Source organism: Microbispora hainanensis, assembly GCF_036186745.1.
GTDB lineage: Bacteria > Actinomycetota > Actinomycetes > Streptosporangiales > Streptosporangiaceae > Microbispora.
In genome coordinates this window covers 7,460,709-7,574,523 of record NZ_CP108086.1, presented here as the reverse complement: position 1 = coordinate 7,574,523, position 113,815 = coordinate 7,460,709, and the positions used below count along the sequence as shown (strand labels likewise).

Sequence of the window (113,815 nt, the reverse complement as noted above, 5' to 3'; positions counted from 1 at the left end):
ACGTAGCCGCGGTTCCAGATCGGCTCGTACAGCGTGTTGGCGAAGCGGAGCGCCAGGATGTTCTGGACGGTCTCCTTGCCGAGGTAGTGGTCGATCCGGAAGACCGAGCTCTCGGGGAACACCGCGCTGGTGATCGCGTTGAGCTCCTGGGCGCTCTTCAGGTCGTGCCCGAACGGCTTCTCGATGACGACCCGGCGCCAGGAGCCCTCGGGGCCCCTGGCCAGGTTCGTCCGCTTGAGCTGCTCGATCACGAGCGGGAAGAACTTCGGCGGGACCGAGAGGTAGAAGGCGTAGTTGCCGCCGGTGCCCCGGGTCTCGTCGATCTCCTTCAGCATCATGGCGAGGACGTCGAAGGCGCCCTCGTCGCCGAACTCACCGGGGCAGAAGTGGATGCCCTCGCTGAGCTGCTTCCAGACCTCCTCGCGGAACGGCGTCCGCGCGTGCTCCTTGACCGCCTCGTACGTGACCTGGGCGAAGTCCTCGTGCGCCCAGTCGCGGCGGGCGAAACCGACCAGGGAGAAGCCCGGGGGCAGCAGCCCCCGGTTCCCCAGGTCGTAGATCGCCGGCAGCAGCTTGCGCTTGGCGAGGTCGCCGGTGACCCCGAACAGCACGAGCACGCACGGCCCGGCCACCCTGGGCAGGCGCCGGTCGCGCGGGTCGCGCAGCGGGTTGGCGGCCGCGGTCAGCTCGGTGGTCCCGGTCGTGGCGGCCTGAGCGGCGGCCAGAACCGCACGCTCAGCGCTCGTCAGATCGTCCGCCGCCTGCCGCACTGCCTCTGGTACTGCACCGCTGGGCGCCTCCGGCGCCTGACGGGCGTCGTCGGCGGGGGCCTGCGGCTCCTGTTGCTCCGTCATGTGTCCTCCCTGCGGACGGGCCCTTCGCCTGTAACGCATCGCATGGTCAGAGCTCCTCGGCCACGGAGAGCAGGTGCCTGACCCCGGCGACGCGGTCGGTGAGGTGCAGGCGCACGGCCGGCCTGCCCCGGGACGTCAGGGCGCCCAGGTCGCCCAGCGCCTGGGCGAGCTGCAGCCTGCCCAGCGTGTAGGGCTTGCCGGGGACCTCGATGTCGTCGGTCACCGCACCGGTGATCTGCAGGAACACGCCCGACGCCGGACCGCCCTTGTGGTACTGCCCGGTGGAGTGCAGGAAGCGCGGGCCCCAGCCGAACGTGACCGCGTGGTCGGTGCGGTAGTCGAGCAGCGCCCGCAGCGTCGCGACGTCGGCGCTCGCCCAGGTGTCGGTCATCTCCTCGAAGGACGCCTCGCCGACGACCGCCGCGTCGAACGCGGCCTCGCGGTCGAGGTACGCCATGATCGCCAGGTAGCCGCGCTCGGGGATCGCGCGCAGCAGCCAGGTGAGGACGTCGGCCAGGTTCTTCAGGTCGCCCGGCACGTCGCCGTACACCTCGACCGGGCCGTCGGTGAGCACCGGGGTGCCGGTCGGCAGCGGGCCGTCCCCTGCCTCCTGCAGGATCCGGGTGGTGTTCTCCTTCGACTCGGCGACGTTCGGCTGGTCGAACGGGTTGATCCCGAGCACCCGGCCCGCGATCGCAGTGGCGTACTCCCAGACGAGGAACTGCGCGCCCAGCGGGCCGTCGACGGTCGTGCCGCTGTCGGGCCCGATGGTGACGAGGAACTGGTCGTCCGCCTCGGCGGCCTCGGCGCCGACGACGGGCAGGATGCCCTTGCCCTCCTTGCCGGTCGACTCGGCGATGAGCTGCTCGATCCAGTCGGGCAGGCCGGTGATGTCGGACGGCGCGTCGCGCAGGATCAGCTTGTCGCGGCCCTGCAGCGCGTTCGCGCCGAGCAGCGCGCCGAGGTCCAGGCCCGGGTTGCCCTCGTCCTGGGCCAGCAGCGGCCTCACCGCGGCGGCGTCGTCGAGCAGCTTGGTCACGTCGGCGCCCGCCAGGGCGCTCGGGACCAGGCCGAACGCGGTGAGCGCGCTGTAGCGGCCGCCCACGTTCGGGTCGGCGAGCACGACCGGATATCCGGCCTCGATGGCCGTGCGCTCCAGCGGGGAGCCGGGGTCGGTGACGACCACGATCCGCTCGGCCGGGTCGATCCCCGCGTCGCGGAACGCCTGCTCGTAGATGCGCCGGTGGCTGTCGGTCTCGATCGTGCCGCCGCTCTTGCTCGCCACCACCACGATCGTGCGGTCGAGCCGGTCGGCGAGCGCGCGCCGCACCTGGTGCGGGTCGGTCGTGTCGAGGACGGTCAGCGGCACGTCCTCGGTGGCGCAGATCACCTCGGGGGCGAGGGAGGAGCCGCCCATGCCGGCGAGCACCACGTGGTCAAGGCCCTGGGAGCGGGCCCGCTCCACCAGCTCGGCGATCTCCGGCAGCAGCTCCCGGCTGGTCTCGGGCAGGTCGAGCCAGCCCAGCCGGATGGCGGCCTCGGGCTGCGCCTGCGGGCCCCAGAGGGTGGAGTCGCCGGCGGAGAGGGCCGCGGGCACGCCCTCGGCCACGAGCTTGCCCTTGACCGCTTGGACGGCGTCCGCCTCGTCGCCGAGGGTCACCTCGATTGTCATCTGTAGCTCAGGCCTTCCGCAGCTCGCCGTCGACGGTTTCGAGCAGCTCGTTCCAGGACGTCTCGAACTTCTCGACGCCCTCCTCCTCCAGCACGCGGACGACGTCGTCGTAGTCGATGCCGGCCTGCTTGAGCGAGGCCATGACGTCCCACGCCTGCTGGTAGAAGGGGCGGATCGTGTCGCCCGAGATCCGGCCGTGGTCGGCCGCGGCGTCCAGGGTCTTCTCCGGCATGGTGTTGACGACCCCGGCCGTGACGAGCTGCTCCACGTACAGGGTGTCGGGGTAGTCGGGGTTCTTCACGCCGGTGGAGGCCCACAGCGGGCGCTGCGGGTGCGCGCCGGCCGCGCGCAGCGCCTGCCAGCGCGGCGAGTTCATGATCTCCTCGTACGCGGCGTACGCCAGGCGGGCGTTGGCCACGCCGGCCTTGCCCTTCAGCCCGGCGGCCTCCGGCGTGCCGATCTTGTCGAGGCGCTTGTCGATCTCGGTGTCGACGCGGCTGACGAAGAACGACGCGACCGACTCGATCGTGGCGAGGTTGAGGCCGTTGGCCTTCGCCTTCTCCAGCCCGCTCAGCCAGGCGTCCATCACCTGGCGGTAGCGCTCCAGCGAGAAGATCAGCGTGACGTTGACGCTGATGCCCTCGGAGATGGCCTGGGTGATCGCCGGCAGGCCCTCGACGGTCGCCGGGATCTTGATGTGCACGTTGGGCCGGTCGACCAGCCACCACAGCGCGCGTGCCTCGGCGATCGTCGCCTCGGTCTTGCGGGCCAGGCGCGGGTCCACCTCGATCGACACGCGCCCGTCGACGCCGCGGGTGGCGTCGAAGACCGGCCGCAGCACGTCGGCCGCCCAGCGGATGTCGAACGTGGTGATCGCCCGCACGGCCTCCTCGACCGTCACGCCGCGGGTGGCGAGGTCGCGCAGCTGCGCGTCGTAGGCGTCGCCCTTGCTCAGCGCGGAGGCGAAGATCGTGGGGTTGGAGGTGACCCCCGTCACGTTCTTGTCGCGGATCAGGGCGGCGAGGTTGCCGGAGCGCAGCCGCTCCCGGCTGATGTCGTCGAGCCAGATGGAGACTCCGGCGTCCGTCAGCCGCTTCAGATTCTCATTCATCCTTCGTCCCTCAGTTTCCGGTCGTCTCGCCCTTGTCGGCGCCCGTCTTGGCCAGGCTGGCCTTGGCGGCGGCGACGACCCGGTCGGCGGTGAGGCCGAACTGCTCGTAAATCGTCTTGTACGGCGCGGACGCGCCGAAGTGCTCGAGCCCCAGGACCTCGCCCGCATCTCCCACGAACTCGCGCCAGCCCAAGGAGATTCCCGCCTCGACCGCGACCCGGGCCTTGACGGCGGGCGGCAGCACGGTCTGCTTGTAGGCGGAGTCCTGCTCCCGGAACCACTCCACGCACGGCATCGAGACCACGCGGGTCGGAATGCCCTGGGACTCCAGGATCGTGCGGGCCTCGACGGCGAGCTGGACCTCGCTGCCGGTGCCGATGATCACCACCTCCGGCTGGCCGTTGGAGGCGTCCTGCAGGACGTAGCCGCCCCGCGCGACGGCGTCCGGGTCCGTGCCGTCGAGGGTGGGGACGTTCTGCCGGGTCAGGGCGAGGCCCGCCGGGCGGTCGTTGTGCTCGAGGACGGCCTTCCACGCGGCCGCCGTCTCGTTGGCGTCGGCCGGGCGGACGACGTCGAGGCCGGGGATCGCGCGCAGCGCCCACAGGTGCTCGATCGGCTGGTGGGTCGGGCCGTCCTCGCCGAGACCGATCGAGTCGTGCGTCCAGACGTAGGTCACCGGCAGCTTCATCAGCGCGGCGAGCCGCACCGACGGGCGCATGTAGTCGCTGAACACCAGGAAGGTGCCGCCGTAGGGGCGGGTGCCGTTGTGCAGCGCGATGCCGTTCAGGATCGCGCCCATGCCGTGCTCGCGGATGCCGAAGTGCAGCGTGCGGCCGTACCGGTTCCCGGGGAACTCCTTGGTCTGGTACTCGTCCGGGATGAAGGACGGCTCGCCCTTCATCGTGGTGTTGTTGGACTCGGCGAGGTCGGCCGAGCCGCCCCACAGCTCCGGCAGCACCGGTGCGAGCGCGTTCAGCACCTCGCCGGACGCCTTGCGCGTGGCGACCTGCGAGCCGATCTCGAACGACGGCAGCGCCTTGTCCCAGCCCTCCGGCAGCTCGCGCTTGGAGATCCGGTCGAACAGCTCCGCCCGCTCGGGGTTGGCCTCGCGCCAGCTCTGGTAGCCCTTGTCCCACTCGGCGCGCAGGGCCCGGCCGCGCTGGACGACCTCACGAGCGTGGCCGAGCACCTCGTCGGGAACGTCGAAGCTCTTTTCGGGGTCCATGCCGAGGACGCGCTTGGTCGCGGCGACCTCGTCGGCGCCCAGGGCCGAGCCGTGGATCTTGCCGGTGTTCTGCTTGTTCGGCGCCGGCCAGCCGATGATCGTGCGGAGCTTGATGAACGTCGGCCGGTCGGTCTCGGCACGGGCCGCCTCGAGCGCGGCGTACAGCTCCTGGACGTCCTCGACGTACTCGCCCGTCTTGGTCCAGTCGACCTCCAGGACGTGCCAGCCGTACGCCTCGTAGCGCTTGGCGATGTCCTCGGACAGGGCGATCTGGGTGTCGTCCTCGATGGAGATGTGGTTGGAGTCGAAGACCACGGCCAGGTTGCCGAGCTTCTGGTGACCCGCGAGGGCGCTGACCTCGTGGCTGATGCCCTCCTCGAGGTCGCCCTCGGAGGCGAAGCACCAGATCATGTGGTCGAACGGCGAGGCGCCGGGCGCGGCGTCCGGGTCGAACAGGCCGCGCTCGCGGCGGGCCGCCATGGCCATGCCGACCGCGTTGCCGATGCCCTGGCCGAGCGGACCGGTCGTGGTCTCCACGCCGGCCGTGTGGCCGTACTCGGGGTGGCCCGGGGTGAGGCTGCCCCACTGCCGGAGCGCCTTGAGGTCGTCCAGGGTCAGGCCGTAGCCGGACAGGTAGAGCTGAATGTAGAGCGTCAGGCTCGAATGCCCGCAGGAAAGGACGAACCTGTCTCGTCCGACCCACTTGGGATCCGAGGGGTCATGACGCAGGACCCGCTGGAAAAGAAGATAGGCAGCGGGGGCGAGGCTCATCGCGGTGCCGGGGTGACCCGATCCCGCCTTCTCCACGGCGTCCATCGCCAGGGCTCGCACGACGTCGACCGCCTGCCGGTCAAGATCACTCCACTCAAGGCTTGCGCTGCTCAACTGCTCGATCCCCTCTTTGTATTCGCGCCGGTTCTGGCATTTCCCGCCCACAGGGGACCCTAACGGGTTCCTCGTAATACCGTTTGGTAGCCACCTCGGTGGCGACACCTGCGGCTTCGGCCCCGGTTCGGGGACCACCTGCGGTGGCGACTACAGTGATTGACCAAGTGCCGGCTGCCGCCCGGAGACAGGCTGCCCGGAGATCCGCCCTAATCAGAGGTTACGCGTTGACCCCGCACGTGTTGGAAGCGCCTTGACGGTCCTGACGAACAAGCAGACGGTGACCCCGCTGGGGTCCACCGCGACGGCCACGGCTCCCCGCTCCATCGGGGCGCTCGTGAAGGCCTACGTGGCGCTCACCAAGCCCCGGATCATCGAGCTGCTGCTGATCACGACCCTGCCGGTCATGTTCCTCGCGGCGCATGGCCTGCCCGACCTGTGGACCGCCACCGCCACCATGGTGTTCGGCACCCTGTCGGCGGGCAGCGCGAACGTCCTGAACTGCTACATCGACCGGGACATCGACCGGACGATGCGGCGCACCCGCAGGCGTCCGCTCGCCAAGCACGACGTGTCGCCGGCGGGCGCGCTGGTCTTCGGTGTGATTCTCGGCACTCTTTCCACGCTCGGGCTCGCCCTCACGGTCAACGGGCCGGCCGCGATGCTGTCGCTGGGCGCGATCCTGTTCTACGTCTTCGTCTACTCGCTGGTGCTCAAGCGGCGTACGTCGCAGAACATCGTGTGGGGCGGCATCGCCGGCTGCATGCCGGTGCTGATCGGCTGGGCCGGCATCACCGGCACGCTGTCGTGGGCCCCGGTCGTGCTGTTCGGCGTGGTGTTCTTCTGGACGCCGCCGCACACCTGGACGCTCGCCATGCGCTACCGCGAGGACTACGCCGCGGCCGAGGTGCCCATGCTGCCGGTGGTCGCCACCGAGCGCCGGGTCGTCCGGCAGGTCGTCGCCTACACCTGGGCCACCGTGCTGTGCTCGCTGCTGCTGTGGCCGATCGCCGGCACGTCCCTGCTCTATCCGGCCGCCGCGGCCGTGCTCGGCGCGGTCTGCCTGGTGGAGGTCTACCGCCTGCTCGGCCGCGTGAACGCCGGCAAGACCGGCGTCGACCTGCGCCCGATGCGGTTCTTCCACTGGTCGAACATCTACCTGGCGCTGCTGTTCCTCGCCGTCGCGATCGACTCCCTGATCGCCTGAGCCGTTCCCGCCCGGCCCGCCTACGCCGGGTGTGCGACCGGAATACGTCACAGCGCTGATGCCGCCGGGCGTGTCCTTACGTACGTTCGGAGTCATGGAACGGATGGCGGCGTGGCGCGCCGCACTGGTTTCGGGCGGCGCGCGGCCCGGCGGAGGTCCGTGGCGGGTGGCGCCGCTCGACGTCCTGTTCGCGGCCGTCCTCGGTGTGCTCGCCGCGCTCGGTACGGCGTCCGCGCTGAGCGAGCGCGGCCTGCGGCTCGACGCGGCGGGGTGCGCGCTGGTCGGGGTGGCGGCGGCCGGGCTCGTGGCGCGGCGGGCCTGGCCGCTCGCCGCCCTCGTGGTGACCTTCGCCGCCACGATCGCCTTCCTGGCCCGCGGTCACCCGTACGCCCCGGTGCTCGAACTGACGTCGGTGGCCGTGTACTCCGCCGCCGCCTGGCGGCCGGAACGGGTGTCCGGGGTGGCGCTGGCGGCGGTGACCGCCGCCTACCTGTCGTTCTCGTCCTGGACGGGCGCGCCGGACGCGCCGGAGATGGGCGTGCCCGCGCTGGCCGCGCTGTGGCTCGTCGCGCCGTGGACGGCGGGGGTGGCCGTGCGCGCCTACCGCCGGGTCAGGACGCGCGCCGCCGAGGCGGAGCGCCTCGGCCACGTCCAGGAGGAGCGGCTGCGGATGGCGCGGGAGGTGCACGACATCGTGGGCCACAGTCTCGCCGTGATCAACATGCAGGCGGGGGTGGCCCTGCACGTGCTGCACCGGCGCCCCGAGCGGGCCGAGCAGTCGCTGCAGGCCATGCGGGAGCTGAGCGCCCAGGCTCTGGAGGAGCTGCGGGTCGCGCTGCGGTCACCGCCGGGGACGCTGCCGGGGACGCTGCCGGGGACGGGGCTGGCCCCGGTGCCGGGGCTGGACCGGGTGCCGGAGATCGTCGAGGCGGTGCGGCGGGGCGGCCTGGCGGTGGACCTGGTCGTCGAGGGGACGCGGAGCCGGGTGCCCGCGGCGGTGGACCTGGCCGGATATCGGATCGTGCAGGAGTCGCTGACCAATGTGGTGCGGCACGCCGGCGCCTCCCGGGCGGAGGTGAGGGTGGCGTACGGACCGGAGACGGTGTCGGTGACGGTGACCGACGACGGCACCGGCGGCCTGGGGCATGACGGCGACCGTCAGGGGAGCGGGCACGGCCTGCCCGGCATGCGGGAGCGCGCGGCGTCGGTGGGCGGCACCCTGGAGGCCGGCCCGGGCCCCGGGGGCGGCTTCCGGGTCCTGGCGGTCCTGCCGCGCGATCCCCGGCCCGCAGGGGACCGGATATGACGCCCCCGGAGGCGCCCATACGACTGGCCGTCGCGGACGACCAGGCGCTGGTGCGGATGGGCGTGCGCATGCTGGTGGAGGACGAGCCGGACATCGACCTGGTCGCCGAGGCTGCGGACGGGGCCGCCGCCGTGGCCGCCGTCCGCCGGTGGCGCCCCGACGTGGTCCTGATGGACATCCGGATGCCGGTGCTCGACGGGATCGAGGCGCTCCGGCGGATCGTCGCCGAGGCACCCGCGACCCGGGTGGTCATGCTGACCTCGTTCGACCTGGACGACCACGTGTTCGACGCGCTCCGGGCAGGCGCGTCGGGCTTTCTGCTCAAGAGCGCGGAGCCGGACGAGATGCTGCGGGCGGTGCGGGTGGTGGCCGCGGGAGAGTCGCTGCTGTCGCCCGCGGTCACCCGCCGGGTGATCGCGCGGTTCGCCGGCCGGCCGGGCCCGCCCGGCGAGGCCAGAGTGCGGCTGTCGGCGCTCACCGAGCGCGAACGCGAGGTGGTGGGGTGGGTCGCCGCCGGCCTGTCCAACGACGAGATCGCGGGCCGGCTGGTGGTCAGCGCCGCCACCGTACGCACCCACGTGGGCCGGGCCATGACGAAACTGGGCGCACGGGACCGCGCCCAGCTCGTCGTGTTCGCCTACCAGGGCGGGCTGCCGATCCCCGAGGGCTGACCGAACGGGCGCGGCGCGGGCGCGGGACGGGCGGGCCACCAGGTCGCCGGGCCGATGTCGAGCGCCAGGGCGGGGACCAGGACCGTGCGCACCACGAACGCGTCCACGAGCACGCCGAGCGCGACCAGCAGACCGAGCTGGATGTTGAGGACCACCGGGGTGATGGTGAGCACCAGGAACGTCGCGGCGAGCACGACGCCGGCGCCGGTGATGACGCCCCCCGTCGCGACGAGGGCCGTGACGACGCCGTCCCGGTGCCCGCGCTCGCGGACCTCCTGCCTGGCCCGGGCCATGAGGAAGATCGTGTAGTCCACGCCCAGCGCCACCAGGAAGAGGAACCCGAGCGTGAGCACGGTCTGGTCGGTGCGGGCGAACCCGAGAGCGTGGAACAGCAGCGCGGACAGGCCGAGAGCGGCGCCGGACGAGAGCAGGGCGCAGCCGAGCAGCAGCAGGGGCGCGACGGCCGCGCGGAGCAGGACGCCGAGGACGAGGGTGACGACGCCGGTCACGAGCGGCACGATCACCGCCAGGTCGCGGTCCATCGCGGCGTCCCGGTCGAGCAGCGCCGCCGTCTGTCCCCCCACCAGTGCGTCGGGCACGGCCCGGGCGAGCCGCGCGCGCAGGCCCTCGACCGACCGCCGGGCCGGGTCGCTCGACGGAGGGTCGGCGAGCACGGCGGTGATCCGCGTCCAGCGGCCGGAAGCGGACGTCTCCGCCGGGCCGGACGCGGCGAGGCCGGGCGCCGTACGGGCCAGCCCGGCGGCCGTCGCGGCGGCCCGCGCGGGAACGTAGACGAGGACGGGCGCGGTGGCGCCGCCGGGGTAGTGAGCCCGCACGACCTCCTGCCCGGCCGCCGACTCCGGAACGCGGGTGAAGTTGTCGCCGCCGTCGAGGACGCCCACCCGCAGGAAGGCCGTGCCGCAGGCCAGCGCCGCGAGGGTGAGCCCGGCCACCGCCCAGGCACGGCGCGGCCGCCCGGAGACGAGCCGCCCCGTCCACCGCCAGATGTGCGCCGTACGGGCGCCAGGGGCCGCACGACGGGGGACGGCGGGCCAGAACACGCCCCGGCCCAGGGCCGTGAGGAGCGCGGGCAGCAGGGTGGTCATGGCCAGCAGCGCGGCCACGACGGCGATCGCCGCGAGCGGGCCGAGCCCTTTGGTGGAGTTCATGTCCGCCGCGAACAGGGCCAGCGCGGCGAGGGCCATGGTCGCGGCGGAGGCCGCCACGGACGGCGCCGTGCGTCGCAGCGCCAGAGCCATCGCCTGGTGCCGGTCGGAGTGCTCCGCCAGCTCCTCCCGGTATCGGGAGATCAGCAGGAGCGCGTAGTCGGTGCCGAGCCCGAACACCAGGACGATCATCAGCGCCGCGCCCGAGCCGTTGACCACGACGCCCGCTTCGGCGACCAGGACGGCCCCGGCCTGCGCGGCCACCACGCCCGCCGCGACGCAGGCGAGAGGGACGAGCGGCAGCACCGGGCTGCGGTAGGTGACGAGCAGGAGCAGCGCGACCACCGCCACGGTGACCAGGGTGAGCGTTCCGTCGACCCGGCCGTTGGCGTCCGCCGCGTCCGCGCGGGAGGCGGCGGGCCCGGTGGCGGCGGCGGTGAGCCCGGCGGGCAGCCCGGCCCGCATGATCTCCCGTGCCCGGGCCACGATCCGCGTCGCCTCGCCGCTCTCCATGGCGTCGCCCGGCACCGGAACCGTCAGTGTGAGCGCCGCGCCGTCCGCCGAGGGCGCCGGCCCGGTCACGTCCCCGAGGGCCCGGAGCCGGTTTCTGTCATCGAGCACCGCCGCGCGGTCGGCCGCGCCCAGGCCGCCCTGCCGCGCGTAGACGAGCACCAGGGCGCTGTCGCGGGCCGCGGGGAACTCCCGCCGGGTCAGTTCCACGGCCCGGGTCGACGGGGCCCCCGACGGCATCCAGCTGGTCTCGTCGTTGTCCTGCGCCTGCCCGATCCCCGCGGCCAGCACGCCGAGGGGGACGATCACCGCCAGCCAGACGGCGATCACCGCCCACTTGCCGACCCGCCCCGCGGGCAGACCGGCCAGACGTCGCAACGTCTCCATCTCGCACCTCTCGTCGTCTGCGAAGAGAGGTCCAACGCTGGTGCGCGGAGGGTGTCGCGGGCGTCCCCCGGGGAACGTCACGTGCGGCTACGCCGCGGCGCGTACGCCCCCCGGGCCGTCCGCCGTACGGGCCAGGGGAGTGGGTGTGGCGGCGCCGCGACGTCGCCCGGGACGTCCGCGCCGGGTCAGACGGTGATGACGACCTTGCCGAACGCCTTGCCCGAGGCGTAATAGCGGTAGGCGTCGTGGGCCTGGTCGAAGGGGAACACGCGGTCGATGACCGGGTGCAGGCCGTTGACCTCGACGGCTCGGTTCATGGCGAGGAACTGGGCGCGGCTGCCGACCGCGACGGAGCGCACGGTCGCGCCGGAGGCGAAGAGCGTGCGCGCGTCGAGCGGGGGCGAGGTGGCGGAGACGAAGCCCGGCCATCGCGACCGCCTTGAGGGACTGTTCCAGCAGGCCGGCGACGTCGATGACGCGGTCGGCGCCCCGTCCGCCGGTGAGCTCGCGGACCCTCGCGGGCCAGTCGGGGACGGCCCGGTAGTCGATGACCTCGTCCGCGCCCAGGCCGCGCAGGCGGAGCGCCTTCTCGGGGCTGCTCGTTGTGGCGATCACCCGGGCGCCGAGCGTCTTGGCGAACTGCAGGGCGAACAGCGACACCCCGCCCGATCCCTGCGTCACCATGGTCTGGCCCGGACGCAGGCCGTCCGCGCCGGTCACGGCGTTCCAGGCGGTGACCGCGGCGCAGGGGAGCGTCGCCGCCTCCTCGTAGGACAGATGGCGGGGGACCGGCACCAACGCGTCCGCGCCGATCACGGCGCGTTCGGTGAGCATGCCGTCCAGTGAGCCCCCGCGCTGCGGCAGGTGCTCGACGCCGAAAGGGCCGTCCTGCCAGCTCGGGAAGAGGGTGGCGGCGACCCGTTCGCCGATCCGCCGGGAGTCGACCCCGGGCCCGACCGACACGATGTCGCCGGCCCCGTCGGATATCGGCACCACGTCCGGCTTCACCGGCAGGACGTAGTCGCCGTTGGCGATCATCAGTTCGCGGAAGCTCAGAGACACGGCGCGTACGGCGACGACGACCTGACCGGCGCCGGGGACCGGGTCGGGGTGGTCTCTGACCGTCAGGCCCGCGAGCCCGGCGCCGCTGTCGAGGTGGTAGCTGCGCATCGTCAGGCCCGGGCCTCGGGGGCGTGGTGGACGAATGCGTGGTTGAAACGGCCGATGACCTCGGCCGTGGTCCGTTGCGGCACTTCGGCTCCTTCGCAGTGAATAGAACGTTCGGTCTACGGTTTATATCGACCAATCGATCTACTCGTCAACGGACAGGCCTGTGGCCCGGCGACGCCGTGCGCCGGGCGGGCGGGGAAGAGGTCCGTTCGTGAGGGGGCCGCAGCGTCAGGCGCGGTAGGTCTTGCGTACGTTGTCGTCGGGAGCGGGCAGGTTCTCGGCGGCGGGTCCCTCGGCGAAGCCCTTCAGCAGGTTGGTCGTCGTGGCGGTGACGAAGGCCCGTGTGCGCGCGTCGATCCCGTGCGCCCCCGGCAGGTCGCGGGTGCGCGCCATGAGCGTCTCGGCCCACCGCATGGTGCCCGAGGCGAACACCCCGGCCCCGCTCTCGGCCGTGTAGTAGGCGGCGTCGGAGAAACTGGGCCGCCCCACGCAGGTCACCGGCGAGTGGGCGAGGATCTGCAGCGGCCTCGGCGTCGGCACGTCCGTGTTCACCCGGTCGTACTCCACGCCCACGAGGTGCGGGAACGCGTCGCCGCGGCGCACACCGGTGCCCGCGAAGATCCAGTGGCGGGGCTCGTGCACCACGAACGGCGCGTCCACCGGATAGCCGTCGTAGTAGACCCCGATGAGCGACGACTCGGGATCGGCCTTCGGCGCCGCCCGGAAGTCGGTCGTCGCCAGCGCCGGGCGGGTGCGGACCAGCGGGTCGCGGTCCACCGCGGTCTTGTAGCAGACGACCGTCCTGCCGTGGTCCTCCAGCCGGACGCGGCGGTAGCAGGTGTTGGCGCCCAGGAAGGCCAGGTTGACGCCCGCGTCGCGGGCCTTGGTCACCGTGCGGCGCACCCCGGGCGTCCAGTATTCGTCGTGCCCGAGGAAGATCACCGCGGCCGCGCCGGTGAGCACGTCGTCGCCGGCCTCCAGGTCGCCGCCGGTCGTGTACGCCAGGGGCAGGCCGAGCCGTTCGGCCAGCGCCACCACCGGCCGCTCGTGGATGAGGAACTTCTCCATGCCGGTGGTGTCGTAGGGCCGGTCGAAGCTGACCGCGAGCGAGCGGCTGTCGTAGCGGCCGTCTTCGCCGTAGTAGAGGCTGTAGCCGCCCCACCGGTTGTACGCCTGCCAGGTGGGGGTGGCGTGCACCAGGACCGTACGGCCGGCCCCGGAGGCCGAGCGCACGACCAGCGGCACGTACCGCTGGTGGCCGTGCTCGGTGTCCAGGCGCAGCAGGTAGGCCCCCTCGGGCCAGCCCTCGGTGGACACGGTCAGGGAGCGCCGCCACCCGGCCCGTACGGTGCGGGTGTCGCCGACGAGCCGTCCGCGGCCCTGGTCGCGCCCCTTCAGCCAGCCGGAACGCCACACCCGGCGGGCGAGCGTGCCGCCGTACCAGCCCATCCGGTAGGCCGTCACCCGATAGCGGCCCTCGGTCGTGGAGACGTGCAGGCCGAACGACTCCCCGGGCAGCACGCTCGCGCGGTCGCCGTAGCCCTCGATCGCCTCGTCGGGGCCGCGCCTGCGCACCCGCCAGTCCGGGTCGCCGGGCAGCAGCCGTTCCGCCACCGGTTTCCTGGACGGCGACGGGGACCCTGAGGAGGGCGACGGGGAGGCGGGCGCGGAGCCTTCCCGGGGCCCGGGCGCGCATGCGGCGACCGAGCCGACGGCGGCGGCGCACGCGATGCGGAGGAAACCGCGTCGTCCGAGCCCGTCTGGTGGTGCGACATCCATGATCGCCCATTCTGCCCGGAACCGGCGCGTGCTCGGGACGGCGGCGCGCCTGCCCGATACCCGCCCCGGCACGGATTGCATGGGGATCTTTTGAGGCCCGAGGAGGACCTCGGCGGGTTTGGTCGGTTACAGTCACACAGTGGCAGGCCTCGACCCCCGCGCCGTTCTCAGGGAGCGTCCGTCCATCGGCCTCATCGTGGGTCTGGTCGTCGCCGGAATCTGCGCTCTCGTGTCGTTCTCCTTCGACATCATCAACGGTGAGCCGGTCCAGTTCTTCATCGCGCTCGGGCTCGCCGTGGCCCCCGTGCCGCTGCTGCTCGCGGGCGTGCTCGCGCTCGACCGCATGGAACCGGAACCGCGCAACAACCTGATCTTCGCGTTCGCCTGGGGCGCCGGCATCGCCGTGCTGCTCGCCGGCGTGCTCAACTCGCTCAACCTCGTCTACGTGGCCCACCAGCTCGGGGACACGACCAGCGCCCGCAACCTCGTCGCCACGTTCGGCGCCCCGCCCGTGGAGGAGACGGCCAAGGGGCTGGTCCTGCTCGGGCTGCTGTGGTTCCGGCGGCAGGAGCTGGACGGGCCCACCGACGGGATCATCTACGCCAGCATGGTCGGGCTCGGCTTCGCCATGTCGGAGAACGTCAGCTACTACCTGGCCGCGCTGGAGGAGAACGGCGCGCAGGGGCTGGCCGCCACGCTCGTGCTGCGGGCCGTGCTGTCGCCGTTCGCCCATCCGCTGTTCACCTCCCTGATCGGCATCGCAGTGGCGTACGCCGCGCAGCGCGGGGGCGCGGTGGGGATCGTCGTCATCGTCATCGGGTGGATCGGGGCCATGCTGCTGCACGGCCTCTGGAACGGCTTCGCCTCCTTCGCCGGTCTCGGCGGGCTCGCCATCGCCTATCTGCTGCTGATGATCCTGCTCGTCGTCGAGCTCATCGTGATCTTCCGGGACAGACGGCGGATCGTCGGCCTGATCCAGCACTACCTGCCGCCGTACGAGCGCAACGGGCTGATCAACCAGGCCGACATCTTCATGCTGTCGTCCCTGCGCCGGCGGCGGCAGGCCCGGGCGTGGGCCAAGGCCCACGGCGGCAGGGCCGGGGCACGGGCGATGATCGACTATCAGATCGCCTCCACCGAGCTCGGGCTGCTGCACGCCCGCGCGGCTCGGGGCGGGGTTGACGAGGAGACCTTCCGCGCCCAGCAGCGGTCGCTCGCGGATCTCATGGCGTACGCCCGGCTGTCGTTCCCGCTGCCGGAGCGCCACCAGGCGAACGCCGCGCGGGGCGTGCCCCCGCCGGGGTACGCTCCGGGCGCCCCGACCGCGAACCGGTGGCCCGGTGGCGGCCAGGCCGTGCCGCCCTGGTACGGGCCGGGGCCGCAACCGGGCGGTCCCCAGCCGGGCGGTCCTCAGCCGGGCGGGCAGCAACCGGGCGGGCAGGGGTACGGGCCTCCGCCGGGTGGGCCGCCTCCCGGATACGGGCTCCCGGGCGCTCCCGGGCAGCCGCCGGGCCCGCAAGGCCCGCCGCCGGGTCCGCAACAGGGGCCTCCGTACGGCCCGCCACAGCGTCCGCCACAGCGTCCCCCACAGGGGCCGCCACCACAGGGCCCGCCGCAGTGGCCGCAAGAGGGTGGCCCGGGCCCTGCGCCCGGCGACCCCCGGCGCTGACTCCGCGCCCGGGCGGGGCCGGGCGGGGCCGGGCAAGATCGGGCGCGGCTTGGCCCGGACGGCCCGCGCGTGTTTCAATCGCTGTGCGCGGTGGCCACTTGATGGGTGGGCTCAAGGAGGGCGTGCGGCGATGCCGCATGCGTTCTTCTCGTACGACAGCCCCCTGACGGCGCGACCTTCCCCGGAAGGCGTGCCCGCCCATCATGAGGAGAACCCCCAACCATGAGCACCACAGCGCAATCCCCGCGTCGGAGATCGCTGTCCCTGAGGTCCGGACGCAAAATCGCCGTGCTCGCCGCGGTGGCGGCCGTGCTCGCCGGCCTCGTCGCGGTCCTGACGCAGACCGCGGCCGAGGCGCACGGCGCCCTCCAGGCCCCCGCGAGCCGCACGTACGCGTGTTACACCGACGGCCTCACCGGCGGCCAGATCATCCCCAAGAACCCCGCCTGCGCGGACGCCGTGGCGGCCGGCGGCACCCAGCCCCTCTACGACTGGTATGGCGTGCTCCGCTCCGACGGCGGCGGCCGCACCCGGGGCTTCATCCCCGACGGCCAGCTGTGCAGCGGCGGTTTCAGCAAGTACTCCGCCTACGACGCGCCCAGGACCGACTGGCCGACCACCACGCTGAAGGCGAACAGCATGTACGACTTCGTCTACGGCGCGTGGGTGCCGCACCCCGGCGGCTTCAAGCTCTACGTCACCAAGGACGGCTGGGACCCGACCAAGCCGCTCACCTGGGACGACATGGAGGAGCAGCCGTTCCTCACGGTCGACCCCGAGCCCGAGGTCAGCAACGGCGCCTACCGCTTCTCCGGCAGGCTGCCCGACAAGAGCGGCCGGCACATCATCTACGCGGTCTGGTATCGCTCGGACAGCCAGGAGACCTTCTACGGCTGCTCGGATGTGAACTTCCTCCGCGACGGCGCCTCGCCGAGCCCCTCGCCGAGCGCCTCGCCGAGCGCCTCGCCCACCGGGAACCCGTCGCCGAGCCCGTCGCCCTCGACCTCCCCGACGGCCGGGAACCCGGCCTGCACGGCCACGGTGAAGCTGACCAACACCTGGCCTGGCGGCTTCCAGGGCGAGGCCACGATCACGAACACCGGCACGGCACCGCTCAACGGCTGGTACATGCAGTGGCAGATGTCGAACGGCGCGACGATCACCCAGGCGTGGAACGGCACGTCCATGCAGAGCGGGCCGTTCGCGATGATCCACGCTCCGGAGTGGAACAACTCGCTGGCCCCGGGTGCATCGGCCACGGCCGGGTTCCTCGGCAGCGGGTCGGCCACGCCGGCGATCAGCGACATCAGCTGCGGCTGAGCGGGGCCTGATCGCGCCCGGCTCGACGGCCCGGCGCCGGAGTGAGTCAGCGGGAGGCGCCCGGGAAGCCGTCACGGCGGCTTCCCGGGCGTTGCGCGATGGGTGGGCGGAGGAGGATCCGCTCGTACCCGCGGTGCGATAGCCACTGTGGGTGTGGCCTCACCTCCCTCGGGGGATGGTGGGAGCGCTCCCACGTGGCCGGACCCTAACGCGCCGAGCCGTCACCGGCCAGTGGACACGCCTTCACTCGTCCTGTCCGCCCAGCTCAGCATGGCTCGCCCGATGAAAGTTTCGCCGCGGCGCCCCGCCCGCCGCCCCGCTCGTCATGCCGCCTGCCGCGCCGCCGGTCCCAACCTTTTGCATGCCGCCGCCTCGCTGTTCCTCGTGCCGATCGCCGTACCGCCCGATCTGGCGGCTGTGTGAACCGTCCGCCACTCTGCGCGCGCCGGGCGGGGTGCGCTCAGCTCGTCAGCGCGCGGTCGAGCGCGGTCTCGCGGCGGCCGAGGAACTGCGGTGAGGAGTGCAGGACCAGGCTGTCCAGCAGGGCCTTGGCGGATGCGGGGAACTCCCTGACGGCGTAGGCCACCGTCTCCACCGGCCAGTCGCGGCTGGAGTCGTCGCCGACGCCGAACGCGTCGATTCCCGCCGCGCGGCACAGCGCGACGGCCCGGGGAAGGTGGAACTCCTGGGTCACCACGACGAGGCGGGAGGCGTCGAAAATCTCCTTGGCCCGTACGCAGGAGTCCCACGTGTCGAACCCGGCGTAGTCGAGCACGATCTTCTGGGCCGGGACGCCGTGCGCGATCAGGTAGTCACGCATGACCGAGGGCTCGTCGTAGTCCTTGCGGCTGTTGTCGCCGGACAGCAGCAGGGCCCGCACCTTGCCGGTGCGGTACAGCTCGGCCGCGATGCCGAGCCGGGCGGCCAGCATCGGGCTGGGTTTGCCGTTCACGACGCCCGCGCCCAGCACGAGCGCGGCCGGCATCGCGGGCACCTCGGCGACCCAGCCTGCGCCCGGCTCCGCCGTCACCCGGTGGGCGGAGCTCGCCAGCCAGGCCCAGGTCATCGGCAGCAGCGGCAGCACGCTCAGGGCGGCCAGGGCCTGGAAGCCCCGGCGCTGTGCCGTACGCGACCAGGTCCAGGGGTGCGGGACGCGCATCCCTCAGACTCCCGCGGTGTGGAGCTCCGGCTGCCGGTGGGCGGGTGCGGGGGCGGGACCCCGGGTCCGCATGAGGAAAACGACGCGCAGCGTGCAGACCCACACGAGCGTGGCGCCCAGCACGTGCAGGAGCACCAGGGCCGCGGGGACGGCGAGGAAATACTGCACATACCCGATCACGCCCTGGGACAGCTCCACGCCGAGCAGCACGAGCGCGGCGCGCCGGGCGCGGGCGGGGGAGCCGGAGACGTGCAGGGCGAACAGCAGGGCGAACGTCAGCCCGACGACGACGTAGGCGATGTCGGTGTGCAGCCGCACCACGTCCTGGATGTCGAAGCCGAAGCGGGAGGCCGCCTCGTCTCCGGAGTGCGGCCCGGTGCCGGTCACCACCACTCCGGCCAGCAGCAGCACGAAGGCGGCCGCGCTCAGCGCGTACGAGAGCGTGCGGATGTCCCTGTGGACCACCCGCTTGGCCGGGGCGTCGCCCTCGCCCGCCCGCGCGAACAGCACGACGGCGGCGGCGATCATGCCGATGGACAGCAGGAAGTGGACGCTGACGGTCACCGGGTTGAGCATCGTGTGGACCACGAGCCCGCCCCACAGGGCCTGGACGAGGACGCCGGCCGGCTGCACCAGCGCGAGCCGCAGCAGGACCGGACGGCCGTGTTCCCCCCTCGACAGCTGCCAGGCGGCGATCACACACGCGGCCGCGACCGCGAGCACGAGGAACGACAGCAGGCGGTTGCCGAACTCGATCGCCATGTTGATCGGCGCGTGCGAGTCGATCTTCGCCGGCACGAAGCTGTCCGGCGTGCAGCGCGGCCAGGTCGGGCAGCCGAGGCCGGAGCCGGTGACGCGGACGGCGGCGCCGGTGACGGTGATGCCGACGTTGACCACGATCGCCGCCAGGGCCCACCGCCGCATCGACTCGTTCGTGGGAAACCGCACCGAGCGATAAAGGGCGAGCAGCGAGCCGCGGATCCGGTCAGTCGTGGGATTCACGGAGTTCATCGTAGGCGGCCCTGTCGGTGGTCCCTTCTCCGGCCCGCGCGCCGTCCGGCGGGTCCGCCTGGGGCCGCGCCGTCCCCGGTCCTCCCGGTCGGCCCGTGATCGTTTCCCCCGGCAGGGGCCGGTACGATCGGCCGTACGCGACCGAGGAGGGCGGTGGCCGGTCGATGGGCGGGGTGTGGAACGGACCGGCGAGTCGCGAGCGTGACGACCTCGGCGCGCCGGGCGCCGGAACACGGCAGAACCTGCGCGAGCAGGTGGCGCAGGCGCTGCGGGACGCGCTGGTGGCGGGGGAGATGCGGCCCGGTGTCGTCTACTCGGCCCCCGCGCTGGCGGCCAGGTTCGGTGTCTCGGCCACGCCGGTGCGGGAGGCGATGCTCGACCTCGCCAAGGAGGGTCTGTTCGAGGCCCTGCGCAACAAGGGCTTCCGGGTCGCCGAGGTGTCCGAGCGCGACCTCGACGAGATCATCGAGATCAGGCGGCTGATCGAGGTGCCCACGGTGGCCCGGCTCGCCGGGGAGTCCCTAAGCGAGCGGGCCGAGACGCTGCGCCCGATCGCCGAGGAGATCGTCTCGGCCGCCGGAAGGGGCGACCTGCTCGCCTATGTGGCCGCAGACCAGCGGTTCCACCTGTCGCTGCTGGCCCTGTCGGGCAACGCCCGGCTGGTCGAGACGGTCAGGGACCTGCGTGCCCGGGCCCGGCTCTACGGGCTGCGCGGGCTGCCCGACGCGCGGATGCTGGCGTCCTCGGCGCGCGAGCACCTCGACCTTCTCGACGCCGTCGTACGCGGTGACGCCGAGGCTGCCGAGCGCCTGATGAACCACCACCTGCAGCACGTGCGCGCGATCTGGTCGGCCGACCCGCCCCCGGCCTGAACGGTACGACGGCCTGAACGGTACGACGGCCTGAACGGTGCGGCTCAGCCGTCCCCGGCGCGGGTGGCGCCGATGGAGGCGATGACCACGCAGCCGATGGCCGCCCACTCGCGCACCTGGAGCACCTCGTGCAGGACGAGCAGGCCGACGAGCGCGGCTGCGGCGGGCTCCAGGCTCATCAGGATGCCGAAGACCCGCTTGGGCATCCGGCGCAGGGCCTCCAGCTCCAGCGAGTAGGGGATGAACGAGGAGAGCAGGCCCACCCCCGCGCCGAGCAGCAGAAGCTCGGGCCGCAGCAGCTCGCTCCCGCCTGAGCCGATCCCGATGGGCGCGACGACGATCGTGGACACGATCATGGCGAACGACAGCCCGCTCGCGCCGGGGAAGCGGGCGCCGGTGGCCGCGGAGAGCACGATGTAGGCGGCCCAGCACGTGCCCGCCAGCGCGGCGAAGCCGATCCCCACCCAGCTCGCGGTGCCCGCGTCCCCCCAGGGGGCGAGCAGGATCACGCCCGCGGCGGCCAGTCCCACCCACAGCAGATCGAGCCGGCGGCGGGAGGACACCACGGCCAGGGTGAGCGGGCCGATGAACTCGATGGCCACCGCGATCCCGATCGGCATCCGGGCGAGTGCCTCGTAGAACGACAGGTTCATCAGGCCGAGGCTGAGCCCGAACGCGACGCCGACGGCGAGGTCGCGCCGCGACAGCCCGCGCACCTTGGGCCGGGCGACGGCCAGCAGCATGACGGCGCTGGTGGCGATGCGCAGGAAGACCACGGCCGAAGGGGACAGCTCCGCGAAGAGGTTCTTGGCCAGCCCGGCGCCCACCTGGACCGACAGGATGCCCAGCAGCACCAGTCCCGACGGCGGTATCGCGTCCGAGGCGGCCCGCAGCGCCCTGATCGGCGACGGCCTCATGCGATACGGCTCGGCTCCCGGAAGGGACTCAGCGGTCATGCCGGCAACCCCACATAAAGGCATTGATCACAACAAACGCCCGCAATCATATGCGCAGGCTGTCAGGTCGCAGGTGAGGGCCCCGGCGTCGTCACGCCACGCGACCGGTGTCACTCAAGCAGTCCGGTGTCACTCTCCCAGCGGCCCGTGTCATTGCCGGTGCCCGTGTCATTCCCAGCGGAAGGTGCGGGCGGCGAGGGCGAGCGCGGCCACCGTCCAGCACAGCAGCACGAGGAGCGCGCCGCCGGGGAAGCCGCCGCCGGCGCTCAGGACGGTGCGCAGGCCGGAGGTGAGCGCGCTGATCGGCAGCAGCCCCAGCACGTGCTGCACCCCCGCAGGGAACCGGTCCAGCGGGAACAGCACGCCGCCGAGCCCGAGCAGCACCAGGTAGACGAGGTTGGCCCCGGCCAGGGTGGCCTCCGCCCGCAGCGTGCCGGCCATGAGCAGGCCGAGGCCGCTGAAGGCCGCCGTGCCCAGCAGGAGGAGCGGCACGGCCCACAGCGGGTCGCCGTGCGGGGACCAGCCGAGCGCCAGCGCAACCGCGGCGATCACCACGACCTGCAGCACCTCGACGGCGACGACCGCGACGGTCTTGGCCAGCAGCAGCCCGGCCCTGGACAGCGGGGTCGCGCCGAGGCGCTTGAGCACGCCGTACCTGCGTTCGAAGCCGGTGGCGATGGCCTGCCCGGTGAACGCGGTCGACATGACCGCGAGCGCGAGGATGCCGGGGGCGACGAAGTCGACGCGGGCGCCGTCGCCGACGTCCACCAGCGGGGCCGTGGAGAACCCGACGAGCAGCAGGATCGGGATGATCATCGTGAGCAGGAGCTGCTCGCCGTTGCGCAGCATGGCCCGGATCTCCGCGCCCGCCTGGGCGAGGACCATCCGGTGCAGCGGCGCGGCCCCGGGCCGCGGCGTGAGGTCCAGTGTGGCGATCGTGCTCACCGCAGCTCCCTGCCGGTCAGTTCGAGGAAGACGTCCTCCAGAGTGCGCCGCTCGATGCGCAGGTCCTCTGTGGTGACGCCCTCGGTGGCGCACCAGGCCGTGACGGTGGCGAGCAGCTGCGGGCCGACCTGCCCCTCGATGATGTAGTGCCCCGAGGGCGACTCCTTGGCGGCGCTGCCCGGCGGCAGCGCGGCCAGCAGCTCCTCCAGGTCGAGCCCGGGGCGGGCGCGGAACCTGAGCTGCCGCTCGGCGCCGGTCAGCGACTCGGGGGTGCCCGCGGCCACCACCCGGCCGTGGTCGATGACCACGATGTGGTCGGAGAGTTTCTCGGCCTCGTCCATCTGGTGGGTCGTCAGCACCACCGACACCCCGGAGGCGCGCAGCGCGGCGACCAGGTCCCAGCAGGCGTGCCGGGCCTGCGGGTCGAGACCGGCGGTCGGTTCGTCGAGGAAGACCAGCTCCGGCCGCCCGATCACCGCGGCGGCAAGCGACAGGCGCTGCTGCTGGCCGCCCGACAGCCGCCGGTACGGCGTACGCGCGTGGTCGGCCAGGCCGAGCAGATCGAGCAGGGAGCCGGGGTCGAGCGGGTGGGCGTAGAACCGGGAGACCACGCGCAGCCACTCGCCCGCGCGGGCGGCGGGAGGCACCCCTCCGCTCTGCGGCATGATCCCCAGGCGCGGCTTCAGCGCGGCGTCGGCCGGGTCCAGGCCGAGCACGCGCACGGTCCCGCCGTCCGGCCGCCGGAAGCCCTCGCAGATCTCGATCGTCGAGGTCTTGCCCGCGCCGTTCGGCCCGAGGATCGCCGTGACGGCGCCCCGCGCGCAGGTGAGGGTCAGCCCGTCGACGGCCGTGGTGCTTCCGTAGCGCTTGACCAGCCCGTCGATCTCCACCGCCGGCGCGGCGCCGCCCGTGCGGCCGGCCGTGCTCTCGAACGTGCTGTCAACCCCCGGCACTCCCACCGGCCTCCCCTCGCAGGACCGACCGCCGCGCCGGCCGGATGCGGGCGGCCCTGGTCGGTCGTCGACGGCATCGAGTCTAGGGAGCGGGGAGCGCGCTCTCGTCGGCGAGTGCCGCCATTCCAGCCCGGGCGGGTAAAGGATGCGGAAAACTCACGTCGTCGCAGGTTAGGTAAGGCTTACCTGCGTGAGAAATTGCATCCCCGGCGACCTCTCCTTGGGTTTGTCGCCGGGGAAGGAATTACGGCACACTGATGTTGTGAAAAACGTGCAGGGGAAGCAGAACGCCGAGAAGGCCGTGGTGACGCGGCCTGTTCCGGCGTCCCCCGTGCACATGGACATCACCGCCGAGCGCGGCACCCGTGCCCGGGTGGCGCGGCTCATCCTGGAGCACGGCCCGGTGACGGCGGCGGCGCTCGGCGAGCGGCTCGGGCTTACTCCGGCCGCGGTGCGCCGCCATCTCGACGCGCTGCTGGCCGAGGGCATGATAGAGCCTCGTACGGCACGCCCGCGCGGCCAGCGGGGGCGCGGCAGGCCGGCGAAGATGTTCGCGATCACCGACGCGGGCCGCAGCGCCTTCGTCCACGCCTACGACGACCTCGCCGGCAGCGCGCTGCGCTTCCTGGCCGAGCGGCTCGGCGGCGAGGCGGTGTCGGAGTTCGCGCGGGCGCAGGTGTCCGGGCTGGTCGGCCGGCTTGAGGCGCTGATGCGCGAGGTCCCGGCCGAGCAGCGGGTCCGCGTGCTGGCCGAGGCGCTGTCGGCCGAGGGCTACGCGGCGTCGGCGTCCGCGACGGGCAAGGGCGGCGAGCAACTGTGCCAGCACCACTGCCCGGTGGCGCACGTCGCGGCGCAGTTCCCGCAGCTGTGCGAGGCGGAGACCGAGGCGTTCGCCCGGCTGCTGGGCACGCCGGTGCAGCGCCTGGCCACGATCGCCAACGGCGACGGGGTCTGCACCACCCACGTGAGTTCACACGCGCTGGCCGCACGGCACGCGCGTTCCGATCCGGCGGCCGCCGATTCGCCGACCGCCGGTTTATCGGCCGCCGAGCTGCCGGCCGCACATCTATCGAGCACATCGACGAGCAAGGAGTCCGGAAGGTGACTGTCACCGACCGCCCGGAGCTGGAAGGCCTCGGGAATTACAAGTTCGGCTGGGCCGACACGGACGTGGCGGGGGCCACGGCCCGCCGTGGGCTGTCCGAAGAGGTCGTCCGCAACATCTCCGCGCTCAAGAACGAGCCGGAGTGGATGCTCGACCTGCGCCTCAAGGGCCTTCGGCTGTTCGAGAAGAAGCCGCTGCCGACCTGGGGCTCCGACCTCACGGGCATCGACTTCGACAACATCAAGTACTTCGTCCGCTCGACGGAGAAGCAGGCCGCGTCCTGGGACGAGCTGCCCCCGGACATCAAGAACACCTACGACAAGCTCGGCATCCCGGAGGCGGAGAAGCAGCGCCTCATCGCCGGTGTCGCCGCCCAGTACGAGTCCGAGGTCGTCTATCACAAGATCCGTGAGGACCTCGAGGAGAAGGGCGTCATCTTCGTCGACACCGACACCGGCCTGCGCGAGCACGAGGAGCTCTTCAAGGAGTACTTCGGCACGGTGATCCCGGTGGGCGACAACAAGTTCGCCGCGCTCAACACCGCCGTGTGGTCGGGCGGCTCGTTCATCTACGTGCCGCCGAACGTGAGCGTGGAGATCCCGCTGCAGGCCTACTTCCGGATCAACACCGAGAACATGGGCCAGTTCGAGCGGACCCTGATCGTCGTGGACGAGAACTCCTACGTCCACTACGTCGAGGGTTGCACCGCGCCGATCTACTCGTCCGACTCGCTCCACTCGGCGGTCGTCGAGATCGTCGTGAAGAAGGGCGCCCGCTGTCGCTACACGACCATCCAGAACTGGTCGAACAACGTCTACAACCTGGTCACCAAGCGCGCCGTGGCGTACGAGGGCGCGACCATGGAGTGGATCGACGGCAACATCGGCTCCAAGGTCACGATGAAGTACCCGGCCGTCTACCTGATGGGCGAGCACGCCAAGGGCGAGACGCTGTCGGTCGCCTTCGCCGGCGAGGGCCAGCACCAGGACGCGGGCGCCAAGATGGTGCACCTCGCGCCCAAGACGTCCTCGACGATCATCTCCAAGTCGGTGGCGCGCGGCGGTGGCCGCACCTCCTACCGGGGCCTGGTGCAGATCGAGGAGGGCGCGGCCGGCTCGGCCTCGACCGTCAAGTGCGACGCGCTGCTGGTCGACCAGATCAGCCGGTCCGACACCTACCCGTACGTGGACGTCCGCGAGGACGACGTGTCGATGGGCCACGAGGCCACGGTCTCCAAGGTGTCGGAGGACCAGCTCTTCTACCTGATGAGCCGCGGTCTCGGCGAGGACGAGGCGATGGCGATGATCGTGCGCGGCTTCGTCGAGCCGATCGCCCGTGAGCTGCCCATGGAGTACGCCCTTGAGCTCAACCGCCTGATCGAGCTGCAGATGGAAGGAGCGGTCGGCTGATGGGCCTGGAGACCAAGCCGCTGTCGACGCTGCACGAGAAGTCGTCGTACGACGTGGCCGACTTCCCGGTGCCGACGGGCCGCGAGGAGGAGTGGCGCTTCACGCCGCTGTCGCGGCTGAAGGGGCTGCACAACGGCACGGCCGCCGTCACCGGCGGCGTCGTGGTGGACGTCGAGGCCGCGCCCGAGGTGCGCGTCGAGACCGTGGGCCGCGACGACGCCCGGCTCGGCAAGGCGTACACGCCGTCCGACCGGGTCAGCGCGCAGGCCTACTCGTCGTTCGAGAAGGCCACCGTCGTCACGGTGCCGAAGATGACGGCCGCCTCCGCGCCCACCGTGATCACCCTGCGGGGGTCCGGGGCGGGCGCCGCGGCGTACGGGCACATCCTCGTGTCGGTGGAGCCGCTGGCCGAGGCCGTGCTGGTGCTCGACCACCGCGGCAGCGCCGTCTACGCCGACAACGTCGAGTTCGACGTGGCCGAGGGCGCGACGCTCAAGGTCGTCAGCCTGCAGGACTGGGACGACGACGCCGTGCACGTCTCCCACCACCACGCCAGGCTCGGCAAGGACGCGACGTTCCGCTCGTTCGTGGTCACCCTCGGCGGCGACCTCGTACGGCTGTCGCCCTCGGTGTCGTACACCGCCCCGGGCGGCGACGCCGACCTGACCGGCCTCTACTTCGTGGACGCGGGCCAGCACCTGGAGCACCGCCTGCTGGTGGACCACAGCGTGCCCAACTGCCGCAGCAACGTGACCTACAAGGGCGCGCTGCAGGGTGAGGACGCCCACGCGGTCTGGATCGGCGACGTGATCATCAGGGCCGAGGCCGAGGGCACCGACACCTACGAGCTGAACCGCAACCTCATCCTCACCGACGGCGCCCGCGCCGACTCGGTGCCGAACCTGGAGATCCTCACCGGCGAGGTCGCGGGAGCGGGCCACGCGTCCGCCTCCGGCCGCCTCGACGACGAGCACATCTTCTACCTGCAGGCCCGCGGCATCCCGTTCGACGAGGCCCGCCGCCTGGTCATCCACGGCTTCTTCGCCCAGCTGCTGGAGAAGATCGAGGTGCCGGAGATCCGCGAGCGCGTCCTGTCGGCGGTCGAGGCGGAGCTGGCCCGATGAGCGCCGACACCGCCCACTGGGAGAAGGTCTGCCAGGTCGGAGACATCCCGGACGGCGGCGTCCTCGGCCTGGAGGTCGGGGAGACGCCGGTCGCGCTGGTGCGCACCGGCGGCGAGGTCTTCGCCCTGCACGACGTGTGCTCCCACGCCGAGGTCCGCCTCAGCGAGGGCGAGGTCTACGACCACACGCTGGAGTGCTGGCTGCACGGCTCCTGCTTCGACCTGCGCACCGGCAAGCCCACCGGGCCGCCGGCGACCAGGCCCGTCAACGTCTACCGAGTCAAGATCGAAGGCGACGACGTGTACGTCTCGCTCTCGAAGGAGTAAATACAAGTGTCCACCCTTGAGATTCGTGACCTGCACGTCGCCGTGGGCGACAAGGAGATCCTGCGCGGCGTCGACCTGACGGTCCGCAGCGGCGAGACGCACGCCATCATGGGCCCGAACGGCTCGGGCAAGTCCACGCTGGCGTACGCCATCGCGGGGCACCCCAAGTACACCGTCACCTCCGGTTCCGTGCTGCTCGACGGCGAGGACCTGCTGGCGATGTCGGTGGACGAGCGCGCCCGCGCCGGCCTGTTCCTCGCCATGCAGTACCCCGTCGAGGTGCCCGGCGTCAGCGTGTCGAACTTCCTGCGCTCGGCGATCACCGCGGTCCGCGGCGAGGCGCCCAAGCTGCGCGAGTTCGCCAAGGAGCTGAAGGCGGGCATGGACGCGCTGTCCATCGACCCGGCCTTCGCCCAGCGCAACACCAACGAGGGCTTCTCCGGCGGCGAGAAGAAGCGCCACGAGATCCTCCAGCTCGAGCTGCTCAAGCCGAAGATCGCGGTGCTCGACGAGACCGACTCCGGCCTCGACGTCGACGCCCTGCGCGTCGTGTCCGAGGGCATCAACCGTTTCCGGGGTCTGGGGTCGTCCCCAGGGGAGCACAGCCGTGGCTCCGGCGACACCGGCGTGCTGCTGATCACCCACTACACCCGCATCCTGCGCTACGTGAAGCCGGACTTCGTCCACGTCTTCGCCGGCGGGCGCGTGGTGGAGGAGGGCGGACCCGAGCTCGCCGACAAGCTGGAGAACGAGGGCTACGAGGCATACGTGCGGGACGCGCGAAAGGCTGACACGACCTCGAAGGCGTCCGCCTGATGAGTGCGCCCGGCTTCGACGTGGAGAGGATCAGGAAGGACTTCCCGGTCCTCGGCCGCGAACTTCCCGGAGGCAGGTCGCTGGTCTACCTCGACTCCGGCAACTCCTCGCAGAAGCCGACTCAGGTGGTCGAGACCATGCGCGACCACCTGACCTGGCACTACGGCAACGTCGGCCGGGCGCTGCACGTGCTGGGCAGCGAGTCGACCGAGGCGTACGAGGCCGCGCGTGACAAGATCGCCGCGTTCGTCAAGGCCCCGTCGCGTGACGAGATCGTCTTCACCAAGAACGCCTCCGAGGCCCTCAACCTCGTGGCGTACGCCTTCGGCAACCCCGTCGGCGAGGACGAGCGGTTCCGGATCGGCCCCGGCGACGAGATCGTCATCTCGGAGATGGAGCACCACTCCAACATCGTGCCGTGGCAGCTGCTCGCGCAGCGGACCGGCGCGACGCTGCGCTGGTTCCCGGTGACCGACGAGGGCCGCCTCGACATCGAGGGCCTGGACGAGCTGGTCACCGAGCGCACGAAGATCGTCTCGATCACGCACCAGTCGAACGTGCTCGGCACGGTCAATTCGGTCTCGCCGATCCTGGCCCGCGCGCGCGAGGTCGGCGCGCTGATGATGCTCGACGCGTCGCAGTCGGTGCCCCACCAGCCCGTGGACGTGACCGAGCTGGGCGTCGACTTCGTCGCGTTCACCGGCCACAAGATGGTCGGGCCGTCCGGCATCGGCGTGCTGTGGGGCCGGCGCGAGCTGCTCGACGCCATGCCGCCGTTCCTCGGCGGCGGCGAGATGATCGAGGCGGTCTGGATGGACCACTCGACGTACGCGCCGGTGCCGCACAAGTTCGAGGCCGGGACGCCGCCCATCGTCGAGGCGATCGGCCTCGGCGCCGCGGTCGACTACCTGACCGCGGTCGGCATGGACGAGATCAAGGCGCACGAGAAGGCCCTGGTCGCGTACGCGCTGGAGGCGCTGCCGGAGGTTCCGGGGCTGAGGATCATCGGCCCGCGCACGCCCATCGCGCGCGGCGGCACGATCTCGTTCACCCTGGAGGGCATCCACCCGCACGACGTCGGGCAGATCCTCGACGACGTGTACGGGATCGCGGTGCGGGTAGGCCACCACTGCGCCCGGCCGTTGCATCTCAGGTTCGGAATTCCGGCGACCACGCGGGCGTCTTTCTACCTGTACAACACGACGGCCGAGATCGACGCACTGGTCCGCGGCCTCCACCACGTGCAGAAGGTGTTCGGCTGAGCCATGATCGGTGAATCCATGTACCAGGAGCTGATCCTGGAGCACTACAAGCATCCCCAGGGGCGGGGCCTGCGCGACCCGTACGACGCGGAGGTGCACCACGTCAACCCGACCTGCGGCGACGAGGTGACGCTGCGGGTGAAGGTGGCCGACGGCGGCAAGGTGCTCGACGTGTCCTATGACGGCCAGGGCTGCTCCATCAGCCAGGCCGCGGCCTCGGTGCTGCACGAGCTCGCGACCGGCTCCACGGTGGAGGAGTCGCTGTCGGTGGTCGAGGAGTTCACCCGGCTCATGCAGGGCAGGGGCCAGGTGGAGCCCGACGAGGACGTGCTGGGCGACGCGGTGGCGTTCGCCGGTGTGGCGAAGTTCCCCGCCCGCGTCAAGTGCGCGCTGCTGGCCTGGATGGCCTACAAGGACGCGCTGATGAGGAGCCAGGGATGACCGGCCGCCCCGGCCGCGTTGGGAAGTACGGCGCCGCGCCGCGGGCGCCGCGAGGTGAGGAGACGACGTGAGCAAGCCGACCGAGACCCCGACGGGCACCGTGACCGAGACGCCGACCGGCGACTACGACGGGGAGACCTCCCTCGACGACGTGCTCGAGGCGCTGAAGGACGTGGTGGACCCCGAACTGGGGATCAACGTGGTGGACCTCGGCCTCGTCTACGGCGTCAATCTCGACCCGGCCGGCGAGGGTGAGCGTCCCATCGCCACCATCGACATGACGCTGACCAGCGCCGCCTGCCCGCTGACCGACGTGATCGAGGACCAGGCCAACTCGGCGCTCGCCGACCTGGTCTCCAACGTGGTCATCAACTGGGTCTGGCTGCCGCCGTGGGGCCCCGACAAGATCACCGACGAGGGCCGCGACCAGCTTCGCATGCTCGGTTTCAACGTCTGACCGGCCCGGACCTGATCCGGTCCTGTCACCCGTGTGTCCGGGGCCGCGCGCCCCGGACACAGGCGTTCCGCCGGTCGGCTCCCACGGGGTTCAGACCCGGCGCTCGCGAAGCGGTGCCGGCGATGTGACGCGGCGGTGGGGTGCGGTGCGGTGCCGGCGATGCGACGCTCACGGTGCGGCGCTGTGCGGTGCCGCCCGGCGCGGCGCGGCGCGGTGCCCGCGAAGTGACGCGGCGGTGCGGTGGGATGCGGTGCCTGTGACGCTGTGCCCATAACGCGGCGCTCGCGGTGAGGCGCGGTGCGGCCCATGCCGCGGCGCCTGCGACACGGCGTCCTGACAGGGCGCCTCGACACGGTGCCCGTGACGCTGTTGGCCCTGACACTGCGTCGACACTGCGTCCATGACGCGGCGCGCCCCGGCCTTCGTCCGGCCGCGGAATCGCCGCCGCGGCGCGGGAATGCCGTAGAGTTGTTATTCGCTTTGCTTTGTGCGACGTGAGTGTCGGGCGTCCGTGGGATGCCGCCACCCGGCGGTCTCCACTTCTGCGGGACGCGCTCACGGCATCACCCGGGCGCGGGCCACGACATCTTCCGGCCTCCGGCGCCCCGATTGGTACGGCTCGCTTGCCGTACGTGTACCGGCTCGTCCTTTCGCAGAAGTGACGCGCCCACGTGTTCCGGCACGTTCTTTCTACGAAAGGCACGATTTCGTGACCATGCTTGACCTCGGTGAGGGCACCGAGACCCGCGCCGAGTTCGCACTGCTGGGTCTGCCCAAGCCGCTCGTGGCGGGGCTGGCCCGGCAGGGCATCACCGAGCCGTTCCCGATCCAGCGGGCGGCCATTCCCGACATCCTCGCCGGCTACGACGTCCTCGGCCGGGGCCAGACCGGCTCCGGCAAGACGCTCGCCTTCGGCCTGCCGACCCTGGCCAGGATCGCGGGGGAGAAGGCCCGCCCCGGCCACCCCCGGGCCCTCGTCCTGGTGCCCACCCGCGAACTGGCCCTGCAGGTGGCCGACACCCTCGAACCGCTCGGCCGCGGGCTGTCGCTGCGCACCCGCACGGTCGTCGGCGGCATGTCCATGGGCCGCCAGATCGACGATCTGCGCCGTGGGGTCGACGTCGTCGTCGCCACGCCCGGCCGCCTCACCGACCTCATCGAGCAGGGCGAGTGCACGCTGGACGACGTCCAGGTCACCGTGCTCGACGAGGCCGACCACATGTGCGACCTCGGGTTCCTGCCCGTGGTCAGCGCGCTGCTCGCGCGCACGCCCGCCGACGGGCAGCGCCTGCTGTTCTCCGCGACGCTCGACGGCGACGTGGACACGCTGGTCACGCGCTTCCTGACCGACCCCGTGGTCCACTCCCTCGACCCGGCCACCTCCTCGGTGGAGACGATGGAGCACCACCTGCTCCAGGTGCACCGTGACGACAAGGTGGACGTGACGGCGGAGATCGCCAACCGGGACGGCCGTACGATCCTGTTCGTCCGCACCCAGCACGGCGTGGACCGCGTCGTGAAGCAGCTCGCCCGGTCGGGCGTCCGCGCGGGCGGCCTGCACGGCGGCAAGCGGCAGAACCAGCGCACCCGCATCCTCGACGGGTTCCGCGAGGGCACGATCGGGGTGCTCGTGTGCACCGACGTCGCCGCCCGCGGCATCCACGTGGACGACGTGAGCCTCGTGCTGCACGTCGACCCGCCGGCCGATCACAAGAGCTACCTGCACCGCGGCGGCCGTACGGCCCGCGCGGGCGAGCGCGGCGTGGTGCTGACGCTGGTCCTGCCGAGCGAGCGCCGCGCCGCCGAGTCGATGACCCGCAAGGCGGGGGTGACCCCGTCCCGTCACCGTGTGACGCCGGGTGACCCGATTCTGGCCGAGATCGCCGGGGCCCGGCGGCCGAGCGGCGAGGCCGTTCCGGTGTGGGAGCCCGACGTGCGCAGGCCGCTGCGGCCCGCGCGGGACGACCGGGGGCCCGGCCGGCGGCGGCACGGCGGCGACCGTTTTCGCGGCGCCGACCGCCCGGGTGACGGGGACGGGCGGCGCAGGCGGTCCGACCAGGGCGAGCGGTCTCGCGGTCCCCGCACCGGCGATGGCTGGGCCGACGGCCGCAGCGAGTCGCGCGGCGGCCACCACCGTGGCCGTACGGGTGGACACGGCGGCCAGTCCGGGCACGCCCAGTCCGGGCACGCCCAGTCCGGCTACAGCGGTCAGGGCGCGTACGGCGGTCAGGGCGGCCAAGGGGGTTACGGCGGCCAGGGCGGCCAGAGCGGTCAGGGCGGACGCGGAGGCTACGGCGGTTACGGCGGCGGCCAGGGCGGACGCGGGGGCTATGGCGGCGACGCCGGCCGTGGCGGACGCCGGGGCCGCGGTGGCCGCTTCACCGGCCGCTGAACCCTCATCACGATGCTGACCTCATCACGATGCTGACCTCATCACGATGCTGACCTCATCACGATGCTGACCTCATCACGATGCTGACCTCATCACGATGCTGACCTCATCACGATGCTGACCTCATCACGATGCTGAACTGAACACCGCACCTCCACCGGGCCGTCCCTATGGGCGGCCCGGTGGCGTATGGGGGCGGTGTTGACACAAACTATGTAGACCGGTCTAGTCTTCTCCCATGATCGGAACCGGCGGAGCCGAGACCGGCCCACGGCGGGCCTTCCACGACGACCGCCCATCCCCGGACGACCGCCTATCGCCGGACGACCGCCTATCGCCGGAAGATCGCGCGGCCCCGACAGACCGTGCAGCCTCGGACGGCGAGGCGGCCCGGGCAGGGCGCGCTGAGGTGCCGTCGCCCGGGGACCGGCACGCGCTGGTCCTGGGCGCGACCGGCTTCGTCGGACGCCACCTGGTCCTCGCGCTCGGTCATGCCGGAGTCCGTGTGAGCACGGCGAACCGGCGCCGCGCGTCCTTCGGGCGGCTCGCCCGCTGGCCGGCCGAGCACGGGCATGACGAGGCCCCGGCCGACCTCCGGGTCGATCTCACCCAGCCGTTGCTGCCGGCAGGGAGCTTGACGACGTCACCGAGGTCTACAACTGCGCCGGCGCCTACCGGTTCGGCATGCAGGCGGACGAGGCCCGCCGTGCCAACGTCGACAGCGTCCGCTCGGTCGTCGTCTTCGCGGCTCGGCTGCCGCGGCTGCGCCGCCTCGTCCACGTCTCCGGCTATCGCGTGGGCGGGCAGGACCCCCGTCCCTGGAGCGAGGAGCGGCGGCGGGAGACCTACCGGGCCCTGGGCGCGTACGAGGCGTCCAAGGTGGAGGCGGACGCCGTCTACCGGTTCGAGGCGGAGCGGCTGGGCGTTCCCTGGTCGGTCGTCAATCCGGCCAGCGTGATCGGCGACAGCGTCACGGGCGAGGCCGGCCAGTATCTCGGGCTCGCGTCGACCCTGCGCGACCTCTGGCGGGGAGGTCTCCCCGCGGTGCCGGGGAACGCGCGGACGTTCGAGCTCGGCGAGCCTGGCGCGCCCACGGTGGTGCTGCCGGGCCTGCCGGTCAACGCCGACACCTGGGCGCCGGTCGTCACGGCTCTGGGCGAAGCCCGCGCGGCCGACCTGCCGTGCCTGGGGATGAGCGAGGGAGACCGCGACGACTGGCCGTCCTGGCTCGCCGCTCTCGTCACCAAGACCGGCGCGCGTCACCTCGTCGGTCACTCGATCGGTGCCGCGGCGGCGGTGGAGGCCGCGGCCGCCCATCCGGACGCGGCGGAACGGCTCACGCTGGTGGCCCCGTTCTTCCTCCAGGCGCGCTCGGCGTCCGTACCCCGGCTCCCGGCCCGCTGGTATCTCGGCCGGGTCTCCGCCCGGGCGCTGGCCGAGCGGCTCCCGCGGGCCGAGGTGACGGTGATCCCGGACGCGGGGCATCACCCCCGGCTGACGCACCTGGAGGAGGTCGCCCACGCCGTGGCGGGGGACGCGCCTCCCCGGGTGCGTGAGCCGTTCAGCCCTTCAGGCCGCTCAGCACGATCCCGCGGGTGAAGTAGCGCTGGAAGGCGAGGAAGAAGGCGATCGACGGCAGGGAGGCGAGCAGGCCGCCCGCCATGATCGCCCCCTGGTTCTGCGCGCCGGTGAAATAGGAGTTCAAGCGGGCGAGCGCGACCGGGATGTTGGCCATCTCGTCGCTCTGCACGATGATCAGCGGCCAGAGGAAGTTGTTCCACTCCGCGAGCACGATGAAGATCGACATCGCGGCGAGGGCCGGGCGCAGCAGCGGCAGCACGACCTGCCACCAGATGCGCCACTCCCCGGCGCCGTCGACCCGGGCGGCCTGGATGAGCTCGTCCGGGATCGAGTGGAGGAACTGCACCAGGAAGAACAGCACGAACGCCTTGGCCAGCGCCGGGATGATGTAGCCCTGGTAGGTGTCCAGCCAGCCCAGGTTGCGCATGATGACGTAGTTGGGCACCAGGGTGGTCTGCCAGGGCACCATCATCGAGGCGACGATCAGCAGGAAGATCAGCCGCCGTCCCGGCACCCGGTGCTTGGTGATCACGTACGCCGCCAGCGAGGCGATCAGCAGCGACACGACGGTGATCGTGACAGTGATCACCAGGCTGTTGAACATGAAGCGGCCGAATCCGAAGTCCACCTGGAACCGCTGGAAGATGCCCTGCAGGTGGCCCGGGTTGACCTGGGTGGGGGAGTAGCCGGGGTCGTAGAAGTTGTTCAGCGTGGGGTGCTCGGGCACGAACGACGGCGGCTGTTTGTCGATCTCGGTCACCGGCTTGAACACCGTGATCAGCATCCAGTAGAACGGCGCGATCATGGTGAGCGACAGCAGGTAGAACGGCAGGCGCAGCAGGTGGCCGCGCCAGGTGGTGCGCGACCTCCCGGCGGGCGCCCGCCGGGGTGCGGCGGCCGGGCCGGCGACGATCGGCGTGGTCGTGGGGGCGACGGCCATCACAGCTCCTTGAGGGCGCGGCCGATGCGGAGGTTGACCATGCTGAGGGCGAAGATGATCAGGAAGAGCACCCAGGCGATGGCCGAGGCGTAGCCGAGCTTGAAGTGCGTGAAGCCCTGGTCGTAGAGGTAGGGCACGATCATCAGGCCCGAGTCGAGCACGCCGCCGATGTTGTTGGTGCCCCGGAACACGATGTAGACGGCTTCAAAGACCTGGAAGGCCCCGATGAGCCCGGTCACGACCACATACGTGGTGACCGGGCGCAGCAGCGGCAGCGTCACCCGGCGGAACTGCTGCCAGGCGCCGGCGCCGTCGATGCGGGCCGCCTCGTAGTACTCCTGCGGGATCGTGTTGAGCCCGGCGACGTACAGGACCATGCCGTAGCCCATCCCGCCCCACACCGACATGAGCACGAGGACGGGGATCGTGAGCCCGGGCGTGGCGAGCCATTCGACGGCCCTGCCGCCGAACCAGGTGACGACGGTGTTGGCCAGGCCGAAGTCACCCGGGTTGAAGATCCACTTCCAGAGCAGCATGAGCGCGATCGACGACGTCACCGAGGGCAAGAAGAAGATCGTCCGCATGATGCGGTGCGGCCAGCTCGACCCGCTGAAGGCCAGTGCGAGGCCGAGCGACAGCAGCGTGCCGATCCCGACGGACGCCACGACGTAGATGAAGGTGTTGCCGAGGGCGTGCCGGAACCGGTCGTCGTCGAACAGCAGGCGCCGGAAGTTCTCCAGCCCCTCGAACCGCGGGGCGTTCACCCCGTCGAACGTCGTGAGGCTGAGGTAGAGCGAGTTGGCCAGCGGCCAGACCAGGAAGCCGGCGAACAGGCCGAGGAACGGCAGCAGCATCAGATAGGAGGTGCCGTAGCGGCGCCACCGTTGCGGGGGCGCGGCGGCGTGGGTTGCCATGTCGTTTCTCCATCCGGGGGGAAACCGTGGGCGGACCCGGGCCGGTGCGGGGTCGGGCGGCACCGGCCCGGGCGGGTGCGGAGGACGGAGGCCGCGGCCGGTGAGGGGTCAGGCGTCACCGGCGGACCACGGCCGTCGCGGCTATCCGGCGTTGCGCTCCATGACCTTGGCGGCCTCGGCCAGCGCCGTCTTCACGTCGGCCTTGCCGAGGATCGCGGCCTGGAGCTGCTTGGCGACGTCGGACGCGCTCTCGTCCCAGCCGGGACATCCGGGCGCGGCCGCGCCGGTCTTGATGATCTCCGCGAACACCGCCGCGTGCTCGGGCGTGAACGGCGATTCGGCGATCTTGTCGGGGCGGGGCGGGATGTAGGAGACGTTGCGGGCCTTCGACTCCGCCGTCACCGCGTCGACGGCCTCGTCGGTGTAGAGGAACTTGACGAAGTCCGCCGCCTGCTGGATGTGCGTACTGTACGACGTGACCCCGACCGCCCGGCCGCCGATGAAGGTCGTGGGCGCCGCCGGGCCGGCCGGCAGCGGGGCGATCGCCCATTTGCCCTTCATCGCGGGCTTGCTGGTGTCGATGCCGAGGGCGTTCCAGTTGCCGCCGTAGACCATCGCGATGCCCTGGTCGAGCGCGTCCGAGGTCGTCACCGTGTCGGTCGGCGCGCCGTACTTGCGGTGCAGGTCGATCCAGTACGACAGCGCCTGCTCGGCCTGCGGGGTGTCGAGCGACGGCTTGCAGTCCGGCGTGTAGAAGGCGCCGCCCGCCTGGTAGAGGAAGTTGAAGTAGCCGATCCAGTCGAGGTTGCCCCAGTCGATGCTGAACGGCGTCTTCACCCCGGACTTCTTGAGTTTCTCGATGTCGGCGGTGAGCTCCTCCCAGGTCTTGGGCGGCTCCTTGATCCCGGCCTTCTCGAACAGGTCGGTCCGGTAGTAGAGCGCCACGGTGGACATGTCGAGCGGGATGCCATAGATGGTGCCGTCGGGGGAGACGGCCGACTTCCACTGGGCGGGCTGCGCCTGGGCCTGGAGCTGTTCGATGCCGTACTTGCGCAGGTCGACCATCCCGCCGCGCAGGCCGAACTGGATGGTCCAGGTCATGCCGCCGGAGATGATGTCGGGCCCGCTGCGGCTGGTCGAGGCCGCCAGCAGCTTGGCGTACGCGTCGTCCCAGGCCAGCGTCTGCACCTTGATCGTTACATCGGGGTGCGACTTCGTGTACAGGTCGGCCGCCTTCTGGAAGGCCGCGCTCTCGTCGTCGCCGCCGGTGGACCACCACGTGATGGCGGCGGGGGTGTTCGCGTCGGCCTGCTCGGTCTCCGAGGTGCCGCTGGTCGCGCAGCCCGCGCCGAGGGCGGTGATCAGGGCGGCGCAGGTGGCCGCCGTCGTTCGTCGCATGGACGTCTCCGATCTCTACGGAAAGTGATCGACTGACATGTCGTGCCCCCCCGAGAGGCGGCCCGCCGCGAGGCCGTGCCTGTGCGGCGCACCGCCCACGCTTCGAATTCGTGCAGAGTCCAGCACTAAACCGGATTAGTTTCAAGAGGGTGTTTCATCCCGACGATTCGGACATCGCACCGTACGAATCATGAATCCGCAGCTCAGACGGTTGACAGGGGTTACATGGATTCCGGCGAACGACCCTTAACCGGGTCAGAAGTCTGAAACGGTGCACTTGTGTAACCTTGCGGCGTACACGAGCCAGGCCCACCACCCCACGGGAGCCCCCATGTTCGTCGACATGCCTCTTGACCAGTTGCGCGCCTACCTGCCCGAGCGCCGGGAGCCCGCCGATTTCGACGCCTTCTGGGACCGCACGCTGGCCGAGGCCCGCGCGCACGACCTGAACGCCGTCTTCGAGCCGTACGAGGCCGACCTCGCGCTGCTCGACGTGGCCGACGTGACGTTCGCGGGATTCGGCGGGCACCCGATCAAGGGATGGTTCATCGCTCCCGCGGGCGCGTCGGGCCCGCTGCCGTGCGTGGTGGAGTACATCGGGTACGGCGGCGGCCGCGGCCGGCCGCACGACTGGCTGCTGTGGCCGGCCGCCGGATACGCGACCTTCGTGATGGACACGCGCGGCCAGGGCGGCACCTGGCGCTCGGGCGACACGCCCGACCCGGTGGGCGGCAACGGGGCGCAGATCCCCGGCAAGCTCACCCAGGGCGTGTTCGACCGCGACGACTACTACTACCGGCGGCTCTACACCGACGTCGTACGCGCGGTCGAGGCGGCCAGGTCGCACCCCCTGGTGGACGCCGGGCGGGTCGTGGTGACCGGCGGCAGCCAGGGCGGCGGCATGGCGCTGGCCGCCGCCGCGCTCGTGCCCGGCCTCGCCTACGCGTTCGTCAACGTGCCGTTCATGTGCGACATCCGGCGCGCCGTCGAGATCACCGACGAGGAGCCGTACGCCGAGCTGGGCCGGTTCTGCGGGATCCACCGGACGCGGGTCGAGGACATCTTCGCGACCCTCGACTACTTCGACGGCCTGCACTTCGCCGCGCGGGCCACCACGCCCGCCCGGTTCTCCGTCGCCCTGCGCGACGGCGTCACCCCGGCGTCGACGGTGTTCGCGGCCTACAACCACTACGCCGGGCCCAAGGACATCACGGTCTGGCCGTTCAACGGCCACGAGGGCGGCGAGTCGCAGCAGGCGCTCGACCAGCTCAGGCTGGCCAGGAAGATCCTCGGCTGAGCCCGATGCCGTAGCCGTCCGGGCGACAGGATCGATCTCGCAGGGTGGACGCGGGGCGCGGCGGCCCCGCCCCCGCGACTACCCTGGGGCCGATACCCTGAAGGCGCACGCCCACGACGCGAGAGAGACCATGAAGACCTTCGAAGAGCTGTACGCCGAGCTGGCAGAGAAGGCGCGCACCCGGCCCGCGGGGTCGGGCACCGTGGCCGCCCTGGACGCCGGCGTCCATGCCATCGGCAAGAAGGTCGTCGAAGAGGCCGCGGAGAGCTGGATGGCGGCCGAGCACGAGTCGGCGGACCGGGCGGCCGAGGAGATCTCACAGCTGCTCTACCACGTGCAGGTCCTGATGCTGGCGCGCGGAATCGGGCTCGACGAGGTCTACAAGCATCTGTAGCCGCCACGGCGGCCCCGGATCAGACCATCGACCTCGTTTCCGCTCGAAAGGATCTCCCACTCATGCTGCGCATCGCCGTACCGAACAAGGGCGCGCTCTCCGAGGCCGCCCAGACCATGCTGAAGGAGGCCGGCTACCGCCAGCGCAGGGACAGCAAGGAGCTCGTGGTCGTCGACTCCGAGAACTCCTGCGAGCTGTTCTTCCTCCGTCCGCGCGACATCGCCGTCTACGTCGGCGAGGGCACCCTCGACGCCGGCATCACCGGGCGCGACATGCTGTTCGACTCCGGCGCCCCCGCCGAGGAGGTCATGCCGCTCGGGTTCGGCGGGTCGACGTTCCGCTTCGCCGCCACGCCGGGCGCCTACTCCGGCGTGGCCGACCTGTCCGGTCTGCGCATCGCCACCTCGTACGCCGGACTGCTCGGCAAACACCTCGCCGACCAGGGCGTGGACGCCCGGGTCATCAAGCTCGACGGCGCGGTCGAGACGGCGATCAGGCTCGGCGTCGCCGACGCGGTCGCCGACGTGGTGGAGACCGGCACGACGCTGCGCAACGTCGGCCTCGAGGTGTTCGGCGAGCCGATCGCGCACTCCGAGGCCATCTTGATCAAGCGGGCCGGGGCCCCCGAGTCCAACGGCTTCCAGCAGCTCATCCGGCGCCTGCAGGGCGTGATCGTGGCCCGCGACTTCGTGATGATCGACTACGACATCCGGGCCGAGCGCATCGACGAGGCCATCGCGATCACCCCGGGCATGGAGGGGCCGACCGTCTCCCCGCTCCACCGCGAGGGCTGGGTGGCCGTACGGGCGATGGTCCCGCGCAAGGGCCACCAGCAGGTGATGGACCAGCTCTGGGACATCGGAGCCAAGGCGATCCTGGTCACCGCGATCTTCGCCTGCCGCCTCTGAACCCTGCCGCCTCTGAACCCTGCCGCCTCCGATCCAGGCGGTTCCGAGGCGCTGTCGCCGTGGCGCGCCCTGTGTCAAGATCACGTCATGATGCGATTATCACGTCTGCTGGTGCCGTTGATCTGCGCGCTCACCCTCGCGGCGGGCGCACCCGCCGTCGCGGCGGAGCGCTCGGCGACCAGCGCGGGGACGTCGGACGTCCCCGCGACGCAACTCGACGCGATCCGCAGGCTCGACTTCATGGTCGGGCACTGGGCCGGCTCGGGATGGGTCGACACCGCCTCCGGACGACAGGAGTTCCTCCAGACGGAGAAGGTGGCCTACAAGGCGGGCGGCCAGGTGCTCACGGTGGAGGGCCAGGGGCGGGACAAGGCCGACCCGCGCAGGATCGTGGACACCGCGCTCGCGGTCGTCAGCTACAGCGACGAGACCGGGCAGTATCGGTGGGAGGCGTTCTCCCAGGGACACATCACCGAGTCCGTGCCCGTGGTCGGCGACCGCTTCTTCCAGTGGAGCCTCCAGACCGGTGGGCCCACCATCCGCTACACCCTGCGCTTCACCGGCAGGACCTGGCACGAGGTCGGTGAGTACACCCTCGACGGCGGCGCCACCTGGCGGCAGAACTTCCAGATGGACCTGAGACGAGTGGCCTGACGCCCCCCTGTGTTCTCCTCCCTCCCCTTTCGTGCGGGGGAGGGAGGCGGGTGACAAATGTCATCGCGAAGGCCGGAGACGCGGCACTGATGATCGCACCCGCCTGATCCCTACCGTGAAGGCATGAACGCAATCGCCTTCACCGACGTCACCAAGAGATACGGGGACGTGCTCGCGGTCGACGGCCTCGACCTGGAGATCCCGGCCGGAGCCACGGTCGCCCTCCTCGGGCCGAACGGGGCCGGGAAGTCCACCTCGATCAACATGCTGCTGGGCCTGTTGCGGCCCAGCTCCGGCGAGATCCGGGTCTTCGGCGTGCCGCCGGAGACGGCGGTCGCCGACGGGGAGCTCGGCGCGATGCTCCAGGAGGGCACGCTGATCCCCGAGCTGACCGTGGCCGAGACCGTGGACTTCGTCCGGCGGCTCTACCCCCGTCCGCTGCCGCTGGAGGAGATCCTCCGGCTCGCCGACCTCACCGAGCTCGCCCGGCGGCGGGCCGACCGGCTGTCCGGCGGCCAGACCCAGCGGGTGCGGTTCGCGCTGGCCATCGCGGGCGGCCCGAGGCTGCTGCTGCTGGACGAGCCCACTGCGGCCATGGACGTCGAGTCGCGCCGCACGTTCTGGGACAACATGCGGGCGTACGCCGCCGGGGGCCGGACGATCCTGTTCGCCACCCACTACCTGGAAGAGGCCGACGAGAACGCCGACCGGGTCGTCGTGATCGCCCGCGGCCGGGTCGTCGCCGACGGCAGCGCCGCCGAGATCAAGGCCGGGGTCGCCGGTCAGGCGGTGAGCTTCCTGCTGGGCGACCAGCCGGTGGCCGGGCTCGAAGCCCTGCCCGGGACGACCGGCGTGGAGCTCCAGAGCGGCCGGGTCACGCTGCGGACCACCGATCTCGACGCCACCGTCGACGCCCTCTATCGCAAGACCACCCTCGACATCCGCGACCTCCAGCTCCACGGGGCCGACCTGGAGGACGCCTTCCTCGCCCTCACCAAGGAGGCCTGATCATGCGGCACTACATCAAGGTCGAGATGCTGCGGATGATGCGCAACAAGCGCTACATCATCTTCGTGGTCGCCTTCCCCGTCGGGTTCTACCTCCTCTATTCCAACCTCTGGGGAGCGGAGACCGATCAGTCGACCGGACTGCGCGGCAGCGTCCTGCTGATGATCTCGATGGCCGCGTACGGCGCGCTGGCCTCGGCCATCATGTCGACGGCCGTGCCCTGGTCGCAGGAGCGGCACAGCGGCTGGCTGCGGCAGCTCCAGATCACTCCGCTGCCGGGCCGGGCGATCATCCTGACGAAGCTGATCTCCTCGATGCTGCTCGTGCTGCCGGCGCTGCTGCTGGTCGGCCTGGCCGCGGTGCTCACCCAGGACGTCTCGCTGCCGCCGGGGCAGTGGGTCGGGCTGATCCTGGCGATGTGGATCGGCACGATCCCGTTCGCGGCGCTGGGCCTGACGATCGGATCCCTGCTGCCCCCCGACACCGCGCAGCCCGTCGCGATGATCGGCATGTTCGCCCTCGCCCTGCTCGGCGGGCTCTGGTTCCCCGAGAGCCTGATGCCCGCGGTCATGAAGAGCATCGCCCACGTGACCCCGTCGTACGACTACGCGAGCATCGGATGGCAGATCGCGGCGGGCGAGGCCCCGCACGCGGCCGACGCGGCCGGCATCCTCGCCTGGGGGGTGGCCTTGGTGGCGCTGGCGATATTCGCCTACCGTCGTGCCACGGTGCGCGCCTGAAAGCAGTGCCACGGTGCGCGCCTGAAAGCAGTGCCACGGTGCGCGCCTGAAAAGCAGTGCCACGGTGCGCGTCTGATCGAAGCAGCGCCACGGCGCGCGCTTGATCGAAGCAGCGCCACGGCGCGCGCCTGGCAGGAAAGTGCGCCTGACAGGAACGGTGCGCGCCTGGCAGGAACGGCGGGGAAGTACGCGCCCGACTCCACCATGGTTCGGAGGGACAGCGGATGAGCCGGCTGGCCAACGTGTTCACCTTCGGCGGGATCGACGAGCGTCCCTCCCGCCTGCGGCGACTGATGGGCATGTCGCTCGGTCTGATCTACCTCTTCTACCCGGTGTCCGAGGTGGCCGACGGCACGGTGAGCGGCGCGCGGGCGGTCTGGTGGATGGGCGCGCTCGCGGTCTTCGTGGCCGTCTACCTGTCGGTCGTGCTGGGACCGCGCGATTTCGACCATCAACCCCGGTGGATGTTTCCCATGCTCGGCGTCGCGACGGTGATGGCGGTCGTCTTCCCGTTGATCTTCCGGAGCCCTTCCTGGCTGACCCTGCCGATCTACATGGTGGTCGTCTTCGCGATGGGCCTGCCGCCCACTCGCGCCCTGCTGGGGATCGCGGCCATGGCCGGGCTCGTCGTCGTGGAGGGCAAGATCATCGGTGCCGACGACGGCACGGTGTGGGCGCTCGTGCTGCAGATCATCACGCTCGGCGTGCTGTTCGTGAGCGTCCGCAACACCCGCGTCCTCGTCGTCCAGCTCCGACAGGCGCAGAGCGAGGTCGCCAGGCTGGCCGCCACGGAGGAGCGGCTGCGGATCGCCCGCGACCTGCACGACCTGCTGGGACACAGCCTCTCGCTCATCGTCCTCAAGAGCGAGCTGGCCCGCCGCCTGGGTGAGCAGGGCTCGCCGAAGGCCCCCGGGGAGGTGGCGGACATCGAGTCGGTGGCGCGGCAGGCGCTGGCCCAGGTGCGCGAGGCCGTCAGCGGATATCGCCGGCGCCGCCTGTCGGAGGAGATCGACGGCGCCAGGTCCTCGCTGGGCGTCACCGGCGTCGCCCTCACGGTGCGCACCCGCGGCACCCCGCTGCCCGAAGACCTCGACGGCCTGTTCGCCTGGGCCGTACGCGAGGCCACCACCAACGTCGTACGGCATTCCCGGGCCACCCGCTGCGAGATCGACGTGTCGTACGACGTGGAGGGCGCGGTGCTGGAGATCGCCGACAACGGCGGCGGCGCGTACGAACCGGGCAACGGCCTCACGGGGCTCGGCGAGCGGGTGCGCGCGGCGGGCGGGAGCCTGGAGGTCGAAGGCGGCAAGCGGGAGTTCAGGGTGCGGATCGCGGTTCCGCCGCCCCTGGACCGCACGCCGGAGATGATCGCGGATAGGTTGGGCCAGTGATCAGGGTCGTGCTGGCGGAGGACCAGAGCATGGTGCGGGGAGCGCTCGCCTCCTTGCTCGGCCTGGAGCCCGACATCGAGGTGGTCGGAGAGGCTGCGGACGGCGAGGAGGTGATCGCCGTCGCCGAGGCGACCAGGCCGGACATCGCGCTGCTCGACATCGAGATGCCCGGCAGGGACGGGATCTCCGCCGCCGAGCAGCTGCGCCGCCGGGTCCCCGGATGCCGGGTGGTGATCCTCACGACTTTCGGCAGGCCCGGCTACCTGCGCCGCGCGATGGAGGCCGGGGCGGTGGCCTTCCTGGTGAAGGACAGCCCCGCGAGCGAACTGGCCGCCGCGATCAGGCGGGTGCTGCGGGGCGAGCGCGTGATCGATCCGGGGCTGGCCGCCGCCGCGCTCAGCGCCGGGCCGAACCCCCTGTCGCCGCGCGAGCGCGACGTGCTGTCCGCCGCCGCGGACGGCTCGACGATCAACGACATCGCGCTGCGGCTGCACCTGTCGGAGGGCACGGTGCGCAACTACCTGTCGGCGGCCATCCAGAAGACCGGCGCGCGCAACCGGATCGAGGCCGTCCAGAAGGCCCAGGCGCAGGGCTGGCTCTGACCACGGCGGGCCGCACCCCGCGGCTCGGGCCGGTGCGAGCGGTGACACGGCGCTTTCGGCCGGGCCCGGCGCACGCGGTCACGCCGCCGTAGGGGGCCGGCGGAAAGGGCCGGACGCGCCCTCGACGGTGCTCGTGCGGCCGATCGCGTGCGGGCTCAGCGGGCCTGCTGTTCCTGGAGGTCGGCGGCGTGCCGCAGCAGGTCGCCGACCCGCACCACGCCCAGGCACCTGCCGACCTCGTCGACCACCACCAGGTCGTCGTACACGCGGGCGTTGTCCCGGCCAGCCACCTGCATGGCCGCGATCACCGGGGTCGTCTTCGCCACGATCTTGGCCGCGTCCGCCAGGCGGCCGGCCGGCTTCTTCGCGTGCAGCGCGTGGCCGTACGCCCCGGCCATGAAGAGCAGGAAGCGGCTGCGGTCGATGCTGCCCAGCGGGCGCTCGTATTCGTCCACCAGGATCACGCTGGTGATCGAGGGCTCGGCGCTCAGCACGGCGACCACCTCCTCGGCCGTCGACTCGGCCGGCAGTGTCACCGCGGGAAGCAGGAGCTCCTGCACCCGAGGGCCGAGCGACGCGGTGGCGGGGGCCGCCTCCGGCACCGGCAGCGGCACGTGGACGCGGTTGAACCCGTGGGAGGGCCGCCAGCCGGACGGCGCGAGCAGGGGACCCTGCGCGAGCCGGATCCCCCAGCCGCGCACCGCCGCCAGTTGCGTCTCGTCCCGCAGGCCCGGGGCGAGCACGTGCGCGCCGACGCCGCGCGCGAGCCGGACCAGCGACTCCGCGAGCGCGCCGTGCCGGGGATCGCGCGGCCCGCGTGCCACCACGCCGGGAGACAGCGCGATCATGTACGGCGAGGCGTCGGCGAGCAGGTCGAGCGGCAGCGGGGCGGTGCCGATCCCGCCGAACGCGATGAGGTAGCCCACCGCGCGCAGTCCGTCGATCCCGGACAGCAGGGCGGTGCGCTGCACATATGCGGTGTCGCCCTCGATCACGAGGATGACCTCGCGGGGACGCCGGTTGGACACGCGCATCGCCTCGTGCAGCGGCGCGAGGCCGGCCGAACCACCGGCCACGGCGGCGGCGGAGATCGGCAGGACCAGCGGCAGCAGGGCCTCCTCGCGGGCGGCGGCCAGCAGGCCGTTCACCGTGGTCCCCATGCCCGGGCCTGCGGCGGACGCGTCCTCGGTGACCACCTCGACGGCCACGGCGCCACCGGTGTCGAGATCGACCACGGGAAGGAAGAACGGGGCGGCAGGGCCGGGGACGCCGGAAGCCGAGGGCGCGTACGCGCGCTGGTCGTACGGCTCGGCGGGGGCTGGTGTGTACCTGCGCCTCATGGTCGCCGGGTCGTGTTCCCACACGATGTCGGCCGGGCCGTGCTCCAGCCCCATGTTCGCCGGGCCGTACTCCCGCACAGTGCCGGCCGGGCTGGGCTCGCGCACGATGTTCGCCGGGTCGTGGCCGCGCACGATGTTCGCCGGGCCGGGCTCCCAACCAGTGGCCGTAGAGGCGTCCATCACGGTGTCCGCCGGGGAACGTTCCCGTCCGTCGCCGGGAGGGAACGGGGTCGCCGGGGCCGCGCCGGGCGCCGGGACACGTTGCGGGGTCGCGGCGAGCGGCGCCGCCGATGAGACGGGGAGCGACACGATTGAATTGTGGGACAGAAATCGCCCGGCGATGCCGATCCCGGGACGAAGTTCACCGACATTTCCCCGTCAGTTGGGCGGAACCCTACACAGGGTGCACGGCTAGGCTGATCAGCCATGACGGCAGGGCCCGCCGCGGGAGGCGGCAGATGGATCTCGGTCGTCCCCGAGCGGCTCGCCGGATGGATCGCGCGCTTCGCCGAGCGGCACGGCCCGATCGAGGCCGTCGTCCTGCCTGACGTGGTCCGCATCGACGCCGCCGACGGCGCGGTCGCCGAGTGTCAGGTGCCGTTCCCGCCGCTGCGCCCCTCTCGCGTGGGCGACCGCCACGGCGCGGGCAGCAGCGACCGCGGGGGCCAGAGCGACGGCGGGCCCGAGGAGGACGGCGACGGGGGCGACGGGGGCGACGGCGACGCAGGCGATGGCGACCGTGGGGGCGAAGGCGGGCACGGACGCGAGGGCGGGGGCGACGACGGGTTCCGGCTTCCCCCGGCCGCGGCGGCGCTGGTGTCCCACGTGTGCCGGGAACGGACCGTCGGCGTGCTGCTGGCCCGGCTCGGCGGGCACGCCGCAGGCGTCTTCATCGGCGCCCGCCTCGTCACGGGCAAGGTCGGCTCGCGTCAGGTCCACGGGCGCAGCGCGGCGGGCGGGTGGTCGCAGCAGCGCTTCGCCCGGCGCAGGGACAAGCAGTCGTCCGAAGCGCTGCGGGCCGCCGCCGACGTGGCCGCCCGGGTGCTGCTGCCGAGGCTCGACGACCTGGAGGCAGTCGTGCTCGGCGGAGACCGGCGCTCGATCGACGAGATCAGGCGCGACCGCCGTCTCGCACCGCTGTTCGCCCTGGAGTCAGGCCCCTTCCTCACCGTGCCCGACCCCCGGATGCCGGTTCTGGAGGGTGCCCCCGCGCTGTTCCGCGCCGTACGGATCCGCCTGCTCGACCCCTGACGGCCGCGCGACGAAGGGGCGCGGGCGGGGTTTCGGCGCAGGCGATGGTGGACGGGGCGGCACTACACTTGAGCCCATGCGCACTCCCGATTGATCGCTCCCGGTGCCGATCCCGACCTCATCACCTACGGGAGTGTCCCCTTAATCATGATCATCGCAACCGATATCGAACTTCGCGCCGGCTCGCGCCTGCTCATCGAGGGCGCCTCGTTCCGGGTGAACCCGGGCGACAAGATCGGCCTGGTCGGCCGCAACGGCGCCGGCAAGACCACGCTCACCAAGGTCCTGGCGGGGGAGGGGCTGCCCGCCGCGGGCACGGTCACGATCTCCGGCAGCGTCGGCTATCTGCCGCAGGACCCCCGCACCGGCGACCTGAGCGTGCTGGCGCGCGACCGGATCCTGTCGGCCCGCGGCCTCGACGACGTGCTCCGCGAGCTGCGCGAGGCCGAGGCCGGGATGGCGGCCGACGACCAGCGCGTGCGCGACCGCGCGGTGCGCGCCTACGGCCGCCTGGAGGACCGCCTGCACGTTCTCGGCGGCTACGCGGCGGAGTCCGAGGCGGCCTCGATCGCGTCGAGCCTCGGGCTGCCCGACCGTGTCCTCGGCCAGCCGCTGGAGACCCTGTCCGGTGGTCAGCGACGGCGGGTGGAGCTGGCCCGGATTCTGTTCTCCGGAGCGGAGACTCTCCTGCTTGACGAGCCGACAAACCACCTCGATGCGGACTCGATCGGCTGGCTTCGTGATTTTTTGCGCTCGCACCAGGGCGGCTTGGTGATCATCAGCCATGACGTAAACCTTCTTGATGCGACGGTAAATCGGGTGCTCCATCTCGACGCGAACCGCTGCGTGATCGACACCTACAACGTCGGCTGGAAGGCCTATCTCGCCCAGCGGGAGACCGACGAGAAACGGCGAAAGCGCGAGCGGGCCAATGCCGAGCGGCAGGCGTCCGCGCTGCTTTCCCAGGCCGACCGCATGCGGGCGAAGGCCACCAAGGCCAAGGCGGCCCAGGACATGGAGCGGCGCGCCAGGCGGCTGCTGTCCGGCGTCGAGGGCGAGCGGCGCTCCGACCGCGTAGCCAAGCTCCGCTTCCCCGACCCCGCGCCCTGCGGGAAGACCCCCCTGACGGCCCGCGGCCTGTCCAAGTCGTACGGCTCGCTGGAGGTGTTCACCGACGTCGACGCCGCGGTCGACCGGGGCTCGCGGATCGTCATCCTGGGCCTGAACGGCGCGGGCAAGACCACCCTGCTGCGGCTGTTCGCAGGCATCGAGAAGCCCGACACCGGCGAGGTCGTGCCGGGCCACGGGCTCAAGCTCGGCTACTACGCTCAGGAGCACGAGACGCTCGATCCCGAGCGCACGGTCCTGGAGAACATGCGGTCCGCGGGGCCCGACCTGGCCGACGTCGACCTGCGCAAGGTGCTGGGGTCGTTCCTGTTCACCGGCGACGACGTGGACAAGCCCGCCGGGGTCCTGTCGGGCGGCGAGAAGACCCGTCTCGCCCTTGCGACGCTGGTGCTGTCGAGCGCCAACGTGCTGCTGCTCGACGAGCCCACCAACAACCTCGATCCGGCCTCCCGCGACCAGGTGCTGTCGGCCCTCGGCTCCTACACCGGCGCGATTGTGCTGGTCACGCACGACGAGGGCGCGGTCGAGGCGCTGAAGCCGGATAGGGTGATTCTGTTGCCAGACGGAGTAGAAGACGCATGGAGCGACGAATTTTCCGATCTTGTGGCGCTTGCCTGATCTTAATTTGAGCGGGTAGGGATCTTTTCCCGCGGAGTAGGTAGCCGATCCCGCCGAAATGACTGATCATGGGCTGAAGTAACGCTGCGGAAGTCTGGCACTACAGGAGGTACTCGTGGCCGAGACTCTGAAGAAGGGCACCCGGGTGACCGGGGCCGACCGGGAAAAGCTGGCCGCTGATCTTAAGAAGCGCTATTCCGCGGGTGAGAGCATCCGCGCTCTGGCTGCTTCCACCGGCCGGTCGTACGGGTTCATCCACCGCATCCTCAGCGAGTCCGGGGTGACTCTGCGCGGACGCGGCGGCGCGACCCGGGGCAAGTCCAAGCGCTAGAGATCCACCTCAAGACGCGCGACCGCAGCCGCTCGTTCCTGCTGGAGGAGCGGTCGCGTCCGACTCGCCAGAACGATATTCGGTAAGCTCGGGCGCGACCGCGGGATGAACAGGAGGGCGGACGTCCGGCACGGACGGTGCGCCGCACCGGACCGGCCGTGCGAGGCGACGTCGCTCCGCACCGGACGCAGGAGCAGGGCATGGCGGAAGCGGCAATGGGGGGGAATCTGGAGCACGCCCTTGGGACGGGCGAAGGCTCCGATGTGTCGACGATCTCGGCGGCCGCGCCGGCCGAGGTCGGACTGCGCTTCGAGGTGGACGGCGAGATCGCGACCGTCACTTTGGACCGGCCGGACAAGCGCAACGCGCAGACGTTCGCGACATGGTCGGCCCTGGCCCGGATAGGGGAGACCCTTCCGGAGCAGGTGAGAGTGGTCGTGGTCAGAGGCGAGGGGCCGTCCTTCTCAGCCGGAATCGACCTGCGCATGTTCACACCCGAGGGGGTTCCCGGGCAGGAATCGTTCGCGAGCGCCGCGGTGCTCGGCGACTCCGAGTTCGAGCAGCTGATCGCGGAGGCACAGAAGGGTTTTCTGTGGCTGCGCAGGCCGGAGATCGTGTCGATCGCGGCCGTGCAGGGGCATGCGATCGGGGCGGGTTTCCAGCTCGCACTCGCGTGCGACCTGCGTGTCGTCACGGACGACGTGAAGTTCTGCATGAAGGAGCCCGCGCTGGGGCTGGTTCCCGACCTGACCGGGACCAAGCCCCTGGCCGACATCGTGGGGGTGCCGCGGGCCATCGAGATGTGCCTGACCGCGCGCACCGTGGGGGCCGCCGAGGCCGTACGGCTCGGCCTGGCCGAGATCGCGGTGCCCACGTCCGAGCTGGCCCAGGCCGTACAGGACCTGGCCGCCGCCCTGCTGGCGACCGACCGCGCCGCCGCGACCGCCACCAAGAGGCTGCTGCAGGCCGCGCCGGGACGCACGCTGGAGGAGCAGGCCGCCGCCGAGCGGATCGAGCAGGTGGCGCGCATCCGGGCACTGTTCGGAAGGAACTGAAGGACGCTGCTCGGGCCGAGTCGAAGGCCGCTGCTCGGGGCGGACCGCGCGGCACTGCTCGGGGCAGGCCGAAGGATGCGGTCCGAAGCGGGCTGCGCGCATCTGTTCGAAACGAACTAGGGTCTGTGTCCGGGGCGAACCGGTACGTGCTGTTCGCTTCGAGCTGACGGGGGAATCGGGGGTATCCTCCCGCCGCTGCAGGGCTGGGAGGATGTACGGCATATGGCGATGATGAACGGCGGCTACGGCCTACAGGTTATGCGCTCGTTACGGCGAGATAACTCCGTGACGAAGGAGCGGATCGCGCCGGGAACCGTCCGGCGCATCGCCGGTTACGCCCGGCCGTTCCGCGCCCAGATCGCCGGGTTCCTCGCACTGGTCGTGGTCGACGCGGTCATCGTGGTCGCCAACCCGCTGCTGATGAAGGCGATCATCGATCACGGCATCACTCCGAAGCGGGTCGACGTCGTGGTGTGGCTCGCCGTGGCGATCGGGGGGCTCGCGGTCCTGGACGCCGGGCTCGGCCTGGTGCAGCGGTGGTATTCCGCGCGCATCGGCGAGGGCCTGATCTACAACCTGCGCACCGAGGTCTTCGACCACGTGCAGCGCATGCCGGTCGCGTTCTTCATGCGCGCCCAGACCGGCGCGCTGGTCTCCCGGCTGAACACCGACGTCATCGGGGCGCAGCGGGCCCTCACCAGCACGCTGTCGTCGGTGGTGTCGAACGTCATCAGCCTGGTCATGGTGCTCGGCACCATGCTCGTGCTGTCGTGGCAGGTCACGCTGGTCGCGCTGGTCCTGCTGCCGATCTTCATCTTCCCGGCCAAGTGGGTCGGCCGCCGGATGTCCGCGCTGACCCGCGAGCAGATGCAGCTCGACGCCGAGATGAGCTCGGTGATGACCGAGCGGTTCAACGTGGCCGGGGCCATGGTCGCGAAGCTGTACGGCAGGCCGGACGACGAGGCGGCCCACTTCGCCGAGCGCGCGGGCCGGGTCCGCGACGTGGGCGTGACCGTCGCCATGTACGGCGCGGTGTTCCGCATCGCGCTCGGCCTGGTCGCCGCGCTGGCGACCGCGCTCGTCTACGGTCTCGGGGGCGCGCTGGCGATCGGCGGGGCGTTCGCGCTCGGCACCCTGGTCGCCCAGTCGTCCCTGCTCATGCGCCTGTACGGCCCGCTGACCAGCCTGTCGAACGTCCACGTGGACGTGATGACCGCCCTGGTGAGCTTCGACCGTGTCTTCGAGGTGCTCGACCTGAAGCCGATGGTCGCCGAGAAGCCGGACGCGCGGCCGATCCCCGAGGGGCCGGTCACGATCGAGTTCGACGATGTCCGCTTCCGCTACCCGTCCGCTTCCGATGTCTCGCTGGCGTCGCTGGAGTCGGTGGCCCGCCCGGACACCGGGCCCTCGCAGGAGGTGCTCAAGGGCGTGTCGTTCACCGCGCACCCCGGCGAGCTGGTGGCCCTCGTCGGGCACTCGGGCGCGGGCAAGACGACCATCACCTCGCTTGTGTCCCGGCTGTACGACGTGGACGAGGGGGCCGTGCGGATCAACGGCGTGGATGTCCGCGACGCCACCCTCGACAGCATCAGGGACACGGTGGGCGTGGTCATGCAGGACGCTCACCTGTTCCACGACACGATCGGCAACAACCTCCGCTACGCCCGGCCGGAGGCGACCGACGAGGAGATCTGGGACGCCCTGCGTGCGGCCCAGATCGCCGACCTGGTCAAGAACCTGCCGGAGGAGCTGGAGACGGTCGTCGGCGACCGCGGCTACCGGCTCTCGGGCGGGGAGAAGCAGCGCATCGCCCTGGCCCGGCTGCTGCTGAAGGCGCCGCGGGTGGTGGTGCTGGACGAGGCGACCGCCCATCTCGACTCGGAGTCCGAGGCGGCGGTGCAGCAGGCGCTGAAGACCGCGCTGCACGGCAGGACGTCTCTGGTGATCGCCCACCGGCTGTCGACGATCCGCGAGGCCGACACGATCCTCGTGATCGAGGACGGCCGGGTCGTCGAGCGCGGCCGGCACGAGGAGCTGCTGGAGCGGGGCGGCGCCTACGCCGAGCTCTACCGCACCCAGTTCACCGCCTCCGGCCAGAGCGCATCCTGAGGCCAGGCCCTGCGACGGCCTGGAGACGGCGGCCGGGGGATGACGGCCCGGAGACGACAGCCGGAAAACGGCGGCCTGGGGGATGACGGCCTGGAGATGACGGCGGGGAGACGACCGGTCATGCCGGCCGCCCACCGACGGGCTGCTCGTTCGCCGGCTCAGCGGTAGCCGAGGCGGGCGAGCTCCTCCCTGGCCACCTTCTCCACCAGCTCGGCGTCGTCCGCCGACAGCCGCCTGCGCCAGCTTCCCGGCCGGGGGATCGTCGCGCCGTACAGCGCGATCGTGGAGATCTTGGCCTCCAGGAAGGACGACACCGCCTCGATCGCGTCTCCCGGCGAGGCCACCATGTCCTCGTACCGCAGGGTGAGCAGGTGCTCGGCGGGCAGGTCGTGGCGCAGCGCGGCGCTCAGCCGTACGGCGCTGCGCCAGCGCAGGGCGCACTTGCCCGCGGGTGGCATCGCGGCCCAGCGCCCCCGGTGCTCGGCCGAGCGCACGCCGAGGAACGGATTGGGAAACTCGGCGTCCTCGCTCAGCATGTGGGGCTTGACCCAGGTCATGCAGGCGGGGTCGGCGAGCATGTCGGCGACGACGTCACGGCCGTCGCGGATGATCTGGATGAGCCGGGCGTCGGGGAACGCCTGCAGCAGCACCGGCGCGCTGTAGAGCAGGTCGGGGCTGGCGTCGCCGAACCGGGACAGCGAGCCCGGCCCGACGCAGGGCCCGGCGCCGACGATGCCGCCCGCCTCCCGGCAGGAGGCCGTGCACTCCGCGCACGCCGACGGGACCACCTGCCACGCTTCGGCGAGCACGTCGCGCAGCACCTGCGGGGCGCCGCCGCTGCGGGCGATCGACGGCCTCCTGGCGAAGGCGTAGACGACCCGGGCCACCGGGCCCCTGCCCATGGTCACGTGGAAGCCGGGCGAGCGCTTGAGGGCACGGCCCAGCAGGTCCGCGCCGGAGTGCGGAGCCGCGACAACGAACACCGGACGGCGGACCTTGACACCGTTGACCACGAGGATGTGCGTCGGAGGTCGCATAGATACCGCTAAGTCTGACACCCTTTGAAGGGTGAGCGAGCGCTTCCCGGGCGGGGCGGGCGGTGACGCCTCGATAACGGTCCCGAGACCGCCGCGGCGGCTGCGGCCCGGTGACACCGTCGCGCTGGTCGCGCCCTCGGGTCCCGTCGATCCCGAACGGCTCGAACGCGGCACCGACGTCCTGACCGGGCTCGGTCTGCGGGTCGTGCACGGGGCGTCGATCCTCGCGCGGGAGGGCTACCTGGCCGGGCCGGACGCCGCGCGGGCGGCCGACCTCCAGGACGCGTGGTGCGATCCCGGGGTGGCGGCGGTCATCTGCGCCAGGGGCGGCTACGGCGCCACCCGGCTGCTCGGGCTGCTCGACTGGGACGCGATGGCGGCGGCCGGGCCGAAGATCCTGCTCGGGTCGAGCGACATCACCGCGCTCCACCGGGCCTTCGCCGACCGGCTCGGCCTGGCGACGCTGTTCGGGCCGATGCCGGCGACCGCGCTGATCGGCGACCCGGAGGGGCCCGAGCCGGCCAGCCTCGCCTACTTGCGGGAGGCGCTGTTCGAGGGCGGCACGCCCGCGCCGATCACGGGCGACCGGGTGATCGTGCCGGGCCGGGCCGAGGGCAGGCTCACGGGAGGTAACCTCGCTCTGCTGGCCGCCCTGTGCGGCACGCCGTACGCGATGCGCGCGCGGGGGCGCGTCGTGCTGCTGGAGGACGTCACCGAGGAGCCGTACCGGATCGACCGCATGGTGACGCAACTACTGCAGGCCGGGTGTCTCGACGGCGCGGCGGGAATCGTGCTGGGATCGTGGGTGGAGTGTGGCGACCCCCTTCCCATGCTGGCCGAACGCCTGGCCCCGCTTGGTGTGCCGGTGCTCGCGGGACTGACTGTGGGCCATGGCACACCACAGATGAGTGTGTGGTTGGAGTCGAATGTGGCTATTGTGACCGAATCGTATTCTCTCTCGGGCATGTTCCGCGACTCGGACGCGGCAACCTGAGACCCGCCCCGGAGGCATCCGGGCGGTGGTGAAGGGATGGTGCGTTGGGACTCTTGCGGCGACTGCTCAGCCGGACACGGCCGGACCATCCCGCCCCGAGAGCCGTCGAGGACGTCGATCTCGACTCCCTGCTGGCCCTGGTCGCCGAGACCATGGGCTATACCTGCACGTTCGCGGCCGACGGGGCGTCGCTGAGGCTGACCTCGCCCGAGCGTGAGCGGACGGTGAACCTCGTCGGCCTGCGCCGCGAGGCCGGTCGCCGTGCCCGCGAGGACTGGCCCATGCTGGTCTCCGAGCACCTCGCGCACGCCGTGTCGGGCGAGCCGTTCGACGCCTGCAACCTCACGCCCATCAGGCCGCTGCTGCGCACGCGCGTCCACGCCGCCGACGACCCGGCCTTCCCCGACCCCTCCCGGATCATCGGCCGCCACCTCAGCGCCGACCTGATCGAGGTGCTGACCATCGGCGCCCGTCCGGTGCGGCCGGAGGAGGCGTTCTGCTGGCCCATCCCGCCGGCCGAGGCGCTCGACGTGGCCGTCGGCAACGCCCTGACCGACGAGCGGCCCACCGTGTCGCGGCTCGACCTCGCCGGCACCGAGGTGTCGCTGCTGACCGCGCCCAGCGCCGCGGCCCACCTGCGCCGCCTGACGGCGTACATGGACGTGCCCGAGGACGGCATGCTCGCCGTGCTGCCGCACCGGGGCATGGTGGCCGTGCATCCCGTGGCCGGCATCGGGGTCGTCCGCGCGATCGAGCGCCTGCGCATCTTCGCCCACCGCGAGCACGCCGGCCGGGCCGACGGGCTGAGCCCCCACGTGTACTGGTGGCGCCGGGGCAAGCTGACCCGCATCCAGGCCGACCTCATCAGCCACGACGGGCAGACCCGGCTGGTCGTCGCGCCGCCGCCGGAGTTCGCCCGGCTCCTCGCCCGCATCGCCGGACGGCAGTAGCCGCGCCGGATATCGCCTGCGCGCGGTGGGCGACGCCGACGTCCCGCGACGCGCCGCCGCGCACCGGGCGGCGTTCCACCCGTCGCGGGTGACCGAGGAGAGCTACCACGCGGTCCGGCGGGCCTGGCCCTATCGGCCGGACCTGGACTGGATCGCCGAGGCGCCGGACGGGAGCGCCGCGGCGTTCTGCCTGGTCTGGCTGGACGAGGCCAACCGGGCCGCCCGCATCGAGCCGGCCGGCACCGCGCCGGGCCACCGCCGGCGCGGCCTCGCACGGGCCGCCTGCCTGGCCGCGCTGGACGCGGCGCGGCGGGCGGGCGCGCGGCAGGCGGTGGTGAGCCCGCGTGGTGACGACGCCTATCCGGTGCCCGTGCGGCTGTATCGGTCGCTCGGGTTCCGGGAGTGCGCCCGGAGCCTCGCCTACCGCCGCTCGGTGTAGCGGGTCAGCGCCCGCGCCGTACGGATCAGATGGATGTGGCTGAAGGCCTGGGGGAAGTTGCCGAGCTGGCGGCCGGTCTTGGGGTCGTATTCCTCGGCGAGGAGGCCGACGTCGTTGGTGAGGGCGATGAGGCGCTGGAAGAGCTCGACGGCGTCGTCGTGGCGGCCGATCATGGCGCGGGCTTCGGCGAGCCAGAAGCTGCAGGCGAGGAAGGCGCCTTCGCCGCCGGGGAGGCCGTCGACGGGGTTGTCTTCGGCGAGGGGATAGCGCAGGACGAAGCCGTCGGTCATGAGCTCGCGTTCGATGGCCTCGACGGTGCCGATGACGCGGGGGTCGTCGGGGGGCAGGAAGCCGACGATGGGGATCTGCAGGAGTGCGGCGTCGAGCTCGCGTGAGCCGTAGGACTGGGTGAAGGTGTTGCGCTCGGGGTCGTAGCCCTTGTCGCAGACCTCGGCGTGGATGCGGTCGCGCATGGCGCGCCAGCGCTCCACGTCGCCGCGCCGGCCCAGCTCCTCGATGACGCGGACCATGCGGTCGGCCGCGACCCAGGCCATGACCTTGGAGTGGACGAAGTGGCGGCGGGGTCCGCGCACCTCCCACAGTCCCTCGTCGGGCTGGTCCCAGTTGTGCTCGAAGAACTCCATGACCTTGGTGACCAGGGCCCACGCGTGGTTGTCCGGCGGCATGCCCTGCTTGCGCGCCTGATAGAGGGCGTCGACGACCTCCCCGTAGATGTCGAGCTGGAGCTGGGTCGCCGCGCCGTTGCCGATCCGCACGGGCGTGGAGTTCTCGTAGCCGGACAGCCAGTCGAGCGTCATCTCCGGCAGGCGGCGTTCGCCGGCCACGCCGTACAGGACCTGGACGTCCTCGGGACGGCCGGCGATGGCGCGCAGCAGCCAGGAACGCCAGGCGGCGGCCTCCTCGACGTATCCGGCGCCGGTCAGCGCGTCGAGCGTCATGGAGGCGTCGCGCAGCCAGCAGAAGCGGTAGTCCCAGTTGCGCACCCCGCCCAGGTGCTCCGGCAGTGACGTGGTCGGGGCGGCGACGATGCCGCCGGTCGGGCTGTAGGTCAGCGCCTTGAGCGTGATCAGCGAGCGGACCACGGCGTCGCGCCAGGGGCCCTGGTAACCGCAGCGGGAGACCCACTCCTGCCACATGAGCCTGGTCTCGGCGAGCTGCTCCATCGGGTCGATCCGCTCCGGCTCCGGCTCGTGGGAGGGATGCCAGGTGAACACGAACGGCACCCGCTCGCCGGCGGCGACCGTGAACCTCGCCTGGTGCCGGTAGTCGCCGCCGTGCAGCGGGACTCCGGAGTGGATCCAGACCGAGTCGGGGCCGCCGATGGCGTGCAGGTGCCCGTTGCTGCGGCGCACCCAGGGGACGATGCGGCCGTAGTCGAAGCGGATGCGGATCTCGGTCGTCATCTCCACGGTGCCCGACAGGCCCTCCACGATCCGTACGAGATCGGGGTTGGCGTGCCGGGGCGGCATGAAGTCGATCACCTTGGCCGCGCCCGTGGGCGTCTCCCAGACGGTCTCCAGGATGAGCGTGTCCTCGACGTACGCGCGGCGGGTGGCCTGCTCCTGTCCCGCGGCGGCCAGCCGCCAGAAGCCGTTGGACTCGTCGCCGAGCAGCCGGGTGAAACAGGAGGGGGAGTCGAACCGTGGCAGGCACAGCCAGTCGATCGAGCCGTCCCGGCCGACGAGGGCGGCCGACTGCATGTCGCCAACGAGGGCGTAATCCTCGATCCGCATGCCCGTCACGCTACCGGGCGCGGGCCGTCCGCTCATCCGCGAGCCGCGGCCGTCACGGGCCCGCGCTGGCCGCGTCAGGACGGCTTCGTGCCAGGTGGCCGGGCGGTGTCCCCGGCGGGGGCCCACAGCTTCATGAAAACCTGCGTCACCGGGCCGATCGTGACCGCGAACACCACCGTGCCGACCCCGACGGTGCCGCCGAGCAGCCAGCCGATGGCGAGCACGCTGATCTCGACGATCGTGCGGGCCAGCCGGATCGACAGGCCGAGCCGGTTGAGGCCCGTCATCAGGCCGTCGCGCGGCCCCGGGCCGAAGCCCGCGTGGATGTAGAGCCCGGAGGCGGCGGCGATGGCGACGACGCCGCCCAGCAGGAAGGCCCACTGGACCGGCCAGGCCGCGGGCGCGGGCACCAACGCCATCACCCCGTCGGCGCTGGTGCCGACCACCAGGACGTTGCTGATCGTGCCGAGACCGGGCCGCTGCTTGAGGGGGATCCACAGCAGCAGCACCAGCGCGCCCACCAGGTTGATCCACAGGCCGATCGACCACCCGGTGCGCACCGACAGGCCCTGGTGGAAGACCTCCCAGGGGTCGAGGCCCAGGCCGGACCTGACGAGCAGGGCGATCCCGGCGCCGTACAGCGCCAGGCCGGCATAGAGGCGGATGAGCCGCAGCGGGAGCGAACGGGGGCGGGGGAGGGACAGTTCGGTCATAGTCGGCCTATCGTGCAGGCTGGTGGGGTTGCGAGGAAAGGGCCAATCAGAGAAATTGGCCTGCATGGATCGGTACCTCAGCGCTCTGCAGCTCGCCCGGCTCGTGCTCGGCACCACAGGAGAAGCCGCGGGAAGGGGCGCGGGAGCGAGGGCGGGGAAGGGCGCGGGAGACGCGCAGGAGACCCGGCCCTACTACCGGGCGCTCGCGGACGCCGTACGCGGCCTGGTCCTCGATGGGAGGCTCGCCGTTGGGGTGCGCCTGCCGGCCGAGCGGCACCTGGCCGAGGCCCTCGGCGTCAGCCGCACCACCGTGACCGCGGCGTACGATCGGCTGCGCGAGCAGGGCTATCTGGAGAGCAGGCAGGGATCCGGCAGCCGGGCGACCCTGCCCGACGCGGGCGCGCTCGGCACCGACAACCCGTGGCTGGCGTCCGACGACGACGGGCTGCTGCCGCTGCACGCGGCCGCGCCCCCGGCGAGCGCCCTGCTCGGCGAGGCCATCGAGGAGGCGGGCCGGGCCTACCACCGGTACGCGCTGGGCATGGGCTACCACCCGGCCGGGCTCGCGCCGCTCCGCGAGGCGATCGCCCGCAGGTACGGCGAGCGTGGCGTGCCCACCCGGCCCGAGCAGGTCCTCGTCACGGCCGGGGCCCAGCAGGCCATCCACCTGCTGATGGCGGCGTTCGCCGAGAGGGGCGACCCGGTGCTGGTCGAGTCGCCGACCTATCCGCACGCGATCGACGCGGCACGGATGCGGGGAGCCCGCCTGGTGCCGGTCGGCGTGCAGGAGGACGGCTGGCACCTCGATCTTGTGACCTGTGCGATGCGGCAGACGGCGGCCCGGCTGGCCTACGTCATCCCCGACTTCCAGAACCCGACCGGCCACCTGATGGCCGACGCCGCCCGCGCCGAGCTGGTGGAGGCGGCACGACGGCACGGCGTGACGCTGATCGCCGACGAGAGCTGGGCCGAGATCGTGCTGGACGAGACGGCGCGTGCGGCGCCGCTGGCCGCGTTCGACACCGACGGCCGGGTGATCAGCGTGGGCTCGGCCTCCAAGCTCTGGTGGGGCGGCCTGCGGGTCGGCTGGATCCGGGCGAGCGCCGCGACCGTCCGCCGCCTGGCCGTGCTGCGGGCCGCCGTGGACATCGCGGGCGCGGTCTTCGAGCAGCTCGTCGTCGCGTGCCTGTTCGAGCGGATCGAGGAGGCGCGCGCCGAGCGCCGCCGTGGGCTCGGCGCGTCGTGTGCGGCGCTCGCCGCGGTGCTGCGGGAGGAGCTGCCCGGCTGGGCGTTCACCACGCCGCGCGGTGGCGGCTCGCTGTGGGTGCGGCTCGACGGGCCGGTGGCGAGCTCGGTCGCCGAGGCCGCCGCCGCCCGTGGCGTACGGCTGGCTCCGGGCCCGTGGTTCGGCGTGGACGGGACGCTGGAGCGCTACCTGCGGCTGCCGTTCACCCAGCCGCCGGCGGTGATGGAGGAGGCGGTGCGCCGCATCGCCCGCGACCCCGCCCGCTATCGCCCGCGCGAGCCGCTCATGCCGGCCCTGTGACCCTCAGCCCGGCACGGGCGGTGCGGGCGTCAGCTCGGCGTGGGTGTCAGCTCGGTGTGGGTGTCAGCTCGGTGTGGGCACGGGCGGCACGTGGTGCTCGGCCATCAGCATGCGGAGCCTGCGGACGAACAGCAGCATGACGAGCCCCGCCGCGATCGCGGCGAGCGCGAGGGTGAGGTAGTACATCGGCATCGGCACGACCTTGGTCAGCCGGTAGGCCTGGCCGCCGACGGAGTCGCCGAGGGCCATGGAGAGGAACCACAGGCCCATGAGCTGGTTCTCGAACGCCCGGGGGGCGAGCTTGTTGGTGACCGACAGCCCGGCCGGGCTGAGGAACAGCTCGCCGACGGTCTGGATGAGGTAGACCGACAGCAGCCACATGACCGAGACCTTCACCCCGCCGGAGGCGATGCCGGACGCGACCGACATGACGACGAAGCTCACCCCGACGAGCACCAGGCCGACCGCGAACTTGAGCGGCGTGCTGATCCGGGTGCCCGCCTTGAGGAACATCTCCGCGAAGAGGGGGGCGACGAGGATGATCACCAGCGAGTTGATGTTGCCCACCCAGCCCGGCGGGATCGTGAAGCCGAGCACGTCCAGGTCGGTGTCGTTCTTGGCGAACAGCAGCAGGGCGCTGCCGGCCTGGTCGTAGACGAGCCAGAAGATCGCGGCGGCCAGGAACAGCCACACGTACGCGAACAGGCCCTTCCGCTCCTCCGCGGTGACCTCGCGCGAGGAGAACAGGAAGACGAAGTACGCGACCGGCACGGCCGCCGTGACGACCGTGAGCACGACGGCGAACCGGTCCACGGTGAGCGTGCCGCTGAGCGCCCACAGGGTCAGCGCGCCCGCGCCGGCGGCGAGCGCGACGCTGGCCACGACCTTGAAGCGGCGCTCCTCGTCCGGTGTCATGCGGTGGTCCGGCTCCTCGCCGGCGCCGCGGAGCGTGGCCCGGCCCCGGACGTACTGCGCCAGGCCGAAGGCCATGCCGAGGGCGGCCGCGCCGAAGGCGAGGTGCCAGCGGTCGCCCGTCTGCAGCCAGGGCACGACCATGATGCCGATGAAGGCGCCCAGGTTGATGCCCATGTAGAAGATCGTGTAGCCGGAGTCGCGCCGGGCGTCGTCCTCGTGCCGGTAGAGCTCGCCCACCAGCGCCGACATGTTCGGCTTGAGCAGCCCGCTGCCCAGCGCGATCAGCACGAGGCCGAGCCAGACGAACCCGCCGCCCATGGGCATCGCCATGCTGACGTGGCCGCCCATGATGACCAGGGCGCCGCACAGCACGGTCCTGCGGGCTCCGAGCAGCCGGTCGCCGAGCCAGCCGCCCGCGATGGCGAGGAGGTAGACCGAGGCGATGTAGACGCCGTAGATGCCGACGGCGGTCGTCTCCGGCAGGCCCATGCCGCCGCGCGTGACGGGCGCGGTCAGGAACAGCACGAGGATGGCGCGCATGCCGTAGTAGCTGAACCGCTCCCACATCTCGGTGCCGAACAGCGTGGCCAGCCCCCGCGGATGGCCGAAGAACGTCCGCTCGACGGCCGGCGGACCCGATCTACCGGATGCCATGTGAACCCCCGATCACACTCCGTCTTGTGTACCTTACCTGCCTTTATGTGCTATTTGTCCGATTGTGAGGGCCGCCTATAGCACAGGCCGTCGCTCTACTCCTCGCCGGGGTCTTGTCCACGGTGATCCCGTGTGGTGCGATGCATGCCACGCGTGCGGAATACCCGTTGGGAGGCGCGATGTCCGGCGTACTTGAGGAGCGGGCCGCGATCGAGCAGGAGATCGCCGGCAGGACGGTATGCGAGCAGCTCAGGTGGGCCGCGCAGGAGCATCCGGACGCGCCCGCCTACTCCGATCCCACCGGCGACGGCTGGACGACCCTGACCTACGCCGAGGCGCGCGAAAGGGTGCTGCGGATCGCCGCCGGCTACACCGCGCTGGGCCTGCGGCCGGGCGACTCCGTCGCGCTGATGCTGGTCAACCGCAGCGAGCACGTGCTCGCCGACCTCGGGGCCGTCCACGCGGGCGGCGTCCCCTGCTCGATCTACGCGACCTTCGCCCCCGAGCAGGTCGCGTACGTCGCCCGCGACGTCGGGGCGCGGATCGCGGTGCTCGGCGGCCCGGCCGACCTGGCCCGCTGGGAGCCGGTGCTCGGCGAGCTGCCCGCGCTCACGAAGATCATCCTGTTGGAGGGCGCCCCCGAGGGCGACGAGCGCTTCCTGAGCTGGGAGGCGTTCCTGGAGCTCGGCGCCGATGCACTGGCCGCCGACCCGGCCGCGGTGGACGCCCGCTGGCAGGCGGTGACCCCGGAGGACACGCTGACCGTCCTCTACACCTCGGGGACGACCGGCAACCCCAAGGGCGTCCCGCTGACGCACACGAACGTGCTGTTCGAGCTCGTCGCGACCCAGCGCATGATCGACCTGCCCATGCGCAGCACGCAGATCTCCTACCTCACCTACGCCCACATCGCCGAGCGGGTGCTGAGCCTCTATCTGCCGCTGGTCAAGGTCAACCACGTCCACTTCTGCACGGACCTGGCCAACCTCGGCGCCACGCTCGGCCAGGTGCACCCGGTGCTGTTCTTCGGCGTCCCCCGCGTCTGGGAGAAGATGATGGCCCGGCTGCAGGCCCTGCTCGCCACCCAGCCGCCCGAGCAGCAGGAGAACGTGCGGGCCGCGATGGCCGCCGGGCTCGCGTACGTCGAGGGGCAGCAGCACGGCCACACGGTCACGCCCGAGGTGCGCGAGGCGTACGAGCAGGCCGACGCGGCGCTGCTGTCGATCGTCCGCAGCCTGATCGGGCTCGACCAGGCCCGCTGGTGCGCGACCGCCGCCGCGCCGATGCCGGAAGAGGTGCAGCGGTTCTTCGCCGGCCTCGGCCTCAAGGTCATCGACGTGTACGGCATGACCGAGACGACCGGAGCCTTCACTGGCAACACGCCCGAGGTCTTCAAACTCGGCACGGTGGGCCGGGCCGAGCCGGGCGTGGAGGTGCGGATCGCCGAGGACGGCGAGATCCTCACCCGCAGCCCGCTCAACACCCGGGGCTACCTCGGCCTGCCGGAGGCGACCGCCGAGCTCCTCGACGACGACGGCTGGCTGCACACCGGCGACGTGGGGTCGATCGACGAGGACGGCTTCGTCCGCATCGTCGACCGGAAGAAGGAGCTGTTCATCACCTCCGGCGGGGAGAACGTCTCCCCGGCCGCCATCGAGGGCCACCTGAAGGAGCACCCGCTCATCGGCCAGGCCCTCGCGTACGGCGACCGCAGGCCCTATCCCGTGGCGATCCTCACCCTGGACGGCGAGGTGGCCCCCGAGTGGGCGCGGGCGCGGGGCATCGCCTTCGACTCCCTGGCCGACCTGGCCGCGCATCCGGACGTGCTCAAGGAGATCGAGGCGGCGGTCGAGGCGGCCAACCGCAAGCTCGCCCGGGTGCAGCAGGTCAAGCGGTGGCGGCTGCTGCCCGTCGAGTGGACGGCCGAGACCGCGGAGCTCACCCCCAGCCTCAAGCTCAAGCGCCGGGTCGTCCACGCCCGGTATGCCGAGGTGATCGAGGAGCTGTACACGACCGGCTGACCACGCGGCGGGCTCCCGCCGGGCCGGATCCGCGCGACACCGCGGCCATGCGGGGCCGAGCCCGCACAGCGCCGGGGCCTCGCCGTGCGGGATCGTCACCGGGCCGGACCTGTACGGCGCGGAGGTCGCGGTGCCGATCGCCGGCGCACCAGAGTCTCGCCGGGCCGGATGCAGCGTGCCGGATGGGCCGTGCCGGTCTTCGGGGCCGGTCTTCCGGGCCGATCTTCCGGGCCGATCTTCCGGGCCGGTCTCCGGGGCCGGTCTCCGGGCAGGCTGACCGTGCCGGTTTTTCACCGTGCCGGTTTTTCACCGGGCCGATTTTTTACCGGGCCGGGAGTGTGTCGGGGGCGGGACGGCCCGCGGGCGTGCGTACGGTCACGGGGCATGATGAGACCTCTGCTCGCGACGCTGGTCCTTTCGACCGCGACGACGGCGGCGGCCGCCGCGCCGGCCCCCGCCTCCGGCGACCTGGCCATCCGCTCGATCGTGGTGCGCCCGTCCGACCCCGTGGTCGGCCCGAGCGGGTCGGTGCGGCTGGTCGTCGACGTGGTCGCACGCGGCGCGGACCGCGTCTCCGTCGTCCTGGAGCCTGGCCGCGCCCCCGCGGATGGCGACGAGCCGGGTGAGGAGCCCGAGCCGGACGTCACGCCCTCGCCGCCGTCAGGCGACGCCGTTCCGGTGCCGTCCGCCTCCCCGGACCCGATGGTCCCCCCGGGCGGCGCCGTGCCCGGTGCCGTGCCGGTCGGTGTGCCCGCAGGCGTGCCCCTGCCGGGCCTGGGCGCGCTGGCGTCCGCCGTGGTGCCCAGGATGACGGGCGCGTCGCGCGACGGCCGGCCGGTCCGGCGGATGTCGTCCGGGGAGTGGGAGACCTGGCGGTTCCTCCCCGACAAGGCCCTGTCGCGGTGGTATCCGCACGGCCCTTGGACGGTCACCGCGACCGCGGTGAACGCGCGGGGCGAACGGGCCGTGGCCCACGCGGGCTTCAACCTGCGCAGGGAGACCCAGATCGAGGGGCTCAAGGTGGCCCGTGAGGGGAACAGCGTGCGCGTCACCGGGACGCTGCTGCGGGTGGGCCCCGGCGGGAAGGTGGACTACCGGCCCTTCGCCGGGCAGCGGGTCACGATCCGGTTCCGCCCCGAAGGGTCGTCCCGCTGGAAGACCGTCGGGGAGGCGGTCACCCGCGAGGACGGCTGGTTCAACGCGAAGGTCCGTGCGGACGGCGAGGGCTCCTGGCGTGCCGAGTACGCGGGCACACCCCGGTACGCCGCCGAGACCAGCGCACAACGAGAGGCGTGACCAGCCTCACGTATCACAAAAAGTATAAAGAAGACGTAAGGGACGTTATGATTTTGTAATCACTTTTCCGAAGATGTGCGGCAACTTTTCTCTCTCTTTTGACGTCTATGACAGGTGGCGTACCCCAAACCGGGGGTGCGTTCCTGAACGGGGAGAGGAATGACCCTCATGGTGAAACGAGCTGCTACCACCCTGGTAGCGGTCGCCATGGGCGCCACGGCGCTCGCGACTGCGCCCGCGTACGCGGACACTGTCGCGCCCACGTCGACGCCCACGCCGAGCCCCTCCGCTGGGCACACCTTCAACAAGCCGCACAAGCCGGACTCCCACCAGCCCGACTTCCACAAGCCGTACAAGCCCGACCCGCGCATCCTGTCGGTCGACGTCAGCCCGAACGTGGTCGTGGTGAGCAAGGGCCGGTCCGCCCAGGTCACCGCCCGGGTCACGACCAAGGACGTCCAGAGCGTGGACATCGACCTGTGGGGTCCCGGGGTCGGTCACGGCGGCCACGGCGGCAACCACTGGTTCGGCAAGCAGAAGAGCGGTCACAACGGTCCGAAGCTCGACCACACCTCGCGGACGTGGAGCTTCGACTGGAACGACCGCGCCGGCACCTACAAGGTGCACGTCGTGGCCGTCGGCCTCGACGGCAAGAAGTACACCACCGACCGCAGCTTCACGGTGAAGCGCAAGGTGTCGCACGCGCCGCGCCCGACGGGTCCGAAGGCGACCCGCATCGCCGGCTTCGACGCCACGCCCGAGCCGGTCCGCAAGGGCCGCTCGCTCACCCTCAAGGGCACGCTGCAGGTCGCGCAGTGCTGGGGTGACTGGTACTACGGGTGGAACGACTTCACCGGCCGCCGTGGCGGCGCCCGCTTCTGCTCCGACAGCAACAACTACTGGAACAGCTGGCACTGGCTGGGCTCGCAGACCGTGAAGGTCTACTTCCAGCCCTCCGGCTCCCACAAGTGGCAGTACGTCAACTCCGTCAAGACCGCCGGTGACGGCGACTTCGCCACCAAGGTCCGGGCCTTCCGCTCCGGCACCTGGGCGGTGCGGTTCGACGGCGGCCACGGGCTCAAGGGTTCCCAGGCGACCGACTACGTGAAGGTCGTGCGCCACTAGAAACCCCGACCGCGACGCCCGGTTCCCCGTGAAGGGGGCCGGGCGTCGGTTGTTCTCTGACGCGCTTCCTGATTAAAGGTGACAGTTCGGGTAGAGAGGTCCCGGCGTGCGCGCGGAACCCTCATAGTGAGTGGGGCGCCGCGGTCACCAACGGCGAGCGTCCGCTCGCATCGCGTGTAGGGGGGTCTGGTTTGATCCGACTGATGCTCGCCGAGGACATGCACCTCATCCGCAAGGCGCTGGTCGCTCTGCTGTCGAGCGAGGACGACCTCGAGGTGGTGGCCGAGGCGGACAAGGGCGAGGACATCGTCAGGCTCGGCTGCCTGCGGCGCCCCGACGTCGCGGTGCTCGACATCGGGATGCCCGGTGTCGACGGCATCACCGCGGCGGCCGAACTGCACCGCCGGTTGCCCTCCTGCAAGACCGTCGTCCTCACCGGGCTCGGGACGCCCATGGCGCTGCGCAAGGCGCTGGACGCCGGCGTGCGCGGCTTCGTCGTGAAGGACGCCTCGCCGGGCCACCTCGTGGACTGCATCCGCCGCGTGTCGAAGGGGGAACGGGTCATCGACCCCGAGCTCGCGGTGGCCGCGCTCGACGCCGACAGCAACCCGCTGACCGCCCGCGAGCTCGACGTCCTGGAGAGCGCGGCCGGCGGCGCCACCGTGGGAGAGATCGCCGACCGCCTGTCGCTGTCGCGGGGCACGGTCCGCAACTACCTGTCCCGCATCATCACCAAGGTCGGCGCCCGCTCACGCGTCGAGGCGATCCAGATCGCCTCCGAGTGCGGCTGGCTGTGGCCCGCGCCCGGCCGGGATCTCGGCATCCTGCGCTACCGCCCCCGCCGGTAGCCTCCCCGGGCCCTCCCAGTGGCCCACCAGGCCGGCGTACAGCGGGGATGAGGCCACCATCTCCTCGTGCGTGCCGAGCCGGACGCGCGTGCCGTCCATGACGAGCACCCGCCGGGCCCGCAGGGCCGAGGAGATCCGGTGCGCCACGACGATCACCGTTCCCGGCCGCGCCGCGAAGGCCGCCTCCGCCCGCGCCTCCGCCGCCGGATCGAGATGACAGGTCGCCTCGTCGAGCACGACCAGACGGGCGGGGGACAGGTAGGTCCTCGCCAGCGCGACGAGCTGCCGTTCGCCCGCGGACAGCTCGGCCGGGTCGAGCGGGCCGCCTCCGGTGCGCCGCGCGAGCTCCGTCAGCCCGAACGCCGCCACCGCCTCGTCCACCCGATCGGGAGGCGTGCCCGGCGCGAGGTACGTCAGGTTCTCCGCCAGGGTGCCGGGGAAGACGTACGCCTCCTGGGGGATCAGCGCGCGGGCGGCCGGACTGACCTGTGTGGCCGGGACACCTCCGACGAGGACCTCGCCGTCGTCCGGGGTCAGCAGGCCGGCGACGAGCGCGGCCAGCGTGGACTTGCCGATGCCGCTCGGGCCGACGACGGCCAGGTGGTCGCCCTCGGGCACGTCGAGGTCCAGCCCGTCGATCACCGGCTCGGGGGCCTTGTGCCCCGGCTCGCCGTAGGCGAAGCGCACGCCGCGCAGCTCCAGCCGGACCCCGCCGGGCTCCCGGTCGCCGTGCGGCACGGGCGGGCCGGGCGCGTGCAGGATTCGCTCCAGTGTGACGGCCAGGCGGATCCCGCTCACCCCGAGGCCCTGGACCAGGCCGCCGAGCGCGGGGGAGAGCGACTGCATCACGTAGGTCAGCGCGCCGAGGATCACCCCTCCGGTCACCCCCTGGCGCACCAGCCAGGGCGCGCCCGCCAGCAGGAGCACCACCGGCAGCCACCCGCCCACCGCCAGCGACAGCGTCCGCGACGCCGTCACCCGGGCCAGCGCCCGTGCGGCCCCCGCCTGCCGGGAGATCTCCCGCCCGACGCTCGCCGCGACGCGCGCCTCGCCGCCGCAGGCGGTCACGTCCCGCAGGCCGCCCGCCATCGCGGCCACCGCGGCGGCCGTACGCTCGTCGGCGACGATGAACTCGCGCTGACGCCGGGCCAGGGCGGGCAGGGAGACGAGGAACAGGCCGAGCCCCAGGGCCACCGGAGCCAGCACCAGCGGCACGACCTCGGCGGCCAGGGTCGTCAGCCCCACCGCCACCCCGGCCAGCGTGAACACGAAGGTCCTGACCACCGTGATGATCGCGCCGAAGGCGTCCCTGGCCAGCTCGACCTGGTGGTTCATCCGGGCGACGGCCGCGCTGTCGCCGCCCCGCCCGGCCCGCAGCGCCCCGGTCACCACGCGTTCCAGCAGGTCATCGCGGAACGGCTCGACGATCCCCGCGATGAGCAGCAGCACCTGCCGGGCCGCCAGCGCGGCCACCCCCCACGCGGCGGCGAGCACGCCCAGCCAGATCAGGCCGGTGCCGGGCCGCCCCGCGGCGAAGCCGTCGTCCACGGCCCGCGCGATCGCATACCCGCCGGTCAGCGCGGGCAGGGTCTCCGCCACCGACCAGCAGGCCAGCCACACCAGCCGGGAGGGCGCGCGCAACAGCGCCCGCGTGAGCACCCGCCGCGCCTCCGCGCCATCGAGGGCGCCGCCCGCCTCGTTGTGGGTGGCTGGTGCGGCAGGTCCGGTGGGTCCGGTGGGTGTGGTCCGTGCGGCAGGGGCAGCGGGGGCCGGGGCGTGGGTGTCGTGACGCCGCGCGTCGGCCCCGCCGGGTGCGCGGCGCTTCACGAGGCGTCCTCGGCGCGGAAGACCGCGCGGTAGCCGGGGTCGTGCCACAGTCGCTCGTGCGTGCCGGTCGCGCGGACCCGTCCGTCCTCCAGCCACACGACCTGGTCGGCCTGGGCCGCCGTCGTCACGCGATGGGCCACCACCAGCCGGGTGCGGCCGGACAGGCTCCCGGTGAGCGCCCGCCCGACCTGCCGCTCGGTCACCGTGTCGAGGCTCGACATGGCGTCGTCCAGGATCAGCAGCCGGCCGGCCTGGGCGAACGCGCGGGCCAGGCCGATCCGCTGGACCTCGCCCCCGGACATCGGCGCCTCGGCGACCGGGGTGGCGTACCCGTGCGGCAGCCGCCGGATGAAGACGTCGGCGCAGGCGGCGACGGCGGCCGCCCGCGCCGCGTCCTCGGCGCACGCCGTGTCCCTGCTGCGCGTCGCGTTCTCGGTGCGCGCCTTGTCCCTGCTGCGCGCCGTACTGTGCGCGGTGCCGTCCCCCGGGGGGAGGCCGAAGGCGACGGCCTCGGCCAGCGTCTCGCCGAACAGCGCGGGCCGCTCGAACGCGTATCCGACGGCGCGGCGCAGCGGCTCGCGGCCGATCTCGCGCAGGGGCACGCCGTCGAGCAGGACCGCGCCGCGTTCGGGATCGACGAGCCGGCCCGCGACGGCGGCCAGCGACGACTTGCCCGAGCCCGAGCGGCCCACCACCGCCGTGCACGTGCCGCCCGGCACGACCAGGCTGACACCGCTCAGCAGCCGTGTGCCGTCGGCCCGTACGGTCACGTCACGCAGTTCCAGCGTGCCCGGGCCCGGCGGCAGCGGCCGGTCCCCGTACGCCGGGGGCGGCACGGCGAACAGCTCCTCCAGGCGCTGGGCGGCCGACCGGGCGCGGGCGATGCGTGCCGCGTAGCCGAGCGCCGACCCCAGACCCGCCCCGAGCACGACGTAGCGCGCGGCGGCGAGCAGTTCCCCGACGGTGAGGCCGCCTGCCGACAGGCGCAGCCCGCCGGCGGCGAGCACGGCGATCTCCAGAAGCGGGACGACGACGGCGGCCTGGACACCGGCCCGCGCCTGCAGCCGCCACAGCGCCAGGCCGTGGGCGCGCAGGCGGGGGAGCGGGGCGAGCACACGCGCCGCCTCCCGGTCCTCGGTTCCGGCGGCGGTGATGGTGCGGGCCCCGGCGAGCGCGCCCACCAGCATGCCCGCGATCTCTCCCTGGGCCTGCTGGTAGCCGCCGGAGGCCGCCGTGGTCCTGCGCATGAACGCGCGGAGCACGGCGACGATCAGGAGCAGGCCGGCCACCAGCGTGACGGCGAGCCACGGGTCGATCAGCGCGAGGGCGACGACGCTGCCGGCCGCGGGAACGACGAGCGTGGCCGCGGTGACCACCGCCTCGGGGGTCCGCCCGGCCTCCTCCACGTTCACCCCGGCGCGGGTGACGATCTCGCCCGGCGCGAGGTGCCGGGTCATGCCGGCGCCGACGGACAGGGTGTGAGCCACCACCCGGGAGCGCAGCCACCGGGCGGCCCGCGCCCCGCTCACCCCGGCCGCGAGCACGCCCAGCGCGTCGCACGCGACGACCAGCGCGATCAGCAGCACGGCGGTCGCGAGCGGGCCGGTGAGCCCGAACGCGGCCTCACCCCCCGCTCCCGCCCCCACGCCGGCCCCCGCTCCCGATCCCGCCCCGGTCTCCGCTCCTGGCCCCGCCCCCGTTCGCGACTGGATCCGTACCACGACGTCGACGGCGCGGCCGAGCGCCGCCGGGAGCAGCAGGTCGGCCGCCGCGCCCAGCAGCGCCGTCGCCGCGAGCACGGCGAGCCACGGGCCGCCGCGCCGTACGGCCCGCGCGATCAGCAGGTCCGCCGGACGAGAGCTCACCGGATCCTCCAAAGGGGTGAAAGGCCGGACAGGACGGGAGGGGCTCCCGCGGCCGACCGGCCGGGGCCGTAAACGCGGAAGCCTGGGCGGCCGCGACGACCGCCCAGGACTCCCTCAGCGTGTTACCAGCCGCAGAGCAGGCTGAGGCTGCTGTTCTCGTGCGGGGTGCAGGCCAGGAGGCTCAGGTTGCTGCCGCCGCCGCCGTGGCCACCGCCGTGGCCGCCGGGGATCTCGAGGTTCTGCAGGTCGAGAAGCGCCATCTGGAACATCTCCTTGTATGGGTTTCGTCAGCCGGGGATGGGGCTGACGTTCGTGTTCACCGGAAGGTCGTCAGCGTGTTACCAGCCGCAGAGCAGGCTGAGGCTGCTGTTCTCGTGCGGGGTGCAGGCCAGGAGGCTCAGGTTGCTGCCGCCGCCGCCGTGGCCACCGCCGTAACCGCCGGGGGCCTCGAGGGTCTGCAGGTCGAGGAGCGCCATTGCGCGTTTCACCTCCTTTCGAGGCTGGTCGGGACGTTCGACCCGGCGGCGGTGCGCAGGGGCCCCTGCGCCCGGGACCGTCCGGGGGGTTCGAGGAACGGGAGATGGACCGGCTCGTCGTGCAGCGCGGTGCCGAGCGCGAGCAGCACGCCGGCGCTCCCGGTGGCGAGATCCATGGACAGCCGGAGCAACTGGGCTCCGGGGAAGGCCAGCCCGCCCTGGTAGGGAAGCTCGTGCCAGGCCAGCCGGGCGATCTGCGCCGCGGCGGCCTCGGGGTCGGGGCGCGAGCCGGACGACAGGCAGGCGATCATGCCGGCCCGGCCCGCGAACAGCCCCGGCTGGATGTAGTAGGGCAGTGTCGTGACCGGCCGGATGGCGGCCAGCGACTCGGCGAAGGTCTCGTCGTGCCGGTGGGCGAGGTAGCGGTCCAGCACCACGCCGATGCCGGCCGACCCCTCGTCGAGGTAGGGGTTGGTCCGCCAGCCCTGCTGCACCTGAAGCTGACCGTCCTCGCGGCCGACGCACCGGCGCAGGTCCTGCCGCAGCGCGGTGGCCGCGAGGTCGAGCAGGCCGGGGTCGCCGGTGCGCTCGTAGGCGTGCAGGAACATCAGGGCAGGCCCCGACGAGCCGTACATCAGCCCCGCGTGCGGGTGCTTGCCGCCGCTGATCTCGGGCACGTCGTCCGGGCCGCCGAGCCGGTCGGCCACCAGCGCCACGACGCGCGCGGCCCGCTCGCGCAACTCCGGCTCGCCGGTCGCGTCGTGCAGGTGCATCAGGGTGAGGCCGATGCCGGACAGGCCGCGGTAGAGACTCAGGTCCAGCCGTTGTTCCCCCGGCTCTCGTGCGCACCGTTCCGCCACGTCGAGCGCGTCCTCGCGGCGGCCGAGCGCCTCCAGCGCGTACGCCACCCCGTGCAGCCCGTTGTAGAAGCCGGGCCCGATGCCGGGTTCGGCGGCCTGCCTGAGCAGCCACTCCTCGTGCTCGGGGAAGCGTCCCGCCCCGGTCGCCGCGAGCGCGTACAGGACGCCCGCCGCGCCGTTGGCGAGGCTCACCCCACCGCCGGGCTCGAACTGGACGATGTCGCCGGGGAACAGGCGGTCGTCGCGTTCCGGCGTCGCCGAGGCGAGGATCGCCTTCGCCAGCGCCTCCCGCAGGGCGGGCCAGCCCTGGGTGAGCCGGGCCCGCCGGGGGAGCCGGCTCGGCTCCGGCGCGGGCGGATCCTGCCCGAGGATCGTCCGTACGGCCCCCTCGATCAGCGCGGGCGGCACCGGGAACGTCTCGACGATCAGCCGGCCGAGCTGGGCGGCCTTGGGCCGGTGGAGCTGCAGCAGCATGGTGGTCATCGGGGCGAACACGCCCAGGTGCAGGCAGGCCAGCGCGTACTCGTCGGCTGCGACGCCGGCCAGCTCGCGCGGCGGCACGAAGCCGGGATTGGCGAGCGTCGGTCGCCTGCGCTCCTCGACGGGGGAGGAGACCTCGAAGTCGATCAGGACCACGCGGTCGCCGTCCACCAGGACGTTGAAGGGGTGCAGGTCGCCGAACACCACGCCGCGCTCGTGCAGCGCCGAGACCGCCGCCCGCACCTTGGCGAGCATCCCGATGGCCCACCCGGCGTAGTCCGCGTCCATGACGGGGGTGCGGTCGGCGCGCGTGAGGGGGTGCTTCTGGGCGATGAGCTGGCTGAGCGAGGTGCCGTCGACGTACTCCTGCACCAGGAAGTGGTGCTCGCCGACGGTGAAGTAATCGCGCAGCGCCGGGACGACGTCGAGGCCGGCCAGGCGCTCCATGATCGCGGCCTCGTGCCGCAGGCGGGTGACGGCGTCGCGTCCCTCGACGTCCAGCCCGGCGTGCGGGCGGGCCTCCTTGAGCACCACCTTCTCGCCGGTGCGCCTGTAGTGCCCCAGGTAGACGCCGCCGCCGTTGGAGAAGTGCAGCACGCCGTCCACCGCGTACGGCACGCCTTCGAGCGTCACCGCGTTGCGCGCGGCCAGGTGGGGTTCGAGGAACACGGGCAGGGTCACCCAGGAGGGCAGGGCGAACGCGGGACCACGCACGTCGGGGACGAGGTCGCCGTCGGCGTTCTCGATCGCGAGGACCCGCTCGCCGTTCTCGTCGAGGCAGTGGCGCTCGGCGAACCCGCCGTAGCGGACGAACAGCGGTCCTTCGCCGTAACGCAGGTCGCTGAGGATGTACGGGCCCTCGACGCCGTCGAGGATCTCGGCGAGCTCCTTGAGCGTCAGCTCAAGCTGGGCCTCGTCCACCGGATAGATGGTGACGAGCTTGCCGCTCGACCCGCGGAAGGCGTACTTGGAGTTCTGCATCGCCATCACGCGCCGGCCGCGCAGGAACTTGAAAGCCAGTCCGCGGGGGACGCAGTAGTCCCAGGCCGCCGCGATCACCCGCTCCGCCTCCGGCACGGAGGAGGAGATGTGGATCTTCCAGCCCTGCGTGGGCAGGGTGGCGCCGGCCGGCGCGTAGTGGAGCCAGGTCCCGCTCGCGGCGTGCGCCCATCCCTCGGGAGCGGGCCGCGCGGCGATGGCGAAGTCGGGATGCTCCTCGCGCTTGGTGTCGAGGGTGTCGTAGAACAAGGGATCTGCGAGGCAGTAAATCTCGTACTTACTAATCACCAGATGTCCCCTCAGGCCGGTCACGTCAAAGAATTCCGGAAATAAAGAGAAGGGCCAAGTTACGCCCGTCAACTGCGCCATGTGAAATCTGCACATAACAACCGTGACGCCGTCATGGGTCGGTGGTGATGCTTTTCATTGCGGTCATCAAGGGGCCTAATGGACTATTCGGTCAAGGGGCTGGTCAAACGCACTGACCGAGGTCTGCGGCGGGTCGGCGAAGGGATAAAGGGCCTGGGCCCAGAAGTCCACGACGCGCATGCGCGCTGCCTGCACGTGGAGGGTTCGGACAGGCAGGCCCGAGCGTCGGCATGCGGAGACCTGTGCCTCGCTACGCGGACGCCCGCGCGTTGTTATGCGGGACCCGTGCGTCGCCGGGTGGAGGCCCGGGCGTGCTTATGCGGAGGCGCGCCTGGCTATGCGGAGGGCCCGCGCGCTGCTATGCGTAGACCTGTGCGCTGCTATGCGGAGCGGTGCGTCGCCGTGGGGAGGCCGGCACGTCGTGCTTTCGGATCCGGGCCGCCCGGCCGGTGAGCGCGGCCTGTGTCAGCGGCGGTCCCCGCGCCTGCAGGGGATCTCGGCGATGAGGCGGAACCAGCCGTCCGGGTCGAGGACCGTTCCCACGACGCCGTCGAGCTCCGCCGCTCTGGTGCGGAGGTTGTCCAGTCCGCTGCCGTCGCCGGGCGGCGTGGAGGGATCGACGCCGTTGTTGGAGACGGTGAGCGTCGCCATGCCGCCCCGCACGACGATCTCGATCGTGCACAGGGTCGCCCTGCTGTGACGCAGGACGTTGGTCACCGCCTCCCGCACCATGATCGCGAACACCGCGCTGATCTCGTCGCCCAGCTCCGCCTCGGTGGCCTCGACGCTGCAGCCGGCGCCGTACGCCCTGAGCACGGCCCGCGCGTTGGCCAGTTCCGAGGCGAGCGAGACGTCACGGAAGGAGCGGGTCACGTTGCGGATGTCGGCGGACGCCTGGCGGATCGACTGCACCACGTCGGCCAGGGCCGGTCGCAGGGGGCTGTCGTCGTCCGCGAGGCGATAGGCGAGCTCGCTGCGCAGGGTGGCCAGCCACAGGCGGCTGCTCACGAGGTCGTGCACGTCACGGCCGAACTGCTCGCGGGCTTCGGCCGCCGCCTGCCGCGCGGCCTCGGCCTGCGTGGCGCGCAGCCGGCGCAGGCGCATCGCGAGGACCACCAGCGCGGCGATCGGGAGCGTACCGAGCAGAGCCAGCAGGGTGAGCAGGACGACGTTCTGCACGTGGGGCAAGTGACGACCCTCCAGTCATCCTTGCCGTAACATCGGCCTCGCCATTCGGTACATACACCAGATCTTTGCATACCGGTCACGAAATATGGCTACTTTGTCAATGTCGAAGTAGGTTCTATTGCCGTCGCGTATAGGGCTATCCGGTGGTGCCCTAAAAACGGGCCTTCACGAATTGTGAATCCGGCTGTAACAATTCTGGAGCCGTGCCCGTTTTGGAGGGAAGGTGTGGAAAGCGTGGCGCTCAGGCGAGCGCCCGTACCGCCGCCCCGAACACCACGGGCAGGCGCCGCGCGGCGGGCACGATCATCCGGGCCGCGGGAGGATGCCGCCTGGCCCCAACCAGAGCGGCCGTCAGCAGACGGGAACGCCACGACAGGCGCCGCCAGGCGGCCTCGTACTCCTCGGGGCGCCCCGCCCGCAGGCATGAGACCAGCGCGTGGGCCGACAGCAGCGCGAGCGAGATCCCCTCACCGGTGAGCGCGTCGACGTAGCCCGCGGCGTCGCCGACGAGGAGCACCCGCCCGGCCACCCGCCGCCGCACCCGCTGGCGCAGCGGACCGGCCCCGCGCACGGGGGTGGCGGGAGGGCCGTCCAGCCGGGCGAGCAGGCCGGGGAACCGCGCCAGGTGCTCGTCGTAGGTCCGCCGTTCGCTGCTGAGCACGGCCACGCCGATCAGGTCGTCGCCCACCGGGGTGACGTACGCCTCGCCGCCGGGCGCCCAGTGCACCTCCACGAAGTCCGTCCACGGCGCGACCCGGTAGTGACGGCGCAGGCCGTATCTGCGGGGGCCGCCGGACGGCAGGCCGAGCCCGAGCCGCGTCCTGATCGGCGAGTGCAGCCCGTCGGCCGCGACCAGCCACCGCGCGCTCAGTTCCCGGACGCCTGCTTCCCGGCCGTACGGTTCCCGCGTACGCGGTTCCTGAACACACGGTTCCCTGCCGGACGGTTCTCCGGCACGGAACTCCAGACCCGACGTGCCGCGTGACTCCGGGCCGTATGGTCCCCGGCCACGCAGTTCGGGCCGGTGCAGTTCCGGGCCGTGCAGCTCGGACCCGTGCAATTCAGGCCACCGCGGCTTCGGGTCACCCAAGTCTGCAGCACGCGGTTCTGGAGCACGCAGTTCCGGGGCACACAGCTCCAGATCGCACAGGTCCGGGCCGCCTGTCACGCGGGCGCGTACGCCCTCATCAGCGGCGTGCACCGCGTCCACCCGGCCCGGCACGAGGCGGACGCCGAGGTCCCGGGCGCGGAGGGCGAGCGCCGCGTGCAGGGCCGTGCGGCGCACGCCCAGCCCGTGGCCGTCCCGGAACTCCGCCTGCACCCGGTGGGGCCCGTCCACGTAGCGGATGCCGCGGAACGGCCTGCCGTCCGGCATCTCCACCCCGAGGTCCGCCAGCGCGGCGGCGCCGGTAGGCATCAGGCCCTCCCCGCACGCCTTGTCGACCGGGCCGGTCCGCGGTTCGACGACGACCGTCTCCATTCCGGCCAGCGCCGCGTGGATGGCCGTGGCCAGCCCGGCGGGCCCGCCGCCGGCGACCAGCAGGTCGATCACGCCGCGGTCCCCGCCCCTGCGCCGGGTGCGGCCGAGCCGGTGGCCGCGGTGGCGAGGGCGGTGTTCTCACAGCGCAGGCGTACGGCCATGAGCGGCACGTTGAGCAGGGTGAAGGCCAGCGCCGTCAGCCAGGCGGAGTGCACGAGCGGCAGCGCCGCGCCCTCCACCGCCACCGCGACGTAGTTGGGGTGGCGCAGCCACCCGAACCGGTACGGCCCGCGCCGTACGAGCGGCAGACCGGGCACGACGATGACCTGCGTGTTCCACTGGGGGCCGAGCGTGGTGACGCACCACCACCGCAGCCCCTGCGCGGCCAGGACCAGCACGAACATCGGCCAGCCCAGACCGGGGACGAACGGCCGGTCCGCCAGCCACACCTCCAGCAGGCATCCGGCCAGCAGACCGGTGTGCAGGGCGACCATCCAGGGATAGTGGCCCCTGCCGTACACCACGCCGCCCCGGCCGAGGCTCCAGCGGGCGTTGCGGCGGGCGACGACCAGCTCGGCGAGGCGCTCAACCGCGACGAGCGCGATGAGCAGCACATACCAGGGCGACACGGGCCAGGACGACACGGGCCAGGACGACACGGCTTCTCCCTACCAGCGCAGCAGGACGAGTTCGGAGCAGAACCCCGGGCCCATCGCCAGCAGCATGCCCGGCGTGCCCGGCGGCGGGGGCCGCAGCGCGAGGGTGTCGCGCAGCACGTGCAGCACCGAGGACGACGACAGGTTCCCGTTGGTGGCCAGCGAACGCCAGGTGAGGTCGAGCGCGCCGTCCGGGAGCGCGAGCGTCTCCGCGACGGCCTCCAGCACCTTGGGGCCGCCGGGATGGCAGACCCAGGCGGTGATGTCGTCCGCGGTGAGGCCGTGGTCGGCGAGGAACCCGTGCACGTCGTCGCCCAGATAGGTGCGGACCACGTCGGGCACCCCGGCGTCCAGCACGACGCGGAAGCCGGTGTCGCGGACGTCCCAGCCCATCACGCGTTCCGAGCCGGGATAAAGGTGGCTGCGCGTGCCCACCACCGTCGGGCCGGCCGCATCCGCCGGTAACGGCTCGCGCTCGTCCCCGTACGCGACCACGGCGGCGGCGCCGTCTCCGAACAGGGCGCCTGCCACGAGGTTGGCGGTGGAGGTGTCGTCGCGCTGCAAGGTGAGGGAGCACAGCTCGACCGAGAGCAGCACGGCCACGTGGCCGGGCCAGCCGCGCAGGTAGTCGTGCAGCCGGGCGATTCCGGCCGCTCCCGCCACGCACCCGAGGCCGAACACCGGCACCCGCTTCACGTCCGGGCGGAGCCCGATCCGGTTGGCCAGCCTGGCGTCCAGCGACGGCGCGGCGACGCCGGTGACCGACGTGCACATGATCATGTCGACGTCCGCCGGGGTGAGCCCGGCCGCGTCCAGCGCCCCCGTTATGGCCTGCGCGCCCAGGTCGAGCGCGGCCTCGATGAACAGGTCGTTGGCCGCGCCGAAGCCGTCGAGCTTGCCGTACTGGTCGAGCGGCAGCACCAGGTTGCGGTGCTCCACCCGGGCGCCGGCGTGCAGCCGGTCGAGAAGCCGGCGATCGGCGCCAGGCGGAAGGCAGACCCGCGCGAGCGCGTCCGCGATCTCCGCCTGCGAGTGGCGATGCGGGGGAACGACACCGTGGACGGCCGCGATCCGCGTCATCTCACATCCTCGTGCAGGCGAAAACCGTGACAATTCCCTCTTGCCCGTTGGGGGCCTCGGCATACATTTCGGTGCGGATCGTGATCTGTCGGAGATGCCCCGTTACGCTCAAAACGTGACCGGTTCAGGGGAACTGCCCGAGGACGCGGCGGCCGGCAGCGGCGCGGGCGCCGCCGTGCCGGTCCAGGACGCGCGTCGCGCGGCCTCCTCCTCGGCGGGCACCGAGAGTGTCGCGGGCATCGAGAGTGTCGCGGGCATCGAAAGCGTCGAGGGCGCTGAGGGTGTCGAGGGCATGGAGGGCATCCGGAGCGAGGCGGCTGCCGAGGGCCAAGGGGCCGCCGGGGATCCCAAGGCGACCGGAACTGCCGCGATGACCAGGGACGCCAGGACGAACAGGGCGGCGGGGGTGGCGTCTACCGCGGCCGGGTCAGCGGGAGTGGCCGCAGTGGCGCGTATGGTGGCCGGGCTGGCCAGGGCGTGTCACCCGGGTCCGACAGCGGCGGTGACGACGCTGGTCACGGCGCTCGTGGCGGTCGCCGGGTGGGGGCCGGCCGGGACGGTGCTGACCGCTCTCGCCGTGCTGACCGGTCAGCTGTCCGTGGGCTGGTGCAACGACGCCGTGGACGCCGCCAGGGACGCCGGGGCCGGCAGGACGTCCAAGCCGATCGTGGCGGGTCTGGTGTCCGCGCGCACGGTGCGCGTCGCGGCGTTCGCCGCACTGGTGGCCTGCGTGCCGCTCTCGCTGTCCTGTGGTGTGGTGGCCGGGGTGACGCACCTGGTCGCCGTCGCCGCGGCCTGGGCCTACAACCTGTGGCTCAAGGGCACGGCGGCCTCGTGGGTGCCGTACGCGGCGGGGTTCGGCGCGGTGCCGGTGTTCGTGACGACCGGAACGCCCGGCCACGCCCCGCCGGTCTCACCGCCGGTCTCATCCCCGGCGTGGTGGGCCGTACTCGCCGCGGCGCTGCTCGGCTGCGCGGCGCACCTCGCGAACGTGCTGCCCGACATCGAGACGGACGTCGCGACGGGGGTGCGGGGCTGGCCGCAGCGTCTCGGCCCCGCCCGAGCGCGGCGTGTCCTGCCGCTGCCGTTGCTGGCCGCGTCGGCGCTGCTGGTGGTCGCGCCTCCGGGACCGGCAGGCCCGGCCCGATGGCTCGCGTTCGCCGGAGTGGCCGCGTGCGCCGCGGCCGGTCTGCTGCTCGCCCGGCGCGTGGCCGCGGCGCCCTTCGCCGCCGCGATCGGTGCGGCCGGGATCGACGTCCTGCTGCTCGCCGCCACGCCGGGCGTCGTCAGCGGAGGCTGAGGCTGAGGCTCAGGCAAGGCGGCCGGCGTCCCCCTGGGATCGCGGGCGGGCGTAACCGCGACGACCCCGAGCAGGGACACCTAGAGCAGGGACACCTACTAGAGCAGGGACACCTGAAGGAATCACCTGCGGGGGAGGAACAGTCCCAGTGCCACGGCCGCGATCGGCACCAGACAGAGGACGGTGAAGACGCCCTGCGGGCCGTACGCCTCCGCCGTGACGCCGAGCACCGGCGCGGCGAGCCCGCCGACGCTCACGCCGAGCCCGAGCGTGACACCGGCGGCGGTGCCCGGCCGGTTGGGCAGGTAGTCCTGGCCCAGCTTCACCAGCACGGCGAACGGGATGTTGACCGCGATGCCCGCGAGCACGGCGAACAGCATCGGCAGGCAGGGCCCCGGCAGCAGGCGCAGCCCGGCGAGCGCGGGTATGGCGAGCAGGCCGCCGATCTGCACGGTTCGCACGAGTCCCATCCGGTCGGCGAGGCGTCCCCCGAGGAGGGTGCCCGCGACCCCGCCGACCAGGAAGCAGGCCAGGGCCGCGCCCGCGAGGCCGCGTCCGGCGTCGAGATGCCTGATCCAGAACAGCTCGATGAAGGTGAGCACGCCGAAGAACGTCACCGACCTGACGACCTCGATGCCGGTGAGGACCATGAACGGCGCCCACCTGTCGGTGCCCGCGCGCGTGCCCGCCGCGCCCGCCCGGGCCGGGGGCCGGTTCCGGAGCAGCGCGAACGCGACGAGCAGGGCCGGTGGGATGAACAGGACCGTGGCGCCGACGCCCATCGCGATGAGGACGGGCGTGGCCAGCACGGGCGCGAGGAAGAAGCCGACGCTCCCGCCCGCCGCGAAGACGCTCATCGCCGTCGCGCTGTCTCCCGCCGTCTCTCTGGCCCCCTTGCCCGCCGCCGGGTGGAACATGGCCACGCCGAGCCCGGACAGCAGCACGAGGGCCCAGACCACGGGGTAGGGCTCCACCAGCCCGGACAGGCCGAGGCCGAGCCCGGCCAGCGCGACACCGGCGGCGGCGAGCCAGCCCAGGCGGAATCGGTCGACGGCCAGGCCGATGAACGGCTGCGGAATCGAACTGCCCAGGGCCGCGGCCATCGTCAGCCCGGAGGCCGCCACGTAGCCGTAGTGCCGGTCGAGCACGAAGTAGGGCACGCAGGCCGGCACGAGTCCCTGGTAGAGGTCGTCGACGGCGTGCGCCGTAGCCCACAGCCACATGCGCCGCCACGCGGACGCCGCCCGCGCCGCCGGCGCCTGAACGGATGTCTGTGTCACTGATCGTCTCCTTGAGAGGCTCCGTCGAGCATCCCGGACGACCCTGGCGGCGAACTAGCGATATTCTGCCGATTCATGTCGGCAACCCGCCATCCCTCCGGCGGCGGCGCGTCCCGCGTGCCGCTGGCCCACCGTCAGCGCATCGACTGGCACGACCACGCCTCCCACCAGCTCATCCATCCGCATCGCGGGGTGTTGCGGATCTCGACGCCGATCGGCGACTGGGTGGTGCCACCGCATCGGGGCGTGTGGATCCCGGCGGGAGTGGCGCACGCGCACGAGGCGTACGGGCCGACCGAGATGCGGGCGCTGCTCTTCGGCCCGACGGTCAACCCGCTGCGGCTGGACCGGCCCACGGTCATGGCGATCACGCCTCTGCTGCGGGAGGTCGTGGTCGCCCTGACCGGCGACGACGAGCCGACGCCGGGTCAGCGGGCCAACCTCGAACGCGTGCTGCTCGACCAGCTCCGCGAGGTCGAGGCGCTGCCGCTGTGCCTGCCGACGCCGTCCGTTCCCCGGCTGCGCGACGTGGCCGCGATCCTGGAGGCCGATCCGGCGGACGGCCGTACGCTCGCCGAGCTGGGCGCGGTGGTGGGCGCGTCGGAACGCACGCTCAGCAGGCTGTTCCGCGCGGAGACCGGCATGAGCTTCCCGCAGTGGCGCACCCAGCTTCGGCTGCATCACGCGCTCATCCTGCTGGCCGGCGGCCGGTCGGTGACCTCGACGGCCGCCGCGTGCGGTTACAGCGGCCCCAGCGCGTTCATCCAGTCGTTCAAGCACGCCTTCGGCACGACCCCGCACGCGTACGTGCGCGCGTGAGGCGGCCGGTCACGGCCGGGCGAGCACCACGTAGCCGCCCTCCAGGAACACCACCCGGTAGCCGCCTCGGCCGTGGAGGGGCGCGGAGCTCAGCCCAGGACCGAGAACCAGCGGCCGGCCTCGGTCCACACCTCCACGGGGCGGAAGCCGGTGCGTGCGGCGAGCGGCCCGATGTCCGACACGCTGACCCGCGCCCAGGCGAACCACCCGGTGACCCTGCCCTCCCGCCGCAGCCGCACCCGTTCCGTACGGGTCGCGGCGCCGGGCGGGTCGAGCTCGGCGACGACCTCGCCGCCGGGACGCAGCAGCTCGCGGGCCCGGCGCAGCAGGGCGTCGGGGTCGCCGCCGATGCCGATGTTGCCGTCGGCCAGCAGCACGGTGCCCCAGCGGCCCGCTCCGGGCACGTGGCCGAACACGTCGCGACAGAGGGCACGCCCGCCGGCCAGGCGGGTGAGCCGTACGGCCCGGGGGGTGACGTCGATGCCGAGCGCCTGCACGCCGCGCCTCGTCAGCGCCACGGTCAGCCGCCCCGGTCCCGAGCCCACGTCGAGCGTGGGGTCGGCGCAGCGGGCGAGCATGGCCTCGTCCCCTTCGGCGTCGTGGAGCCAGCGCCACGCCTCCAGCGGCCAGGTGCCGCCGTCGGCCGACTCGACCTCGACTCGCGCGCCGTCCAGCGACTCGGCGTAGAGCGGGCCGATCACGCGGGGACGTCCGCGCCGAGGGCGGCCAGCGTCGCCGCGAACCGCGAGGAGGGGATCCGCGCGGCCACCGCGTGCGCGTCCGCGGCGGTGTCCACGTCGGTCAGCTCGGGCAGCAGAGCGGTCCGCACGCCCGCGGCGCGGATCCGCTCCATCAGCAGCGCGCCCGTGTCGGGCCGGGACATCGGCAGCCCGTCCAGCAGGGCGGGATCGGGCGTGCGCTGCCCGAGCAGCCAGAACCCGCCGTCGGAGGCCGGGCCGACCACGACGTCGTGCCCGTCCAGCAGCCGCACCGCCTCGCTCAGCAGCGCGGGGGTGACCTGCGGCGTGTCCATGCCGATCAGCACGACCGGCACGGGAAGGGCCGTCCACGCGTCGGCGAAGGCGGCGGTCAGCCGTTCGGCCAGGTCGCCGCCCCGCTGCGCGACCACGTCGCACCCTGCGGGCAGCCAGGGCCCCGGCTCGCCGAGCAGGGCCAGCACCCGGCGCGCGGCGGGGGTGGCGGCGACGGCCGACAGGGTGTCGCGCAGTGCCGCCTCCGCGAGCGCGGCGGCCTCTTGAGCCGTGTACGGCGGCGTGAGCCGGGTCTTCACTGCCCCCGGCACGGGCGACTTGGCGATCACGACGAGCTGCGCCGCGGCCCCGCCCGTGGCCGGCGTCACGCCGCCCGCCACATGTCGCGCACCGTACGCACGGTGCCGCGGACCGTCCCCGTCACCTTCGAGTGGCCCACCCGCGGCAGGTAGTCGACGTCGACCTCGCCGATGCGCCAGCCCGCCTCGCTCGCCCGCAGCACCATCTCCAGCGGGTAGCCGAACCGCCGGTCCCGCAGGCCCAGGTCCAGCAGCGCCGTACGGCGGGCGGCGCGCATCGGGCCGAGGTCGTGCAGGGGCGCGCCGGTGCGGCGGCGCAGCCGCCAGGCGAGCACCTGGTTGCCCAGCCGGGCGTGCGCGGGCCAGGCCGACGCGGTGACGGGCCTGCGGCGGCCCAGCACCAGGTCGGAGTCGCCGCGCACCACATCCTCCGCGACGTACGGAAGCTGCCGGGGATCCAGGGAGGCGTCGGCGTCCATGAAACACACGACGGGGGCGGTCGCCGCCTCCAGGCCCGCGTGGCAGGCGGCGCCGAAGCCCGGCCTGGGCTCGCTCACCACGAGCGCGCCGTGCCGGGCGGCGACCTCGGCCGACCCGTCGGTGGATCCGTTGTCCACCACGATGGGCCGGTAGCCGTCCGGCATGCGGCCGAGCACCCAGGGCAGCGCCGCCGCCTCGTCGAGGCAGGGAAGCACCACATCGATCTGCATGCCGCAGAAGCTAGAGCCCAGGGGGCCGCCGAGTTCTTACGAAGTGACTACGGGGCTGCCCAGAGGGTCCGGACGGCGGCCACGGTGCGCCTACGGTGGCGGTCGTGACGGCACGACAGGGGGCGCCGGCGGAGCGGCAGGGCTCGCCGGCGGGCGGACGGGCTGCGCCGGCGGCGCGGTGGAGGGCGCTCACGGCCCGGCAGCGGGCGCTGGTGGTCTGGGCGGCGCTGGTGGTGGGCGCGTTCGCGGTGGGCGGGCTGCTGCACGCCCGCGGGGTGCTGCGCATCGACCACCTGCCGCCGCTGCACGCGCTGGCGCGCCTGCCCACGCCCGCGCTGCTTCCTGCCGTGGTCTTCGCCGCGGTCGCGGTCCCCGTGCTGCCCCGGCTGACCGCGAACCCGCCGATGCGCGCGGCGCCGGCCGCGGCCTTCGCCGCGTCGCTCGCGTGGACGGTGCTGCTGGCGGTGTCGGGGGACGGGCTGGCGTGGCCGTTCACCCACCCGCAGGAGTACCTGGCCGGGCTCGGGGCCGTGGGCGACGATCCCCTCGGCTGGCTCGCCGGGTTCACCCGGGATCTGCCTGCCTATCCCACGCACGTACGAGGTCATCCGCCGCTGCCGGTGCTGGTGCTGTGGGCGCTGGCGGCCATCGGGCTGCCCGGGCCGTTCTGGGCCGCCCTCCTCGTGGTCGTGACGGGGTGCTCTGCCACGGTCGCGATCGGCCTGACCGTGTGGCGCGTCGCGGGGGAGGACGCGGCCCGGCGCGTGCTGCCCCACCTCGCCCTGTGCCCGGCGGCGGTGTGGATCGCGACGACCATGGACGCGTTCTTCGCGGGCGTGGGGGCGTGGGGGACGGCGCTGCTGGTGCTCGGCGCGCGGAGCCGGGCGGGCCGGGTGGTGCTCGGCCTCGGCGCGGGGCTGGCGCTGGGCGCGCTGCCCTACCTCAGCTACGGCATGGTGCCGTTCCTGCTCGTCCCCCTCGTCGCGGCGCTCGTGGTGGGGGTGCCGCGTTCGACCGTGGCCGCCTGCCTGGCGGGGATGGCCGCGGTGAGCGCGCTGTTCGCCGCCGGGGGGTTCTGGTGGCCGGCCGGTGTGCTCGCCACCCACGCCGAGTGGGCGGCCGATCCCGGCGCAGAACGGCCCTACCTGTACTTCCTGGTCGCCAACCTGGCCGTGCTCGCCCTGGTGACCGGCCCGGCCACCGCCGCCGGCCTCGTGGCCCAGGGACGTGCCCGCGACCGGATCCTGCCGATGGCGGCCCTGGTCGCGGTGCTCGCCCTCGACGTCAGCGGCGTCACCAGGGGCGAGGTGGAGCGGATCTGGCTGCCGTACGCCCTGTGGGTCGCCGCGGCGGCCGGACGCACCGGAACCGGCCGGGAGGGCGACCGCCGCCTGCTCGTGGTGCAGGCGGTGGTGGGCCTGCTGCTGCAGGGCTTCGTGAAATCTCCCTGGTGACTCAGCCGGCCGTCCCGAGAGGGGCGTGGGCGAACTCCCGCATGCCGTCGGCGAAGCGGATCCGCGCCCGGAAGCCGAGGTCGGCGGCGGCGCGGTCCGGGGAGGCCACGATGTGCCGGACGTCGCCCAGCCGGTAGCGGCCGGTGACCTCCGGCGCGGGCCCGCCCCGGGCCACGCTGAGCGCCTCGGCCAGGTCGCCGATCGTGTGGGGCTCGCCGCTGGCCACGTTGTACGCGCGGAGCCGGCCGGGCGGGGCGGCCTCCAGCGTGTCCAGCGCGGCGAGGTTGGCCGCCGCGACGTCGCCGACGTGGACGAAGTCCCTGCGCTGGCCGCCGTCCTCGAACACCAGCGGCGCCCGCCCCGCCTCCAGCGCGGACCGGAAGATCGCGGCCACCCCGGAGTAGGGGGTGTCGCGAGGCATCCCCGGGCCGTACACGTTGTGGTAGCGCAGGGCGACCGCCACGCCGCCGGTCTCACGGGCCCAGTTGGCCGCGAGGTGCTCCTGGGCGAGCTTGCTCGTGGCGTACGCGTTGCGCGGATCGGGCGCGACGTCCTCGTCCACGGTTCCCGGCGACAGGGGGCGCCCGCAGCGCGGGCACACCGGCTCGAACCGCCCCTCGGCCAGGTCCTTCTCGGCCCGGGGGCCGGGCCGCACCCGGCCGTGTTCGGCGCAGTCGTAGACGCCCTCGCCGTAGATGACCATCGATGACGCCAGGACCAGCCGGGAGACCCCGTGCCGCGCCATCGCGGCGAGCAGCACCGCGGTCCCGAGGGCGTTGACCGACACGTACGCCGGCAGGTCGGACACGTCGACGCCCAGGCCGACCTTGGCCGCCTGGTGCACCACGGCGTCGGCTCCGGCGACCGCGCGGGCGACGGCGTCCTCATCCCGCACGTCGCCCACCGTGACGTCCTCGCCGCCGCGCAGGTCGAATCCTCGCACCTCATGCCCGGCGTCGCGCAGCAACCCGGCGACGCCGCTCCCGATGAAACCGGCCGCGCCGGTGACCACGATCTTCATCTCGCCACGGTATCGGCGCCCTGCCCAGGTGAAAGTTTCACAATCCTTACGGAACGACCGGCGGGGACGCGGCCGGTCCTTTGACCGGTTCCCTCGGCCGACCGATCATCCGGGCTACATCGTTGGCGGACTTCGTCTCCGGAAGGTGGGAGCTGTGCCCAGACTGTCATGGCCTGCCGGATGGGTTGCGGCGGGCGCCGTCGCCGCCGTGCTGCTGGCGGCCAACATCACCGCGCCGCCCGTGCTCGCGGGCAGTGTGGCCCAGATGCACGCCGTCCGCATGCTGACCACGGTCTCGCCGTCGCCCTCGGCCTCGCCGGGAGCGGACGTGAGGCCGCCGACGGGGCCGGGGGACCTGCGGGCGTGCCCGCCGCCCCCGCCGCCGAGCGGGAGCTTCCAGGGTTCGGTCGGCCTGTGCTGGACGGCGTCCACCGACAACACCGGGGTCGCCGAATACAGGGTGTACATGCTCACGGCGAACGGTTTCGTCCTGGTGGCCTCCACCTTCCAGACGACGGCCGTCGTCACCGGGCTGGGCGGCGACCGGACCTACGCGTTCTACGTCGTCGCCAGGGACGCCGCCGGCAACGTGAGCCCGCCGAGCGCGCTGGTCAGCGCCCCGGCACTGGGCGCGGGACCGACGCCGACCCCCGCCCCGACCGACACCACGCAGCCGACCAAGCCGACGGGGCTGCAGGGCGACTGCGTGCCCGACTTCAACGGGACGTCGCTGTGCTGGACGGGGTCCACCGACGACGTCCGGGTCGTCGGCTATGACGTCTACCGGCGCACCGACACCGGCTGGGCGCGGGTGGCCAGAGACCTGCCCGCCACGGCTCGGTCCTTCACCGAGGCCGGCTACAGCAACGTCCCGGGTCAGCAGTACATGTACTTCTCGCCCGGTCGCTCGTACGTCTACGTTGTCGTGGCCAAGGACGCCGCCGGCAACGTCAGCGAGCCGTCCGACCTGGTGACCTCCACGGTGCCGAGCGACTACCCCACCCACTCGGCCTCCCCGACCCCCGCGGCGACGTGCCGGGTCGAATACGACTCCTGGACGTGGCCCGGCGGCTTCGGAGCCAATGTGAAGATCACCAACATCGGTTCCGCCGACATCGACGGGTGGGAGCTGCGCTTCGCCTTCCCCGAGCAGGGACAACAGCTCACCAGCGGCTATTCGGCGACCTGGTCCCAGTCGGGCAGGGACGTCACGGCCGTGAACGCGGACTGGAACGCGACGATCAAGCCCGGTGCGTCCGTGCACATCGGGTTCAACGGCACCCACACCGGCGCCAACCCCGATCCCCGGAGCTTCACCCTCAACCTCCGCACCTGCGTGGTGAGCTGATCCCCGCCGCCGTACGGCCCGCCTCCGTGTGGGGCGGGCCGTGGTGAGAGGGCCCGGTGGCCGGCCGTTGTGCTCGCCACCCGGGCCGCTCGGCTGAAATTTTCACGGTTCTTGCGGAACGACCGGCGGGGACGCGGCCGGTCCTTTGACCGGTTCCCTCGGCCGACCGATCATCCGGGCTACATCGTTGGCGGACTTCGTCTCCGGAAGGTGGGAGCTGTGCCCAGACTGTCATGGCCTGCCGGATGGGTTGCGGCGGGCGCCGTCGCCGCCGCGCTGCTGGCGGCCAACATCACCGCGCCGCCCGTGCTCGCGGGCAGTGTGGCCCAGATGCACGCCGTCCGCATGCTGACCACGGTCTCGCCGTCGCCCTCGGCCTCGCCGGGAGCGGACGTGAGGCCGCCGACGGGGCCGGGGGACCTGCGGGCGTGCCCGCCGCCCCCGCCGCCGAGCGGGAGCTTCCAGGGTTCGGTCGGCCTGTGCTGGACCGCGTCCTCCGACGCCACCGGGGTCACCGAATATGAGGTGTTCCTCCTCACCGCCGACGGTTTCGTCTCGGTGGCCTCCACCTCCCGTACGACGGCCGTCGTCACCGGGCTGGGCGGCGGGGACCGGACCTACACGTTCTACGTCGTCGCCAAGGACGCCGCGGGCAACGTGAGCCCGCCCAGCGCGCTGGTCAGCGCCCCGGCGCTCGGCGCGGGACCGACGCCGACCCCCGCCCCTGACGACACCACGCCGCCGACCAGGCCTGCCGGACTGCGGCCCAACTGCATTCCCGACTTCAAGGGGACCTCGCTGTGCTGGACGGGGTCCACCGACGACGTCCGGGTCGTCGGCTATGACGTCTACCGGCGCACCGCCACCGGCTGGACGCGGGTGGGCACGTCCATCGGCACGTACTTCACCGAGGGCAACCTCGTCACCGGCCAGTCGTACTCCTACTTCGTCGCGGCCAAGGACGCCGCCGGCAACGTCAGCCCGCCGTCCGACGTGGTGATCGCCACGGCGTCCGGCGGCTATCCCACCTACACGCCGCCGCCGGTCAACTGCAAGATCGAATACACGGCGTGGTCGTGGAGCGGCGGCTTCTCGGCAAGCGTGACGATCATCAACCTGGGCCAGACGCCGATCGACAACTGGACGCTGCGCTTCGTCCTCCCGGACGCCGGGCAGAAGGTCACCAGCGGCTGGTCGGCCACCTGGTCCCAGTCCGGAAAGGACGTCACCGCCGTGGCCATGCCGTGGAACTCGGTGATCCAGGGCGGCGGGTCCCTGCAGATCGGGTTCAACGGCAGCCACACCGGTGCCAACCCCGATCCCACCGGCTTCCGGCTGAACGGCGGCACCTGTATCCAAGGCTGACCGCCGTCCATCCTGCCCCGCCCGTCCTGCCCCGCCCGTCCGCTCCGGCCGGGCGGGCGGTGTCCGTTTCCGGCGGACAGGCGGGGGCAGTCAGGACGTATGCCGCTGCTCGACACCACGCTGCTCCTGCTGCTCGAGGGCTACGCCTGGCTGCCGGCCCGTTGGCGGGAGGCCCAGGGAGTGATCGCCCAGGGAAAGATGGGCCACGGAGAGAGTGCCCAGACAGAGATGGGCCAGGCAGCGATGGCCCGCACCCGGCTGATGGGCCGGGACGCCGTCGTGCTGCGCGGGCCGGACGCCGTCAGGTTCTTCTACGACGACAACCACGTCCAGCGGGCACCCGCGCTGCCCGAGCCGATCAAGAGCACGTTGTTCGGCCACGGCGCGGTGCACACGCTCGACCAGGCCGCGCACAGGGCGCGCAAGGGCATGTTCATGTCCCTGATGACGCCGGAAAGCGTCGCCTCCCTGGTGGGCGAGGCCACCGCGGCGTGGTACGCGGCGGTGGCGACGTGGCACGGCAGGGGAGACGTCGTGCTCTTCGACGAGGCCGCCCGCGTCCTCACCCGGGGTGCGTGCCGGTGGGCGGGCATCCCGCTCGCCGAGGAGGAAACCGGGCCCCTCGCCGGCGACCTCGTCGCGCTGGTCGACGGCTTCGGGTCACCGGGCCCGCGGCACTGGCGGGCCCGCGCCGCCCGAAAGCGCCGCGAGGCGTGGCTGGCGGGACTGGTCGGGGAGGTGCGCCGCGGCGCCCTGCGGGTGCCGGACACCTCGGCGCTCGCCGTGGTCGCCCGCCACCTGGAGCCCGACGGGGAGCGGCTCGCACCCCGGATCGCCGCGGTCGAGCTGCTCAACCTGGTGCGTCCCACGGTCGCGGTGAGCTGGTTCGTCACGTTCGCCGCGCACGCGCTGCACCACTGGCAGGTCACCCGGGTCCGCCTGACCGAGGACACCGACGGCACGTACGCCGAGGCGTTCGCCCATGAGGTGCGGCGCTTCTACCCGTTCGCGCCGTTCGTGGCGGGAACGGCCGTCAAGGACCTCACCTGGAAGGGCGAGCAGATCCTGGCCGACTGGCTCGTGCTGCTCGACATCTGGGGCCAGAACCACGATCCGGCGCTCTGGCCGCACCCGTATACCTTCGACCCGCAGCGCTTCATCGGCCGAGGGATCGGCCCGTACGACCTGATCCCGCAGGGCGGGGGCGACCCGGTGACCGGCCACCGGTGCCCGGGAGAGCCGGTCGCCGTGGGCTTGCTGAAGGCCCTCGCTCCTCGACTGGCGAAGCTGGACTACACCGTGCCGGAGCAGGACCTCACCATCTCGCCCTACCGGATCCCTGCCCGGGTGGCGAGCGGCTTCGTCCTGCGGCCGGCCGGGGCGGCCGCGCCCCCCGAGACGGCGGGGGCGAAACGGCCGCGCCCGGCGGTTCATCCCTTGTAGTTGAACACCTGGCGCAGCGTGTGCCGGACCTCCACGAGGTCCTTCTGGTCCGCCATCACCTGGTCGATCGGCTTGTACGCCTCCGGGTGCTCGTCGACCAGCGCGGCGGCACGGTCGGCGTTCCAGGTCCGCCCGCGCATCGCCTCCTTGAGCGACGCCGCCGACAGCTCGCGCTTCGCCCGGCTCCGCGACATCCTGCGCCCCGCGCCGTGCGAGCAGGAGTTGTACGACAGCGGGTTGCCCCGCCCGCGCACGATGTAGGAGCGGGTGCCCATCGAGCCCGGGATCACGCCCTCGTCCCCGGTGTCCGCCTTGATCGCGCCCTTGCGGGTGATCCACAGCTCCTTGCCGTCATGGACCTCCAGCTGCGTGAAGTTGTGGTGGCAGTTGATCGTGCGGACCCGGGCGCCGGAGCCGACGACGCGGAACAGCGCATCGCTCAGCACCTTGTCCATCCGCGCCCGCGACGCCATCGCGTAGCGCTGCGCCCACAGCATGTCCTCGATGTACGCGGTGAACTCCGGGGTGCCCTGGGTGAAGTAGGCGAGGTCGTAGTCCTCCATCCCGATCCCGAGGCTGCGCATGAGCCGCTTCGCGCCGTTGATGTGCGCGGTGGCGAGCTGGTTGCCGATCCCGCGCGAGCCGGAGTGCAGCACGGTCCACACCCGGTCGCGCTCGTCGAGGCAGACCTCCACGAAGTGGTTGCCCGAGCCGAGGGTCCCGAACTGGCAGGCCACGGTGTTCTCCTGCTTGGGCGTCAGGCCGGTGTGCGGCCGGCCGAGGTCGCCGAGCGCCCGGTCCACCGCCCGGTCGTCGTGCCCCTTGCCCACTCCCGCCGGGATGCGCCGCTCCACCAGCCGCATCAGCGGGTCGAGCGAGTCGGGCAGGTCGGCGGCCGTGAGCGTGGTCTCGGTCGCGACCATGCCGCAGCCGATGTCCACGCCGACGGCGGACGGGATGATCGCGCCCTCCGTCGGGATGACGGAGCCGACCGTCGCCCCGATCCCGACGTGTGCGTCGGGCATGAGCGCGACATGACCGGGCACGAACGGCAGGCGCGCCGCCCGGGCGGCCTGGTCGATCGTCCCGTCGTCGATCTCGCTCGCCCAGGACAGCACCTTCGGGGCGATGTGCTTCGGCATGGTTGGAACTCCTTCTTGGGTCGAGATCCACTGTGCCGGGCACCGGCGGGAATCCCAACCGAATATCGAGGCGAAAGTCGTTTGCCGCCCTACCCGCCCGTCGCCCATCATGCCGGGATGAGCGACGATTCCCGGGACCGCGCCGGCCTGGACGAGGAGCAGCGGCGTCGCCGTACCGGTGACGGCCCGCCCCCGCCCGCCGGCGGCGTACGACTGCCGTGGACCGCGGTGCCCTCGCACCTGCGGCTGGCCGTCGAGCGGCACCTCGGAGATCACGTGGCCGAGGCCGTCACCCAGCCCGGCGGGTTCTCCCCGGGCGTGGCGGCCCGCCTGCGGCTCGCCGGTGGGGGCAGGGCCTTCGTCAAGGCGGTCGGGCCCGAGCCGAACCCGATCAGCCCCGGCATCCACCGAGCGGAGGCCCGGGTGGCCGCCGCGCTGCCGGCCACGGCGCCCGCGCCCCGGCTGCTCGCCTCCTTCGACGAGGACGGCTGGGTGGTCCTGCTGTTCGAGGACGTCGAGGGCCGCACCCCCGCCCAGCCCTGGACGGTGGCGGAGCTCGGCCTCGTGCTCGGCGCGGTGGCCGATCTGGCCGAGACGCTCACCCCCGCGCCCGTGGCCGTGCCGTCGGCCGGCGAGCGGCTCGCGGAGGAATACCAGGGATGGCGGCGCCTGGCTGCCGGCTCGGGCAGCCTCGGCGCGGACGGCCTCGGCGCGGACGGCCCGGGCTCGGGTGGCCCGGGCTCGCGCGGCCTGGGTTCGGGCGGGCCGGGCTCCCTGCGTCCCGGCGAGGACGGATCCGACGTGGCGTGGGCCCGGCGGCATCTGGACCGGCTGGCGGAGCTGGAGGCGGGCTGGGACCGGGCGGTGGAGGGCGACACGATGGCCCACGCCGACCTCCGGGCCGACAACCTGCTGCTCACCGCCGACGGGCGCGTCTACGTGGTGGACTGGCCCTGGGCGTGCCTGGCGGCCCCGTGGTTCGACCTCCTCGGGATGCTCCCGAGCGTGGCCATGCAGGGCGGGCCGCCGCCGGCCGAGGTCTTCGACGGCCACCCGGTCGCGGCGAAGGCGGACCCCGACGCGGTCACCGCGGTTCTCGCCGCCCAGACCGGCTACTTCCTGCAGAGGGGAAGCCTTCCCCCGCCGCCGGGCCTGCCCACGCTCCGCGCGTTCCAGCTCGCCCAGGGCCGGCAGGCCCTGGCCTGGCTGCGGCAACGGACCGGCTGGAGATGACGCCCGCGACCACCCCGTGATCGAACCGCCGTGATCGGACGGAGCGCCCGGCCCGGCCGGCCGGCGCCCGAGGGGCATGAGGGCATGGGGATCCGAGGCATCGGGAGTGTGAGGCGCCGGGGTCTATGGCGCTGGGCGTCCGAGGCGCTGGGCGTCCGAGGCGCTGGGGATCCGAGGGCATCGGAGGTCCGAGGCGCGGGGGATCTGAGGCGCGGGGGATCTGAGGCGCGGGGGATCTGAGGCACTGTGCATCTGAGGCGCTGGGCGTACGGGGCGTCGAGGTCGTGGTGAGCGACGGGGTGCGTGATCTCCGCCCGCACGTGACCCTGGATCGGGGACCGGCGGGCGCGCGTGGAACCCTGGGCGAGGGCGGCGGACGTCATGACCGGTGGGACGGCTCACCGGATCCCGGCCCCGCCCCCGCCGGTTTCACATGTGCGAGAGGAGCGCGGCGATGAACTCCGTCTCGGCCGCCGTGGGCGGTGCGGCCACCTTCGTCTGGCTCGGGATGGTGCTGGCGATCTCCTTCATCGAGGCGCCGTTGAAGTTCCGCGCGCCGGGGGTGACGATCCCGATCGGGCTCGGCATCGGCCGGCTCGTGTTCCGGGCGCTCAACGCCGCCGAGGCCATGCTGGCCATCGTCGTGATCGTGGCGGTCGCCACCGGATCGCCGGGCCCCGTCGTGGTCGCGCTCACGGTGGTCGCCGCCGTCGTCCTGGCGATCCAGATCGCCGTCGTACGCCCGCCGCTCAACCGCAGCTCCGACCGCGTCCTGTCCGGAGAGGACCCGGCGCGGCACAGGTCGAGAGCGCACCTCTACTACGTGGCCCTGGAGGTCGTGAAGGTCGTGTCGCTGCTCGCCCTCGGCTGCCTCCTCCAGGCCGCCTAGCCCCGGACCGCAGCCTGGTGAGGGGCGCGCCGCGGGCGTGCTCAGGGGCGTTTGACGACGGTGAGCAGGACCGCGCTGTCCTCCACGGCGTCGAGCGCGTGCCGGGCGTCCGGGATGGTCAGCAGGTCGCCGGAGCGTCCTTCCCAGGAGGCGTCGCCGCTGCTCAGCCGTACATGACCACGCAGCACCAGAAGGGTCGCGTCACCCGGGCTCTCGTGCTCGGCGAGGCCGGTCCCGGCCGTCAGGGCGAGCAGTGTCTGGCGCAGCGCGTGCTCGTGGCCGCCATAAACGGTGTCGGCCGCGCGCCCGCTGGACGCCGTGGCGGCGCGATCGAGGAGTTCCCCGGCACGGGCGTCGAGAGAGATCGGCTCCATGCCCATCAGTCTGCCCCGCGTTCCGCCCGCCGCTCCGGAAAGGTGATGGCCGTGCCGGAGACATGGTCGTTAAGCTGGGTTTCGCACACGAAAACGCGGTCCCGGTCGGTAGCCCGGGCACCCGCCGCTCTCGGTTCCGACCGGTGCCGGCGGTCTTGTATCCGCCTCTCGTGTCCCCCTCGGGGCGCCTCGGAGGATGTCCGGTGTGCCGGAAAGCGGCTTCGCCAAGCCGCCTGTCGGCATACCTGTGGAGGCATCGTGGTGTCCCTGTCCGTCTACTTCGAGAACCCGTTCTGGGTGGGCGTCCTGGAGATCGTCGAAGGTGGCGAGCTTCGCGCGACCCGGTTCGTGCTCGGCTCCGAGCCCACCGACCCCGAGCTGTACGCGTTCCTCATGCGGCACGGAGTCGCCCTGCTCGAACGCGCCGAGGCGGCCCCCGCCGTACCCGTGGAGGAGCGCGGGGACCGGCGGGTCAATCCCAAGCGGGCGGCCAAGCTCGCCGCCCGTGCGGCGGCCCGGGTCACGCGGCGTGGCACGGCGGCCCAGGAGGCGCTGCGGCTCGAAATGGAGAACGCCAAGGGAGCGGCGCGGGTGAACCGGCGTGAGCGGGAGCGCGCGCTGGCCGAGCACCGCCGCGAGGTGGCCCGGAGCAAGCGGATCGAGCGCCGTCGCGACCGCTGATCGCGAGGGATCCGTTCCGTCCCGGAGTGGGGGAATCACGGCGGGGCGGCCGAGGTTGTCGCCATCATGACGGCAGGGCTTAGGCTTGAGGCTCTCTGGGGTTGGAGGTCCTCACGTGCTGGTTGACTCGTTCGGCCGGGTCGCGACCGATCTGAGGGTGTCGCTGACCGACCGGTGCAACCTGCGATGCTCCTATTGCATGCCGCCCGAGGGCCTCGACTGGCTGCCCAAGCCCGAGCTGCTCACCGGCGAGGAGATCGTCCGCCTGGTGACGATCGGCGTGGAGCGGCTCGGCATCCGGGAGGTCCGCTTCACCGGTGGCGAGCCGCTGCTGCGGCGGGAGCTGCCCGAGATCGTGGCCGCGACCGCCGCGCTGCGCCCGCGTCCCCAGGTGTCGCTGACGACCAACGGCATCGGCCTGGCCCGCCTGGCGGAGCCGCTCGCCCAGGCCGGTCTCGACCGCGTCAACGTCTCGCTGGACACGCTGGACCGCGACGTGTTCGTACGGCTGGCGCACCGGGACCGGCTCCGCGACGTGCTGGACGGGCTCGCCGCGGCCACGGCGGCGGGACTCACGCCGGTCAAGGTCAACGCGGTGCTGATGCGCGGCGTCAACGAGCACGAGGCCGCTCCGCTGCTGCGCTACTGCATCGACCAGGGATATGAACTGCGCTTCATCGAGCAGATGCCGCTCGACGCCCAGCACGGCTGGCGCCGCGACGACATGATCACGGCCGACGAGATCCTCGGGCTGCTGAAGGACTCCTTCGACCTCACCGAAGACGACCCGCGCGAGCGGGGCAGCGCGCCCGCCGAGCTGTTCCTGGTGAACGGCGGCCCGCACCGGGTGGGCGTGATCGGCTCGGTCACCCGGCCGTTCTGCGGCGCCTGCGACCGCGTCCGGATCACCGCCGACGGCCAGGTCCGCAACTGCCTGTTCGCCACCGAGGAATCAGACCTGCGTACGGCCCTGCGCTCGGGCGCCACGGACGAGGAACTGACGGCGCGGTGGGTCGCGGCGGTGCGGGGGAAGCGGGCCGGGCACGGCATCGACGACCCCGCGTTCCTCCAGCCGGCCCGCCCGATGTCGGCCATCGGCGGCTGACGGGCCGGCAAGAGAGCACCCGTGCGTCCCCGTTCCGGAACCGGCGACGGCGAGGCCGCCTGCCCGCCGCCGTACGACGCCGTGATCCTGGCGGGCGGCCGGGCCGAGCGGCTCGGCGGGGCGGACAAGCCGGGCGCGCTCGTCGGCGGGCTGCCCCTCGTCGAACGGGTGGCCGCGGCGGTCCGCGACGCCCGCGCGGTGGTCGTGGTGGGCCCGACCAGGGACATGCCGGGTGTGCTGTTCACCCGTGAGGACCCGCCGGGCGTCGGGCCGGTGCCGGCGCTGCGCGCCGGGCTCGCCGTGGTGACGTCCCCGCTGGTCGTGCTGCTCGCCGCCGACCTGCCGTTCGTCGTCGCCGGGCACGTCGGGGCGCTCCTCGCGGCCGTGCCCGGCGACGGCGCGGGCGCGGTGCTCGTGGACGACGAGGGGCGTGAGCAGTGGCTCACCGGCGCGTGGCGGACGGCCGCTCTGCGGGACGCGCTCGGCGCGTACGCGGGGCGGTCGCTGCGCGGGGTGCTCGGCCCGCTGGGGCCGGTGCCCGTGCGCCCGCCGGTGGCGCCCGGGGAGATCCCGCCGTGGTTCGATTGCGACACCGACGACGATCTGCGCGCCGCCCGCGAGCGGGCCGGAGAGCGCGGGTGAGGGGAGTGCGCGTGAACGTGCTGGAGGAATGGACGGCCCTGGTCTGCCGTGAGCTGGGCATCGATCCCGCGCGGGTGGACCGGACCGCGGTGCTCGACCTGACCAGGGATGTGGCGCACGGAGTGGCGCGGCCCGCCGCCCCGCTGACCGCCTACCTGATGGGGCTGGCGCAGGGGGCGGGCTCCGCGCCGCCGGATGTGGTGGAGCGGCTGTCCCGGATGGCGAAGGACTGGGCGGACGTGAACGCGGAGCGGAAGGAGACCACCGACACCCCCGGCTCCTGACGCCGGCTTCCACGGCCCCGGCGCGCCGCGTGGAGGGGAAGGGCGGGCGCCGGGGGCCGTTCGGCGGAAGGGCCGTCCCCGCCGGGGACGACCGCGACGGCCGGTCCGTGAGGCCCGTACGAATTCTTCGAAAAAGGGCGACGCCGGGTGGTTACGGGGGCAAACCACCCGGCGTCGCTTCATCGGCGTTCCGACGGGGGCCCGGAACGCCGGCACCAGCGCTCCGACGGGGGACCAGAGCGCTTGGCTAAACTGTACACCTCCAACCCATGGGTTGCGTCAAGACTTTGTCACGACCCGATCTCGCGTCGATGGCGTGGTATCTCGTTTTGGTCAGACGAGGTCAAGTCAGGGGGCGGAGGAGGCTCGTGACCTCTCTGATTGGCCCCGATAACGGCAAGGTATGGCAAAAGAACGGCCCCCGCGACGAACAGGGCCTTGACGGGCCAGGGGGCGGGTACCGCCACGGCCAGAATGAGGCACACGAGGCGGATGCCCATCTTGATGAGGTAGCTGATTTCCCGCTTGCGCACGTCGTCGGTCAGCGACGGCTGGGCGTCCGTCACCTGGTGAACGACCGGGCGGTCTTTTCGCAACCTGCGCCATGGATTCACGATTTCCACGGTAGACCCCGAGGGGGGCGGGGGCGACGCCCGCACGGCGATACGATCATGTGAGACGCACAGCCAGGAGGACGTGATGTCGGACCGCACCTATCGGGTGACCGAGATAGTGGGCACCTCGGCCGAGAGCGTCGAGCAGGCCATCCGCAACGGCGTCAGGCGGGCCGCCCAGACGCTTCGGCATCTTGACTGGTTCGAGGTGACCGAAGTGCGCGGGCACATCGTGGACGGCGAGGTGGCCCATTTCCAGGTCGGCATGAAGGTCGGCTTCCGCCTGGAGGACGCCGAATAAGGGCCCGAGGACGCCGGGCAAGACCGGCGTCCATGCTCGGCCCCCTGCTGAGGGGGAGGGGTCCGCGCGGTGCCGTCCGGGAGCGGGATCTCGCCGGAGGTCTCGCCCTTGCCGGCGCGGACGATGACGTTCCCTTCGCGTGCCGGGAGTGGGACGCCGCCGGCGCCTGCCGGACCCGAACATGACGGATGCGGCGTCCATGCGTGCCTCGTCGATCAGGATCGCGGCAAGCACTGGCCACCGATGTGGCCGGCGGCGACATCGACCATGCGGTCACCCGCAAGCTCCTGCGCCCGGCCACGGCCGCCTCGACGCCGCCGATGAAGTGGGAGCGCCTCGGGGTCTTCGGGCATCGACCGGTGTGACACCACGGCCACGATCGCCGCCGGATTTCGGCGTACCAGGTCGGCGTGCGCCCGGCGAACGCCCCGTGCTCAAGGCCGAAGCGAGCCTGATCGAAGTGGCCCGTGTCCGGCGCGTCCCGCCCCGGGCGCGGCGGCATCCCGGCTCGCGGCCGGCTCCCGGAGAGACATGGCCGTCAAGATGTCACATATGTTGATCTCGGCCGCACTCGAAGCCCTGCTGGGCTGTCCATCCTGGACGTACGGCGACGCCGACGTGATGGCAGGGCTCGACTCTGCCAATAGACAGACATAGGCAAACTTATTAAGCTTCTTTCGCATCATGAGCCGTCGGTCATCCGGCCGATCGGAGGGCCGAGGTGAGGAACAAGCCATGCGCGCGATTGAGTACGACCGGTTCGGGGGCTACGACGTACTGGAGCTCCGGGAAAGGCCCCTGCCGGTGCCTGCCGGGGGGCAGGTGCTCGTCAGGATGTCGGTGGCCGGGGTCAACCCGCTGGACGAGACGGTGCGTGCGGGAAAACTCGCACCCGCCCTGCACAAGCCGCTGCCGATCCGGCCGGGCGGCTTCGGCGTGGGACGGGTCGAAGACCCCGGCGCCTCGGGACTGGCCGCGGGGATGAGGTCATCGACCTCACCCGCGAGTCGCTGCGCGAAGGGGTCGCGCGGCTGACCGACGGCAAGGGCGTGGACGTCGTGCTGGACGGCGTCGGAGGTTCGGTCACCGGGGAGGCACTCGGCTCGTTGGCCGTGGGCGGCACCCTCGTCAGCATCGGTTACGCGGCCGGAATGCGTGCCGAGATCAACGTGACCGGCCTGATCTGGAAGAACGCCCACATCCACGGATTCCGCTTCGCCCTGTTCACCCCCGAGCAGGTCAACGCCGCCAACGCGGCCTGCTCGACCTGGTCGCGCAGGGCGAGCTCCACCCGAAGGTGGCGCAGGTCCTCCCGCTGGAGAAGGCCGCCGAGGCGCAGCGCCTCCTCGCCGAGAGCGGCCCCTTCGGCCGCATCCTGCTCGCTTTGTGACCCAGCGCGCCGCACCAGGGCGAGGCCGTGCCGGGGCGACGCCGCACCAGGGTGAGGCCGCACCAGGGTGAGGTCGCGCCGGGGTGAGGTCGCGCCAGGGCGAGGCCGTGACAGGGTGGCACGGGGTCGTATGCCACAGCACCAAGGGAGGACCTGACGGGCCCGCCGGTAGTGCGGACACGTTCGTTAAGATCCGCGGACACACCATGTCGGTGCTACGTGACGCCAGGGGATGTCCGGTCCCCGGAGAAAGGACGACGCCATGACGTGGCCGGCCACCGAGCGCTACGCCTTGGAACCTGCTCCCGGCGGTCTCGCGTTCGTCCAGGACCTGCTCAACACCTCGCCCGCCGGCAGGCCGCGCCATGCCGACTGGCTCGACGACCCCGCCACCGCGCGGACGTGGTTGAGCGAGGCGCTCGCCCAGTGGAGCACCGCTACCGGCCGGCCCGCTCCTGCCGTGGACCTCGCCGATCGTGACTGCGAGGCGCTGCGGGATCTGCGATGGGCTCTGCGCAGGCTTCTCTCCGATCAGGGCGACGGCGCCGAGGCCGTGTCCGCGCAGGTCCTGGCCGCCCTTCCCACCCTGTCCGTCTCGATGCAGGTCGACGAGCACGGCACCGTCGTCGCGGAACCTTCGGGCACCGGATGGCGGAGGGTCGCATCGCTCGTGCTGATCGAATGCTTCCAGGCCCAGCAGACCGACCAGTGGCGGCGGCTGAAGGTATGCCGCAACGAGCGCTGCGATTGTGCGTTCTACGACCGTTCACGCAACAACAGCGGCGTCTGGCACGACGTACGGGTCTGCGGCAACGCCGCGAACCTGCGCGCCTACCGAGCCCGCAAGCGGGAACAGGCCGTCTCCGGCGAGTGACCCCCGCGCCATCCTCTGCGCCATCGGCGGCCGAGCAACGGGGCGCCCGCCGCGGCCGCCATCCCGAGCACCACCCCCGCGCCCGACCACCGCCCCCACTCGTGCGCCTCGGACGACGCCGCGGATCACCGTCGGCAGGGCGCTGCCGCGGCCCTGCCGATCGGCGCTTCGGCGGGTTCTCTCTCGTACGTTCTCGCAGGGCCGCCTGTCGTTCGGCGAGCGTACAGGGCCCGAGCGCCTTCGAAAGGTACGGCCGGCCGCCGCCCTAGCTGGCCTGGCTGACCGTCGACATGTTGAAGTCGGGCACCCGGACCGGTGGCATGACGGCGCGGGTGAACCAGTCGTTCCACTCGCGCGGCAGCGTCTGCTCGCTCGGGCCCACCTCGCTGAGGCGGCCGAGCAGGTCGACCGGCGACTCGTTGAAGCGGAAGTTGTTGACCTCGCCCACGACCTCGCCGTTCTCGACCAGGTAGACGCCGTCCCTGGTCAGGCCGGTCAGCAGCAGCGACTGCGGATCGACCTCGCGGATGTACCACAGGCAGGTCAGCAGCAGGCCCCGCTCGGTCGAGGCGATCATCTGCTCCAGCGAGCGCCCGTCCTCCGGTCCCGTCATGATCAGGTTGTCGATCTGCGGGGTGGCGGCGAGCCCGGTCAGCTCGGCGGAGTGCCGGGTCTGCACGAGGTTGGCCAGCGTGCCGTCGCTGATCCACTCCGTGCGGCCCAGGGGCAGGCCGTTGTCGAACACCGACTGCTCCCGGCCTGAGGAGTGCGCGACGACGAAAGGCGCGCACTCGACGCCGGCCCGCGCCGGATCGCTGTACAGCGACACCGGCAGCGTCGAGAGCCGCTCGCCCACGCGGGTGCCGCCGCCGGGCTTGGAGAACACCGTGCGGCCGTCGGCGGCGTCGCGTGCGCCGGCCGACCAGTACAGGTAGATCATCAGGTCGGAGACCGCCGTCGGCGGCAGGAGCGTCTCGTAGCGGCCCGGCTCCAGACTGATCCGCCGCTTGGCCCAGTCGAGCCGCCGGGTGAGCGTCTCGTCGAGGGCGGCCACGTCCACGTCGGAGAAGTCGCGGGTGGCCACGCCCGTCCACGCCGAGCGCGTCATGTCCGCGGACTTGGCGTTCAGTTCGAGCCGCCCGGTGGGCTGGTCGTGACGCAGCCGCAGGCCGGTGGACGAGCCCACGAACGTCGAGGTCATGCTGTGCTCGGCGAAGCCGTACAGCCTGCGTCCGGAGGCGTCGGCGGCGGCGAACGCCTCGCCGAGCGCGGGGGCGAACCCCCCGAAAACGTCGATGGAGGTCGGCTCCACCGGGCGCTCCCAGCCCTCTCCGGCGACGCCCTCCACGAGGGGCCGGGCGTCCTCGGACGGCTGGGCCTCCCGCGCGGCGCGGTCCGCCGCGGCCACCACGTCCGCGAGCTGGTCGGCCCGTACGGCGGAGCGCGAGACGACCCCCACCCCGGCGCCCACGACGGAGATCACGGTGAGCCGGGACGAGCGCGCGACCCCGTTGGTCGTCAGCGTGTTGCCGGCGAAGCGCAGGTTGGCGGTGGAGCCCTCGTCCACGATGACGACGCAGGCGTCGGCCTCGCTCAGCGCGAGCGCCCGCTCCACCGTCTCCTGCGGTGTGGTCACCCGGTCGCTCACTTGCTGCCACCCTCCTGGACGGTGTTGAGGATCCGTACGCCGCGGAACAGGGCCGCGGGGGCGCCGTGGCTGACCGGCGCGACCTGGCCAGGCTGGCCCTTGCCGCAGTTGAAGGCGCCGCCGAGCACGTACGTCTCCGGGCCGCCGACTGCCTCCATGGAGCGCCAGAAGTCGGTCGTGGTCGCCTGGTAGGCCACGTCGCGCAGCTGCCCGGCGAGGCGGCCGTTCTCGATCTTGTAGAAGCGCTGCCCGGTGAATTGAAAATTGTAGCGCTGCATGTCGATCGACCAGCTCTTGTCGCCGACGATGTAGATCCCGCGCGCGACCCGGGAGATCAGCTCGTCGGTGGACGGGCCGTCCGCGGCGGGCTGGAGCGACACGTTGGCCATCCGCTGGATCGGCACATGCCCGGGGGAGTCGGCGAACGCGCAGCCGTTCGACCTCCCGAGGCCCTTCAGCAGTGCCATCCGCCGGTCGAGCTGGTAGCCCACCAGCGTGCCCTCGCGGACGATGTCGAACGACTGACCGGCCACGCCCTCGTCGTCCCAGCCCACGGTGGCCAGGCCGTGCTCGACCGTGCGGTCGCCCGTGACGTTCATCACCGGCGAGCCGTAGTGGAGGCTGCCGAGCTGGTCGAAGGTGGCGAAGGAGGTGCCCGCGTAGGCCGCCTCGTAGCCGAGCGCCCGGTCGAGCTCGGTCGCGTGGCCGATCGACTCGTGGATGGTCAGCCACAGGTTCGACGGGTCGATCACCAGGTCGTACGTGCCGGCCTCGACCGAGGGCGCCTTGAGCTTCTCGTCCAGCAGGTCGGGGATCTCGGCCAGCTCGGCGGGGAAGTCCCAGCCGGTGCCGGTCAGGTATTCGTACCCCCGGCCGGCCGGGGGAGCGAGCGTGCGCATGTCGTCGAAGCGCTCGCCGTCGGCCCGCATCGCCGTCAGGACCGGGTGCAGCCGCACGCGCTGCTGCGTGGTGACCGTGCCGGCCGTGTCGGCGTAGAACTTCTGCTCCTTGACCTGCATGAGCGAGGCCGAGACGTGGTCGACCCTGCCGAGCAGGCCGGACGACCACTCGGCCAGCAGCGCCGCCTTGTCCGGCAACGGCACGTCGAACGGGTCGATCTCGTAGGACGACACCCAGGTCACGTCGTCGTACACCGGCTCGGGGGCGAGCTCCACCGGCTCACGGTTGATGGGCGCGCTGACCGCCGCCACCCGCACGGCCTCCTCGGCGGCCCGGGCCGCCGCCTCCGGGGTCAGCTCGATCCCGGACGCGAAGCCCCATGTGCCATCCTTGATCACCCGTACGGCGAAGCCGAGGTCGTCGGCGTCCGAGGAGCCTTCGAGCCGGGCGTCGAACAGGCGCAGCGTCTCGGCGCGTACGCGTTCGAGCCGGAACGAGGCGTGCTCGGCTCCCAGGTCACGGGCGCGCTGCAGGGCCGCGTCCGCCAGCCGCCGCAGCGGCAGGGCGAGAAAGTCGGGGTCGATCTGGCGCATGTCCACGATCCTAACCCTGTGATCTTGTGCCCTGCGGACAAGTGGACTACCCCCAAGTAGCCGATACGGTCGGTCGCATGGTTCGCTCTGTTCTCGTCACCGGCGGAAATCGCGGCATCGGCCTCGCGATCGCCCGTGAGCTGTCCGCCGCGGGAGACGCCGTCGCCGTCACCTACCGTTCCGGCGAGCCCCCGGAGGGGCTGTTCGGAGTTCGCTGCGATGTGACGAGCTCCGCCGACGTCGACGCCGCCTTCGAGAAGGCCGAGGCCGAGCACGGCCCCGTCGAGGTCGTCGTCGCCAACGCGGGGATCACCAAGGACACGCTGCTGCCGATGATGAAGGAGAAGACCTTCACCGACGTCATCGACACGAACCTGACCGGCGCCTACCGCGTCGCCAAGCGCGCCGTGCGGCCCATGCTGCGCATGCGGCGCGGGCGCATCATCCTGATCTCCTCCGTCGTCGGCCTGTCCGGCTCGGCCGGCCAGACCAACTACGCCGCCTCCAAGGCCGGCCTGGTCGGCTTCGGCCGGTCGCTGGCCCGCGAGCTCGGCTCGCGCGGCATCACGGTCAACGTGGTCGCGCCCGGGTTCGTGCAGACCGACATGACCGCGGTGCTCGACGAGGCGCAGCAGGAGCAGATCCGCAAGAGCATCCCGCTCGGGCGGCAGGCGCAGGCCGAGGAGATCGCCCGGGTCGTCAGGTTCCTGGCGAGCGACGACGCCTCCTACATCACCGGGGCGGTCATCCCCGTCGACGGCGGCCTCGGCATGGGCCACTGAGCCCGACACCCGACTGACTGGAGCTGGACATGGGTTTGCTGGACGGGAAGCGACTGCTGGTCACCGGCGTCCTCACCGACGCGTCGATCGCCTTCAACGTGGCCAAGCTGGCCCAGGAGGAGGGCGCCCAGGTCGTGCTGACCGGCTTCGGCCGCCTCAGCCTGGTCGAGCGCATCGCCAAGCGGCTGCCCGAGCCGCCGCCGGTGATCGAGCTGGACGTCCAGAACAACGAGCACCTCGACACGCTCGCCGACCGCGTCGGCGCGCACCTCGACGGGCTGGACGGGGTCGTCCACTCGATCGGGTTCGCCCCGCAGACCTGCCTGGGCGGCAACTTCCTCAACACCTCCTGGGAGGACGTCGCCACGGCGGTCCACGTCTCGACGTACTCGTTCAAGTCGCTCGCCGTCGCGTGCCTGCCGCTGATGAAGGAGGGCGGCGCGATCGTCGGCCTCGACTTCGACGCCACCAAGGCGTGGCCGGTCTACGACTGGATGGGCGTGGCCAAGGCCGGGCTGGAGTCGTGCTCCCGCTATCTCGCCCGTGACCTGGGCAAGCACGGCATCCGGGTCAACCTCGTCGCCGCCGGTCCGCTGCGCACGATGGCGGCCAAGAGCATCCCCGGGTTCAAGGAGTTCGAGGACTCCTGGCCGGAGCGCGCGCCGCTCGGCTGGGACCTGGCCGACACCGCCCCCGCCGCCAAGGCGTGCGTCGCGCTGATGTCCGACTGGTTCCCCGCCACCACCGGCGAGATCGTCCACGTCGACGGCGGCGTGCACGCGATGGGCGCCTGACGGCACCCCCTCTCGCGACATCCCGCCTTCATCGTCAGGCGGGCGTACGGGCCGCGGCAGGCGAATCTTGCCGCGGCCCGTTCCTGCGCTTAGCATCTGGGCGTGTCTGACGCTCGCGGTTCTCCGCGGTGAGCAGGAGCCGTCAGACGCGAGCGTGGTGCCCGGGCCTCCCCGTCCCCCGTACGCCCCGGACGGCGTCGCCCGCGGCGACGTGGCCGTCGAACTCGGTGGGGACCATGGGACGACCGGAGCGCGATCTCGATCCCGGGGAAGGGCCCGTGCAGGCGTTCGCCGTCGCGTTACGGCGGCTGCGCGAGGAGGCCGGGTCGCCCACCTACCGGGCCCTCGCGGAGAGGGCGCACTATTCGCCCACCGTGCTGTCGCGGGCCGCGGGCGGCCGGGTCTTCCCGAGCCTTGAGGTCACCCTCGCGTTCGTACGCGCCTGCGGGGGTGACGAGGACGCGTGGGCGCGGCGCTGGCACGAGGTCGGCGCGGAGATCTCGGGGCGGAGGGCGGAACGCCCGGCACCTGCCCCGGCAGCCGGGGATGGCCCGGCTCCCGGCGTGGTAGAGGTCGTCTCGCCGCCCGAGGCCGACGGCGTCAGCGGCGTCGCTCGTGCCGGTGGTGCCGGTGGTGCCGGTCATGGCGGCGGGCAGGGTGACGGTCATGCCGGCGGGCACGGCAGCGCGCACGACGGCGGCCCCGATGCCGGGCCGGAGGCCGGGCGCGGTGGCCTCGCAGGATGCGCGCGGCGGCGCGGGCGGCTGCTCGCGCTTGCCGGCGTCCTGGTGGTCGCCGGTGTGGTGGCGCTGGGCGCCGCCGGGGGCGGCGTGCGGCTCGCGCCCGGCTGGATCGCGCGCAACCAGCACGTCACCGACCATGCGGGGGACGTGAGCCGGGCCGAGAACATGGACGGCGACGACCCCCGGGCCCGTGGATGCGCGGACGTCCTCGAGACGATCGAGACGCTCGACGCCGTTCCGCTGAACCTGCCCGACGGCACCCGGTTCGGGACGCTACGGCTGCGGCGTGGTCCCGAGTGCGACACGGCGTGGGCGTCGGCGTACTTCGACAATCCCCGTCTCTACACCGTGTGGCTGGCCGCGCATCGTCCTGCGGACAACGCCCAGGTGCGCTCCCGATGGGCGAACAACACCCCGCCGGGCGCCTACGGCGACATGCTCTCCCTCGCACGGGGATGCGTGTGGGTGGAGGGATGGGTGGTCAGCGAGCAGGGAGAGGGCCCCCACGCGAAGACCCGCTGCGCGCGCTGATCCCGCACGGACCCCTCACCGGGCCGGTGCGCGCCGATCTCGCGGCCTCGCGTCCGCCTTCCTCGCCGCGCGCCGATCCCGCATGGGCCGATTGCCCGCTCGTTACGCGCCGATCCCGAACGAGGCCCGCTCGGCCCGGCACCGTGGGCGCCGATCTCGCGGCCTCGCGTCCGCCTTCCTCGTTACGCGCCGATCCCGAGCGAGGCCCGCTCGGCCCGGCACCGTGGGCGCCCGCTCCCGGGCGGCGCCGGGGCGCGCAGGCGGTGCCCGGGAGCCCGCGTCGCCCGTCACCGGGACGCGGCGCCGGCGAAGGGGATGGCGGCCGGGACCTGGTCGCCGGGCGCGTCCACCGGGTGCCGCCACAGCCCCCTGCGGTGCAGCAGGGGCAGGACGCCCTCGCCGAACCAGTAGGCCTCCTCCAGGTGCGGGTGACCGGACAGCACGAACTCGTCGATGCCAAGAGCGTGATACTCCTCGATCCGCTCGGCCACCTCGACGTGGCTGCCGACGAGGGCCGTGCCCGCGCCGCCGCGGACGAGCCCCACACCCGACCACAGGTTCGGGGAGACCTCCAGCGCGTCCGTGCGGCCCCCGTGCAGCGCCCGCATCCGCCGCTGCCCCTCCGATCCGCTGCGCGCGAGACCGGCCTGCACCGACGCGATGACCGCCGGGTCGAGCGCGGACAGCAGCCGCTCGGCCTCCGCCCACGCCTGCGCCGAGGTGTCCCGGCTGATGACGTGCAGCCGGATGCCGAAGCGCACCTCGCGGCCGGCCGCGGCGGCCTCCCTGCGGATCCAGGCGAGCTTCCCGGCGACCTGCGCGGGCGGTTCGCCCCAGGTCAGGTAGACGTCGCTGTGCCGCGCCGCCACTTTGCCCGCGGCCGGGGACGACCCGCCGAAATACACGGTGGGCACCGGGGACGGCACCCGGCTCAGCGCGGCGTCCACAACGCTGATGTGCCTGCCCTCCAGGGTGACCCGTTCCCCGCGCCACAGGGCGCGTACGACCGTGAGGAACTCGTCGGTGCGCTCGTAGCGCTCGTCCTTGGTGAGGTGGTCGCCATAGGCGCGCTGCTCGTGGTCCTCGCCGCCGGTGACGACGTTGACCAGCAGGCGTCCGGCCGAGTGGCGCTGGAACGTGGCGGCCATCTGCGCGGCGAGCGTCGGCGACAGCAGCCCCGGACGGAAGGCGACCAGGAACTTCAGTCGCTCGGAGCCCGCGACCAGCATCGCGGTGGTCAGCCAGGCGTCCTCGCACCAGGCCCCGGCGGGGGTGAGCGCGCCCTCGAAGCCGAGCTGCTCGGCGGCGCGCACGATCTGCCCGAGGTACGCCAGGGACGCCGGCCGGTCTCCTCCGGCCGTGGTGATGTCCGTGCCGTGCCCGCCGCCGACGAGGTGGCGGCTGTCGCCGTACGTGGGCAGGAACCAGTGGAACGTCAGTGTCATCGATGGTCTCCTCAGGACGCGGCCAGCAGCGGGCGGCGTGCGGCCACGGCCGCCGCGAAGGCGTCGACCACGCGGTAGAGCGGGGCGGCGTGATCCGGGTCGAGGCCGGCCTCGTCGCCGCGGATCGTGATGTGCCGGTCGAGGACGAACCATCCCGGCACGACGTGGTCGGCCCCGAGCGAGGTCAGGACCGGGCGCAGCGCGTAGTCGATGGCCAGCACGTGGGCGGGGCTGCCGCCGGTGACGATCGGCAGCACGACCTTGCCCGCGAACGCGAACTGCGGCAGCAGGTCGAGCAACGTCTTCAGCAGCCCGCTGTAGGCGGCCTTGTACACGGGTGAGGCGACCAGGACGCCGTCCGCCTCGCCGACGAGGCCGACGACCTCGGCGATCCGGGGGTGGCCCGTGTCGGCGGACAGGAGCGCCTCCGCCGGCAGGTCGCGTACGTGCACGGTGCGGACCTCGTGGCCGCCGAGGCGCAGCCGCTCGGCGAGGTGGGCGCTCAGGGCCGCGGTGCGCGAGACGGCCGAAGGGCTGCCCGACAGCACGACGATGGTGGACATGGCGGAACCTCCGTCAGAGGGGACCGGGTTCGGGATGGGACGGATTCCGGGATCAGATGAGGCCGTGACGCGGGGGAGGGGTGCGGTTCAGCGCGTAGCGGCCGATGTGCTGGATCTTCCAGCGCACCGGGTCGTGCAGGGTGTGGGTGCGGGCGTTGCGCCAGTGCCGGTGCAGGTTCAGCGAGTCGAGCGCCGACCTGGTGCCCGACACCTCGAAGAGTGCGTCGGTGACCTGCACGGCGGCCGGGTCGGCGAACGCCTTCGCCGTGGCGACGGCGATGGAGGCCGCCGCCGCGGTCTCGTCGTCGAGGTGTTCGCGCGCCTGGTCGACCGCCCGCCCCGCCTCGCCCAGCAGCGCCTCGGCGGCGCGTACGGAGACCTCCAGCTCTCCGAAGCGCTGGATCGTCAGGGGGTCGTCGGCGGCGTGGTCGAGACCGCTCTCGAACCAGGGCCTGCTGCGGGTGCGGACGAACTCGGCGGCCTCGGTGAGCGCGGCGCGGGCGATGCCGACGTCGATCGCGGCGTGCAGCAGCTGCGCGTGGGCGCCGTGCAGTTGCGGCCCGGTGAAGGTCAGGTGGTGGGGGACCACGCGGTCGGCCGGCACCCGCACGCCCTCCAGCCGGACCGTGCCGCTGGCGGTGGTGCGCTGGCCCATGCCCTCCCAGTCGTCCACGACCGTGAGGCCCGGCGCGCCCGCCGGCACGTACGCGACGACGAGCCGGTCGGCGGGGTCCTTCGCCAGCACGGTGATCCAGTCGGCGAACAGGGCCCCGGTCGAGTAGTGCTTCACGCCGTCGAGGACGTAGCCGCCCTCCTCGTCGGGACGCAGCCGGGTGCGGTAGTCCTGCACGTGCCGGGTGCCCGCCTCCGACTGGGCGTTGCCGAACCGCCTGCCCGCGAGGACCTCGGCGAAGAAGAACTCCCGCTGCGCCGCGGACCCCTGCTGCCGCAGCACGTTGACGTACACGAAGTGGCTCTGCGGGATCTGGGCGATGTTGGGGTCGGCGGCGGCGAGCAGGCGGACGACCTCCGCCAGCGTGGCGCTGCGTACGTCGGCGCCGCCGTGCTCACGGGGGACGGTGATGCCGAGCAGGCCGCTGGCCGACAGCTCGGCCAGCTCGGCGTGCGGGAGCTCGCGGCGGGCGTCACGTCCGGCGGCGCCCTTCGCGAACCGCCCGGCGAGCTCGGCGGCGACCGCGAGGGCCTCCTCGTCGCCGGTGACGACATGAGCGGTCCCCGGTGTGCGCGGCGATGCCTGGGCAGGCGTGCGAGTGAGATCGGTCATGGATCACGCCCGGGCCGGTTCCACGGGGAACGCGCCCTTCGCATCGAGCTCGCCTTCCAGCTCGCGGATGATGGGCAGCACGTGGCGGCCGAAATACTCGACCTCCTCGTGGTAGTGCAGGAAGCCGAGCAGGAGCAGGTCGACACCGCGCTTCTTGTACTCGATCGCCCGGTGCGCGATCTGCTCCGGCGTGCCGATGAGCCGGGTGCGGAAGCCGTCGTTGTACTGCACCAGGTCCTCGAACGAGGAGTCGGCCCACATGCCCCGTCCGTCCTGCGTGGACCGGCCGGCCTGGCGTACCGCGTCGCGGAACCCGTGGACCGCCTCGACGTCGGCCTTGGCCACGATCTCGCGCAGCGTCTCGCGTGCCTCCGCCTCGGTGTCCCTGGCGATGAGGAAGCCGTTCAGGCCGAAGCGCACCCGGCGGCCGTGGGCCCGCGCGGCCGCGCCGACCTCCTCGATCTGCTCGGTGACGCCGTCGAAGTCCTTGCCGTTGCTGAAGTACCAGTCGGAGACCCGGCCCGCCATGGCGCGCGCCGCGGTGGAGTTGCCGCCCTGGAAGATCTCGGGGTGCGGGCGGTCCGGCCCGGAGAGCGGCTTGGGCTGCAGGTCGTATCCGTGCAGGCGGTAGAAGTCGCCCTGGAAATGCGCGCTGTCCTCGGTCCAGCTCGCCCGCAGGACGCGGATGAACTCCTCCGCCCGGCGGTAGCGCTCGTCGTGTTCCAGCCACGGCTCGCCCAGAGCGGTGAACTCGCCCTTGAACCAGCCGCTCACCACGTTGACGGCGGCCCGGCCGCCCGAGAGGTGGTCGGCGGTGCTGAGCAGCTTGGCCAGCACCGCCGGGTGCCACAGGCCCGGGTGCACGGCGGCGATCACCTTCAGCCGCTGGGTGGCGAGCAGCAGCGCCAGGCTGAAGCTCGTCGACTCCTGCTGGTAGGCGGCGCCGTAGCTGGCCATGTAGCGCACCTGGGACAGCGCGTACTCGAAGCCGTTGTTCTCCGCGAGCACCGCCAGCTTCCGGTTGTAGTCGTAGCTCCAGTCGGTGCGCTGCTCGATCGTGCTGGTGACGAGCCCGCCGCTGACGTTGGGCACCCAGTAGGCGAACCGCAGCGGCTCGGGACTGACGTTCGCGGACACGAAGGACCCCTTTCAGTCATTTCCTACTTGAACAATCGGGATCGTACGTCGGGCGTGTCCGGGAGTTCCACACGCGATCGGCGGGGGAGTGATAGGGCCGCCCTGTCACCCTGCCCCCGGCCGTTGTGTCGCTGTCGTTGTCTCGCTTGTCGTCGTGTCGCTGTCGTCGTGTGCTGTCACCCGGTGGCGCGCGCCCGGGCGTCGGTGCGGCACTCCCGTGCCCGGTCCACGAGGAACCGGTGCAGGTCGCGGGCCACCCGGGGGCCGGAGGTGGATCGCTGCGACTGGATCACCAGGAGGACCTCCGCCACGCGGTGCGCCAGCGGCCGGTAGGTGATCGCGCCGCTGCGCAGGAGGGGGTCGCCGGCCACGCTGAACTCGGGCAGCACCGTGGCGCCGAGCCCCTCGGCGACCATGAGCTTGCCCATCTCGGCGCCGTCGGTCGAATACGAGAACGACGGCGCCCGCCCGTCGAGCAGGCGGTGCACCAGGCGGTGCATGACGTAGCCGGAGCGCATCACGATCAGGGGCTCGCGGAGCAGGTCGGCGACCTCGACCGCGGCCAGCGCGGCCAGCGGGCTGTCCGGCCGCACGCACACGACCGGTCGGCCGCGCAGCAACTCGGTCGTGGCGAGGTCGGGCGGCAGATCGTCGCCGGTCAGGTAGTTCACCAGCCCGAGATCGAAGCTCCCCTCCCGGATGCGCCGGTGGATCTCCGCCTGCTGCGCGCCGACGACCTCGACCTGGGTCGCCGGATGCGCCTCCCGGAACGCGCGTACGGCGGGGATCAGCAGCGGGACCGTGGCCGCGTTGACCGTGCCCAGCCTGACCATGCGGGCCATGCGGTGCTGCTCGTCGGCCGCGCTGCGCAGCCGGTCCACCGCCTCGATCACGCCGTTGATGTACGGCAGCAGCTCGCGGCCCTTGTCGCTGATCGTGGCGCCGGACCTGCGCCGCTCGAGGAGGTCGACGCCGAGCTCCCGCTCCAGGTTGCGCACGGTCTCGCTCAGCGCCGGCTGGGACAGGTGCAGGTGGTCGGCCGCCCGGCGCAGCGAGCCGAGACGGGTCACCGCGCGGATGTATTCGAGCTGCTCGATGCGCATCGTCGTCCACCTCGTCCAAGGGGTTCGCCGGTGTTCAAGGGCGACCCTACCGGCCGTTCGGCAATTTTCCCACTTAACAAGTAGAGAATGTTGCCTAACCTGGTGGGCGACGGCAGGCGCGACGCGCCGCACACGAGAGGAGACGACACGTGACCATCGCTCACGCCGGTCGTACGGACTGGACGGACGGCCCGGCACCGCGCACTCCGGACGAGTGGATCGCGCGCGCCGGAGAAGTGGCGGCCGCTCTCGCGGCCGACGCCGCGGAGCGCGACAGGGCCGCGAAGACCCCGTACGCGGAGATCGGGCTGCTCAAGGACTCCGGCCTGGTAACGCTGCTCGGACCCACGGCGCACGGCGGCGCGGCACAGGACTGGCCCACCGCCTATCGCGTCGTCCGCGAGGTGGCCGCGGCCGACGGCTCCATCGGCCAGCTTCTCGGCTACCACTACCTCTGGAACTGGGCGGCCCGCCTGGTGGGCACCCGCGAGCAGTGGGAGCGGATCGAGGCCGAGGCCGCCCGCCACCGCTGGTTCTTCGGCGGGGCCGTCAACCCCCGTGACCGCGACATCGTCGTACGCGACGAGGGTGACACGCTCACCTTCGACGGGCGCAAGACCTTCTCCACCGGCAGCAAGGTCTCCGACGTCACCGTGCTGGAGGGCGTGCTGGAGGGGACGGACAAGCACGTCTTCGCCATCGTCCCCTCCGGCTCCGAGGGGCTGACCTTCCACGACGACTGGGACAACATCGGCCAGCGGCTCACCGAGAGCGGCAGCGTCACGGTCTCCGGCGTACGCGTGCCCTGGCGCGACGCCCTCGGTTACGTGGACAAGGAGTTCCGGCCGCGCGTCTACGCGACCCTCAACGTGCCGACCATCCAGCTCGTGTTCGTGAACTTCTACCTCGGCATCGCCAGGGGAGCGCTGGAGACCGCGCTGGCGTACACGCGGGAGCACACCCGCCCGTGGCTGCACGGCGGGTATGAGCGCGCGGTCGACGAGCCGTACGTCATCGACCTCTACGGCGACCTCACCGCCAAGCTGTGGGCGGCCGAGGCGCTGGCCGACGAGGTCGCCCGGGAGGGGTTGTGGTTCCACCTCAACCCGGACGAGGTCACCCCGCGGCTGCGCGGCGAGCACGAGGTGCGGGTGGCCGCGGCCAAGGCGCGCGCCACCGACGTGGCCCTGGAGGTCACCTCGCGTGTCTTCGAGGCCACGGGGGCCCGCTCGACCGCGTCCCGATACGGGCTCGACCGGTTCTGGCGCAACGTGCGCACCCACACCCTGCACGACCCGGTGGCGTACAAGCGCCGTGAGGTAGGCGTCCACCGGCTGCGTGACGAGATTCCCGAGCCCACCTGGTATTCCTGACGGAGCCGCGTCCGGCCTCCTCCCGGGCGCGGGTGAGGAGGCCGGGCACGCCCGGGGCGTCCTCAGGCGAGCCGGTGGCGCCCGGCCTTCCCGGGCAGCCGCAGGCCGCCCTCGAACGGGATCGATTCGGCCGGCTCCTGCTGTCCGGCGCGGGCCCGCCGAGCCGAGACCACGCGGGTGGCCAGCAGCGCCGAGAGCAGCAGAACCGCGGTGAGGGCCGTTCCCGCCGCGTCGTAGGACCGCTGGGCCCGCGTGGACGCGCCCGCGGGGCCGCCGTGCAGTTCGGACAGTTCGGGCATCTTCTGCCCGGGCCAGAGGAGGGGGATCACGCCGTCCTCGTCCGGGTCCACCTTCCCCGCGTGGCCCGCCCTCGGGTCGTCCTCGAGCGCCGCGACGAGACGCGGCCGGTAGGGCTCGGGAGAAAGGGTGCCCTCGGGTGTCATGGACGCCTTGGGCCGGGTCGCCTTGTTGCCGGCCGTCCCCGCCTTCCCGGAGCTCCGCGCGCCCTCGTCGTCCTCGTCGGACGCGCAGTCATCGCCGGCGACCAGGGGCAGGCAGGTGCCCTGGACGGCGCTGGTGAGCCCGTCGGTGATCTTCTGGATGGCCGGGGAGGGGCTGCTCGTGGCTCCGCCGCCCGTCAGCGTCTCGGCCGCTCCGCTCACGGCTTTGGCCGCTCCGCTGACGGCCTCCGTCACCCCGCCCACGGGGCCCGTCGCGTCGCCCGAGGCGTCCGAGCCTCCGGTCGCCGCGCTCGCCCCGCCGCTCGCGCTGTCCGCCGCCCCGGTGAGCGTCCGGCCGGCCTTGTCGACCGCCTTCCCGACATCGTTCACCGCCGTGCCCGCGGCTCCGGTGGTCGTTTTCAACGTGTCGTCCACGGCCTTCGTGACCGGTTTCGTCGCGCCGCCGGTGGCCTTGTCCGCGATGTCGGTGACGCCGTCGGCCAGCTGGCTCACGCCGTCCACCAGGGAGCAGACGCCGCCGGTGAGGCCCGAGACCAGGCCGCCGTCGCTGGTGCAGTCGAAGGCCTGTGCCGGAGATGCGGCGAGAGGGAGCCCTCCGGCCAGGGTGATCGCGAGAGCCCCGGCGGAGATCGCGGAGGCTTTGCCTACGATCCCCATGTGTCCCCTTCCGCAGTGCTCTGGTCCATCCCCCGACATACCCGCCACTCTTCGCCGGAGCGCGGGGTTATGCAGTAGAAAGTTGCAGTTCGGTATCGATGTGTGATACGTGAGGACGATTCTCGTTCTCCTCACGCGCCCGGCGCGGCGCTCAAGGGTCGGAGACGTCGTCCAGAGCCTCGCGGATCTCCCACGGCAGTGTCAGCTTCTCGGCCTGCAACACGCCGAGAAGCTGCGCGTGGGTGCGCGCGCCGACGATCGCCGACGACACGCCCGGGCGGTCGCGCACCCAGGCGAGCGCCACGGCGAGCGGCGACACGCCGAGCCCCTCGGCCGCCGTCGTCACCGACTCCACGATGCTGCGGGACCGTTCGTCCAGGTAGGGCCGGACGAACTCGGCGAAGTGCGGGGTGGCGGCGCGGGAGTCCGCGGGGATGCCGGTGCGGTACTTCCCGGTCAGCACGCCGCGTCCCAGCGGCGACCCGGCGAGGATCCCGGCACCCACGTGCCCGGCGGCCGGCAGCACCTCCTCCTCGGCGTCCCTGGCCAGCAGGGAGTACTCCACCTGCGCCGCGACGATCGGGGCCCGCGAGTCGCCGCACCGCTGCCACGTGGCGGCGGCCGCGAGCTGCCAGCCCGTGTAGTTGCACACGCCCGCGTAGGCCGTACGCCCGGTGGAGACCGCGTAGTCGACGGCGGCGAGCGTCTCCTCCAGCGGCACCCTGGGGTCGAACGCGTGGAGCTGCCACAGGTCGACCTCCTCCAGGCCGAGCCGGGTCAGGGAGGCGTCGAGCGCGCGGATGAGGTGACGGCGCGATGCGTCGTGCCCGCCGCCGGGCGTGAGCACGG

General features: G+C 72.6%; 104 protein-coding genes and 4 pseudogenes (2 of these 108 only partly in view). 61 read left to right on the top strand and 47 right to left on the bottom strand.

All coding sequences use genetic code 11. The features are described from left to right. The 4 genes in view from zwf to tkt are tightly spaced (at most 46 nt apart) and all read right to left on the bottom strand, a layout consistent with a single transcriptional unit that may run on beyond the window. Positions 1–854, bottom strand: the 5' portion of a protein-coding gene (gene zwf / locus OHB01_RS34580; RefSeq protein ID WP_205830170.1) for a glucose-6-phosphate dehydrogenase. Its footprint begins 841 nt before the window's first position; only the first 854 of its 1,695 coding nucleotides appear in the window; the start codon lies at positions 852–854; its stop codon lies off the left edge, out of view. Between the two features lie 46 nt (positions 855–900). Further along, a complete protein-coding gene (locus tag OHB01_RS34575) occupies positions 901–2,526 on the bottom strand; it encodes a glucose-6-phosphate isomerase (RefSeq protein ID WP_328854543.1) in 1,626 nt (541 codons plus the stop codon). A gap of 7 nt (positions 2,527–2,533) precedes the next feature. Then, positions 2,534–3,637 carry a transaldolase gene (gene tal / locus OHB01_RS34570; protein ID WP_142647479.1) on the bottom strand — a complete coding sequence of 368 codons (1,104 nt, stop codon included), beginning with the start codon at positions 3,635–3,637 and terminating at the stop codon, positions 2,534–2,536. A gap of 10 nt (positions 3,638–3,647) precedes the next feature. After that, positions 3,648–5,747 carry a transketolase gene (gene tkt / locus OHB01_RS34565; RefSeq protein ID WP_205830169.1) on the bottom strand — a complete coding sequence of 700 codons (2,100 nt, stop codon included), beginning with the start codon at positions 5,745–5,747 and terminating at the stop codon, positions 3,648–3,650. 253 nt (positions 5,748–6,000) lie between these two features. Here tkt and OHB01_RS34560 point away from each other — a divergent pair, with 253 nt between their 5' ends. The 3 genes from OHB01_RS34560 (at position 6,001) to OHB01_RS34550 (ending at position 8,931) form a co-directional block, all read left to right on the top strand. Continuing rightward, positions 6,001–6,954, top strand: coding sequence for a heme o synthase (locus OHB01_RS34560; protein ID WP_419197555.1), 954 nt, complete (start codon positions 6,001–6,003; stop codon positions 6,952–6,954). A 94-nt stretch (positions 6,955–7,048) separates the two neighbouring features. Next, on the top strand, positions 7,049–8,260 hold the full coding sequence (locus OHB01_RS34555; RefSeq protein WP_168065894.1) for a sensor histidine kinase: 1,212 nt from the start codon (positions 7,049–7,051) through the stop codon (positions 8,258–8,260). After that, a complete protein-coding gene (locus OHB01_RS34550) occupies positions 8,257–8,931 on the top strand; it encodes a response regulator (protein WP_142647477.1) in 675 nt (224 codons plus the stop codon). The genes OHB01_RS34555 and OHB01_RS34550 overlap by 4 nt, the downstream gene beginning before the upstream one ends. Here OHB01_RS34550 and OHB01_RS34545 read toward each other — a convergent pair. The 4 genes and pseudogenes from OHB01_RS34545 to OHB01_RS34535 form a co-directional block, all read right to left on the bottom strand. Beyond that, complete coding sequence (locus tag OHB01_RS34545; protein ID WP_328854542.1) at positions 8,898–10,994, bottom strand: MMPL family transporter; 2,097 nt, start codon at positions 10,992–10,994, stop codon at positions 8,898–8,900. The two genes, OHB01_RS34550 and OHB01_RS34545, sit on opposite strands and share 34 nt — an antisense overlap. A gap of 185 nt (positions 10,995–11,179) precedes the next feature. Further along, on the bottom strand, positions 11,180–11,311 hold the full coding sequence (locus tag OHB01_RS40050) for a zinc-binding dehydrogenase (RefSeq protein WP_419197600.1): 132 nt from the start codon (positions 11,309–11,311) through the stop codon (positions 11,180–11,182). Between the two features lie 163 nt (positions 11,312–11,474). Next, a pseudogene (locus OHB01_RS40045) lies at positions 11,475–12,032 on the bottom strand (zinc-dependent alcohol dehydrogenase family protein); the annotation flags it as partial. A 360-nt stretch (positions 12,033–12,392) separates the two neighbouring features. Beyond that, complete coding sequence (locus OHB01_RS34535) at positions 12,393–13,778, bottom strand: N,N-dimethylformamidase beta subunit family domain-containing protein (RefSeq protein ID WP_205830168.1); 1,386 nt, start codon at positions 13,776–13,778, stop codon at positions 12,393–12,395. Between the two features lie 304 nt (positions 13,779–14,082). Here OHB01_RS34535 and OHB01_RS34530 point away from each other — a divergent pair, with 304 nt between their 5' ends. Continuing rightward, positions 14,083–15,612, top strand: a complete 1,530-nt coding sequence (locus OHB01_RS34530; RefSeq protein ID WP_142647474.1) for a PrsW family intramembrane metalloprotease — start codon at positions 14,083–14,085, stop codon at positions 15,610–15,612. Between the two features lie 222 nt (positions 15,613–15,834). Next, entirely contained in the window at positions 15,835–16,932 is a 1,098-nt protein-coding gene (locus OHB01_RS34525) for a lytic polysaccharide monooxygenase auxiliary activity family 9 protein (RefSeq protein ID WP_328710367.1), read from the top strand. Between the two features lie 460 nt (positions 16,933–17,392). Here OHB01_RS34525 and OHB01_RS34520 read toward each other — a convergent pair whose 3' ends face one another. Together OHB01_RS34520 and OHB01_RS34515 are read right to left on the bottom strand one after the other, a co-directional pair. Beyond that, positions 17,393–18,091: a SanA/YdcF family protein gene (locus tag OHB01_RS34520; protein WP_328854540.1), complete on the bottom strand. Its 699-nt coding sequence runs from the start codon at positions 18,089–18,091 to the stop codon at positions 17,393–17,395. Positions 18,092–18,094: 3 nt separating this feature from the next. Beyond that, complete coding sequence (locus OHB01_RS34515; protein WP_142647471.1) at positions 18,095–19,102, bottom strand: COX15/CtaA family protein; 1,008 nt, start codon at positions 19,100–19,102, stop codon at positions 18,095–18,097. A gap of 95 nt (positions 19,103–19,197) precedes the next feature. On the opposite strand from OHB01_RS34515, the gene OHB01_RS34510 reads away from it, so the two are divergent. Beyond that, complete coding sequence (locus OHB01_RS34510; RefSeq protein WP_328854539.1) at positions 19,198–19,974, top strand: GntR family transcriptional regulator; 777 nt, start codon at positions 19,198–19,200, stop codon at positions 19,972–19,974. 44 nt (positions 19,975–20,018) lie between these two features. Here OHB01_RS34510 and OHB01_RS34505 read toward each other — a convergent pair whose 3' ends face one another. The 3 genes from OHB01_RS34505 to OHB01_RS34495 form a co-directional block, all read right to left on the bottom strand. Beyond that, positions 20,019–20,930: an EamA family transporter gene (locus OHB01_RS34505; RefSeq protein WP_142647470.1), complete on the bottom strand. Its 912-nt coding sequence runs from the start codon at positions 20,928–20,930 to the stop codon at positions 20,019–20,021. A 168-nt stretch (positions 20,931–21,098) separates the two neighbouring features. After that, a complete protein-coding gene (locus OHB01_RS34500) occupies positions 21,099–21,815 on the bottom strand; it encodes an ABC transporter permease (protein WP_142647514.1) in 717 nt (238 codons plus the stop codon). A 56-nt stretch (positions 21,816–21,871) separates the two neighbouring features. Continuing rightward, entirely contained in the window at positions 21,872–22,828 is a 957-nt protein-coding gene (locus tag OHB01_RS34495; RefSeq protein ID WP_147942471.1) for an ABC transporter ATP-binding protein, read from the bottom strand. Positions 22,829–23,165: 337 nt separating this feature from the next. On the opposite strand from OHB01_RS34495, the gene OHB01_RS34490 reads away from it, so the two are divergent. From OHB01_RS34490 to OHB01_RS40030, 12 genes and pseudogenes are all read left to right on the top strand, one after another. Beyond that, complete coding sequence (locus tag OHB01_RS34490) at positions 23,166–23,933, top strand: helix-turn-helix transcriptional regulator (RefSeq protein WP_142647513.1); 768 nt, start codon at positions 23,166–23,168, stop codon at positions 23,931–23,933. Beyond that, positions 23,930–25,342: a Fe-S cluster assembly protein SufB gene (gene sufB / locus OHB01_RS34485; protein WP_142647468.1), complete on the top strand. Its 1,413-nt coding sequence runs from the start codon at positions 23,930–23,932 to the stop codon at positions 25,340–25,342. The genes OHB01_RS34490 and sufB overlap by 4 nt, the downstream gene beginning before the upstream one ends. Further along, positions 25,342–26,466, top strand: a complete 1,125-nt coding sequence (gene sufD, locus OHB01_RS34480; RefSeq protein ID WP_142647467.1) for a Fe-S cluster assembly protein SufD — start codon at positions 25,342–25,344, stop codon at positions 26,464–26,466. The genes sufB and sufD overlap by 1 nt, the downstream gene beginning before the upstream one ends. After that, a complete protein-coding gene (locus OHB01_RS34475; RefSeq protein ID WP_142647466.1) occupies positions 26,463–26,792 on the top strand; it encodes a non-heme iron oxygenase ferredoxin subunit in 330 nt (109 codons plus the stop codon). The genes sufD and OHB01_RS34475 overlap by 4 nt, the downstream gene beginning before the upstream one ends. 6 nt (positions 26,793–26,798) lie before the next feature. Further along, a complete protein-coding gene (sufC, locus tag OHB01_RS34470) occupies positions 26,799–27,608 on the top strand; it encodes a Fe-S cluster assembly ATPase SufC (protein ID WP_142647465.1) in 810 nt (269 codons plus the stop codon). After that, on the top strand, positions 27,608–28,870 hold the full coding sequence (locus OHB01_RS34465) for a cysteine desulfurase (RefSeq protein ID WP_142647464.1): 1,263 nt from the start codon (positions 27,608–27,610) through the stop codon (positions 28,868–28,870). Before sufC ends, OHB01_RS34465 begins: the two co-directional genes overlap by 1 nt. 3 nt (positions 28,871–28,873) lie before the next feature. Continuing rightward, complete coding sequence (sufU, locus tag OHB01_RS34460) at positions 28,874–29,311, top strand: Fe-S cluster assembly sulfur transfer protein SufU (RefSeq protein WP_139573119.1); 438 nt, start codon at positions 28,874–28,876, stop codon at positions 29,309–29,311. 67 nt (positions 29,312–29,378) lie between these two features. Then, a complete protein-coding gene (locus OHB01_RS34455) occupies positions 29,379–29,768 on the top strand; it encodes a metal-sulfur cluster assembly factor (protein WP_142647463.1) in 390 nt (129 codons plus the stop codon). Between the two features lie 715 nt (positions 29,769–30,483). Then, complete coding sequence (locus OHB01_RS34450; protein ID WP_147942542.1) at positions 30,484–32,160, top strand: DEAD/DEAH box helicase; 1,677 nt, start codon at positions 30,484–30,486, stop codon at positions 32,158–32,160. Positions 32,161–32,398: 238 nt separating this feature from the next. Next, positions 32,399–32,686: pseudogene (locus OHB01_RS40040) on the top strand (NAD-dependent epimerase/dehydratase family protein); the annotation flags it as partial. Between the two features lie 122 nt (positions 32,687–32,808). Then, positions 32,809–33,186 (top strand): annotated as a pseudogene (locus OHB01_RS40035) (SDR family oxidoreductase); the annotation flags it as partial. Positions 33,187–33,204: 18 nt separating this feature from the next. Next, a complete protein-coding gene (locus OHB01_RS40030; protein ID WP_419197599.1) occupies positions 33,205–33,759 on the top strand; it encodes an alpha/beta fold hydrolase in 555 nt (184 codons plus the stop codon). Here OHB01_RS40030 and OHB01_RS34440 read toward each other — a convergent pair. From OHB01_RS34440 to OHB01_RS34430, 3 genes are all read right to left on the bottom strand, one after another. Beyond that, on the bottom strand, positions 33,722–34,681 hold the full coding sequence (locus tag OHB01_RS34440) for a carbohydrate ABC transporter permease (protein WP_142647462.1): 960 nt from the start codon (positions 34,679–34,681) through the stop codon (positions 33,722–33,724). The genes OHB01_RS40030 and OHB01_RS34440 overlap by 38 nt on opposite strands. Continuing rightward, positions 34,681–35,595 (bottom strand): sugar ABC transporter permease, encoded by a 915-nt coding sequence (locus OHB01_RS34435; protein WP_328710362.1) that lies wholly within the window; start codon positions 35,593–35,595, stop codon positions 34,681–34,683. The genes OHB01_RS34440 and OHB01_RS34435 overlap by 1 nt, the downstream gene beginning before the upstream one ends. A 141-nt stretch (positions 35,596–35,736) precedes the next feature. Next, positions 35,737–36,993: an extracellular solute-binding protein gene (locus tag OHB01_RS34430; protein ID WP_147942473.1), complete on the bottom strand. Its 1,257-nt coding sequence runs from the start codon at positions 36,991–36,993 to the stop codon at positions 35,737–35,739. A 331-nt stretch (positions 36,994–37,324) separates the two neighbouring features. On the opposite strand from OHB01_RS34430, the gene OHB01_RS34425 reads away from it, so the two are divergent. The 8 genes from OHB01_RS34425 (at position 37,325) to OHB01_RS34390 (ending at position 43,987) form a co-directional block, all read left to right on the top strand. Then, complete coding sequence (locus OHB01_RS34425) at positions 37,325–38,290, top strand: acetylxylan esterase (protein ID WP_142647459.1); 966 nt, start codon at positions 37,325–37,327, stop codon at positions 38,288–38,290. Positions 38,291–38,420: 130 nt separating this feature from the next. Then, positions 38,421–38,684, top strand: coding sequence for a phosphoribosyl-ATP diphosphatase (locus OHB01_RS34420; protein ID WP_030507281.1), 264 nt, complete (start codon positions 38,421–38,423; stop codon positions 38,682–38,684). A 62-nt stretch (positions 38,685–38,746) separates the two neighbouring features. Then, complete coding sequence (gene hisG / locus OHB01_RS34415; RefSeq protein ID WP_142647458.1) at positions 38,747–39,592, top strand: ATP phosphoribosyltransferase; 846 nt, start codon at positions 38,747–38,749, stop codon at positions 39,590–39,592. 87 nt (positions 39,593–39,679) lie between these two features. Continuing rightward, complete coding sequence (locus OHB01_RS34410) at positions 39,680–40,246, top strand: hypothetical protein (protein WP_142647457.1); 567 nt, start codon at positions 39,680–39,682, stop codon at positions 40,244–40,246. 123 nt (positions 40,247–40,369) lie between these two features. Beyond that, positions 40,370–41,254, top strand: a complete 885-nt coding sequence (locus tag OHB01_RS34405) for an ABC transporter ATP-binding protein (RefSeq protein WP_328854537.1) — start codon at positions 40,370–40,372, stop codon at positions 41,252–41,254. 2 nt (positions 41,255–41,256) lie between these two features. After that, the gene (locus OHB01_RS34400; protein ID WP_142647455.1) at positions 41,257–41,994 is read left to right on the top strand and encodes an ABC transporter permease; all 738 of its coding nucleotides are present in this window, start codon (positions 41,257–41,259) and stop codon (positions 41,992–41,994) included. A gap of 224 nt (positions 41,995–42,218) precedes the next feature. Beyond that, positions 42,219–43,385: a sensor histidine kinase gene (locus OHB01_RS34395; RefSeq protein ID WP_142647454.1), complete on the top strand. Its 1,167-nt coding sequence runs from the start codon at positions 42,219–42,221 to the stop codon at positions 43,383–43,385. Further along, positions 43,382–43,987: a response regulator transcription factor gene (locus OHB01_RS34390; protein ID WP_142647453.1), complete on the top strand. Its 606-nt coding sequence runs from the start codon at positions 43,382–43,384 to the stop codon at positions 43,985–43,987. The genes OHB01_RS34395 and OHB01_RS34390 overlap by 4 nt, the downstream gene beginning before the upstream one ends. 155 nt (positions 43,988–44,142) lie before the next feature. Here OHB01_RS34390 and OHB01_RS34385 read toward each other — a convergent pair whose 3' ends face one another. Further along, entirely contained in the window at positions 44,143–45,636 is a 1,494-nt protein-coding gene (locus OHB01_RS34385; RefSeq protein WP_328854536.1) for an EAL domain-containing protein, read from the bottom strand. Between the two features lie 117 nt (positions 45,637–45,753). On the opposite strand from OHB01_RS34385, the gene OHB01_RS34380 reads away from it, so the two are divergent. The 5 genes from OHB01_RS34380 to OHB01_RS34360 all read left to right on the top strand — a co-directional run bounded on the left by OHB01_RS34380 (position 45,754) and on the right by OHB01_RS34360 (position 51,819). Next, positions 45,754–46,578: an acVLRF1 family peptidyl-tRNA hydrolase gene (locus OHB01_RS34380; RefSeq protein ID WP_328854535.1), complete on the top strand. Its 825-nt coding sequence runs from the start codon at positions 45,754–45,756 to the stop codon at positions 46,576–46,578. A gap of 147 nt (positions 46,579–46,725) precedes the next feature. Next, complete coding sequence (locus OHB01_RS34375; RefSeq protein ID WP_142647510.1) at positions 46,726–48,324, top strand: ABC-F family ATP-binding cassette domain-containing protein; 1,599 nt, start codon at positions 46,726–46,728, stop codon at positions 48,322–48,324. Between the two features lie 115 nt (positions 48,325–48,439). After that, complete coding sequence (locus OHB01_RS34370; RefSeq protein ID WP_030507271.1) at positions 48,440–48,655, top strand: helix-turn-helix domain-containing protein; 216 nt, start codon at positions 48,440–48,442, stop codon at positions 48,653–48,655. Positions 48,656–48,870: 215 nt separating this feature from the next. After that, positions 48,871–49,710, top strand: a complete 840-nt coding sequence (locus OHB01_RS34365) for an enoyl-CoA hydratase/isomerase family protein (protein WP_396689364.1) — start codon at positions 48,871–48,873, stop codon at positions 49,708–49,710. Positions 49,711–49,932: 222 nt separating this feature from the next. Then, a complete protein-coding gene (locus OHB01_RS34360) occupies positions 49,933–51,819 on the top strand; it encodes an ABC transporter ATP-binding protein (protein ID WP_142647451.1) in 1,887 nt (628 codons plus the stop codon). Positions 51,820–51,977: 158 nt separating this feature from the next. On the opposite strand, the gene OHB01_RS34355 is transcribed toward OHB01_RS34360, so the two are convergent. Next, on the bottom strand, positions 51,978–52,856 hold the full coding sequence (locus OHB01_RS34355; protein ID WP_142647450.1) for a sulfotransferase family protein: 879 nt from the start codon (positions 52,854–52,856) through the stop codon (positions 51,978–51,980). A gap of 31 nt (positions 52,857–52,887) precedes the next feature. On the opposite strand from OHB01_RS34355, the gene OHB01_RS34350 reads away from it, so the two are divergent. The 3 genes from OHB01_RS34350 to OHB01_RS34340 are packed head-to-tail and all read left to right on the top strand — an operon-like array spanning position 52,888 to position 55,239. Further along, positions 52,888–53,850 (top strand): S66 peptidase family protein, encoded by a 963-nt coding sequence (locus OHB01_RS34350; protein ID WP_142647449.1) that lies wholly within the window; start codon positions 52,888–52,890, stop codon positions 53,848–53,850. 44 nt (positions 53,851–53,894) lie between these two features. Beyond that, the gene (locus tag OHB01_RS34345; protein WP_328854534.1) at positions 53,895–54,800 is read left to right on the top strand and encodes a hypothetical protein; all 906 of its coding nucleotides are present in this window, start codon (positions 53,895–53,897) and stop codon (positions 54,798–54,800) included. 25 nt (positions 54,801–54,825) lie between these two features. After that, positions 54,826–55,239, top strand: coding sequence for a GNAT family N-acetyltransferase (locus OHB01_RS34340; RefSeq protein ID WP_168065890.1), 414 nt, complete (start codon positions 54,826–54,828; stop codon positions 55,237–55,239). On the opposite strand, the gene OHB01_RS34335 is transcribed toward OHB01_RS34340, so the two are convergent. Together OHB01_RS34335 and OHB01_RS34330 are read right to left on the bottom strand one after the other, a co-directional pair. Further along, positions 55,221–56,993, bottom strand: coding sequence for a glycoside hydrolase family 15 protein (locus tag OHB01_RS34335; RefSeq protein WP_142647447.1), 1,773 nt, complete (start codon positions 56,991–56,993; stop codon positions 55,221–55,223). The genes OHB01_RS34340 and OHB01_RS34335 overlap by 19 nt on opposite strands. A gap of 74 nt (positions 56,994–57,067) precedes the next feature. Continuing rightward, positions 57,068–57,706, bottom strand: a complete 639-nt coding sequence (locus tag OHB01_RS34330) for a YczE/YyaS/YitT family protein (protein ID WP_142647446.1) — start codon at positions 57,704–57,706, stop codon at positions 57,068–57,070. Positions 57,707–57,770: 64 nt separating this feature from the next. Between OHB01_RS34330 and OHB01_RS34325 the strand changes: the two genes are divergently transcribed. Next, positions 57,771–59,252, top strand: a complete 1,482-nt coding sequence (locus OHB01_RS34325; protein ID WP_328854533.1) for a PLP-dependent aminotransferase family protein — start codon at positions 57,771–57,773, stop codon at positions 59,250–59,252. Between the two features lie 63 nt (positions 59,253–59,315). On the opposite strand, the gene OHB01_RS34320 is transcribed toward OHB01_RS34325, so the two are convergent. Continuing rightward, on the bottom strand, positions 59,316–60,821 hold the full coding sequence (locus OHB01_RS34320) for a peptide MFS transporter (protein WP_328854532.1): 1,506 nt from the start codon (positions 60,819–60,821) through the stop codon (positions 59,316–59,318). A gap of 179 nt (positions 60,822–61,000) precedes the next feature. Between OHB01_RS34320 and OHB01_RS34315 the strand changes: the two genes are divergently transcribed. The 4 genes from OHB01_RS34315 to OHB01_RS34300 all read left to right on the top strand — a co-directional run bounded on the left by OHB01_RS34315 (position 61,001) and on the right by OHB01_RS34300 (position 66,111). Continuing rightward, positions 61,001–62,842 carry an AMP-dependent synthetase/ligase gene (locus OHB01_RS34315; protein WP_328854531.1) on the top strand — a complete coding sequence of 614 codons (1,842 nt, stop codon included), beginning with the start codon at positions 61,001–61,003 and terminating at the stop codon, positions 62,840–62,842. A 384-nt stretch (positions 62,843–63,226) separates the two neighbouring features. Further along, a complete protein-coding gene (locus OHB01_RS34310; RefSeq protein WP_142647442.1) occupies positions 63,227–64,138 on the top strand; it encodes a hypothetical protein in 912 nt (303 codons plus the stop codon). 168 nt (positions 64,139–64,306) lie between these two features. After that, positions 64,307–65,263 (top strand): hypothetical protein, encoded by a 957-nt coding sequence (locus OHB01_RS34305; RefSeq protein ID WP_142647441.1) that lies wholly within the window; start codon positions 64,307–64,309, stop codon positions 65,261–65,263. Positions 65,264–65,454: 191 nt separating this feature from the next. After that, complete coding sequence (locus OHB01_RS34300) at positions 65,455–66,111, top strand: response regulator transcription factor (protein WP_142647440.1); 657 nt, start codon at positions 65,455–65,457, stop codon at positions 66,109–66,111. Here OHB01_RS34300 and OHB01_RS34295 read toward each other — a convergent pair. From OHB01_RS34295 to OHB01_RS34255, 9 genes are all read right to left on the bottom strand, one after another. Next, entirely contained in the window at positions 66,013–67,938 is a 1,926-nt protein-coding gene (locus tag OHB01_RS34295) for an ATP-binding cassette domain-containing protein (protein ID WP_261985659.1), read from the bottom strand. The genes OHB01_RS34300 and OHB01_RS34295 overlap by 99 nt on opposite strands. Further along, on the bottom strand, positions 67,935–69,803 hold the full coding sequence (locus tag OHB01_RS34290; protein WP_142647439.1) for an ABC transporter ATP-binding protein: 1,869 nt from the start codon (positions 69,801–69,803) through the stop codon (positions 67,935–67,937). The genes OHB01_RS34295 and OHB01_RS34290 overlap by 4 nt, the downstream gene beginning before the upstream one ends. A gap of 122 nt (positions 69,804–69,925) precedes the next feature. Then, the gene (locus tag OHB01_RS34285; protein WP_240971353.1) at positions 69,926–70,072 is read right to left on the bottom strand and encodes a SapB/AmfS family lanthipeptide; all 147 of its coding nucleotides are present in this window, start codon (positions 70,070–70,072) and stop codon (positions 69,926–69,928) included. Between the two features lie 69 nt (positions 70,073–70,141). Further along, entirely contained in the window at positions 70,142–70,291 is a 150-nt protein-coding gene (locus tag OHB01_RS34280) for a SapB/AmfS family lanthipeptide (RefSeq protein ID WP_142647438.1), read from the bottom strand. Then, complete coding sequence (gene lanKC, locus OHB01_RS34275; protein WP_142647437.1) at positions 70,288–72,906, bottom strand: class III lanthionine synthetase LanKC; 2,619 nt, start codon at positions 72,904–72,906, stop codon at positions 70,288–70,290. Before lanKC ends, OHB01_RS34280 begins: the two co-directional genes overlap by 4 nt. A gap of 546 nt (positions 72,907–73,452) precedes the next feature. After that, the gene (locus OHB01_RS34270) at positions 73,453–74,166 is read right to left on the bottom strand and encodes a sensor histidine kinase (RefSeq protein WP_328855879.1); all 714 of its coding nucleotides are present in this window, start codon (positions 74,164–74,166) and stop codon (positions 73,453–73,455) included. Between the two features lie 250 nt (positions 74,167–74,416). Next, entirely contained in the window at positions 74,417–75,727 is a 1,311-nt protein-coding gene (locus OHB01_RS34265) for an NAD(P)/FAD-dependent oxidoreductase (protein ID WP_261985661.1), read from the bottom strand. Continuing rightward, positions 75,724–76,314: an isoprenylcysteine carboxyl methyltransferase family protein gene (locus tag OHB01_RS34260; RefSeq protein WP_260617233.1), complete on the bottom strand. Its 591-nt coding sequence runs from the start codon at positions 76,312–76,314 to the stop codon at positions 75,724–75,726. Before OHB01_RS34260 ends, OHB01_RS34265 begins: the two co-directional genes overlap by 4 nt. A 9-nt stretch (positions 76,315–76,323) precedes the next feature. Next, positions 76,324–77,391 carry a type III polyketide synthase gene (locus tag OHB01_RS34255; protein ID WP_142647435.1) on the bottom strand — a complete coding sequence of 356 codons (1,068 nt, stop codon included), beginning with the start codon at positions 77,389–77,391 and terminating at the stop codon, positions 76,324–76,326. A gap of 115 nt (positions 77,392–77,506) precedes the next feature. Here OHB01_RS34255 and OHB01_RS34250 point away from each other — a divergent pair, with 115 nt between their 5' ends. Further along, a complete protein-coding gene (locus tag OHB01_RS34250; protein WP_261985662.1) occupies positions 77,507–78,691 on the top strand; it encodes a UbiA family prenyltransferase in 1,185 nt (394 codons plus the stop codon). A 122-nt stretch (positions 78,692–78,813) separates the two neighbouring features. Here OHB01_RS34250 and OHB01_RS34245 read toward each other — a convergent pair whose 3' ends face one another. Then, positions 78,814–79,971, bottom strand: a complete 1,158-nt coding sequence (locus OHB01_RS34245; protein ID WP_261985663.1) for an MFS transporter — start codon at positions 79,969–79,971, stop codon at positions 78,814–78,816. A 75-nt stretch (positions 79,972–80,046) separates the two neighbouring features. On the opposite strand from OHB01_RS34245, the gene OHB01_RS34240 reads away from it, so the two are divergent. Then, positions 80,047–80,790 (top strand): helix-turn-helix transcriptional regulator, encoded by a 744-nt coding sequence (locus OHB01_RS34240; RefSeq protein WP_328854530.1) that lies wholly within the window; start codon positions 80,047–80,049, stop codon positions 80,788–80,790. Positions 80,791–80,879: 89 nt separating this feature from the next. On the opposite strand, the gene OHB01_RS34235 is transcribed toward OHB01_RS34240, so the two are convergent. The 3 genes from OHB01_RS34235 to OHB01_RS34225 are packed head-to-tail and all read right to left on the bottom strand — an operon-like array spanning position 80,880 to position 82,791. Next, entirely contained in the window at positions 80,880–81,491 is a 612-nt protein-coding gene (locus tag OHB01_RS34235) for a methyltransferase domain-containing protein (protein ID WP_221889909.1), read from the bottom strand. Then, on the bottom strand, positions 81,488–82,150 hold the full coding sequence (locus OHB01_RS34230; RefSeq protein WP_221889908.1) for a TIGR04282 family arsenosugar biosynthesis glycosyltransferase: 663 nt from the start codon (positions 82,148–82,150) through the stop codon (positions 81,488–81,490). Before OHB01_RS34230 ends, OHB01_RS34235 begins: the two co-directional genes overlap by 4 nt. Further along, positions 82,147–82,791: a glycosyltransferase family 2 protein gene (locus tag OHB01_RS34225; protein WP_185948966.1), complete on the bottom strand. Its 645-nt coding sequence runs from the start codon at positions 82,789–82,791 to the stop codon at positions 82,147–82,149. The genes OHB01_RS34230 and OHB01_RS34225 overlap by 4 nt, the downstream gene beginning before the upstream one ends. Positions 82,792–82,895: 104 nt before the next feature. Between OHB01_RS34225 and OHB01_RS34220 the strand changes: the two genes are divergently transcribed. Beyond that, entirely contained in the window at positions 82,896–84,245 is a 1,350-nt protein-coding gene (locus OHB01_RS34220; protein WP_142647433.1) for a hypothetical protein, read from the top strand. A gap of 1 nt (position 84,246) precedes the next feature. Here the strand turns inward: OHB01_RS34220 and OHB01_RS34215 are convergent, their stop codons facing one another. Further along, on the bottom strand, positions 84,247–85,266 hold the full coding sequence (locus tag OHB01_RS34215; protein WP_142647432.1) for an NAD-dependent epimerase/dehydratase family protein: 1,020 nt from the start codon (positions 85,264–85,266) through the stop codon (positions 84,247–84,249). Between the two features lie 154 nt (positions 85,267–85,420). On the opposite strand from OHB01_RS34215, the gene OHB01_RS34210 reads away from it, so the two are divergent. The 3 genes from OHB01_RS34210 to OHB01_RS34200 all read left to right on the top strand — a co-directional run bounded on the left by OHB01_RS34210 (position 85,421) and on the right by OHB01_RS34200 (position 89,422). Beyond that, entirely contained in the window at positions 85,421–86,614 is a 1,194-nt protein-coding gene (locus tag OHB01_RS34210; RefSeq protein ID WP_328854529.1) for a cellulose binding domain-containing protein, read from the top strand. A gap of 219 nt (positions 86,615–86,833) precedes the next feature. Further along, entirely contained in the window at positions 86,834–87,979 is a 1,146-nt protein-coding gene (locus tag OHB01_RS34205; RefSeq protein ID WP_142647430.1) for a cellulose binding domain-containing protein, read from the top strand. Between the two features lie 99 nt (positions 87,980–88,078). After that, positions 88,079–89,422, top strand: coding sequence for a cytochrome P450 (locus OHB01_RS34200; protein ID WP_142647429.1), 1,344 nt, complete (start codon positions 88,079–88,081; stop codon positions 89,420–89,422). Here OHB01_RS34200 and OHB01_RS34195 read toward each other — a convergent pair. Then, positions 89,410–90,564 carry an RtcB family protein gene (locus OHB01_RS34195; RefSeq protein WP_147942485.1) on the bottom strand — a complete coding sequence of 385 codons (1,155 nt, stop codon included), beginning with the start codon at positions 90,562–90,564 and terminating at the stop codon, positions 89,410–89,412. The genes OHB01_RS34200 and OHB01_RS34195 overlap by 13 nt on opposite strands. A 117-nt stretch (positions 90,565–90,681) precedes the next feature. On the opposite strand from OHB01_RS34195, the gene OHB01_RS34190 reads away from it, so the two are divergent. Beyond that, positions 90,682–91,797 (top strand): phosphotransferase, encoded by a 1,116-nt coding sequence (locus tag OHB01_RS34190; RefSeq protein WP_328854528.1) that lies wholly within the window; start codon positions 90,682–90,684, stop codon positions 91,795–91,797. 454 nt (positions 91,798–92,251) lie between these two features. Further along, positions 92,252–92,686 carry a hypothetical protein gene (locus OHB01_RS34185; protein WP_328854527.1) on the top strand — a complete coding sequence of 145 codons (435 nt, stop codon included), beginning with the start codon at positions 92,252–92,254 and terminating at the stop codon, positions 92,684–92,686. A gap of 41 nt (positions 92,687–92,727) precedes the next feature. Here the strand turns inward: OHB01_RS34185 and OHB01_RS34180 are convergent, their stop codons facing one another. After that, positions 92,728–93,060: a cupin domain-containing protein gene (locus OHB01_RS34180; RefSeq protein ID WP_142647426.1), complete on the bottom strand. Its 333-nt coding sequence runs from the start codon at positions 93,058–93,060 to the stop codon at positions 92,728–92,730. 258 nt (positions 93,061–93,318) lie between these two features. On the opposite strand from OHB01_RS34180, the gene OHB01_RS34175 reads away from it, so the two are divergent. The 4 genes from OHB01_RS34175 to OHB01_RS34160 all read left to right on the top strand — a co-directional run bounded on the left by OHB01_RS34175 (position 93,319) and on the right by OHB01_RS34160 (position 95,772). Then, positions 93,319–93,741, top strand: a complete 423-nt coding sequence (locus OHB01_RS34175) for a YjdF family protein (RefSeq protein ID WP_168065886.1) — start codon at positions 93,319–93,321, stop codon at positions 93,739–93,741. A 115-nt stretch (positions 93,742–93,856) separates the two neighbouring features. After that, positions 93,857–94,846 carry a GTP 3',8-cyclase MoaA gene (moaA, locus tag OHB01_RS34170; RefSeq protein ID WP_142647424.1) on the top strand — a complete coding sequence of 330 codons (990 nt, stop codon included), beginning with the start codon at positions 93,857–93,859 and terminating at the stop codon, positions 94,844–94,846. A gap of 21 nt (positions 94,847–94,867) precedes the next feature. Further along, positions 94,868–95,488, top strand: a complete 621-nt coding sequence (gene mobA, locus OHB01_RS34165; protein WP_142647423.1) for a molybdenum cofactor guanylyltransferase — start codon at positions 94,868–94,870, stop codon at positions 95,486–95,488. 11 nt (positions 95,489–95,499) lie between these two features. Further along, positions 95,500–95,772, top strand: a complete 273-nt coding sequence (locus OHB01_RS34160) for a DUF6457 domain-containing protein (RefSeq protein ID WP_142647422.1) — start codon at positions 95,500–95,502, stop codon at positions 95,770–95,772. A gap of 290 nt (positions 95,773–96,062) precedes the next feature. Here the strand turns inward: OHB01_RS34160 and OHB01_RS34155 are convergent, their stop codons facing one another. After that, a complete protein-coding gene (locus OHB01_RS34155) occupies positions 96,063–96,386 on the bottom strand; it encodes a DUF3099 domain-containing protein (protein WP_328710338.1) in 324 nt (107 codons plus the stop codon). An 85-nt stretch (positions 96,387–96,471) separates the two neighbouring features. Between OHB01_RS34155 and OHB01_RS34150 the strand changes: the two genes are divergently transcribed. The 6 genes and pseudogenes from OHB01_RS34150 (at position 96,472) to OHB01_RS34130 (ending at position 98,951) form a co-directional block, all read left to right on the top strand. Beyond that, on the top strand, positions 96,472–96,687 hold the full coding sequence (locus OHB01_RS34150; RefSeq protein ID WP_142618849.1) for a dodecin: 216 nt from the start codon (positions 96,472–96,474) through the stop codon (positions 96,685–96,687). A gap of 203 nt (positions 96,688–96,890) precedes the next feature. After that, positions 96,891–97,052, top strand: coding sequence for a hypothetical protein (locus OHB01_RS34145; protein ID WP_185948965.1), 162 nt, complete (start codon positions 96,891–96,893; stop codon positions 97,050–97,052). A gap of 370 nt (positions 97,053–97,422) precedes the next feature. After that, positions 97,423–97,722 (top strand): alcohol dehydrogenase catalytic domain-containing protein, encoded by a 300-nt coding sequence (locus tag OHB01_RS34140; RefSeq protein ID WP_205830163.1) that lies wholly within the window; start codon positions 97,423–97,425, stop codon positions 97,720–97,722. Next, positions 97,677–97,868: pseudogene (locus OHB01_RS40025) on the top strand (zinc-binding dehydrogenase); the annotation flags it as partial. The gene OHB01_RS34140 and the pseudogene OHB01_RS40025, both read left to right, overlap by 46 nt. 2 nt (positions 97,869–97,870) lie before the next feature. Further along, a complete protein-coding gene (locus OHB01_RS40020; protein WP_396689362.1) occupies positions 97,871–98,077 on the top strand; it encodes a zinc-binding dehydrogenase in 207 nt (68 codons plus the stop codon). 262 nt (positions 98,078–98,339) lie between these two features. After that, on the top strand, positions 98,340–98,951 hold the full coding sequence (locus OHB01_RS34130; protein ID WP_147942491.1) for a CGNR zinc finger domain-containing protein: 612 nt from the start codon (positions 98,340–98,342) through the stop codon (positions 98,949–98,951). Between the two features lie 265 nt (positions 98,952–99,216). Here the strand turns inward: OHB01_RS34130 and OHB01_RS34125 are convergent, their stop codons facing one another. Continuing rightward, positions 99,217–100,599 carry a metallopeptidase TldD-related protein gene (locus tag OHB01_RS34125; protein ID WP_142647420.1) on the bottom strand — a complete coding sequence of 461 codons (1,383 nt, stop codon included), beginning with the start codon at positions 100,597–100,599 and terminating at the stop codon, positions 99,217–99,219. Further along, the gene (locus OHB01_RS34120) at positions 100,596–102,092 is read right to left on the bottom strand and encodes a TldD/PmbA family protein (RefSeq protein ID WP_147942492.1); all 1,497 of its coding nucleotides are present in this window, start codon (positions 102,090–102,092) and stop codon (positions 100,596–100,598) included. Before OHB01_RS34120 ends, OHB01_RS34125 begins: the two co-directional genes overlap by 4 nt. 77 nt (positions 102,093–102,169) lie before the next feature. Between OHB01_RS34120 and OHB01_RS34115 the strand changes: the two genes are divergently transcribed. The 3 genes from OHB01_RS34115 (at position 102,170) to OHB01_RS34105 (ending at position 104,942) form a co-directional block, all read left to right on the top strand. Then, positions 102,170–102,874 (top strand): beta-ketoacyl-ACP reductase, encoded by a 705-nt coding sequence (locus OHB01_RS34115; RefSeq protein WP_328854525.1) that lies wholly within the window; start codon positions 102,170–102,172, stop codon positions 102,872–102,874. A gap of 29 nt (positions 102,875–102,903) precedes the next feature. After that, entirely contained in the window at positions 102,904–103,668 is a 765-nt protein-coding gene (gene fabI / locus OHB01_RS34110) for an enoyl-ACP reductase FabI (protein WP_142647417.1), read from the top strand. A 236-nt stretch (positions 103,669–103,904) separates the two neighbouring features. Next, positions 103,905–104,942 (top strand): helix-turn-helix domain-containing protein, encoded by a 1,038-nt coding sequence (locus tag OHB01_RS34105; RefSeq protein WP_205830162.1) that lies wholly within the window; start codon positions 103,905–103,907, stop codon positions 104,940–104,942. Between the two features lie 287 nt (positions 104,943–105,229). Here OHB01_RS34105 and OHB01_RS34100 read toward each other — a convergent pair whose 3' ends face one another. The 5 genes from OHB01_RS34100 to OHB01_RS34080 form a co-directional block, all read right to left on the bottom strand. Beyond that, positions 105,230–106,387 carry an LLM class flavin-dependent oxidoreductase gene (locus tag OHB01_RS34100; RefSeq protein ID WP_328854524.1) on the bottom strand — a complete coding sequence of 386 codons (1,158 nt, stop codon included), beginning with the start codon at positions 106,385–106,387 and terminating at the stop codon, positions 105,230–105,232. Between the two features lie 11 nt (positions 106,388–106,398). Then, entirely contained in the window at positions 106,399–106,950 is a 552-nt protein-coding gene (ssuE, locus tag OHB01_RS34095; protein WP_142647415.1) for an NADPH-dependent FMN reductase, read from the bottom strand. Between the two features lie 52 nt (positions 106,951–107,002). After that, positions 107,003–108,235 (bottom strand): SfnB family sulfur acquisition oxidoreductase, encoded by a 1,233-nt coding sequence (locus OHB01_RS34090; RefSeq protein ID WP_328854523.1) that lies wholly within the window; start codon positions 108,233–108,235, stop codon positions 107,003–107,005. Positions 108,236–108,238: 3 nt separating this feature from the next. Beyond that, positions 108,239–109,372 carry a dimethylsulfone monooxygenase SfnG gene (gene sfnG / locus OHB01_RS34085; protein WP_142647413.1) on the bottom strand — a complete coding sequence of 378 codons (1,134 nt, stop codon included), beginning with the start codon at positions 109,370–109,372 and terminating at the stop codon, positions 108,239–108,241. A 176-nt stretch (positions 109,373–109,548) separates the two neighbouring features. Next, positions 109,549–110,475, bottom strand: coding sequence for a LysR family transcriptional regulator (locus OHB01_RS34080; protein WP_142647412.1), 927 nt, complete (start codon positions 110,473–110,475; stop codon positions 109,549–109,551). Positions 110,476–110,624: 149 nt separating this feature from the next. Between OHB01_RS34080 and OHB01_RS34075 the strand changes: the two genes are divergently transcribed. Then, positions 110,625–111,848 carry an acyl-CoA dehydrogenase family protein gene (locus tag OHB01_RS34075; RefSeq protein ID WP_221889907.1) on the top strand — a complete coding sequence of 408 codons (1,224 nt, stop codon included), beginning with the start codon at positions 110,625–110,627 and terminating at the stop codon, positions 111,846–111,848. Between the two features lie 62 nt (positions 111,849–111,910). Here the strand turns inward: OHB01_RS34075 and OHB01_RS34070 are convergent, their stop codons facing one another. Next, on the bottom strand, positions 111,911–112,966 hold the full coding sequence (locus OHB01_RS34070; protein ID WP_328854522.1) for a hypothetical protein: 1,056 nt from the start codon (positions 112,964–112,966) through the stop codon (positions 111,911–111,913). Positions 112,967–113,117: 151 nt separating this feature from the next. Next, positions 113,118–113,815: the 3' portion of an aldo/keto reductase gene (locus OHB01_RS34065; RefSeq protein ID WP_328854521.1), read on the bottom strand. The gene runs 241 nt beyond the window's last position; 698 of the gene's 939 nt are visible here — the last part of the coding sequence; the start codon falls outside the window, past its right edge — the gene reads right to left on this strand; it ends in the stop codon at positions 113,118–113,120.

Bases quoted from the DNA above. Each gene is read 5' to 3' on its own strand.
- OHB01_RS34450 (WP_147942542.1), top strand. From the start codon at position 30,484: ATGCTTGACCTCGGTGAGGGCACCGAGACCCGCGCCGAGTTCGCACTG.
- OHB01_RS34435 (WP_328710362.1), bottom strand. From the start codon at position 35,595: ATGGCAACCCACGCCGCCGCGCCCCCGCAACGGTGGCGCCGCTACGGC.
- OHB01_RS34400 (WP_142647455.1), top strand. From the start codon at position 41,257: ATGCGGCACTACATCAAGGTCGAGATGCTGCGGATGATGCGCAACAAG.
- hisG (WP_142647458.1), top strand. From the start codon at position 38,747: ATGCTGCGCATCGCCGTACCGAACAAGGGCGCGCTCTCCGAGGCCGCC.
- OHB01_RS34130 (WP_147942491.1), top strand. From the start codon at position 98,340: ATGACGTGGCCGGCCACCGAGCGCTACGCCTTGGAACCTGCTCCCGGC.
- OHB01_RS34525 (WP_328710367.1), top strand. From the start codon at position 15,835: ATGAGCACCACAGCGCAATCCCCGCGTCGGAGATCGCTGTCCCTGAGG.
- tal (WP_142647479.1), bottom strand. From the start codon at position 3,637: ATGAATGAGAATCTGAAGCGGCTGACGGACGCCGGAGTCTCCATCTGG.
- OHB01_RS34195 (WP_147942485.1), bottom strand. From the start codon at position 90,564: ATGCCGAAGCACATCGCCCCGAAGGTGCTGTCCTGGGCGAGCGAGATC.
- OHB01_RS34100 (WP_328854524.1), bottom strand. From the start codon at position 106,387: ATGACACTGACGTTCCACTGGTTCCTGCCCACGTACGGCGACAGCCGC.
- OHB01_RS34200 (WP_142647429.1), top strand. From the start codon at position 88,079: ATGCCGCTGCTCGACACCACGCTGCTCCTGCTGCTCGAGGGCTACGCC.
- OHB01_RS34575 (WP_328854543.1), bottom strand. From the start codon at position 2,526: ATGACAATCGAGGTGACCCTCGGCGACGAGGCGGACGCCGTCCAAGCG.
- OHB01_RS34115 (WP_328854525.1), top strand. From the start codon at position 102,170: ATGGTTCGCTCTGTTCTCGTCACCGGCGGAAATCGCGGCATCGGCCTC.
- OHB01_RS34285 (WP_240971353.1), bottom strand. From the start codon at position 70,072: ATGTTCCAGATGGCGCTTCTCGACCTGCAGAACCTCGAGATCCCCGGC.
- OHB01_RS34255 (WP_142647435.1), bottom strand. From the start codon at position 77,391: ATGACGCGGATCGCGGCCGTCCACGGTGTCGTTCCCCCGCATCGCCAC.
- OHB01_RS34465 (WP_142647464.1), top strand. From the start codon at position 27,608: ATGAGTGCGCCCGGCTTCGACGTGGAGAGGATCAGGAAGGACTTCCCG.
- OHB01_RS34180 (WP_142647426.1), bottom strand. From the start codon at position 93,060: ATGGAGCCGATCTCTCTCGACGCCCGTGCCGGGGAACTCCTCGATCGC.
- sufD (WP_142647467.1), top strand. From the start codon at position 25,342: ATGGGCCTGGAGACCAAGCCGCTGTCGACGCTGCACGAGAAGTCGTCG.
- OHB01_RS40050 (WP_419197600.1), bottom strand. From the start codon at position 11,311: ATGAACCGAGCCGTCGAGGTCAACGGCCTGCACCCGGTCATCGACCGC.
- OHB01_RS34375 (WP_142647510.1), top strand. From the start codon at position 46,726: ATGATCATCGCAACCGATATCGAACTTCGCGCCGGCTCGCGCCTGCTC.
- OHB01_RS34365 (WP_396689364.1), top strand. From the start codon at position 48,871: ATGGGGGGGAATCTGGAGCACGCCCTTGGGACGGGCGAAGGCTCCGAT.
- OHB01_RS34420 (WP_030507281.1), top strand. From the start codon at position 38,421: ATGAAGACCTTCGAAGAGCTGTACGCCGAGCTGGCAGAGAAGGCGCGC.
- OHB01_RS34320 (WP_328854532.1), bottom strand. From the start codon at position 60,821: ATGGCATCCGGTAGATCGGGTCCGCCGGCCGTCGAGCGGACGTTCTTC.
- OHB01_RS34440 (WP_142647462.1), bottom strand. From the start codon at position 34,681: ATGGCCGTCGCCCCCACGACCACGCCGATCGTCGCCGGCCCGGCCGCC.
- OHB01_RS34500 (WP_142647514.1), bottom strand. From the start codon at position 21,815: ATGGTCCTCGCCCAGGCGGGCGCGGAGATCCGGGCCATGCTGCGCAAC.
- OHB01_RS34355 (WP_142647450.1), bottom strand. From the start codon at position 52,856: ATGCGACCTCCGACGCACATCCTCGTGGTCAACGGTGTCAAGGTCCGC.
- OHB01_RS34335 (WP_142647447.1), bottom strand. From the start codon at position 56,993: ATGCGGATCGAGGATTACGCCCTCGTTGGCGACATGCAGTCGGCCGCC.
- OHB01_RS34240 (WP_328854530.1), top strand. From the start codon at position 80,047: ATGTCGGCAACCCGCCATCCCTCCGGCGGCGGCGCGTCCCGCGTGCCG.
- OHB01_RS34150 (WP_142618849.1), top strand. From the start codon at position 96,472: ATGTCGGACCGCACCTATCGGGTGACCGAGATAGTGGGCACCTCGGCC.
- OHB01_RS34360 (WP_142647451.1), top strand. From the start codon at position 49,933: ATGGCGATGATGAACGGCGGCTACGGCCTACAGGTTATGCGCTCGTTA.
- OHB01_RS34550 (WP_142647477.1), top strand. From the start codon at position 8,257: ATGACGCCCCCGGAGGCGCCCATACGACTGGCCGTCGCGGACGACCAG.
- fabI (WP_142647417.1), top strand. From the start codon at position 102,904: ATGGGTTTGCTGGACGGGAAGCGACTGCTGGTCACCGGCGTCCTCACC.
- OHB01_RS34405 (WP_328854537.1), top strand. From the start codon at position 40,370: ATGAACGCAATCGCCTTCACCGACGTCACCAAGAGATACGGGGACGTG.
- OHB01_RS34185 (WP_328854527.1), top strand. From the start codon at position 92,252: ATGAACTCCGTCTCGGCCGCCGTGGGCGGTGCGGCCACCTTCGTCTGG.
- OHB01_RS34515 (WP_142647471.1), bottom strand. From the start codon at position 19,102: ATGAACTCCGTGAATCCCACGACTGACCGGATCCGCGGCTCGCTGCTC.
- OHB01_RS34120 (WP_147942492.1), bottom strand. From the start codon at position 102,092: ATGCGCCAGATCGACCCCGACTTTCTCGCCCTGCCGCTGCGGCGGCTG.
- OHB01_RS34410 (WP_142647457.1), top strand. From the start codon at position 39,680: ATGATGCGATTATCACGTCTGCTGGTGCCGTTGATCTGCGCGCTCACC.
- OHB01_RS34070 (WP_328854522.1), bottom strand. From the start codon at position 112,966: ATGGGGATCGTAGGCAAAGCCTCCGCGATCTCCGCCGGGGCTCTCGCG.
- OHB01_RS34080 (WP_142647412.1), bottom strand. From the start codon at position 110,475: ATGCGCATCGAGCAGCTCGAATACATCCGCGCGGTGACCCGTCTCGGC.
- ssuE (WP_142647415.1), bottom strand. From the start codon at position 106,950: ATGTCCACCATCGTCGTGCTGTCGGGCAGCCCTTCGGCCGTCTCGCGC.
- OHB01_RS34225 (WP_185948966.1), bottom strand. From the start codon at position 82,791: ATGCAGATCGATGTGGTGCTTCCCTGCCTCGACGAGGCGGCGGCGCTG.
- OHB01_RS34090 (WP_328854523.1), bottom strand. From the start codon at position 108,235: ATGACCGATCTCACTCGCACGCCTGCCCAGGCATCGCCGCGCACACCG.
- OHB01_RS34490 (WP_142647513.1), top strand. From the start codon at position 23,166: ATGGACATCACCGCCGAGCGCGGCACCCGTGCCCGGGTGGCGCGGCTC.
- OHB01_RS34430 (WP_147942473.1), bottom strand. From the start codon at position 36,993: ATGCGACGAACGACGGCGGCCACCTGCGCCGCCCTGATCACCGCCCTC.
- OHB01_RS34330 (WP_142647446.1), bottom strand. From the start codon at position 57,706: ATGACCGAACTGTCCCTCCCCCGCCCCCGTTCGCTCCCGCTGCGGCTC.
- OHB01_RS34545 (WP_328854542.1), bottom strand. From the start codon at position 10,994: ATGGAGACGTTGCGACGTCTGGCCGGTCTGCCCGCGGGGCGGGTCGGC.
- OHB01_RS34555 (WP_168065894.1), top strand. From the start codon at position 7,049: ATGGAACGGATGGCGGCGTGGCGCGCCGCACTGGTTTCGGGCGGCGCG.
- OHB01_RS34105 (WP_205830162.1), top strand. From the start codon at position 103,905: ATGGGACGACCGGAGCGCGATCTCGATCCCGGGGAAGGGCCCGTGCAG.
- OHB01_RS34190 (WP_328854528.1), top strand. From the start codon at position 90,682: ATGAGCGACGATTCCCGGGACCGCGCCGGCCTGGACGAGGAGCAGCGG.
- OHB01_RS34310 (WP_142647442.1), top strand. From the start codon at position 63,227: ATGATGAGACCTCTGCTCGCGACGCTGGTCCTTTCGACCGCGACGACG.
- OHB01_RS34305 (WP_142647441.1), top strand. From the start codon at position 64,307: ATGGTGAAACGAGCTGCTACCACCCTGGTAGCGGTCGCCATGGGCGCC.
- OHB01_RS34425 (WP_142647459.1), top strand. From the start codon at position 37,325: ATGTTCGTCGACATGCCTCTTGACCAGTTGCGCGCCTACCTGCCCGAG.
- sufU (WP_139573119.1), top strand. From the start codon at position 28,874: ATGATCGGTGAATCCATGTACCAGGAGCTGATCCTGGAGCACTACAAG.
- OHB01_RS34215 (WP_142647432.1), bottom strand. From the start codon at position 85,266: ATGAAGATCGTGGTCACCGGCGCGGCCGGTTTCATCGGGAGCGGCGTC.
- OHB01_RS34475 (WP_142647466.1), top strand. From the start codon at position 26,463: ATGAGCGCCGACACCGCCCACTGGGAGAAGGTCTGCCAGGTCGGAGAC.
- OHB01_RS34520 (WP_328854540.1), bottom strand. From the start codon at position 18,091: ATGCGCGTCCCGCACCCCTGGACCTGGTCGCGTACGGCACAGCGCCGG.
- OHB01_RS34395 (WP_142647454.1), top strand. From the start codon at position 42,219: ATGAGCCGGCTGGCCAACGTGTTCACCTTCGGCGGGATCGACGAGCGT.
- OHB01_RS34505 (WP_142647470.1), bottom strand. From the start codon at position 20,930: ATGACCGCTGAGTCCCTTCCGGGAGCCGAGCCGTATCGCATGAGGCCG.
- OHB01_RS34315 (WP_328854531.1), top strand. From the start codon at position 61,001: ATGTCCGGCGTACTTGAGGAGCGGGCCGCGATCGAGCAGGAGATCGCC.
- OHB01_RS34380 (WP_328854535.1), top strand. From the start codon at position 45,754: ATGACGGCAGGGCCCGCCGCGGGAGGCGGCAGATGGATCTCGGTCGTC.
- OHB01_RS34325 (WP_328854533.1), top strand. From the start codon at position 57,771: ATGGATCGGTACCTCAGCGCTCTGCAGCTCGCCCGGCTCGTGCTCGGC.
- OHB01_RS34140 (WP_205830163.1), top strand. From the start codon at position 97,423: ATGCGCGCGATTGAGTACGACCGGTTCGGGGGCTACGACGTACTGGAG.